Below are 115,343 nucleotides of genomic sequence, written 5' to 3'. Positions count from 1 at the left end.
TAATTCTTTAATTTCAACAGCCATACGATCGAGAATCGCAGGATCGATACCAAAACCATCTTCTCCTTGTAATGCTTCACCGCTTAATTTCAATAAAATACGTTTATAAATTGGTTGGCTCATTGTTTTTTCCCTCTGGCTTAAAAAATTGGTTTATTCTATAAAATAACCGCTCAAGAGTGAAGAAGTTAAATATGGAAATTCTGAGTGAAAGGTGGATAATAGCGACATTTTCTTTTCAGGGAAGACAATTATGAACACGAAAAAAACAAGCCAAATTTTGCCCGTACTTTTTGCGGTGATTTGTGCCGCATTAGCGGGTCATTTTATTTTAATCGGTTCTGGAATGTTTACAGAACCAAGTGTGGCTCTCATTCTACTTACGACAACAACTATTCTCTTATTAAGCAGCAGTAAAAAATCCTTCTATTTTATTTTGCTACCGCTTGCGTTACTGCATGCTTTTTATACGCCTACAGGGCTAAATTTTGGTCCTCCAAGCTACCAATATATTGCCTCGCTTTTCGCGACAGATATGTTGGAAACGAAGGAATTTCTATTGCAAATCCCTGTGAGTAGTTACTTAATTGCTTTTGCCATTCCTATTTTGATTTTTCTTCAGTACAAAAGTGCGGTGAAATTTGGCATAAAATTTTATCGTAATAAAACATTTATTGCCTTAGCAACACTGCTCTTTGCTTACAACATGCCACTTGCTGAACCGATTAAAGAAACGGTAAGTTCCACATTAAAAATTGTAGATGAAGTGCAAAAACTAAAACAAATGTCCCAATCTGATAACTGGGGAAAATCAACATTAGAAAATTCACGCTATGATGATTATGTGATTGTTCTTGGTGAAAGTGCACGTAAAGATTATCACCATGCCTATGGGTATCCGATTGAAAATACACCATTTATGTCTAGCGCTAAAGGCACGTTGATTGATGGTTTTCGTTCAGCGGGAACAAATACTGTAGCCTCACTTCGCCTTATGTTAACTCTTCCTAACAAAGAAAAATGGGAACCCAATTACAGCTTGAGTTTAGTGGATCTCATCAAATCTGCAGGCGTGAAAACTTATTGGCTTTCTAATCAAGGTATGCTCGGTGAATTCGATACGCCAGTTTCATCCCTTGCCTCAAAATCTGATGAAACCTTTTTCTTAAAAAAAGGCGGGAGCTTTAATTCTACTAACTTTAGCGATTTTGATTTATTACCAAAATTCGCCCAAGTACTAGAAGATCCTGTTCAAGGAAAACGTTTTATAGTGTTGCATATTTATGGTTCACACCCAATGGCTTGCGACCGTGTCGAAGATTATCCAAAAATCTTTGATGATAAAGATCTTAATCCGAGATATGGTTACTTAAATTGCTATGTGTCGTCTATTAAGAAAACTGATGAATTTTTAAAACGTGTATATGATCAGCTTGAAGAAAACGCGAAGAAAAATCACCACACTTTCTCAATGATTTATTTCTCAGATCACGGTTTATGCCACCAACAAGATGAAAAAAACAATATACTTTTGTTCAATCAAAACTGTTTCAGTCGAGAACACCATAATATTCCGCTATTCAAAATTTCGTCGGATGACACCGAACGTAAAGAATATAAGGTGTTTAAATCGGGTTTAAACTTCTTAGAAGGAATCGCAAATTGGATAGGAATTAAAAATTCTCAATTAACGCAAACAGAAGATTTATTTTCTAACGAATCGGATAAAAATGACTTTGGATTGCAAAAACGAATTGATGAAAAATATCGTAAAGATGACGATCCAGCCATTGATATTCGTCCTAAACACTAGGCTATATTGAGTGCGTTTTATTTTTAGCCGTAAATATCGTATAATCCGAGTGATTTTATTTGTTTATTTTTTGTAAGGTGTCAACGTGTCAGAACAACAACCAAGAGTGATCGAATCAAAAGAAATTATGACTTTATTACCACATCGCTATCCATTTTTATTAGTGGATCGCGTATTGGATTTTAAAGAAGGCGAATGGTTAAAAGCGATTAAAAATATTAGCGTCAATGAGCCTTGTTTCACAGGTCACTTCCCTGGCGAACCTATTTTACCGGGCGTTTTAATTTTAGAAGCTTTGGCACAGGCAATGGGCATTTTAGCCTTTAAAACTCACGAATTAAAAGGCGGTGAATTATTCTATTTCGCAGGTATTGATGAAGCGCGCTTTAAACGTCCAGTGTTACCTGGAGATCAAATGGAATTAAACGTTCAAGTGATTAAAGAACGCCGTGGCATCACAGCATTTACTGGTGTAGCAACCGTAAACGGTGAAATTGCTTGTGAAGCAAAACTAATGTGCGCTCGTCGTTAATTAAGGGGGTAAATATGATCCACCCAAATGCAAAAATCCATCCTACAGCCTTAGTTGAAGAAGGCGCAGTTATTGGTGAAGGTGTTGTTATCGGGCCTTTCTGTATTGTTGAAGGCACTGTTGAAATTAAAGCTCGCACTGTATTGAAATCTCACGTTGTCGTACGTGGCGATACGGTTATTGGCGAAGATAATGAAATCTATCAATTCGCTAGCATTGGTGAAGTGAACCAAGATTTAAAATATAACGGCGAAGCAACTAAAACAATCATTGGTAATGGCAACCGAATTCGTGAACATGTGACAATTCATCGTGGTACTATCCAAGGTGGTGGTGTAACCTCTATTGGTAATAACAATTTATTAATGGTGAATGTTCACGTTGCGCACGATTGCCAAATTAAAAACAACTGTATTTTAGCAAACAATGCAACGCTTGCAGGTCACGTAGAGTTAGATGATTTCGTGATTGTTGGTGGTATGTCAGCAATTCACCAATTTGTGATCGTTGGTGCTCATGTCATGTTAGGCGGTGGCTCTATGGTAAGCCAAGATGTACCTCCTTACGTTATGGCACAAGGCAACCACGCCCGTCCATTTGGCGTAAACTTAGAAGGTTTAAAACGTCGTGGTTTTGATAAACCAACTATGCACGCAATCCGTAACGTTTATAAAATGATCTATCGTAGCGGCAAAACGCTCGAAGAAGTGTTACCAGAAATTGAGCAAATTGCGGAAACCGATTCAGCGATCAGTTTCTTTGTTGAATTTTTCAAACGTTCAACTCGCGGTATTATTCGTTAATAAAGTATCTCTGTATTCAACCGCACTTTGCACGCCAAAGTGCGGTTATTTTTTAGGGTAAATTTGATGAACAAAACAAATCCAACCATTGCTCTTGTTGCAGGAGAAGTATCTGGTGATATTCTCGGTGCTGGTTTAATTCGCCAGCTCAAAGCTCATTATCCTAATGCTCGCTTTATTGGCATTGCTGGTCTAAGAATGTTGTCTGAAGGCTGTGAGACGCTTGTCGATATGGAAGAGCTTTCAGTCATGGGCTTGGCTGAAATTTTGAAACATCTTCCTCGTTTGTTGAAAATTCGCAAAAATGTCATTCAAACAATGCTGCAAGAAAAACCTGATGTTTACATCGGCATTGATGCACCTGATTTTAATTTAGATGTAGAACTCAAGCTCAAAGCAAACGGAATTAAAACTATTCATTACGTGAGCCCCTCTGTATGGGCTTGGCGTCAAAATCGCATTCACAAAATTGCCAAAGCGACTCATCAAGTTCTTGCCTTTTTGCCTTTTGAGAAAGCCTTTTACGATAAATTTAACGTTCCTTGCCGTTTTATTGGACACACAATGGCAGATGCTATTCCGCTCAAACCAAATCGTGCCGAAGCATGCCAAATGCTACAGATTGATCCCACACAACGCTATTTAGCAATCTTAGTTGGAAGTCGTGGTTCAGAAGTGGAATTTCTAGCTGAACCTTTCTTAAAAACCGCTTTATTATTAAAAGAACAATTTCCTGATTTACAATTCCTAGTTCCTTTGGTAAACGAAAAACGACGAATTCAATTTGAAACAATTAAAGCTAAAATTGCGCCAAATCTAGACCTGCATTTAATTGATGGCAATGCACGACAAGCAATGATCGTAGCTGATGCAACACTTCTTGCTTCAGGAACAGCAGCACTTGAAGCAATGCTTTGTAAATCACCCATGGTGGTTGGCTATCGAATGAAACCACTGACCTATTTCTTAGCAAAACGTTTAGTAAAAACAGATTATATTTCTTTACCAAACTTGCTTGCGAATGAAATGCTCGTTCCTGAAATGATTCAAGAAGAATGCACGCCAGAATTGCTCGCTGAAAAACTATCTGTTTATCTTTCTGATGATGAAAGTGCGGTAAAAAATCGCTATGTTTTGGTTCAGCACTTCACGGATTTACACCAAAAAATTCAATGTAATGCCGATAAACAAGCGGCTCAAGCAGTCATTGATTTATTAGAGGGAACAGAAAATGTTTGAATATCCACAAGGCTATGAATTGATCGCTGGCGTTGATGAAGTTGGGCGAGGCCCTCTAGTTGGGCCTGTTGTAACGGCTGCCGTTATCTTAGATCCTAATAACCCAATTGAAGGCCTCGCTGATTCTAAAAAACTTTCTGAGAAAAAACGTTTAGCCCTTGCTGAAGAAATCAAAGAAAAAGCCCTTGCTTGGGCATTAGGTCGAGCTGAAGCTAATGAAATTGACAAGATAAATATCCTACAAGCCTCCTTGCTGGCAATGACTCGAGCAGTAAAATCTTTAAAAATTCAACCGCACTTTGTGTTAGTTGATGGCAATAAGATCCCAAAAGATTTAGATATCCCAGCGCAAGCCGTCGTAAAAGGCGATAGCCTTGTGGCGGAAATCAGTGCAGCTTCTATTTTGGCAAAAGTGGCACGAGACCAAGAAATGGAAGAATTAGACAAGCAATATCCAGAATACGCTTTTGCCCAGCACAAAGGCTATCCGACCAAATTACATTTGGAAAAATTAGCTGAACTTGGCGCGTTACCGCAACATCGTCGTAGCTTTGCTCCAGTGAAAAAAGTGCTAGAAAATCGTTAGAATTTTAATCGCAAAATACTTTTATTTTGTTAAGCCGTCAAATATCGATAAAACAAAGGGAGTATTAAAAATACTCCCTTTCCTTTAATCAACTTAACTCTATGGAATAACGGTTAATTAACCTTTCTGTACGTTATATGCTTCCAATGCACGTAAAGAATAAGTATAAGCCGCGCCTGCATTTAATGCGATAGACATTGCTAATGCTGCAGCCACTTCAGCTTCGCTTGCGCCAGCTTTCACAGCTTCTTCTGCGTGTACGCTAATGCAGCTTTCGCAACGAGTTGTTACAGCAACTGCTAATGCGATAAGTTCACGAGTTTTAGCGTCAAGTACATTACCTTCTGCCGCTGCTGCGCCTAATGCTTGGTAAGCTTGTAACATTTTTGGATATTGTTTACCTAACGCACCAAATGATTTTTTAACGTGTGATGTTTCTTCTTTCCAATCTGCAAACATAATGTTCTCCTAAATATATTGAATTAATAACGAACTGGTGTGATAAATTATAGGCAGATTGGATTATGATACTTGCTTATTTATCTCAATTTTTATCGCTAACATCTCATTATGGATTATTTAGATAAACTCACCCATTTAGCACAAGTGCGTGGGGAAATTAATATTCGCTGTGAATTTCAAGGTGAATGGCAAGTTGCCCACCAAGAAAAAGATGCAGGAAAAGGCGTATTCCATCTTATTGAACAAGGCGAATGCTGGCTTACACTCGGACAAAAGCAATTTCATTTAAAGGAAGGTGATATCTTTTTCCTTCCCCAAAATCAACCGCACTTTATGCGTCATTCGTCTGATAAAACAAAGGACGCATCATTCAAAAAAAGCTGGCAAGGTGCATTTGAATTGTATCAAGTAGGGCAAGGCACGCCTGATTTAAAAATGTTCTGCGGGGCGTTTTATTATCAACAAGATGCTCTCCTCACAGCTTCTATGCCTGAATATTTGCATCTCAATTTATGCGATACACCGATTCATCCTTTGGTTCAACTTTTTCTACAAGAAGCACAAAAAAACGATGCAGGTACGAAATCAGTCGTCGATGCACTTTCGAATGTGCTTTTAATTTATATTTTACGCCATGCGATTCAAGAGAACTTAATTACAGGCGGTGTGCTACTTGCGTTGCAAGACAAGCGATTAAATACGGTGCTAGGTGCGATATTACAACGTCCTCAAGAAGATTGGCGAATTGAACAATTAGCCGATCTTTCTGCAATGTCTCGCGCAAACTTTATTCGTGTTTTTCAACAACAACTTGGTATGTCGCCAGGGCGTTTTATTACTCAAGTGCGGTTACAATCGGCAGCGTTTTTATTAAAGCAATCCCAACAATCCGTGCTTGCTATTGCTTTAGAGGTGGGATATCAATCGGAGGCGCATTTTAGTAAAGCCTTTAAGAATTACTACCAACTTTCGCCAAGCCAATACAGAAAATCTGCCAGCCTATAAATTGGAGAATTTTTGCGCTATAATCGGCAAGTTTTTTGAAAGGCAACGTCTGTTGCCTTTTCTTTTTAAGGAAAAGATATGTTTAACAAAATTTTTTCGTGGTTTGAAAACCGTTTAAATCCTTATCCAGAAGGTAATCCAACAACACCTAAAAAAGGCTTATTGCGCTTTATTTGGTCTAGCATTGAAGGAATGAAAGGCTGGATTCTCTTACTGACATTGCTAACGGTTGGTACGGGTGTAATGGAAGCCATATTATTCCAATTTATGGGAACGCTTGTAGATTGGTTAGGGACATTTACGCCTGAGACGTTATGGCAAGAAAAAGGCCATTTATTAATTGGCATGGCTGCACTATTACTTGTTAGCATCGTGTGGGGATTTTTAGCCTCTACCGTACGTTTACAAACCTTACAAGGCGTATTTCCAATGCGATTACGTTGGAATTTTCATCGTTTAATGCTTGGACAAAGTTTGAGTTTTTATCAAGATGAATTTGCCGGCAGAGTGTCTGCCAAAGTAATGCAAACCGCACTTGCTGTTCGTGATACGGTACTCACACTTGCGGATATGTTTGTATATGTCATCGTATATTTTATTACATCGGGCTTGGTTCTCGCGGCATTAGACTCTTGGTTCTTACTACCATTTATTGCTTGGATTACGATTTTTATTTTTATCCTACGAACCCTTATTCCTAAATTATCAAAGACGGCCCAACGACAAGCTGATGCACGCTCGTTAATAACAGGACGCATTACAGATGCTTATTCGAATATCGCTACAGTAAAATTATTCTCTCATGGTTCGCGAGAGGCCGCTTATGCCAAGCGTTCTATGGAAGATTTTATGGTCACAGTGCACGCCCAAATGCGCTTAGCCACATCACTGGACACACTCACCTATGCAGCTAATATTTTACTTACACTAAGCACAGCCGTACTCGGCATTATTTTATGGAAAAATGGGCAAGTTGGCGTGGGTGCAATAGCAACGGCAACGGCAATGGCATTACGAATAAATGGACTATCTCGTTGGATTATGTGGGAATCTGCCCGTTTGTTTGAGAATATCGGAACCGTAAACGATGGAATGAATACTTTAACCAAACCTCATACTATTGTGGATAAACCACAAGCATCGCCGTTACAAGTGACACAAGGGGAAATTAAGTTTAACGATATTACCTTTGCTTATGATCCGACAAAACCATTGCTCAATCATTTCAATCTCACCATAAAACCAGGTGAAAAAGTCGGACTAATCGGCCGTTCTGGTGCAGGAAAATCTACAATTGTGAACTTGTTGCTTCGTTTCTATGAAGCACAACAAGGTGCGATTACCATTGACGGGCAAGATGTACTAGATGTGCAACAAGAAAGCCTACGCCGCCAAATCGGTTTAGTGACTCAAGACACTTCACTGCTGCATCGCTCTGTTCGTGACAATATTATTTATGGACGCCCTAATGCCACAGATGAAGAGATGATTTTAGCAGCTGAACGGGCGGAAGCCGCTGATTTCATTCCATTCCTCACTGATGCTCAAGGCAAAAAAGGCTATGATGTCCATGTGGGTGAACGAGGTGTTAAACTTTCAGGTGGTCAGCGTCAGCGCATTGCTATTGCTCGTGTCATATTAAAAGATGCACCAATTCTATTGTTAGATGAAGCCACAAGCGCATTGGATTCGGAAGTGGAAGTGGCGATACAAGAAAGTCTCGATAAGATTATGGAAAATAAAACAGTGATTGCCATTGCTCATCGTTTATCCACCATCGCAGCGATGGATCGCCTGATTGTGCTTGATAAAGGACAAATTGTTGAACAAGGTACCCATGCTGAATTACTGGCGCGTAATGGTCTGTACGCTAAACTTTGGAATCATCAAAGTGGCGGATTTTTAAGTGAACATGCTGAATAATATTACTTTTCCGCTATGAGATAAAATCCATATAAAAAGGCACGCGTATAAAAAATATGCGTGCCTTTTATCATCATACTTTTAACTAGATTTATAACTTACTTTTTAATACTTTCAATGCTCGTGCACGATGAGAAATTTTTTTCTTCTCAGCTGTTTCTAATTCAGCAAATGTGCAACCTTGTTCTGGGCTAAAGAATAAACTGTCATAACCAAAACCATTTTCGCCTTTTTCTTCAAAACCAATCACACCGTGACACTCACCTTCGGCAATAATTGGCGATGGATCCGTTGGATGCTGTAAAAACACGATACAGCTCACAAATTTGGCTTGGCGTTTATCTTGTGCAACATGAGCAAGCTCTGCCAATAATTTCTCACGGTTTTTAGCATCATTGCCCTCTTCACCAGCATAACGTGCAGAATACAGGCCTGGCGCACCATTAAGTGCGGAAACCACCAAGCCTGAATCATCCGCAATAGCAGGTAAACCCGATTTTTCTGATGCATAGCGCGCTTTTAATAACGCATTCTCAACGAAAGTTAAGCCTGTTTCTTCTGGGCTTTCAATACCTAAATCTGTTTGCGCAATCACTTCAAAACCAAAATCAGATAGGACATCCGCCATTTCTTTTACTTTACCTTTATTGCCTGTAGCAAGTACGATTTTTTGTTTCATAATCAGTCCTTTTATTGATGATAAGCTGCTGTTAAATCAGCCCAGTTTTGCTCGGTAAATTGAATATTCATTCGTCCAACTTCTTTTTCAAAGGAACGTTTTAAACGGTTCAGATTTTGTGCTTTCCAAAAATCTCCAGATTTTTCACCGCACTTATCAAAATCGAGTAACCAACATTGTTGCCCTTGTTCAGTTTGTTGAAGCAAAATATTGTGTGCATTCAAGTCCGAATGGCAAATCTGTAAATCATGTAGTTTTCGAATCAAACGACCAATTTGCATCCAAGTTTCTTTTGGCAATGTTTGTGTTTGTAAAAGTGCGGTTAAATCCTGCGCATTTTCGATTTTTTCCATCAAAATATCCGCTTGATAGCAAATACCTAACTTGCCTTTTTGAATACGTGCGGCAATCGGTTTAGGCACAGGTAAACCTGCTTCATACAAACGTTGCAACAAATGAAATTCAGCAAAGCTACGGGTAGTTTCAAGAGCAGAAAAACGATAACGATCTTTGTTCAGTTTACCCCAAAGTCCACCGCGATAATAATGACGCAACGCACAATTTACACCAAACCAATCTTCAGTTTGCAAGAAATAAGTGATGCCTCGACCTTTTGCACTTCCTATCACTCGTTCTTGTTTTTGCCAAAATTCCGCTTGGAAAAACTCGGTTGCTTGCTCAAAAGTGAGATCAAAATTAAAGATAAAATATTGGTTATCTTGTTGGAATTGGTGCATGGGAATGTTGTTATGAATAGAAAATGGGCTCATTCTACTTTAAAATAGGCGCAAGTTAAATGAGAAAGGAATGTCAATGCCACTTTTTACTAAAGCTCCAAAATCCCTTTGTATTCTCCGATTGTCAGCTGTAGGCGATGTCTGCCATGCCTTAGCTGTAGTTCAGCACATTCAAGCATATTATTCCCAAACAGAAATTACTTGGATTGTAGGAAAAACCGAAATGAGTTTGCTTTCAGGCATTCCTAATATCACATTCATTCCTTACGACAAAAAAGCGGGATGGAAAGGTGTTTTATTACTCTGGAAAAAACTAAAAAATAAACAGTTTGATGCACTATTAAATATGCAAACAGCATTTCGTGCATCAATCCTTTCTTTAGGAATTAAAGCAAAATTCAAAATTGGATTTGGAAAAAAACGTTCTCGCGAAGGGCAGTGGCTATTTGTAAATCGTCGTATCACAGATCCCTCATCGCTTCATGTATTAGATGGATTTATGGCTTTCGCTGAATATATTGGCGTACCGAAATCAGAACCGAAATGGGAATTAGCTATCTCAGAAAATGATTATAAATTTGCAGATCAATTTATTGATTTCTCTCGTAAAAATTTATTAATTTCCCCTTGTTCTAGCAAAGCAGAAAAAGATTGGCTAATCGAACGTTATGCAGAGGTTGCCAATATTGCCCATCAGCATAATATCAATGTCATCTTCTGCAGCTCGCCAGCCAAACGTGAATTAGAAATAGTCGAAAAAATTACCGCACTTTGCCACTTCACACCAACCAATATTGCAGGGAAAACAAACCTAAAACAGCTTACTGCTTTAATTTCTAAGGTAGATCTGGTACTTTCGCCAGATTCTGGTCCTGCCCATATTGCGACAACACAAGGAACACCAGTTATTGGCTTGTATGCTTATCACAATCCTTTGCGTACTGCACCTTATAATAATTTAGATAACGTGGTATCAGTATATGAAGAAAATGTCCAAAAAGAATTTGGCAAACCGTCTTCTGAACTACCTTGGGCAACGAAACTAAAAGGGAAAAATTTGATGGCACAGATTCAAGTCGAACCCGTCATTGAACAAATGAAAAAATTAGGATTATTCTAAAGAAAAAAGCTCAGCTAATACTGAGCTTTTATTTATCTTGCAATCAAGTTACTAATTGCTTGGTAAATTCTCTCGGCTGAATCGCCAGACAATGCCTTGCCTTTTTCATCAGAAATGACAACGGAGCTTTGTCTGCCATGATCAGAAATTTGCATTTGGTAAGTACCGTTTTCAAGTTCTGGGAGTTCAGTTCCCATGCGCAACCAATCTTCTTTTTTTAATGCTGAATATTTTAATTCACGATAACCTTTACCAGCAGTTTCAGATTTGATCGCAAAACCCACTTTAGGTAAAGCTCCACCTAATTTTTCCCATGCTTGACCAAAATTAACATTCATTGCTAATGCAGTTTGGTCATTCAAATCCTGAATAATTTGCGAAGCAACCGCTCCCACAGAAGCACTAGATAAATCTTGTTGCTGTTTGTTGTAAGCAGAAGTTAATGCAGACACAATGCGGTTTAAGCGTTCAGACGTATAACGTTGCTTATCAGATACACTTGGAGTGAAAATCACACCATCACGACGCATTTGTAAAACAGATACTGCTAGTGCACTCGCATCTTGAGCCATAACTTGTTCTACTTGATATTTAATCTCAGTGCCCGATTTATCACCAATTCTTCCTGTTGGCGCCCAGTTCGTCGTTAAAATCGCACCATTCGTCATTGATGAAATACCGTCTTCTTTTAATAAGCGTTCAACTTGTTGGAGGTTATACACACTTGCTTGCTGTTCTGGATACACGATCAATGCTCGTTCACCATCGAATTGTGTTAATGAATTTTCAATAATCGCTAATGGTGTTGATGGAGGACGAATATCAATATTTTCTCCCTTTTTCACAGCAATATTAGGCAACGCATAAGTATCGTCTGCTTTTGGTAGCATTACGCCCCCGCTCGCCAATGGTGAGAATCCAGGGATAGAAGCCTCTGATTTTTGGAAAGAATCATTAGCAGTCTTTAATGTTTCAGGATCAGACGAACAGCCAGCCAATACGATAACGGCTGCTAAACTCAACATTATTTTTTTCATATTTGAACCTTAACTAAATTGAAAACTTTATGAATTTTGACCGCACTTCGACAGCCTATAATGCAAAAAGTTTAGGGGTAATGACTTACCCCTGATTTTTATAATAATCCTGCGATTTTCAGTGCTTCTTCTACTTTTGGTTGAACCTCTTCGCTTAACACCGTCAATGGCAAGCGTAAATGTGCTGACTTAATTAAACCTAAACGATAAGCCGCCCATTTCACAGGAATTGGATTCGATTCAATAAAGAGATCATGGTGTAAACGCATTAAGCGAGCATTAATTTCTTCTGCTTTAGCAAAATCTCCCGCAAGCGCATAGCGACACATATCAGCCATATCTTTTGGTGCTAAGTTATTCGTTACAGAAATCACGCCTTCTGCGCCGAGTTTCATCGCATCCAAACTCGTTGCATCATCACCACTTAAAACGATGAAGTCCTTGCCTGCTAGTTCTTTAATTTTGGTGACACGACTGATATCTCCCGTTGCTTCTTTAATACCAACAATGTTGTTGATTTTCGCTAAACGAGCAACAGTTTCTGGCTTCATATCGCTACTGGTACGACCTGGTACATTATAAAGAATTTGCGGTAAATCTGTACATTCAGCAATGGATTTAAAATGCTGGAAGATTCCTTCTTGGGTTGGTTTATTATAGTAAGGTACAACGGATAGACAACCCGCAACGCCACTATCATATAATAATTTTGTCATTGTAATTGCTTCGCTCGTCGCATTTGCACCTGCACCAGCAATCACAGGAATACGACCTTTGGCAAATTCAACCGTCTTCTCAATAACCTTTACATTTTCTTCAATACTTAATGTTGCTGATTCACCCGTTGTTCCCACAGAAACAAGCGCATTAGAGCCTGCCTCAATGTGATATTCCACCAATTTTTCTAAACAAGCGAAATCTACTTCGCCGTAATTATTCATAGGTGTAACAAGTGCAACAATACTGCCTGAAAATAAAGGATTTTGTGCTGACATAGAACCTCCGTTGGTTTTTTTAATTTTATTATTTGGTATAGCTCGTTATAGTCGCTAAAATGACTTGAATTTGCAAATATTTTTTCATCAAAGGAGCTTTTTATGAATCCATTATCCGTTGGTAGCCAAGCACCCATTTTTACGTTATTAAATCAGCAAGAACAACCCGTTTCTTTAAATGATTTTCACGGTAAAAAAGTATTAGTCTATTTTTACCCGAAAGCACTCACGCCAGGCTGCACAACGCAAGCATGTGGATTGCGTGATAGTAAATCAGAATTAGATAAATTAGGTTTAGTTGTACTTGGCATTAGCCCTGATACACCGAAAAAATTAGCTCAATTTATTGAGAAAAAATCACTTAATTTCACACTACTTTCCGATCCTGATCACAAAATTGCAGAAAAATTTGGCGTATGGGGTGAGAAAAAATTCATGGGTAAAACTTACGATGGTATTCACCGAATTAGTTTTTTAATTGATGAAAACGGAAAAATTATTCACGTATTTGATAAATTCAAAACAACAGAACATCATCAAGTTATCGTAGATTATCTTCGATCCCTATAACCCTTCAAAAATTACCGCACTTTTCTATATAAAGTGCGGTAAAAATTCATTATTTTTTCAGTTCGATATTTACGCGTTATTCCGCCTTTGCTAGAATTTATCCTTGATTGAAATTCATTCTCAATTATATTCTCAAGATATTTCTCAAATAATAAGGACAGAAAAAAATGATGCAGCTTTTTGATTTTTTACAACAGTACAGTGACTACTTTATCATCGGTTTATTATTACTGATGAGCATTATTATGCTAGCCATGGTAATTGAACGTTATCTTTTCTTAAGAAAGATAAACGTTGCACATTATTCCACCATTCACGCATTAGATATCGATTTAAATCGCAATATGACCGTTATTTCTACTATTGGTGCAAACGCGCCATATGTTGGTTTGCTTGGTACAGTTATCGGGATTTTATTAACGTTCTATCAAATCGGTCATGGCAGTGGCGAAATTGACACTGGCGTCATTATGATGCACTTATCTTTAGCATTAAAAGCGACAGCATTAGGTATTCTTGTGGCTATTCCATCGATGGTGTTTTATAACGGTTTAGGTCGTAAAGTTGAAGTTAATCGTTTGAAATGGAAAGTGTTAAACGAACAAAAAGATAAGGAATAGTCTGTGAAAAAATTCGATGAAATCAACATTATCCCTTTCATTGATATTATGTTGGTGTTGCTTGCTGTAGTACTTATCACTGCCTCTTTTATCTCTCAAGGTAAAATTCAAGTTAACGTACCTAAAGCCAGTACAGCCATTGCATTTAAAGCTGATGAGCTTGCTAAATTATTGACTGTGACAGCGGATAAACAACTCTATTTCAATGATAGACCTATTACGCAAGAAGCCCTAGAAGCAGAAATTGCCCAATGGAATAAAGATCAGAAAGTCACATTAAAAATTGATGCTGAAGCCTCTTTCCAAGACTTTGTTACCATTACAGATATGCTCTCTAAAAATGAGATCAAAAATGTAGCTATTGTTTCTATGAAAGATAAGGGTAAAAGTGCGGGTAAAAATCCTCAAGAATCTGCACCCGCTGAATCTGTGCCAACTACGCCTTAAGGAATAATTATGCAGCAAACAAAACGTTCGCTATTAGGTTTGCTTATTTCTTTGATCGTGCACAGCATTGTTGTAGGGTTAATCTTATGGAGTTGGAATAAGCCAAGTGATAGCGCCAATAGCGCACCAGGTGACATATCCACAAGTATTTCCATGGAAATGGTGCAAGGCATGGTGATGGAAGAACCAGCTCCTGAGCCAGAGAATATACAAAAAGAGCCAGAACCAGAAAAACAAGAGGTTGTGGAAGATCCAACGGTGAAACCTGAACCACAAAAAATCAAAGAACCGGAAAAAGAAAAGCCAAAACCAAAAGAAAAACCTAAAGAAAAGCCAAAGGATAAACCGAAAAAAGACGTTAAACCACAGGAAAAACCAATCAATAAAGATCTACCAAAAGGTGATAAAAATATTGATTCAAGTGCAAACGTGAATGCTAAAGCGACCACAACTGGCGCCACCAATAGCAATGCACAAGTAGCAGGTAGTGGAACCGACACGAGCGAAATGGCAGCCTATCGCTCCGCAATTCGTCGTGAAATTGAACGTCATAAACGTTACCCTACTCGCGCAAAAATGATGCGTAAGCAAGGTAAAGTCAGCGTATCCTTCAATGTAGGCCCTGATGGCTCACTAAGTGGTGCTCGCGTTACTCAATCATCAGGTGATGAAAGCCTAGATAATGCAGCATTAGAAGCAGTTAACAGCGCAAGACCTGTCGGTGCAAGACCTTCAGGATTCCCTTCAGGGTTAAATGTGCCGATTAGTTTCACGCTTCAATAAAAAAAGTGCGGTTAATTCTCTTTGAGTTTAACCGCACTTTTATTTGGCTGGATTTAATTAAGCTGCTCGATTACCTAAGGTACCATCATCAATCGCTTCTTTCGGGGTACCTACCACTTCAGCAATTTTATCCCCATTCTTAAAAAATACAAATCCACCATTTTCCATTTTTGTCCAATTTTCATCTTTGGTTAATGGAAAGGTTGTAATGATATTCACTTTATCGCCTTCCTTTGCATAATCACTAAAATCAATGACACCATCATCATCAATTCTGTGAGCTTTACCAAAAGGCGCTTGTCGCATGACATAATGTAAATTCGTTGAGCAGTGAGCTATCATCCATTCGCCATTAGACAGAATAAAATTGAATGTGCCGTGTTGAGCAAGCTCTTTTGCTACTTTTTGAATAGCCTCAAAAATTTCCATTTCACTCGGTTTTTTACGAAAAGTATTTTTGAGATATTCCGCCATATAACAAAAAGCAGCTTCAGAATCTGTAGAACCTATTGGTTGCAAAAAATGTTCTGTCATGTCTGGTAAATTTTTCAGATTACCATTATGCGCAAAAACCCAGTTTTGCCCCCAAATTTCACGAATAAATGGGTGAGTATTTTCAATATTCACTTCGCCCTGAGTCGCCTTACGAATATGCGCAATGACATTCAAAGACTTAATTTTATATTGCTTCACACAATCAGCGATGGGTGAAAGGCTAGCAGCTTGATTGTCGCGAAAAATACGCACTCCACGCCCTTCAAAAAAAGCGATTCCAAAGCCATCTGAATGACAATCAGTTAAACCAGCACGACGACGAAAACCTTCAAAAGAAAAGACAATATCCGTCGGCGTATTACAATTCATTCCGAGTAATTGACACATAATTTAAATAAGATATAACCTCACAATATGTGAGTGATTTAACACCATTACGAAAGGAATATCAAGAGAGATTCTATGGATTTTTCATGTCCATGTAGGTATTAGATCTCTCCAAAATAATTCTTTTAGTTAACACAGTATTTTCTAGAAATCATTACCGATTATTTCTAATGAGAGTTATTCAAAGAAATAGGATTTGAAAATTAAAGTAATAAATATTGATAAAAAGAAATGGGGCTGACGTAGATTAGCGCTAAATACCGAACTATTTTTACAATGTTTTAAGCTGTTCTTTTGGAGATCCAAAGTTAAACCGAAATTTACATTCCTTCAAGAATAAAGGAAGTTTTTTCGGTCAATTTCATTATATTTTCGGAGTATTTTCTTTGCTTGACTCCAGAAATTTTCTATTCCATTTATGTAGTTTTGTTTCACCGCAAATAGTTCGGAATGATAGATTCGTTCGTGGTGAAATTTGCTCACATCAAAAACTTCATCGGCTTTAAGGGATAAATGATAGCTAATGACTTTAGGTATTTTTTGGAAAAACAAAATTGCTGAATTGGCTTGGATACTTAGTAAATCAGCCGTTGCTCAGGCTGTAACTTCTAATACAAAAAATTCAAGTAGCTTATTTTGTATAAATTTCTTTAATTTACAATGAGTTATCTTCATCTTATAGACTAGCGCACTTGCTAATCTACGTCAGACCCTTATTTAAACAAGAAAAAAGGCGTATTTATTAATACGCCTTTCTTATACACATAATTCTGATTTATGCTACTGTTAATTGTCCCGCATATAAAACAAAGAAACGTAAACAGAATACCCCGATTAAGTCAAAAATTGACACCAAGATAATAAAGTTACGGTTGTATTTTAAACGGTCATTAACAAACATATTGGCGATTAATGGGATCAAAATACCAATAAAGAATACCCCAATCCAGAATATCGCACCCCAGAAACCAGATAATGCATTATGTAAGGCAACTGTTTTTTGGCCGCCACCAAAATGTAAGCCAACGAAGAAACACACAAGCAAACCAAGCTCTGTCACCATAATTGGCACTTCAAATTTGTGGATGAAGTGCGATTCATGAGAATCACCTTTTAATTTTCCTGCAATCAAGATAATTAAGAAGGTTGCAGCAATACCAGATGATGTACCAGAAGCTAAGAATAATGCTGGTAATACTGGGTTATTCAACATTGGATAGCTGATCAATGCAGAAAGTAAGAACCCTGTGTATGCACCAAGCACGGCAGCCAATACGAAAAGAACAACTTCGACTGGACTTGCAATACGTTCTGCAATACCGATGAGTTTCATCACAAATTGCAGTTTTGGCATAAAGCGATTAATTAATGCTTCGATTTCTTTTTTGAAAATCACCACTCCCCAAACTACTAAAAACAACATATAGATTTGGAATAGCATGACCCCCATCGACATTACGGAGTTAAATTGATAGTTAAACATCAATTTCCAGAATGTCCAAGGTCGAGCCAAGTGGAAAATTAATAGCGTTAAACCAATTAATGTTGGTACAGACCCTAAAATTACCCCAGATCGAATAATCCAGTTTTGGCTTAGATTTTCTATTTTATTGCTGCGTTTATACACAATTGCTAACTGTACTGCACCAGATGAGATCCCCAATAAGAACAAGTAGATCGCAATGGCAGAATCCCACACAAGATTAGGCGTATGAAATGGAACTGGATAATCTAATGTCATCTTCTAGGCTCCCCATGTTGGAATGGAATATGGTACAAGTTTGGTTGTGTACCCAATTCCACTTTAGTGCGATAAACCGGTTTTTCTTTCACTTTACGTGAAACTGCACTCATCGGATCATTCATATCCCCAAAGGTTAATGCTTTGGTTGGGCACGCTTCCACACAAGCCGGTTGTTTACCATTAGCTAAATTTGTATCGCGGCAGAAGTTACATTTATCTGCGGTACGATGTACTGGATGAATAAAACGTACACGATATGGGCAAACTGCGATACAGTATTGGCAGCCAACGCATAAATCTTTATGTACATCTACAATGCCAGTCTCTTTATCAATAAAAGATGCACCAGTTGGACAAACTGCTACGCAAGGTGCGTTTGTACAATGTTGGCAAGATTGACGGAAGAACTCATATTCCTGATTTGGAAATTCACCGTAAGGTTCACTGCGTAGAATCTCTAAGCGAGAAACGCCTTCTGGCACTTGGTTTACATCACGGCATGCATCCATACAGGCTGTACAGCCGATACACGAATTTTCATCGTGTATCATTGCGTAACGTTTAGGTTTATCCGCCTTGTCTTCTTTCGAAAAAGAAGGTAAAGATGTTCCCGTCATAAGGATCACTGCCCCCATGCCGGAAACAAAGTTTCGGCGTGAGCAGGCTGTCATTTTTTATCCTTTTGTTCGGTTAGTTTATCTTGTTCAGCTTTACGTTTTTGTTGTTCACCATGGCAATCTACGCAAAGTTTAACGCGTTGTTTTGGTTGAATACCTTTCATTGCGTCTTCTTTCGGGTGAAGCGTATGGCAACTTGCACAAGGTAATTTCATTGCGTGTACATCATGGGCCCATAGTTTTTCACGAAGTTTGTCAGGTTGGTGACAAGCAAAACAAACTTGGTTTTGTTCTTGAACTGAATACATCGGTTTTTTATTACCGAAAATATCCCCTTCAAAACGCATAACATCTTTAGCACCACGACGGTGATTTTCAGAAATGTTACCGTGACAGCTTACACAAGTAATTGCTTTACCGTTATTTGGATTTTTCTTATCTAAGTGCGCACCATGGAATTTACCAAAGTGGAGTTCGCCACCAGACTGATCTACAGTTTGGTTTTTATCTACTTTGTCGAATTTATGGCATTTAGCACAATATTGATTTGGATCGCGTTGGTTATCTAATTGCGGTTCATAAGTAAAATGATCCGCAGGTTTTTGTGCACCATCAGCATGAGCCAAAAATGGCGTTGCTACAAATGCCGCACTTAACGCTAACGCTTTTGCAGATTTGTTGATTAAAGAAGTTAAATTCATTTGGGTTACCTCAAATTTGACCTTGAAAATCACCGCACTTTCCAGTTTGCACTTAAAAGTGCGGTGGATTTTTCATTTATTTTTGTGCTGGTGGATCAACTAATAAGCCTTTTTCTTTAGCTTGTTGTTCCCATTGTGGTACCACAGTTTTTAAGAATTCTTCTTTAGCTTTGCGTTCTTTTTCGATATCAATCCCCATTACTTTCCATGCTTTATCAGCTGTTGAAATATCTGGGATTTGAACTGGAGTTTTCACACCGTGTTTGGTTAAAATTGCTGCAAGTTTAGTTCGAGCATCAGCCGCTTTATCTAAGCCAGAGCCTAATACACGAAGCATGACATCAGGTGCGTGCATATGGCCGCCGTGACTCGCTGCAGCATAATCCCAACGCCATTGAGCATGACGAATATCCATTAATGCTGCTTCCATTTCTTCTTTAGTTGCACCTGCATCCCAAGCTGCTTTCGCTTCAAAGTGAGCTTTAACAACTTGCTCTTCTAAACGCCCCATTACATCTTTCACTTCTTTTTTACGTGAAGTGACGATATCGCGTAATTTTTCTTTGCTTTGATCGTGACAGTTTGCACAAGTGCGGTCAAATGCATCAAATGGATTTTGGATTTGGTGATCAGTATAAACTTTACCGTCTTTACCTTGTACTTTTGGCATATGACAGTCTACACAAGTTACACCATTTTTACCGTGCATACCTAAAGACCAAATTTCAAAGTCAGGATGTTGAGCTTTTAACATTGGTGCTTTAGAAAGACTGTGAGTCCAATCAGAGAAACCAATATCATCATAATATTTTTCAATATCATCCACAGTTTGACCGTTATCCCAAGGGAAAGTCACTTGTTTAATGTCGCCTGCGAAGTAATATTCTACATGACAGTTTGCACAGATTTCTGCACGTTTTTCGGTACGTTCTGCTGTGTTAAAACTTAAGTTAGGTGTGGTTTTGCCTTCTGCTTTTGCTTTAGCTTGAACTGCATTATTTAAGTGATCTAATGCACGTAGCACATGTGGACGAGCAATACGCAATGCTGGTTTACCTTCAGCAAAATCTTTAGAAGTCGTATCGTGACAGTCAGCACAACCGATTGAGTTCACGATTTCTGGACCACCTTTTGCCCATTTCGCATTGAAATAATCTTTTTCCCCCCACTCCGCGATTAAACGTGGAACATCAGGGCCTTTACATGTCCAACATGCCATTGGTTGTGGACCATCATTTGCAGTTTTTGGTGCACCAGTACGCAGAATGCTACGAACATCAGTGACCGCATAAAAGTGGCCGCGTGGCGCATTGTATTCTTTTGCAAATGCATAACCGCCCCAAAGAACGATTAAACGTGGATTCTCTTCATCGGCATAAATAATTTTTTCGCCGTTGCCGTTTGCAGTTGAACGCCAGCTATTATATTGATTTGGATATTTTTCTGCAAATTTTTCATTTACAGATTCAATTTTCAAATCTGGTTTTACTGGTTCAACAGGTTGTTCTAATGGCTTATAAACCATATCAGCTACCGCTGAGTTAAATAAGCTTAAACTCGCGAAAGACGCTGCCACAATGAGGCTTTTTTTGAATGCGTTCACGATAATCACTCCATTTGTTGTAATAAAAAGGTTAGGTTAAGTAGAAAGTTGAGAATTATTTTTAATATCCACATAAAATGTGGATATATAGTTCCATTCGAGCGTAAGATACCAAAAGAAAAAAGTTTTTCTACTCGCAAAATTAAAAAATTTGAGATTGATCAAACTTATTTTTTGAAATACTCACAAAGAGGTATGTGTTGTTTTGAATAAATTAAGGCGATTTATAACGCCTTAATTTTGAGTATTATTATCATTAATATTGACTAATAATATTTTCTATTCTTTTATCCGATATTTGATATTTTGTTCCCAGCTGTTGAGCAAATAAACTGACTCGTAATTTTTCTATAATGTATCGCAGAAGGATTGGGGAAGAAGGTTTATGTGGGGTTTTGATAAGCAAAAGCGCGGTAGATTTTGAACCTGTTTTTGAAGTTGAAAAACGTTTTAAAAAATGCTCGCACTTTCTAAAAACAGAGCGATGGTTCAAGCGTCCTCGCTTGGACCAAATAAGTACAAGCGTGGACGCTTACGCTATCTTGGGCTTATATTTTAGAAAAAGGCACACGTTAGGAAACGTGCGCCATCGCGGGGGGCTATCGTGGTGATAAATATCTAATATCTTTTAAATATGGATTGTCTTTACCTATAATCATTTCTGTTATCCTATTTATAGTATTAATGTTAGATTTGTAAACGTCTTTATTATAAGGAAATATACATTCAGGCTTGCACTCAGATATATCTTTAAAATGCTCCATAAAAAATCTTGCCTCACAACTAGTTAACTCTTCTGGTATATATTCTTTACATATATCAACCAATTTACTACCAGCTTGTAACATTAAAGGAATAATGTTTATATAAATAAGCTCCTTACTAACCCCATGAATAATTGATTCATGTTCAAAAGCATCTATATTCAAATATTCAGCTAATAACTGATATTTAGAGCGTCCTTTTTTATCATTCATTATGTAGTTATATATATCAATCCACCTTACAGGATAGATAATACAAGGAAATGTATCTTTATCCTTCTGTTGAAAATTAACATAAATACAGTTTCGCTCTTCAAAGAAAATACTTCTTAATCCCTTATTATGATGTTTAGCATTTCTCAGTGATAAAATAACATGCAATTCTGGATAACTGTACCAATTGATTGACTTCTTAGATGATTCTTGTATTGCATCATATACATTATGAAAAGCATCTAATGTACTTTTTACAGATATTTCAACATTAAAAATAGCTTCTTTCTCATCTACACCAACTAAATCAGGATACTTAAGAATCTGCTCTAGCTGCATTCTCATAGCATGGCATAAAAATTCAAATTGGTACTCGATATTGTTAGGCATATCTTCCCCTAATTACGTTCAAACATTTAAAATCATATTCAAAATCCGCTTATCCGACACTTGATACTTCGTGCCTAACTGTTGCGCAAATAAACTCACGCGCAATTCCTCAATCATATAACGAATTTCCGCGACCTCATCGGAAATTGGTTTAGATTTTGGCAGTTTAGCGAGTAATTGTTGGTAAGCCTGTTGTACCTGTTCCACGCGTAGCATCGCCGCACGATCACGATTTACATCTTGAGCCAGTTTATCAATACGTTTATCAACGGCTTGCAGATAACGCTGTAAATCCGGTAGGCGATCATAACCGCTCTTTTGCACAAAACCTGGATAAATCAGCCCGCTTAATTGCGTCTTAATATCAGAAAACGCAAAGGCCATCGTGAAATCCATTTTGCCTTTTAAACGTTGGTTTAAGGCGTGATTGAGAGATAGGATTTGTTCCACTTTCTGCGCAATATTCACGGTCACTTCGTTAAGGTTTTCTCGCACGAAATCACGCAATTTTTCAAAGCCCGCTTCATCCCACACAAAACCGCCAAAATCGGTAATCAGCTTATCCACCGCACAAGCGATACAGTCATCGATCAAATCCAACACGCGACCGAACGGAGTAAAATACAGACCCAATTTAGCTTTATTCGGTAATTTTTCATGTAAATATTTAATCGGTGACGGTACATTGAGCAACAACAAGCGGCGTAAACCTTGTTGCATCGCTACTGCTTGCTCAAACTCTGTTTCAAACAGTTTGATACCTACAGCATCTTTTTCATCTACAATGGCGGGGAACGCTTTGACGCTAAAACCACGTTGTTTTTGTTCGTAACATTGTGGTAAATCTGCAAAGCTCCAAATATGCAGCCCGCTTTGCTCAATGCCATCATCTGCCACAGCAGAAATGCTTTCCTGTACGCGATCTTTTAAGTTGAATTTCAGCTCGTCCAAATTCATGGATTCGGCAATTTTCTTGCCGTTTTCATCCACCACACGGAACGTCATTTTCAAATGACTTGGGATTTGTTCCCAATTCCAATGTTCCGCTTCTACGGTGACGCCCGTCATACGACGTAATTCATAAATTAGCGTATCTAATAACGGTTTCTCCAATGGCACGGCACGACTTAAAAAAGCTTGGGCATAATTAGGTGCAGGCACGAAGTTACGGCGATAAGATTTCGGCAGAGATTTAATCAGCGCAATCACCAATTCTTCACGCAAGCCTGGAATTTGCCAGTCAAAACCTGTCATTTCCACTTGGTTGAGCAATGGCAACGGAATATGTACTGTCACGCCGTCCGCATCGGTGCCTGGTTCAAATTGATACGTCAGTTTGAGTTTCAAATTACCTTGATGCCAGAAATTCGGGAAATCCAGCTTGCTCAATTGTTCCTCATCATCATTAATCAAGAATGAACGTTCAAAATTAAGCAATTCGGGATCTTTTTGCTGCGCCTTTTTCCACCAGGTATCAAAATGTTTTTGGGAAACTACTTCCGTACCAATACGCTGATCGTAAAATTCAAAAAGCGTGCGATCATCCACCAAAATATCGCGGCGGCGGCTTTTGTGTTCCAACTCTTCTACTTCTCGAACGAGTCGTTGATTTTCTTTGAAGAATTTATGTTTGGTATTCCAATCCCCTTCCACTAAGGCAGATTGAATAAAGATCTCACGGCTCACCGTTGGATCAATAGCACCGTAATTCACTAGCCGCGCAGCCACAATCGGCACACCGTAAAGCGTGACTTTTTCATCTGCAATCACGGCGCCACGAGATTTCGACCAACGCGGTTCTGAATAGGATTTTTTAATTAGATGCTCGGCAAGTGGCTCAATCCATTCTGGCTCGATTTCCGCCACCATGCGCCCCCAAAGTTTGGAAGTTTCCACTAACTCTGCCGCCATCACCCATTTCGGTTGTTTTTTGAAAAGCACAGAATTTGGGAAAATTGCAAAATGGGCATTATGTGCACCAAGATATTGTTGTTTCTCTGCTTCTTTTAAACCAATATGAGAAAGCAAACCGCTTAAAAGTGCGGTATGAATTTGCTGATATTCTGCTTTTTCAGAATTAATCGGCAAGCCCATTTCACGGACGGTTAAACGAATTTGATGGTAAATATCTTGCCATTCACGAATACGTAAATAATTTAAGAAATCCTTTTGACATTGACGGTGGAATTGGTTTTTACTCAATTCTTTTTGTTGTTCTTGTAGATAACGCCAAAGATTTAAGAATGCCAAGAAATCTGATTTTTTATCGGCAAAACGACGATGTTTTTCATCGGAGGCCTGTTGTTTTTCTTGTGGGCGTTCACGCGGATCTTGAATGGATAACGCGGCGACAATAATCATTATTTCATGCAACGCACCTTGTGAGACAGCACTCAACAACATCTTCGCTAAACGTGGATCCACTGGGAGTTGCGCTAATTGACGGCCAGCAGCCGTTAATTGACGTTTCTCACCTGATTTGGTGCGAACCATTTCAAACGCGCCCAATTCTTCCAACAGTTTTATACCATCTTGAATATGGCGTTTATCTGGCGCATCAACAAATGGGAAAGCTTCAATATCATCCAAACCCAACGCTGTCATTTGTAAAATAACGGAGGCTAAATTTGTGCGTAAAATTTCAGGATCGGTAAACTCCGGACGAGAATTAAAATCCTCTTCCGAATATAAACGAATACAAATCCCTTCGCTCACACGACCACAACGGCCTTTACGCTGATTAGCGGATGCCTGTGAAATGGGTTCAATCGGTAAACGTTGTACTTTGGTGCGATAGCTATAACGGGAAATACGCGCTGTACCTGGGTCAATCACATATTTAATGCCTGGCACGGTCAATGAAGTTTCCGCGACGTTGGTCGCCAACACGATGCGATTTAATCCGCTCGGATGGAAAATTTTATTCTGTTCTTGCACAGACAAGCGAGCAAAGAGCGGTAGAATTTCCGTGTGTTTTAGATTTTGTTTTTGTAAAGCTTCGGCGGTATCACGAATTTCACGCTCACCGTTCATAAAGATCAAAATATCGCCTCGACCTTCCGCTTGCAGTTCATCCACCGCGTTAAGAATGCCTTGTAGCTGATCTTGATCGTCTTCTTCCACTACGGGACGATAACGCACTTCAACAGGATAGGTTCTGCCCGAGACTTCAATAATCGGCGCATTGTTAAAGTGTTTAGAAAAGCGTTCTACATCAATGGTTGCGGAGGTGATGATGAGTTTTAAATCACGACGACGTGGTAAAAGCTGTTTCAGATAACCGAGAATAAAATCGTTATTTAGGCTACGTTCGTGGGCTTCATCGATAATCAAACAAGAATATTGATTGAGAAAACGATCGTTTTGAATTTCCGCTAACAGGATCCCGTCGGTCATCAACTTGATTTGTGTATCATCACTGATTTGATCGTTAAAACGAACCTTATAACCAACTAAACCGCCTAGCTCCGTTTCCAGTTCTTCCGCAATACGTGCCGCCACCGAACGAGCAGCAATACGACGAGGTTGAGTATGACCAATCATGCCTAAATTGCCGAAACCTAACTCCAAACACATTTTCGGTAATTGGGTGGTTTTACCTGAACCGGTTTCCCCTGCCACCACAATGACCTGATGTTCAGAAAGCAGTTTTTGAATTTCTGCTTTGCGTTGACTAACCGGCAAACTCTCTGGAAAAACAATCGGATTTTTGACCGCACTTTTACGATTTTTTACACGTAATTGAGCCTGTTCAATCTGCAGCTGGATTTCAGCGGCAACAGCTTGTTGAGCCTCTTGGCTTTTAATTTTTCCAATACCATGAATGCGGGCGGATAAACGACGTTTATCCACAAACATGATGTCATTTAATTGAGAAAAAAGAGATTGCTGTAAAGGGCTTAATGCGTGTTTTATCGATCTGTTTTTCATAGCGATTTACTTTTGAAACTTCCGTAAGCTAAGCTAATCCACCCGATTAAAAATAAAGTTCCGCCAATAGGCGTAATCCACACTATTACATTATTTGCTCCGAAAGCGAGTGCGTATAAACTTCCACTAAATAATAAGGTTCCAATTAACCAAGAAGCCATGGATAATCGGGCGAATTTGTTGTCACGTAAAGCAGATAATGCAACGGCAAGTACTGCAATAGTATGGAACATTTGATATTTTAAACCCGTATCAATCCATGATAATGCTTTTGCTTCTAATATATGGCTTAAGCCATGTGCTGCAAATGCGCCTAGAGCGACACAGAAGAAGCCGCTTAAAGTTGCAAGAGTGAGATATTTGTTTTTCATTTAAATTTTCCCTAAAAGTAAAGCTAATATACCTGCAGCAATAAGTGGACCAACAGGAATCCCACCTAAAAATGCTACACCAATAATTGTGCCGATAAGCAAGCCAGTGACTAAAATCGGTTGTTCGCCCATTAAAGGCACACCTTTGCCTGCAAGCCATGCCACAAGCACACCAACAGAAATGGAAAGTGCCATTTTCCAACTAAGAAAACCTGATAAATCAGGCAACTGAATTTTCCCTGAAACTAAGGGGCTTAAAACCCCAATGGTTAAAATAATAATACCAATTTTAACGCCATATTTTTCAAGCAAAGGAATGTGTGAAGATAAAAAAGTTTGCTGCATGATAAGTAATACGGCAGCAGAAATGGTAATCGCGCTGTTGTGACTGAGTAACCCGAGAATAATTAAAATCACCAATAATAAGGCGATTATATTGAATTGTAACGACATACTTGAAAAGTGCGGTGAAAAATTGTGACGAATTATATCAAGTTTAAGTTATTGATGTGTTTTTTTATTTAGTAAAAACAAGCTAGAATGTAAGCCATCTTTCCCCTTATTCGAGAATATCTATGTCAAATGCTGTTGCCCATCTTGCCGATTCAGATCTGATTAAAACCGTAATTTTGCTTGCGTCTAGCGTGACTATTGTACCGTTATTTAAACGCCTAGGGCTTGGTAGTGTGCTAGGATATTTAGTGGCAGGCTGTATGATTGGTCCCTCAGTTTTCGGTGTTATTCAAGATCTGGCTTCGGTCGTGCATTTGGCTGAATTGGGTGTTGTAATGTTCTTGTTCATTATTGGGCTTGAAATGCACCCTGAACGGCTTTGGTCTATGAAAAAAGCAATTTTTGGGCGGGGGTTATTACAAGTTGGATTGTGTGGTGTATTGCTTACTTTAGCTGGAATTTATTTGCTCGATTTACCGAAAGAAGTCGCGTTTATAGCAGGCATGGGATTTACACTTTCTTCAACTGCTATTGTGATGCAAACTTTGGAAGAACGTTGTATTACCAGCACATCTAAAGGTCAGCGAATTATTTCGACTTTAATTTTTGAAGATATTGCTATTGTGCCATTATTGGCATCAGTGGCATTTCTTGCGCCTCATTCTGAAGAAAGCACTCATACCGATTGGATGTCAATCGGCATCGCATTAGGCGCGGTAATCGGCTTGATTGTCGCGGGTAAATGGTTAATGAATCCGTTATTCCGATTAATTTCTAAAGCACATATTCGTGAGATGATGACGGCGGCTGCTTTATTAGTTGTACTTGGCGCAGCATTAGCCATGGAAATAGGCGGACTTTCAATGGCAATGGGGGCATTTGTAGCAGGCGTTATGCTGTCAGAGTCTTCGTTCCGCCATCAATTAGAAGCGGATATAGAGCCATTTCGTGGTTTATTGCTTGGCCTGTTTTTTATGGGCGTGGGCATGTCGTTGGATTTACGTTTAGTTTTCAATCATTGGTTATTATTACTCGGAATTGTATTCCTTTACATTATTGGCAAAGGACTTTCTGTGTATGTTGTTGCTCGAATTACTCGCTTAGAACATAGAGAAGCAGTGGGAAGAATGTCACTCTTGGCACACGGTGGTGAATTTGCTTTCGTACTTTTCTCTGCCGCAACAAGTGCGGGCGTAATGAGCAACCATGAAAACGCCACTTTTACTGCTGCAGTAATTATTTCCATGTTATTTTCTCCATTTATTACACAAATTACGCGTAAATTAGCGCAATGTGGAGAGAGAAAATCGCCGAATCAACCAGATACGAGCGAGCTATCGCCTATTGAGGATTTAGAAGATAACGTGCTTGTAATTGGTTTTGGTCGTTTTAGTCAAATCGTATGTCAAACATTATTAATCCGAGGCATCAGCGTTTCAGTGATTGATCGTAATATAGAAAATATCCGTGCTGCGGCAAAATTTGGTTTTAAAGTCTATTATGGTGACGGTATTCGTTTGGATGTACTTTACGCCGCGGGAATTGAAAAAGCTAAATGTGTGGTAATTGGTATTAATGATACAGATCGCATTGAAACGATTGTGAGCCAACTTAAAGAGGCTTATCCAAACTTGCCGATTTTAACCCGCACTTATGATAGAAAAACGACGGTGAGCCTAATTAAGCAAGATGTGGATTTTATTGTACGTGAAACTTTTGAATCCGCCATTGCACTTAGCCAAGCAACATTGATGAAACTTGGTATTGATAAGATTGAGGCTGATGAAGTTATTAAAGAAGTGAGAGCATTGGATCAAGAACGCCTAAATGAGGAAGTTTTGCATGGTTTTTCTAATGAAATCTTGAAAAAATATTGGACGCCAAAACCATTCATTAAACCTCATATCGATGCTCAGGCATTAAATGATGAAACCGCAGGAATATTGATTGAGGAATCTGAAGAAACGTCAAATAATAATTCTTAAAAGGATTTCAATACATTTCAACTAAAAAGGAAGCAAATTGCTTCCTTTTTGTTTGAGTCCGTTTGAATTAGAACGGGATATCGTCATCGAATCCGTCCATTGGTGGCTCAGCCTGTGGTGCAGCTTGTTGTGGTGCTGGACGAGATGATTGATAACTACCACCATTGTTAGTTTGACGAGCTTGGTAAGAAGGTTGTGGCGCAGATCCCATATCACTAGGGTAGCCACCAGCTTGATTACGCCCACCAAGCATTTGCATTACATCACCTTGAATTTCTGTGGTGTAACGATCTTGACCATTTTGATCTTGCCATTTACGCGTTTTTAGACGACCTTCCACATATACTTGAGAGCCTTTGCGTAAATATTCACCGCAAATCTCCGCTTGACGACGATAGAATACAATGCGATGCCATTCCGTTACTTCACGGCGCTCGCCAGTATTGCGGTCATTCCAGCTTTCACTAGTCGCTACGCTAATATTTGCTACGGCATCGCCATTTGGCATGGTACGAATTTCAGGATCATTGCCTAGATGACCCACGATAATGACTTTATTAACTCCAGCCATAAAAAAAACCTCATTTTTTATCTAAAAAAGTGCGGTTATTTTGCCTGAAATTTTTCAAAAGATCTATATATTTTAACTGGATATTTGCACAGATATTAAAATATGCGATAATGATCGCAGAATTTAAACTTATTTCATCCTTTTGAGTTATTTTATGGAAAATATCGATATTCGCGGGGCGCGAACCCATAACCTGAAAAATATTAATCTGACTATTCCACGCAATAAACTTGTGGTGATTACTGGGCTTTCAGGTTCGGGAAAATCCTCTTTAGCGTTTGATACACTTTATGCAGAAGGGCAGCGCCGCTATGTTGAATCTCTTTCAGCATATGCACGTCAGTTTTTATCTTTAATGGAAAAGCCTGATGTGGATTCTATTGAGGGGCTTTCCCCTGCAATTTCCATTGAACAAAAATCTACCTCACACAATCCACGTTCTACGGTGGGAACAATTACGGAAATTTACGATTATTTACGTTTATTGTTTGCTCGAGTAGGTGAACCGCGTTGTCCAGATCATGATGTTCCATTAACTGCACAAACGATTAGTCAAATGGTGGACAAGGTATTAAGTTTGCCAGAAGACAGCAAGATGATGTTACTTGCGCCAGTTGTCAAAAATCGAAAAGGCGAACACGTTAAGATTTTAGAAAATATTGCTGCACAAGGTTACATTCGTGCACGTATTGATGGCGAAATTTGCGATTTATCTGATCCGCCCAAATTAGAATTACAGAAAAAACATACTATTGAAGTGGTGGTGGATCGCTTTAAAGTGCGGTCAGATTTAGCAACACGTTTAGCTGAGTCTTTTGAAACCGCATTAGAGCTTTCAGGTGGCACCGCGATTGTGGCAGATATGGATAATCCGAAAGCGGAAGAATTAGTTTTTTCGGCAAATTTTGCTTGTCCGCATTGTGGTTATTCTGTGCCAGAATTAGAACTTCGTTTATTTTCCTTTAATAACCCTGCTGGAGCTTGCCCTACTTGTGATGGTTTGGGTATGCAACAATATTTTGATGAAGATCGTGTGGTGCAAAATCCAACTATTTCCCTTGCTGGTGGTGCGGTGAAAGGTTGGGATCGTCGTAATTTCTATTATTATCAAATGCTCACCTCATTGGCGAAACATTATAATTTTGATGTTGAAACGCCCTATGAATCTTTGCCAAAGAAAATTCAACACATCATTATGCATGGTTCAGGCAAAGAGGAAATTGAATTCCAATATATGAATGATCGTGGCGATGTGGTTATTCGCAAGCATCCTTTTGAAGGTATTTTGAATAATATGGCTCGCCGATATAAAGAAACGGAATCAATGTCGGTGCGAGAAGAATTAGCGAAAAATATTAGCAATCGACCTTGCGCAGATTGTGGCGGATCTCGTTTACGACCAGAAGCGCGTAATGTGTATATTGGAAAAACGAATTTACCAATGATCGCGGAAAAAAGTATTGGTGAAACGCTCGAATTTTTTACCGCACTTTCTTTAAGTGGTCAAAAAGCGCAAATTGCAGAAAAAATTCTTAAAGAAATTCGCGAGCGTTTGCAGTTCTTAGTCAATGTTGGTTTGAATTATCTTTCTCTTTCTCGTTCTGCTGAAACTCTTTCAGGCGGTGAAGCACAACGTATTCGCCTTGCTAGTCAAATTGGTGCGGGACTTGTTGGTGTAATGTATGTATTAGACGAACCTTCGATTGGCTTGCACCAACGTGATAATGAACGCTTACTTAATACGTTAATTCATCTGCGTAATCTTGGTAATACGGTAATTGTTGTGGAACACGATGAAGACGCGATTCGTGCGGCTGACCATATTATTGATATTGGACCTGGTGCTGGCGTGCATGGCGGGCAAGTTATTGCGCAAGGAAATGCCGATGAAATTATGCTGAATCCAAATTCCATCACGGGAAAATTTTTATCGGGTGCAGATAAAATCGAAATTCCTAAAAAACGCACCGCACTTGATAAGAAAAAATGGCTCAAACTTAAAGGAGCATCAGGTAATAACTTAAAAAATGTGAATTTAGATATTCCCGTTGGTTTGTTTACTTGCGTAACCGGTGTATCAGGCTCAGGAAAATCAACACTCATTAATGATACTTTATTTCCACTTGCGCAAAATGCATTAAATCGAGCAGAAAAGACGGATTATGCACCTTATCAATCTATCGAGGGATTAGAGTATTTCGATAAGGTTATTGATATTAACCAAAGCCCGATTGGACGTACGCCACGTTCAAATCCAGCCACTTATACAGGCTTATTTACCCCGATTCGTGAACTTTTTGCAGGCGTGCCAGAAGCACGTGCTCGTGGTTATAATCCAGGACGTTTTAGCTTTAACGTACGAGGTGGACGCTGTGAAGCTTGTCAGGGCGACGGTGTACTCAAAGTTGAAATGCATTTTTTACCCGATGTTTATGTTCCTTGCGACCAATGTAAAGGTAAACGCTATAACCGCGAAACCTTAGAAATTCGTTACAAAGGCAAAACGATTCATCAAGTTTTGGATATGACGGTGGAAGAGGCTCGCGAGTTTTTTGATGCGATTCCAATGATTGCAAGAAAATTACAAACCTTGATGGATGTGGGATTATCCTATATTCGATTAGGCCAATCTTCCACAACACTTTCAGGCGGTGAAGCGCAGCGCGTTAAGCTAGCGACTGAGCTTTCTAAACGTGATACGGGTAAAACCTTGTATATTCTAGATGAGCCGACTACAGGTTTGCATTTTGCTGACATTAAGCAATTACTTGAAGTATTGCATCGATTACGCGACCAAGGAAATACTATCGTCGTAATTGAACATAATCTTGATGTGATTAAAACGGCAGACTGGATTGTCGATCTTGGTCCTGAAGGGGGAAGCGGTGGCGGACAAATTATTGCTACTGGCACGCCTGAAGAAGTAGCTAAAGTCGAAGGATCTCATACAGCGAGATTCCTTAAACCAATTTTGGAAAAACGTTAAAAATTATCGCACTTTATAGAACGTAGATATAAAGTGCGGTGATTTTATTTGCTATATGTAGGTTTAATTTAATCTCTATTTGTAAAAGTTATTCCCAATATTATATAGGGCGATAATATTACCTATCAATCGGTAACCAAAGTTCCTGACGATTGCTTATTTAATGATGTATAATTCTTAACCTTCATTTTCTCCTAAACCTTTCAGTTTTTATCTGAAATCTTTTCAGAAAATTACCGCACTTTTAATGTTTAACTATAAGTTTTATACATAACAAATTGTTTATTGAGTAAATCTTATGAAAAAAACTATATTTCGTTTTAATTTTTTAACTGTTTGCATTTCATTAGGGATAGTATCGCAAGCTTGGGCAGGACATACTTATTTTGGCATCAATTATCAATACTATCGTGACTTTGCTGAAAACAAAGGTAAGTTTACGGTTGGTGCGCAAAATATTGACATTTATAACAAGAAAGGTGAAATGATTGGTACTATGATGAAAGGTGTGCCAATGCCTGATTTATCTTCGCTTGCAAAAGGTGGTTATGCCACACTAGTGGGCGATCAACATTTAGTGAGTGTGGCGCACAACGTGGGATATCAAGATGTCGATTTTGGTGAGTTTGGACGCAATCCCGATCGACATAACTATAAATATCTAGTTGTTAAACGATATAACTATGTCAATGATGCTCGACATCCATTTATGACGGATTACCAACATCCTCGTCTTGCTAAGTTTGTAACAGAAGTCGCACCAATTGAGATGGTAACAAACACTCACGGTAATGTTTACACTGACTTAAAAAAATATCCTATGCGAGTACGCGCAGGAAGCGGACACCAATATTGGAAGAATGATAATAATGAAACCAATGGTGACTTAGCTTATGGTGGTACATGGCTGACAGGAGGTAATACCTTTATGGATGGCGGTACAAGAAACGGCGATCTTTATCTTAATGGACGTGTACAAAACCCTAATGAATATGGACCATTACCGATTGCGGGGGCGCAAGGCGATAGCGGATCCCCTATGTTTATTTATGATAAAGATAAAGGCAAGTGGTTATTAAATGGCGTGTTGCGTGAAGGACACCCTTACGCAGCGGTAGGCAATGGATACCAAGTTGCTCGCCAAGAGTACCTTGAAGAAGTGCAAAATAATGACACAACGATAAGAGAATTTGCCAATAATGCCCATTACGTCTTTAAAACCGTAGAGGACGGGAAAGGTACCATCTCTCAAAATGGAAGAAAGCCTAAAGAAGTGGGGCTGTATAAGAGCACTCTTCTCGAGAAAGCCCGAGATCAAAATGGCGATATATCCCCAAGTTATGGTGGACCGAATCCCTGGTCTCCTGCGTAACATAATGGTAAAACTATTTATTTAGGCGACATGGGGAAAGGCATACTTACTATTGCAAATAATGTCAATCAAGGTGCTGGCGGGATTTACTTTGAAGGTGATTTCACCGTTAAACCAAGTGAAAATAATATAACTTGGCAGGGCGCAGGTGTTTCTATTGGGGAAGACGCCACCGTTGAATGGCAGGTAAAAAACCCCGAAGGTGATCGTCTCTCTAAGCTTGGGATCGGCACACTACTTGTAAACGGCACAGGGAAAAATTTGGGTGACATTAGTGTTGGTAACGGAACCGTTATTTTAGATCAGAAAGCAGATACAAATGGTCAGAAACAAGCCTTCAAAGAAGTGGGGATTGTGAGCGGTCGAGCAACCGTAAAACTTAATAGTGCAGATCAGGTCGATCCAAATAATATCTACTTCGGGTTCCGAGGTGGACGTTTGGATTTAAATGGGAATGACCTTACCTTTACTCGTATTCAAAACGTTGATGAAGGTGCAATGTTAGTCAATCATAATGCCAACAAAGAATCCAATATTACCCTTACGGGAAGCAACATCATTAATAATAAAGAGAATGATCTTACTAATAAACGCGACATTGCCTTTAATGGTTGGTTTGGCGATAAAGATGATGCAAAAAACACGGGGCGTTTAAATGTTAATTATTCTCCAACCAATCAAGAAAATCATCTTTTATTTTCTGGTGGCACCAATCTAAAAGGTAATATCACCCAAAACGGGGGCAACTTAATTTTCAGCGGTCGCCCTACTCCACACGCTTATAACCATTTAAATCCGCACCATGCCAAAATGGAAGGCACAAAACGCGGTGAAGTGGTAATGGATGATGATTGGATTAATCGTTCTTTCGTTGCTGGAAATTTTAACATTCAGAATGGTAATACATTTGTTTCTCGCAATGTTTCTTCTATTAAAGACGGATGGAATATTAGCAATAATACATCGGTTACTTTTGGCGTGATCCCAAATCAAGAAAACACAATTTGTATTCGCTCTGATTGGACGGGCGCAACAACTTGTCAATCCGTTAATCTTACCGAACCATCTGTGATTAAATCTATTCCTACTACACAAGTTAATGGACATATTTCACTATCCGATCATGCTCGATTAAATGTGAATGGATTAGTTTCTCTTAATGGGGCTGTTTACGCCCACTCTGATAGTGAATATCACTTAACTTATAAAGCTAACCAAGCAGGCGATATTCATCTTGATGGCAATGTTCAAGCAAGTATTAATGATGCCACTATGACTGGAGATATGCTTGCCTATAATGATACCAACATTAATATTACTAACCACGCCGCTACAACTGGTTCTATTCATCTTGAAGATAATGCGAATTTAAACATCGATTCTTCCACCGTTAATGGAAATATTCAAGCGACGAAGGACAATGAATTAACCGCGACAAATAGCGCACGGGTGAATGGTAGCGTCACTTTAAGCCAAAATGCCTCCTATACTTTTAAAGATCAATCGGCACATTCAGGTAGTTTGAGTTCTTTAGGAAACAATAGAATCACTCTTTCCAATAATGCTCGTTTGGATGGATTACTTGACCTTACCACGGAAAGATCGGCTGCAGATATTACCAGATCAATTATCGATGGTAATGTTCGCTCAACTGGACGAGTGAATGTTAGTGACGCGTCTCAAATCAATGGTTCAGTTAGTTTATCGAATATTGGTGAAATGACGATGGATCATTCTCAATTAACGGGTAATCTAACCGCACAAGAATATTCGACTTACCGTTTAATCAATAAAGCCACTCATCAAGGTAATTTAATTTTGCGAGATCAAGCTGACTCTATCGTAGATGATGCTAATTTAATAGGTGATGCACAATTAACTCATTCTGCACAGCTTAAATTTAATAATGCAAGATTTGATCATCAAATTACAGGTGAGAATGGCACACATGTGTCTTTAAACCAATCACAATGGACAATGCCGACGAGCACAATATTAGGTAATCTTGCTTTAAATAATAGTGAAGTCACATTAAATCCTGATTTTGCGAAAGAAACTAACCGTAACCAATTTAATACATTAACGATTAATGGAGATTTAAATGGTTCTGGAACATTTAATTATCTTACTCATTTGAATCAATATTTAGGCGATAAGTTGCAGGTCAATGGGCAAGCACAAGGGACATTTAAACTCAATGTTCGTAACACAGGTGCAGAACCAACGAGACTCGATCACCTTACTCTCATCTCACTAAGAACAATGCCTACGACTGGATTAGATGTTTATTAACCAATCAATATGTTGATGCGGGGGCATGGCGTTACGAGTTAATTAAAGACGGTAATCAATATCGACTTTACAGCCCAATTAAAGAAGCAGAATTAAAACAAGCGGAAGCTGATCGTATTGAAGCCGAGAAACGCAAAGCTCAAGAAGAGCAAGAACGTATTGAAGCTGAGAAACGTAAAGCTCAAGAAGAAGCAGAACGCATTGAAGCCGAGAAACGCAAAGCTCAAGAAGAGCAAGAACGCATTGAAGCCGAGAAACGTAAAGCTCAAGAAGAGCAAGAACGTATTGAAGCTGAGAAACGTAAAGCTCAAGAAGAAGCAGAGCGTATTGAAGCCGAGAAACGTAAAGCTCAAGAAGAGCACGAACGTATTGAGGCAGAAAAACGCAAAGCTCAGGAAGAGCAAGCAAGAATAGAAGCTAAAAAACAGCTCAAACAAAAAAATTTAATTAGCAAATACTCAAACAATGCGTTATCGGAATTGTCAGCTACAGTAAATGGTATACTTTCCGTTCAAGATGAATTGGATCGTCTTTTTGTGGAGCAAACGCAGCCTATGGTGTGGACAAATATCGTACAGGATAAAAGACGCTGTGATTCTGATGCGTTCCGTGCTTATAAGCAGAAAACTAACTTGCGTCAAATTGGGATGCAAAAAGCGTTAGGTAATGGACGAATTGGGGCAGTTTTCTCACATAGCCGTTCGGATAATACCTTTGATGAGCAAGTTAAAAATTATACTACACTGATGATGCTATCGGGATTTGCTCAATATCAATGGAAGGATTTCCAGTTCGGTGTAAGCGTAGGAATGGGGAGCAGTGTAAGTAAAACAGCAGGAGAACAAAGCCGAAAAATTTATCGTAAAGTGGTAAATTATGGTGTAAATGCAAGTTATCAGTTCCGCTTAGGGCAATTAGGTATTCAGCCTTATTTGGGGGGGAATCGCTATTTTATTGAACGTGAAAACTATCAATCGGAAGGAGTGATAGTTCAAACACCTAGCCTTGCATTTAATCGCTATAATACAGGTGTACGGGTCGATTATACTTTTACACCAACTAATAACATCACAGTTAAGCCTTATTTCTCCGTGAATTATGTTGATGCATCTAATGCTAATATGCAGATCAAAGTGAATAGTGCTACATTACAACAGCCATTTGGACGTTATTGGCAAAAAGAGCTTGGATTAAATACGGAAATTTTACATTTCCAATTTTCTGCTGTTATTTCACAATCGCAAGGTTCGCAATTAAGTAAACAGCACAATATAGGCTTGAAATTAGGCTATCGTTGGTAAAACATTATTTGTAGATAGGTTGGATTTGTTTGACGAGTTGTTTAGTTTTTATCTCAACAAATTTTTACTTTAAAATAGAACTTTATTTTATTTAACATATCTAAGTAGCGCCCCAGATTGGGGCTTAATTAAGAGGATTTAATAATGAACTTTACTAAAGTTTTACCGGCAATTGCTGCCGCTGTTGTATTGTCTGCATGTGCAAAAGAAGCGCCAGTAATGGAAAAAGCATCGACTCAAATGGCTGCTCAAACTGCGTCAACTATTACTGACAAAACAGTAGTTTATTCTTGTAATAAAAAAACTGTGACTGCAGTGTATCAATTTGAAAACCAAGAGCCAGTTGCGGCAATGGTTAGTTTAGGTAACAAAATTATTGCAAAAGATTTTGCTCGTGATAAATCACAAAACGATTTTACAAGTTTCACTTCTGGTGACTATGTTTGGAATGTAGATAGTGGTTTAACTTTAGATAAATTTGATTCTGTTGTGCCAGTGAATTTAATTCAAAAAGGCAAAACTACCGATAAGATCATCATCAAAAATTGTGATGTAAACGCAAAAGCAACTAAAAAAGCAAATTTATAATTCATCAAAATGGCTAGCGTAATTGCTAGCTATTTTTCTATCTTAAATACTTCTTAACTTGCATCACCTTAATAGATAAATAAAAAAGTTTAACTATGATAGAAGATAAGATTTTTATTTTTTCTTGAGATCATCCCCGATTCAAACTAGACTTACCGCCTATTTTATTTAACCTAAACTTTATTATGCGTGTTTCAGATTTTAATTTCGATTTACCTGATGAACTTATTGCTCGCTATCCAAAAGAGGATAGAGCATCTTGCCGTTTATTGCATTTGAATGGGGAAAATGGCGCGGTAATTGACCGCACCTTTTCAGATGTATTGGATTTAATTGATGAAGGCGATTTATTGATTTTCAATAATACTCGCGTCATTCCTGCAAGGATGTTTGGGCGTAAAGCCAGCGGTGGAAAAATTGAAGTTTTAGTTGAACGCATGCTAGATGAGTATCGTTTCTTAGCACATATTCGTTCATCAAAATCACCCAAAGAAGGGGCTGAATTATTTTTAGGTGAAGATAAATTAGGCGAAAATAATGTCATTAAAGCGGTCATGACAGCGCGTCATGGTGCATTGTTTGAAGTGGAATTAAGTGATAAATCAACCGCTCTTTTAGATGTGTTGCAAGCCATTGGACATATGCCATTGCCGCCTTATATCGACCGTCCAGATGAGGAAGCAGATCAAGAATGTTATCAAACTGTTTATAGTAAAGTCCCAGGTGCGGTAGCAGCACCAACAGCAGGCTTACATTTTGATGACCCCTTGCTTGAAAAACTTAAAAAGAAAGGTGTGAATTTTGAATTTGTCACATTGCATGTGGGCGCAGGAACATTCCAGCCAGTTCGTGTCGAAAATATTGAAGATCATATGATGCATACAGAATATGTAGAAGTTTCCCAAGAAGTTTGCAATGCAATTATTGTAACAAAAAAAGCGGGTAAACGTGTTATTGCAGTAGGAACCACTTCTGTTCGTTCTATTGAAAGTGCGGCGCTTTCTGCAGAAGAATTTGGCAATCCAGATTTAATTGAGCCTTATTTTTCTGATACCTCTATTTTTATTTATCCAGGAAAAAAATTCCGAGTAGTGGATTGTTTAATTACTAATTTCCACTTACCTGAAAGCACATTGATAATGTTAGTTTCAGCTTTTGCTGGCTATAAAAATACTATGAATGCGTATAAATATGCAGTGCAAGAAAAATATCGTTTCTTTAGTTATGGCGATGCGATGTTTATTAATAAAAATTCTAATGTGAGAGGATTGGAATAAGTTGTTTGACTTGTAATTAGTCAGCACATACAATAAAGAACAAGAGATGGCGGTAACCATCCCTTGTCGGAGAATCTACCTAGCCAGCGCTACCTTTCAATAGTAGGCAAAGTAGAATAACAATGATTAGTTTAATAATGAGATTAATCATAGTTTTTATCCTCAATTTAATTACAAATGAAGGATCTACTCAAACAGCCCGTCAGGTGCGTACTGGCGGACTGATTTTAGCAGATCCGCCTCTGCTCAAAGAGCATTGGAAATATGATAGCACAAAGCCTGTATTTTTTAACAGGCTTTTTTGTTTAAAAAAATCTTCGAACTGTTTATTCGTTGGAGCAAAAATGAAGTATGAATTAGATAAAACAAGCGGCAATGCTCGTCGTGGTCGCTTGGTATTTGAACGTCCACAAGGCACGTTCAGTGTAGAAACCCCTGCATTTATGCCAGTGGGCACTTATGGCACCGTAAAAGGCATGACACCAGAAGAAGTGCGTGCGACAGGTGCAGAGATTTTACTGGGTAACACCTTCCATTTATGGCTTCGTCCTGGACAAGAGGTGATGCGTAAACACGGTGATTTACACGACTTTATGCAATGGCATCGCCCGATTTTGACTGACAGTGGCGGTTTCCAAGTATTTAGTTTAGGTAAATTACGTAAAATTACCGAAGAAGGCGTGAAATTCCAAAATCCAATTAACGGTGAGCGCATTTTCCTTTCACCTGAAAAATCCATGGAAATTCAATATGATTTAGGCTCTGACATCGTGATGATTTTCGATGAATGTACGCCTTATCCAGCGACTTTCGATTATGCGAAAAAATCCATGGAAATGTCTCTTCGTTGGGCGAAGCGTAGTCGCGATCGCTTTGATGAATTAGGCAATAAAAATGCCCTATTTGGTATTATTCAAGGTGGCGTATTTGAAGAATTACGCAAAGTATCATTAGAAGGCTTAGTGAATATTGGCTTTGACGGTTATGCGGTGGGCGGTTTAGCGGTAGGCGAACCCAAAGAAGACATGCACCGCATTTTAGAATACATATGCCCACAAATTCCCGCTGATAAACCGCGCTATTTAATGGGCGTGGGTAAACCAGAAGATTTAGTGGAAGGCGTGCGTCGTGGTATTGATATGTTCGACTGCGTAATGCCAACTCGTAACGCACGTAACGGCCATTTATTCGTGACTGACGGCATTGTTAAAATCCGTAATGCAAAATACCGTGATGATACCAGCCCGTTGGATCCTGAATGTGATTGCTACACCTGTAAAAACTACACCAAAGCCTATTTATATCATTTAGATAAATGCGGTGAAATTTTAGGTGCACGCTTAAATACCATTCACAATTTACGCTATTATCAACGTTTAATGGCTGAGATTCGTCAAGCGATTGAAGATGATCGTTTTGATGATTTTGTTGTGGAATTTTATGCTCGCATGGGCAAACCTGTTCCACCATTACAATTAGCGGATAAATCATAATTGATGAAAGTACGGTAGAAAAATGAAGCGTTTTTTGACCGCACTTTTTAACAAAGGAAACCTTATGCAAATTCTTGAACCTCAACAATTTGCCACATGGAATGAACCTATTGAAATGCTTTATGCCTGTCATAGCAAGGTAAAACGTTTTTGTCGTCAGTTAAGTATTTTGCCTGATTATCTAGAAAAACATGGTTATACTCAGGCTGTGTTAAATGATGTTGACCAGATTTTAACTTATTTCAATCGTGCCGCACCGTTACATCATGAGGATGAAGAATTAGATTTTTTCCCTCAATTAGTCAAAGTGGCTCCGCAAGCACAAAGCTCCATTGATGAATTAGAAAAACAGCATGAATATTTGCATGAAAATTGGAATGCACTATCTGCGCAGTTAGAAGAACTTATTTCTGAACAACGTCAAAATATTGATGAACATTTAATTGAACGCTTTATTCAAGGTTATGATCGTCATATTGCGTTAGAAGAACCGCTATTTGAAATGGGACGTGAATGCTTAAGTACGGATATTTTGGCTGAAATGGGCAAGAACATGAGTGCTCGTCGTCAAATTAAAGAATGAAATATCAGCTCAATTTAACCGCACTTCGATGTCCAATTCCTATTTTAAGTGCCAAAAAAGCCTTAAAAAATTTGGATAAAAATGATGAGCTAATGTTGAGCTTAAACCTTGAAAGTGCGGTAGAAAATTTTTCTATTTTTGCAAAGGAAAATTCTGTTGCTTTGGTCGAGCAATATTACGCTTCGGAAAAAGAATTTATCGTTATCTTGAAAAAATAAAATTAATCGCCATAACGTAGGATATTGAGTGTGGTTCACCTTTCCCAATAAGCCAATTTATGGTATTTTAAGCGCAATTTTTAACTTAAATTAACAAGGAAAACATACAATGGAAGCACAAAACCCGATGTCCACGTTATTTATTTTCGTGATTTTTGGTTTAATTTTTTACTTTATGATTTATCGCCCGCAAGCTAAACGCAATAAAGAACATAAAAAATTGATGTCTGAGCTTGCAAAGGGTACTGAAGTTTTAACTGCTGGTGGTTTAATCGGCAAAATTACTAAAGTAACTGAAGGTAGCGATAGCATCGTGATTGCGTTAAACGACGCGACAGAAATTACGATTAATCGTAACTACATTGTGAGCGTTCTTCCTAAAGGTTCATTAAAATCACTTTAAGAGTAATGTTAAATTATTTTCCAGAGCCACGAATTGTGGCTCTGTGCGTTAGAAAATAAAAGGAAAACTATGTTAAACCGTTATCCATTATGGAAGAATTTGATGGTGATTTTTATTGTAGCCATCGGGATTTTATATTCTCTTCCAAATATTTATGGCGAAGATCCTGCGGTTCAAATTTCTGGTACGCGCGGTCAAGAAGCGAATACTAGCGTGCTTGGACAAGTTCAAGATGTGCTTAAAACCAACAATCTTCCAACCAAATCTATCGTGCTTGAGAACGGCTCAATTCTAGCTCGTTTCACTAATACCGATGATCAACTCCTCGCTAAAGATAAAATTTCCGAACGTCTTGGCAATAATTACACCACTGCATTAAATCTTGCGCCTGCCACTCCAGCTTGGTTAAGCATGTTTGGTGCTAACCCAATGAAATGGGGATTAGACTTACGTGGTGGGGTTCGTTTTTTGATGGAAGTTGATATGAATGCTGCACTTGTAAAACGCCAAGAGCAATTACAAGACAGTTTACGTAACGAACTTCGCAAAGAAAAAATTCAATATACGGCAATTAAAAATACTGAGCATTTTGGTACTTCTGTCACATTGGCTGATGCAAGTCAACGTTCTAAAGCGGAACGTATTATTCATCAGTTGCATCCAACCTTAGATATCACAGAGTTGGATAATGATAGTATCAATTTAGGTCTTTCAACTTCAGCATTAAATGAAGCACGCGACTTAGCTATTGAGCAAAACTTAACGATTTTACGTAAACGTGTTGCTGAATTAGGGGTATCTGAAGCAGTTATTCAACGTCAAGGCGCTGAGCGTATTGTAATTGAATTACCAGGTGTTCAAGATACTGCTCGCGCAAAAGAAATTTTAGGGGCAACTGCAACGCTTGAGTTTCGTATCGTAAATCAAAATGTTATGACCGATGCAATTTCTCGTAATATGTTGCCAGCTGATTCGGAAGTTAAATATGATCGCCAAGGTCATCCTGTTGCATTATTTAAACGCGCGGTATTAGGTGGTGAGCATATTATTAATTCAAGTTCTGGTTTAGATCAGCATTCAAGCACTCCGCAAGTGAGTGTAACCTTGGATAGTGAAGGTGGTGAGATTATGTCTCAAACCACCAAAAAATATTATAAGAAACCAATGGCGACGCTTTATGTTGAATATAAAGATAACGGTAAAAAAGACGAAAATGGTAAAACCATTCTAGAAAAACATGAGGAAGTGATTAATGTGGCGACGATCCAAGGTCGTTTCAGCTCTAACTTCCAAATTACCGGTGTCGATAGTATTGCAGAAGCGCATAACCTTTCTACCTTATTGAAATCTGGGGCATTAATTGCGCCAATTCAAATTGTCGAAGAACGTACAATTGGCCCATCTTTAGGCGCACAAAATGTGGAACAAGGAATTAATGCAAGTTTCTGGGGACTCATCGCTGTGATTATCTTTATGCTGTTCTACTACAAAATGTTCGGTATTATCGCAAGTTTTGCTTTGGTCATTAATATTGTGTTGTTAGTGGGTTTAATGTCTATTTTACCTGGTGCGACACTTTCCATGCCAGGGATTGCTGGTATCGTATTAACATTAGGTATGTCGGTGGATGCAAACGTGTTGATTTTTGAGCGCATTAAAGAAGAAATTCGTAATGGTCGCCCAATTCAACAAGCAATCAACGAAGGTTACAACGGCGCGTTTACCTCTATTTTTGATGCGAATTTAACGACAATTTTAACTGCAATTATCTTGTATGCTGTGGGAACAGGTCCAATCCAAGGATTTGCGATTACGCTTTCACTTGGTGTTGCGATTTCTATGTTTACCGCGATTACAGGAACTCGCGCATTAGTTAATGCCCTTTACGGTGGTAAACAACTTAAAAAATTATTAATTTAGGCGGGAAATGATGAAACTTTTTACAAAAGATAAAGACGGACATTTTATCCGTGAAATCAATGGGATCAAGCTCCCGTTCCCATTGACCGAATTTATGAAAGTGCGTAAATGGGGTTATATATTATCCGCTCTTTTAATGGTAATTTCTCTATTTTTTATTATTACCAAAGGATTTAACTGGGGCTTAGATTTTACTGGTGGAGTAGTATTTGATACTCACTTCTCGCAATCCGCTAACCTTGAACAAATCCGTAGTAAACTTCACGAAAATGGAATTGAAAGCCCAATTGTACAAACCACAGGCTCGGTTCAGGATGTGATGATTCGTTTACCTGCAAGTAATAATGATTCTGCTATTGGTGAGCAAGTCAAAAGTATGCTACAGAATGTAGATAAAAACATTCAAATTCACAGTATTGAGTTCGTTGGCCCAAATGTCGGTGAAGAATTAGCACAAGGTGCAGTGTATGCAACTTTAGCGACATTAGCAATGGTGCTTATTTATGTGGGGTCACGTTTTGAATGGCGTTTAGGCTTTGGTGGTATCGCCTCTCTTGCGCACGATGTAATTATTACGCTAGGGGTATTCTCTGCATTACAAATTGAAATTGATCTTACTTTTGTAGCCGCGATTTTATCTGTGGTGGGTTACTCCATCAACGATAGTATTGTGGTCTTTGACCGGGTTCGTGAAAACTTCAGAAAAATAAGACGTCTAGATACGATTGATATTATTGATGTTTCTTTAACGCAAACTTTATCAAGAACCATCATGACCTCTGCGACAACATTAATTGTTGTTATTGCATTGTTCTTTTTCGGCGGTCCATCAATTCATAACTTCTCTTTGGCGTTACTTGTAGGTATTGGATTTGGTACATATTCTTCAATCTTTATTGCAATCGCAATTGCGTACGATGTTGGATTACGCCGTGAACATATGATCCCGCCTAAAGTAGATAAGGAAATTGACGAATTACCTTAGTTAAATTCTATTCTTAGAATAAACTTCAATAAAAAATAGTTAACCAAAAATTCACGGTTAACTATTTTTTATTTGTATAATTTTTTAATTTAGATTTTTAATCTTGAGGTAAGGCATTTATAACGGCTTTCACTAAAGTCGCTAAAGGAATTGCAAAGAATACGCCCAAAAATCCCCATAAACCGCCGAAAATTAATACTGAAATGATAATAATCAATGGATGCAAATTCACTGCTTCAGAAAATAAATAAGGGACGAGTAAGTTTCCATCTAAGAGCTGACTCACAGCAAAAGCGATGATGATATACCAAAATGTTGGGCTGATTCCAAATTGGAATAACGCAACCAATGCAACAGGAATCGTGACAATTACTGCGCCAATATAAGGAACGAGAACTGAAAGCCCCACCGCAAAAGCCAATAAGAGCGGGTAATTTAGCCCGAATATTAAGAAAATAATGTAGGTGATGAGCGTGACAATCAGTATTTCTAACAATTTTCCATGAATGTAGTTGGAGATTTGCTGTTGCATTTCTTTCCAGACTTTGAAAGCCAAGTTTCTATTTTTCGGTAAAAAACGGCTCACGCCTTGTAAAAGTTCTGATTTATCCTTCAACATAAAAAACATCATTAACGGCACTAAAAAGGCATAAATCCCTAAAGAAACTAAGTTCATGATGGAGGCTAAAGAAAGTTTTACAGCAGATTCACCAAAACCAAGGATTTTTTCTCGCACAGAATTGAAAATAGAATCTACCATTGAATAGTCGATGAGCTCAGGATAATGCTCTGGTAAGTTTAGTAACCATTCATTGAGCTTATTAAACATTGCGGGTAAATCACTTAATAAGGAAATTGTTTGATTCCATAACATTGGCATGAGGATTAAAAAGAAGATTGTAGCTAGTCCAATAAAGCCACCAAAAATGATGATTGTCGCTAATATTCTTGGGCATTTTAAATGTTGATGTAAAAAATTAATCGGCATTTCTAGTAAATAGGATAACACTAGAGCAATCAACAAAGGCGCGATTAAATTTCCAAAAAAATAAATGGAGATAAAGCCAAATAATAATATGGCTAATAGTCCCATCGCTTGTGGATCGCTTAAGCGACGCGAGTACCAGCTTTTCAACATTTCTAGCATAATTTCTTTTCCTATAAGTATTTTTCGCCATTATAAGTTAAAATTTATAGTGTTTATAGCTACTAAGAGGAAATCCTATGTCTGTCGTGATTTATCACAACCCTCGTTGTTCAAAAAGTCGTGAAACGCTAGCATTATTAGAAAATCAAGGTGTTCAGCCAATCGTTGAATTGTATTTACAAAAGCAGTATTCCATTAATGAATTACAAAGCATTGCCCAAAAATTAGGAATCGATGATGTGCGTCAAATGATGCGTACGAAAGATGATTTATATAAAAGCTTAAATTTAGATAATTTAGAACTCTCTCAAGCTGAATTATTAAAAGCCATGAGTGAACATTCAGCGCTTATTGAACGCCCAATTGTTATCAATGGTAATAAAGCTAAAATCGGGCGTCCGCCAGAAAGTGTACTTGAGATTTTGTAATTTAAACGTTTGTGCGTATAATACTCTCGTCGCAGAAATCCTTCCGCGGCTTTTTTAAGGAAAAATTATGGGAAAGAAACAAAAAAGTGCGGTTGAAAATGAAGCCGTTTATTTGCATACTCGAGGAGTAATAAAAGATAATGCAGTGATGGCATTATTGCATGATAAATTATTTCGCCAGCGTGTTGAGAAAAAACGTAAAGGGAAAGGTAGTTACCAACGTAAAGCGAAACATCCAGGGAAAATGTTTGAAAAGCCCGATTATAAATTTTTTGATTACAGAAACTTTATAATCGGGTTTTTCTTAGGCTAAAAATAGTAAAAAGGAGTATAACAATGTCAAATCAGCCTCAAGTCCTATTTAATAATACATGGAATGTACGCATTAGCTCCTGGTGAAGAAGGGGCAAAAAGCCATTTTTTTGAAACTATCTACCTAACTTTAACTGTATATTTTGAAGAAAATAGAGTACGTTATGAGTTCATTCGTAAATTAGAAGATCAAATAAAAATTCAACGTTCTTTTACAGAACTAAATGAGTTATTCAAATTTCTGTGTGATTATTTCGATCCCGTTTTTATTGGATTATTAGGCGTGAAAATTGGGAATCTTGGTGTGAAATCAGAATAATAACTTGACTAATCCACAAAACATTCTAGTATTCTACCCATATTTTATTATATCGACAAAATAGGGATCGCACTTTAAATTGTATAAACAATGACGTAAAAGTGCGGTTATTTTTTCTTTACTTTTATTGGAGAGCAATAATATGTCAGGTATTTTTACTCAAAGTCCGGCAAACCGTCGTCGTTATGGCGTGGCAGTATTTGTTGGTATCGTTGCAGGGATTATTTCTGCTTTTGTTAAATGGGGTGCCGAGCATCCATTTCCACCACGTAGTCCAATTGATTTCTTTGCGGCTGCTTGTAAAGTGGATATTACTGGTCTAACTCAGGATCAAGTGCTGGCAGTATGTTCCCGTGCGTTTTTAAACCCACCACATGTGTTCTTACGTGATTATTTAGGTATTGATCCAACAGATGCTGCATTTACCTTTGCGGATCATGCATTCAATTGGATTGGTGTTACCCATATGATCTTTTCTTTAGTTTTTGCGATTGGTTATTGCTTAGTCGCAGAACGTTTTCCAAAAATTAAATTTTGGCAAGGCATTGGCGCTGGGATTATTGCTAATATTTGCGTGCACTATATTACCTTCCCAGCACTAGGTTTAACACCACCAGTTGCAGAATGGCCACTATATGAACATATTTCAGAATTAGTTGGTCATATTTTCTGGTTCTGGACTATCGAGGTTATTCGTCGCGATTTACGTAATCGCTTAACTGGCGAGCCAGATGCGGAGATTCCTTTAGCTTAAGCTAAACAGTATAAATTTTGATAAAAAACGGGTTAAGACTAATAAGTTTTAACCCGTTTTTTGTTGGATAGAGATGCTTTAATTAACAACAAATTTCTTGTACGACAAATTGTAATGAATGTCTCGCAAATTGCTGTTGTTTTCGGTGTTTCAAGCGTCTCAAACGTAGATTACGTGATAAAGAGGTTTGTTGTAAATTGGTTTTCTTTTTAAGAAAAGTTTTGCGTTTTAACATTTTATTTATCCTTTTTTCCTTTTATTTCTTCTGAATTTTCAACCGCACTTTCATTGTTGGCATTATCATTTGTTGTTTGATTTTCTTGGACCCGATGATAATTCACAATGCTATTCATATAGCGGCGAATATTTTCTACATATTGATGGGCTTCATAGCCTCGCGCATAGCCGTATTTCAGTTGGGAATAATAGCGTTTTTCTGCTAATAAAGGCAGATTTTTTTTCACATCGAGCCAATTATCTGGATTTCCTCCAAGGTTTTTAGTTAAACGACGTGCATCAATTAAGTGGCCTAGTCCCATGTTATAGGCGGCTAAGGCAAACCAAATTCTTTCTTCTTTTTCAATGGTTTCTGGAATTTGATTAATCAGCCAGTGTAAATATTCTGATCCCGCTTTAATGCTTTGTTCAGGATCTGTTCTATCGCTGATGTTCATATGTTGCGCGGTATCTTTAGTTAACATCATTATGCCACGAACGCCTGTAGGTGATGTTGCATCAGGATTCCAATGAGACTCTTGATAAGCGATGGCCGCGAGTAATCGCCAATCTAATTCACCTTTGTATTTTTCAAAGAGCGGTGAGAATTGTGGCAGTGTATTTTCAATTGCGTTCATATAAGAGCGAGTATCCACGTAATCAAATTGTGAAATATGCCCTAAATATTTTTCTTTTAAATTATCTACTAGCCCTGTTTCTTGTGCATTATTCATAAAATTGAGTAAGGCAGCTTGCAGATCATTGTAGGCATTATTTGGTAAATACCAGTGAATGTTTGCTTCATCAGTAATATCAAAGGCAATGACTAATTCTGGTTTGATTTGTTGGATCGCAGTAATATCAATGGAATTAGCAATGACATAAGGAATTTTACCTTCAGACAGCTGTAGTAATAGTTCTTCTTGAGTAAACGCTTGATTTCTTTTCCAAGTTAATTGTGGATATTGTTTTTGTAATTCTTTTAGTGTTTCTTCCAATGATGAATTGTTAGCGATATAAATTTCTTTCTTGATATCGCCTAGATTTTTAGGGCGTTGTTCATTTTTTCGATAAGCTAATTGCCATGAAGCTGAATGATATGCTGGGCCAATTTGGAAACGTTCTGTATTATTAGGATGATATAAAAGGTGAGCCGCAGCTAAATCAATATTATGCTTATCTAACTCATTAAATAATTGTTCTTGATTATCGAAAGTTTTAATTTCGAGTTCTACACTTAATGAATCAGCAAATGCTTTAGCCAATTCATATTCAAAGCCTCGTTCGCCGTCTTTATTGATAAAATAAGAAATAGGGTTGTTCATTGTGCCCACAATGAGTGAGCCTCGTTCTTGAATTACTGTATAGTGGTTTTCTTCAGCATGGCGTAGAAATTGCCATGGGAATACCATATCAATAGCCCAAAGCAATAAAGCCAAGGCAGTAATAATACGTAAAAAGAGACCTTTCAATGATTTTTTCCTATATAAAAATTTTGCGGGATTGTAGCCAGAATTTAAGCAATAGACAATAAAAAGCCCCTTGAGGTTCAAGGGGCTAATTCTACTTTATCAATAGTGCTAAATTTTAAATGATGCAAAAACATTAGGAAACAGCACTATTCGTTATATCTTAAGGATATTATCCTCGGCGATCACGGCGTGGTTTATCGCTAAAAGTGCGGTTACTTTTTTCATTAAATTTACGATTTCCACGATTGTCATCAGTGCGTTCATTACGTCCGCGTTCTCCACGGAAATCGCCACCACGGCCTTTACGTTTACCGTTAAAATCATCGCTGCCACGCGGACTATCAGACTTCACCTCACCTAAGAAAGACATTTGCATTTGTTTATTCAATACGCGTGTTTTACCGAATTGTTGCAATAATTCTTTCGGCATACCTTGTGGCAATTCAACGGTAGTGTGATCATCATAAAGTTTGATATGACCAATATAGCGGCTATTGATATCACCTTCGTTAGCAATTGCCCCCACGATATGGCGAACTTCTACACCATCCGCACGACCCACTTCAATACGATATAAATCCATTGGTTGTGGATTGCCGTAGCCTTTACGTTCGCCACGACGTTCAGCTGAACGTGGATTTTCACGTCGATCACCGCGTTCATTACGTTCACGACGACGTTTTTCCATTGGCGGATCTGGAGGAAGAATTAATTTTTGTTTGCCTTGTAACAACATTAACATTGCTGCAGCAATATCTTCTTGATCCTGCTCGGCTGTGAATAAGTCTTCTAATAAACTACGATATTGTTCTAAATCGTGATGCTCGAGTTGTTTCGTAATTTTTGTGACGAATTTTTTGCGGCGGCATTCTTGTAACACAAGATGATTTGGCAATTCTACTTCATTGATACCTTTTTTCATTAGGTGTTCAATATTACGAAGTAAACGACGCTCGCGAGGTTCAACGAACAATAAAGCACGACCAGAACGACCTGCACGACCAGTACGGCCAATTCGGTGTACATAAGATTCTGCATCAAGCGGAATGTCGTAGTTCACCACAAGGCTGATACGTTCAATATCAATACCGCGTGCGGCCACATCGGTTGCCACAACGATATCTAAACTGCCGTTACGTAAGCGATCGAGGGTTTGTTCGCGCAATTGTTGTGTCATATCACCATTAAGTGCGGCAGAACGGAAACCATTTTTTTCAAGTAGTTCTGTAATGTCTAAAGTACCTGTTTTAGTGCGAGCAAAGATAATCGTGGCATCAAAATCTTCCACTTCTAAGAAACGAAGAAGGGCTTCATTTTTACGCACGCCGTGCACATACCAACAACTTTGGTCGATATCTGGAGCATTTTCGTTATTAACTTTGATCTTCACTTCTTTCGGATCATTCATAAAACGTTTCGTAATACGACGGATCGGTTCAGGCATTGTTGCAGAGAATAACGCTGTTTGGTGATTTTCTGGTAATTCTGCCATGACGGTTTCTACATCATCAATGAAACCCATACGTAGCATTTCATCTGCTTCATCTAATACGATAAAACGAAGTTCTGAAAGATTTAATGTTCCACGGCGAATATGGTCAAGAATACGACCTGGTGTACCCACTACCACTTGTGCGCCTTGTTTTAATGCACGAAGCTGGATGTCATAACGTTGGCCACCATATAAGGTAACAATGCGGGAGCCATGAGCATATTTAACAAATTGTTCGCACGCATCGGCAACTTGAATAGCAAGTTCGCGAGTAGGTGCCATCACTAACATTTGTGGATGTTTTTCACTTGGATCGATTTGTGCTAATAAAGGCAGTGCAAAAGCAGCGGTTTTACCACTACCTGTTTGTGCCATACCTAGCACATCATTGCCACTGAGCAAATGCGGGATACATTCTTGTTGAATTGGAGAAGGGGTTTCAAAACCTAAGTCAGAAACAGCTTTTAAGATGAACTCAGGTAAGCCTAAGTCATTAAAAGTAATTTTGTCAGTCATTAAAATACTCGAATATAAATAAGGAAAGCTCAAAGAGGCCTTCGGTTTATTAAGTTGAGTAGAGCGAATGAATTTTTCTATTCGTGCTACTGCAAAGAGCGGTGAGTTTTTGATTGATTTTTAGAAAACAACCGATTTTGTTACCGCACTTTTCTCTTCTTTTTCGTCTTCTGTTTGAACTGGTTTTAGTTTCATGAGTTCAAACGCGGCAAAACGATACTCAACAAAGTTATAAACCTGATTTGCCATAGCTAGTTTAAATAAAGCTGCCGCTTCATCTACTAGCCCTACATTGAGTTTTTGTTTTGCTAGATAAAAATAGGTTTCTGTGAGAATTCCAGCATATTGTTGTGAATTTTCAGCAAATTCACTCGCACGTTGTTGCAATTCTTCTACAGAGATGTGTCCTAAGTAATATTGAACGATGTGTGTACCCCAGAAGTCCTCTGATAGCCCTTTTGCTCGTTCAACAAGGTTTGTTTGGGCTTCTTGTGGTTTTAATTTTTGTTCGTTCAAATATAGCCATAAGACACGATAGGGATCTTTTGTATCGGCTTGGTAGAACTGTAAGAAATCTTGCTGAGCAAGATGGTAGCGCCCTACATAATAAAAATTTAAACCACGATTAAGGTGGGTATAGTTATAACTTGAATCTAATTCAAACACCGTATTGAATGCTTCCAATGCGCCGTCGTAATCTTCTTCAAGCAATAAATAAAGCCCTAAGTAATTGTACACTGATGCCATTTTAGGCTGTAATGCAAGGGCTTGAGTAAAATCGTAACGAGCAAGTCCCCATAATCCAAGGGAATCATAGAGTACGCCACGTTCAAAATGTAGCGATGCTCGTTCTTCATTACTCATTTTTCCAACGAGTAGTACTTGGCTTAATCGCACGATCATCACTTCTTGTTCAAAGTGAGTATTCGGGTTTTGTTCAGCCAACACGACATGATTTTTAGACACAAAACCGCCCCTAGACTGAACACAGCCTGCAAGGAGTAAGATCGCACATAAGCTAAATAAATAGACTATAAAATGGCGAGATAAGCGAAAACACCGCATTTGCTTTCTTTATGCCTAAAAGTTGGAAAACAACAAAACTTGGCAGCGGTTGCTACCAAGTTTTGATTCTATATTCCAAGATTATTCCTGTTCTTCTACAGAATCTTCTTGGTTAATTTCAGTTTCTTGTTTTGGTGCAAGATCTTTCATGGTTAAGCGGATACGACCTTGACGATCGATTTCAACCACTTTAACCGTCACTTCTTGACCAACTTGAAGATAATCACTCACTTTTTCTACGCGTTCTTCTGCGATTTGAGAAATATGAACTAAACCTTCTTTATTTCCAACGATAGCGACGAATGCACCGAAGTCAGCAAGACGAGTCACTTTACCTTTGTAAATTGCGCCCGCTTCAACTTCAGCAACGATTTCTTCAATACGTCCCATTACGTTTTTCGCTGCATTGCTATCTACTGCGGCAATTTTCACTGTACCATCATCATCAATATCAATCGATGTACCAGTTTCTTCAGTTAATGAACGAATTGTTGCGCCACCTTTACCAATGACATCTTTGATTTTCTTAGGATCAATTTTCATTGTGTAGATGCGCGGCGCGTAATCTGAAATATCCGCACGTGGAGCTGAGATTGCCTGTTCCATGACACCAAGAATGTGCATACGTGCACTTTTCGCTTGGTTTAATGCAATTTGCATAATTTCAGGGGTGATACCTTCAATTTTGATATCCATTTGAAGTGCTGTGACACCTTCACGTGTGCCCGCCACTTTAAAGTCCATATCACCTAAGTGGTCTTCATCACCTAAGATATCTGAAAGCACCACAAATTTTTCTTCTTCTTTCACTAAGCCCATTGCAATACCTGCAACAGCAGCTTTAATTGGAACGCCCGCATCCATTAATGCTAAAGATGCACCACATACAGACGCCATAGAAGAAGAACCATTAGATTCAGTAATTTCAGATACTACACGTACGACATACGGGAATTCTGCAAGGCTAGGCATAACCGCCGCTACACCACGTTTTGCTAAACGACCGTGACCGATTTCACGGCGTTTTGGCGAGCCGATCATACCGGTTTCACCTACAGAGTATGGAGGGAAGTTGTAGTGGAATAAGAAGTGATCTTGACGTTCACCTGTTAATTCATCGATGATTTGTGCATCACGTTCAGTACCTAACGTTGCAACAGCTAATGCTTGCGTTTCACCACGGGTGAAAATTGCAGAACCGTGAGTACGTGGTAATACACCAGTGCAAATATCTAATGCACGAACGGTATCAACGGTACGACCATCAATACGTGGTTCACCTGCAATGATACGGCCACGAACGATTTGGCTTTCAAGTGCGGTGAAAATATCCACAATTTTACCTTCGCTGATCTCTTCATCTTCAGCTGTGATTTGTGCAATCACATCCGCTTTAATTGCATCGATCTGTTCGTAACGTGCTTGTTTTTCAGTAATGCGGTATGCATCGCCTAAACTCGCTTCTGCAATCGCTTTTACTTTGTTGATTAAATCTGTGTTTGGTTGTGGCGCAACCCAATCCCAACGTGGTTTGCCTGCTTCTTTCGCAAATTCTTTGATCGCTTCAACCACAACTTGTTGTTGTTGATGACCGAATACGACAGCCGCTAACATTTGTTCTTCAGTTAAAATGTCTGCTTCTGATTCAACCATTAATACGGCTTTGTCAGTACCTGCAACCACTAAGTCTAAACGGCTTTGTTTTTGTTCAGCCATAGTTGGGTTTAATACGAATTGGTTGTCAATAAAACCAACACGTGCTGCACCGATAGGGCCATTGAAAGGCACGCCAGATAAGGTTAATGCTGCAGAAGCACCGATCATTGCCACTAAGTCAGGGCTGATTTGTGGGTTTACAGAAACCACAGTTGCCACAACTTGGATTTCGTTGAAGAAACCTTCTGGGAATAATGGGCGAATTGGACGGTCGATTAAACGTGCAATTAAAGTTTCGCCTTCAGATGGACGACCTTCACGTTTAAAGAAACCACCAGGGATTTTACCCGCCGCATAAGTACGCTCTTGGTAGTTTACGGTTAATGGGAAGAAGTCTTGACCTTCTTTCACATCTTTTTTAGCAACAACAGTCACGAATACCGTGGTATCGTCCATGCTTGCCATAACCGCAGCAGTTGCTTGACGTGCAATCGCGCCAGTTTCTAGAGTAACGGTATGTTGACCGTATTTAAATTGTTTAACAATTGGATTCACAATGTTTTCCTTCAAAATAATATTTAAAACAAAGCTTTATTTTCCAGATTGCGACTAGCAAAAGAAATCTTTTGTAAAAATAACCGCACTTCGAGTGAGTAAAATTGCTTTTGATAGCCGCACGCTAATGTAGAAAATAAAGCTTAAGCATTATACAGGGGTTTTTGTGTGATTGATAACTTTATTTCATTTAACCGACTTGTTATCATAGGATAACTTTTATCCACTATAAGGAAAATTCTATGATTATTAGCAGCTTAACCAGCCCAAATTTTAAAGTTGGTTTACCAAAAGTGATTGCTGAAGTATGTGATTATTTGAATACGTTAGATTTGAATGCGTTAGAAAATGGTCGCCATGATATTAACGATCAAATTTATATGAACGTAATGGAGCCAGAAACGGCAGAACCAAGCAGCAAAAAAGCAGAGTTACATCATGAATACTTAGATGTTCAGGTGTTAATCCGCGGAACGGAAAATATAGAAGTTGGCGCTAATTATCCTGATTTGTCTAAATATAAATCTTATAACGAAGCGGATGATTATCAACTTTGTGCAGATATTGATGATAAATTCACCGTCACAATGAAACCAAAAATGTTCGCTGTATTTTATCCTTACGAACCGCATAAGCCTTGCTGTGTAGTAAATGGAAAAACAGAAAAAATTAAAAAATTAGTCGTAAAAGTACCTGTTAAATTAATTTAGCTTTCGAAAAAAGTGAACTGCCCCCAAAACATGTCCAACTTTTTGGGGGCAGTTCACTTTTTATTATTTAATCACCGTAATTGACCATTTTGCATCATCAATTTGTTCGAAGTTTGTTACTTCATAACCTTCTTCAGCAGCCCAAGCGGGAATGGCTTCAGTGGCTTGTGTGCAGTCGAATTCAATTTCTAGGCCATCGCCTTTATTTAACTTAGCCATTGCTTCCTTGGCTTCAACGAGAGGAAAGGGGCAAACAAGGCCGAGTGTTGGTAATTTAACGATCATATAAACTCCTTATGATGCTTTTGCTAATTTTAAACGTTGTGGACGGATAATGGTGAAGTAGGCTGCCACCCAAGTGCCGAGAATCATCAATGGCAATGATACCCAGTCTTGCCAAGAGAAAAAGGCCGTTTCGACTAAACCGTTACCGATAGAACAGCCACCCGCAAGGGTTGCGCCAATGCCCATGAGAATACCGCCGAGTCCGCTGCGTAGAATCGTGGTGGCATCTGGTACACGGACACGAAATTCATTGCTTGCTTTTGCGCCGATGAATGATCCAATAAAAATCCCTAAGACTAAGAATACGCCCCAGTTAATAAATTTACCGTCGCCAGTAACGAGGAATTGCATGATATTGGCTGAGGGACCAGTGATCCCAAGTCCAAACTCACGACCCGTAGCGACACTAAGTGGCCAAGCGGCAAGTGCGATTAATCCGATTAATACGGCAGAGAAAAATGGGTGCCAGCATTTTTCAAATAATAAATGAGCAAGTCCCGTTTTCTTCGGTTTTAATGCTGCGACTTTTACGCTTGGTTTGCTGAGATGTTTGTACACATAGAAAGCTGTCACAAAAGTTAATAGCGCCACTAACCACCAAGGTGAAATACCGAATGTGTCGTAAATATTGCGTTGTTCAATATTGATACTGCGTAAGGTTTTATTGAATTCGCCTAATGGACCGGTGCGCATGATGGAGCTTAATAACATATAAGTGAATAATGCGACCCAACTGCCGACTAAGCCTTCTGCAGCACGGTACCATGTACCTGTTGCACAACCGCCAGAAAGAACAATGCCGATCCCAAATACAAAGGCACCGATAATCACGGCTAAAAAGGCAAAATTTCAGCTGGATCGACATTTAATATACCGATTTCTTTTAAGAGGAAGAAACCAATGGATTGCACGGTAATCGCCAATAAAAGGGCTACAAACATTTTTTTGTTTTTGGTGACATACATATCGCGAAATGCGCCAGTAATACAAAAGCGCCCACGCTGCATCACAAATCCGAGTAAAATTCCGCAAAGTAATCCGGTTAAAAGCATAAATATTCCCTCTCTTTTAGAACTAAGTAGGTCGGTATTTTCTAAAAAAAATAAGAAGGTAGCGCCAATAACTTTTAGCTAGAAAATATATTTTTTTGATATAAAAAAGTGCGGTTATAAATTTATACTTTTTTACCACACTGCTTTAGCAACGTAATAATTAACCCCACTCAAAAGAGCGGGGTTAATTGTTTTATATGCGCCAGAAATTTGGTTTATGTAGGAACGCGTTCTGCTACGAGCATTTGTAGTTTTCGTAAAATGACATTTAATACTACGCCATAGGCTGGGACGAACAAGATAATTCCTATAAATAATTTAAATAGATAATCTACAAAGCCGAGTTGTGCCCAGTGTTCAGCCATGAACGGATCTGCACTTTGATAGAAGGCGACACTGAAGAAAACAAACGTATCTGCCATTGAGCCAAATGTCATTGAGCTAGTTGGCGCCACCCACCATGTTTTTAACTGGCGTAAGCGGTTAAATACGATCACATCCAGTAATTGTCCTACAACGTAAGCGGCAAAGCTCGCAATAGCAATACGGAATACAAACAGATCGAAATGCGTTAATGATTCGAAACCTTGGAATTTGCTTTCAGAGAATAAAACAGATATGACGTAACTTACAATAAGTGCAGGAAACATCACTACGAAGATGATTTTTCTCGCATCTTCTGCACCGAAAATACGCACCGTTAAATCGGTAGCTAAAAAGATAAATGGGAATGTGAGCGTTCCCCAAGTGCTGTGGAAGGAAAAATCGTTTGCTACACCAAGTGCGGTTAATTTCAGCGTAATTTCAAAAGGGATTTGTACAAAGTAATTGCTCGCAGCAATGATGAATATGTGGAAAAAGCTGAGCCAGATGATTGCACGATGTTTTTGTTGATCATTAAAGATCGGAGAGTTTAATTTCATGTTGTACCTTTTTAGTTTAAATAAATCGGGGTTAGGGAACCCGAGGTTGAATATAGGGGGCTAGATAATACGCATATTTCAAAGAATTGCAAGATTCGATGTCATTTGAGTTTTATTTTATGAAAATTGACGAATGATTTTACAATCTTTATTCTATTTGCGTTTTTCATCAAATTTGAAAGGAGATAAAATGGAATTGCATGATATTCGCAATGAATATACTAAACGAGTGCTTTCACAAAATGATTGCTATGAAAATCCAATCTTGCAATTTGAACAGTGGCAGAAAGAGGCTATTCATGCTCAAGTTAATGAGCCAACTGCAATGAATATTGCGACTGTTGATGAACAAGGTCGCCCAAATAGCCGTATGGTTTTGCTAAAAGAAGTTAATGAGCAAGGTTTTGTCTTTTTTACGAATTATCTTAGCCGAAAAGGTAGCTGTATTGAGCGTAATCCTTATGTCGCGCTGACTTTCTTTTGGCCAGAATTGGAGCGCCAAGTGCGAATTGAAGGTAAGACGGTGAAAATCCCAGCGGAACAATCCGATAAATATTTTGCTACCCGACCTTACACCAGTCGTATAGGGGCTTGGGCAAGTGAGCAAAGCGCGGTGATTTCTAATTATAAATCTTTGTTAGCAAAAGCCGCATTAGTTGCTGCTAAACATCCGTTAAATGTGCCTCGACCAGATTATTGGGGGGGCTATTTAGTCGTGCCAGAAACCGTGGAATTTTGGCAAGGTCGCCCAAGCCGTTTACATGATCGCATTCGTTATCGCAAAGAAAGTGATAATTGGATTAGAGAAAGACTTTCTCCTTAATAAATTGAGCATAAAAATAACCGCACTTTAGTTATATTCCAAAAGTGCGGTTAATTTTTTACAAATTTTCGTGCTAGCGTTGTTTATTAATGCGTGCTAGTACTTGTCGTTGTACGGTTTGCACGTTTACGATCGTTTTCCGTTAAGAGTTTTTTACGGATACGGATCGATTCAGGTGTTACTTCCACTAACTCATCGTCATCGATAAATTCAATCGCTTGTTCAAGACTGAATTTTACAGGTGTCGTCAGCACAATCGCATCGTCTTTACCTGACGCACGCATATTGGTTAGTTTTTTACCTTGTAAGCAGTTCACGGTTAAGTCATTTGAACGGCTATGAATACCGATAATTTGACCTTCATAAACTTCTACGTTTGCATCAATCATTAACTTACCACGTTCTTGTAAGCCAAATAATGCATAACCCAGTGCTTTACCTGTTGCATTAGAAATCAACACACCATTTTTACGTTGACCGATATCTCCACCTTTGATTTCATCGTAGTGGCTAAAGCTTGAGTAAAGTAAGCCTGTACCAGAAGTCATGGTCATAAAGTCACCACGGAAGCCAATTAATCCGCGACTAGGAATAATGTATTCTAAGCGCACACGGCCTTTTCCATCTGGCAACATATCTCGAACTTCGCCTTTACGGATACCCAATGCTTCCATTACAGAACCTTGATGTTGTTCTTCCACATCGATAGTTACTTGTTCGTATGGCTCTTGTTTTTTACCGTCAATATCACGATAGATTACTTTAGGGCGAGAAACGGCAAGTTCATAACCTTCGCGACGCATATTTTCAATTAATACAGAAAGGTGTAATTCGCCACGACCAGAAACACGGAATTCATCTGGGTTTGGGGTTTCTTCTACGCGTAATGCCACGTTGTGAACCAATTCTTTATTTAAACGTTCAAGAATTTGACGAGATGTGACATATTTTCCTTCTTGCCCTGCAAACGGAGAGGTGTTTACACAGAAGAACATGGTGACTGTTGGTTCATCAACAGTTAATGATGGAAGCGCTTCAACTGCGTTGATATCACAAATCGTATCAGAAATATTTAATTCACCTAAACCAGTGATCGCCACGATATCGCCTGCGTAAGCAACATCTTCTTCATAACGTTGTAAACCAAGATGACCAAGTACTTGACCGATACGACCTTGACGAGTTTTTCCTTCACTATTGATGATGGTAACTGGTTGGTTTGGTTTAATCGAACCACGCTTAATACGACCAATGCCGATAACACCTACATAGTTGTTGTAGTCTAATTGTGAAATTTGCATTTGGAATGGCGCATCAAGTTCTACTTTTGGCGGTTCTACATGTTTCACAATAGCTTCAAATAACGGAGTCATATCTTCTGCTAATTCTTCGTGCTCAAGGCCTGCAACACCATTTAGCGCTGACGCATAGATAATAGGGAAGTCTAACTGTTCATCTGTTGCACCAAGATTTACGAATAAGTCAAATACTTGATCTACAACCCAGTCTGGGCGCGCACCAGGGCGGTCAACTTTATTAATTACGACGATAGGTTTTAAACCATGAGAGAACGCTTTTTGAGTCACGAAACGCGTTTGTGGCATCGGGCCATCAAACGCATCAACAACCAATAGAACAGAATCTACCATAGAAAGCACACGTTCAACTTCGCCACCGAAGTCTGCGTGCCCTGGTGTATCTACGATATTAATGCGGTAATCATTCCAGTTAATCGCGGTATTTTTTGCAAGAATTGTAATGCCACGTTCTTTTTCAAGATCGTTTGAGTCCATAACTCGTTCATCTACATCACCACGTGCAGATTCAAAAGTACCAGATTGTTGAAGAAGTTTATCTACTAGAGTGGTTTTACCATGGTCAACATGCGCAATGATTGCGATGTTACGGAGTTTTTTAATATCAATTTCGTTTTTCATTATCTAATGCTTCGAGTAGGGTGCAATTTTGCACGGTATATGATTTTATAGAAAAGGTGCAATTTACAGCACCTAATATAGGTTGTTGTCTTATGTTGAAGAAAACGGGACATTATACCTCAGATTTATTTACGTAGTCTCATTTTCTTTGCTTTAAAAGCGTGTTTTATATCATTAGGTAAACGTAATATATCCCAGATCAACCGAAAAATCAGATTTTGGTAAATTCTTGGTTTGAAATATATATCAATGTTTTTATACACTGACTCCGGCGGAATTAAAATATCTTGTGTGTAATTTTTCTTTTCTTCGGGAAGAAAAGTAATTGGGTTATTCAGTGGTGATAAAGGAAAGTAATTACATAGAGGACTTTCTGGCGAAATACAGTAAATATTTATACCATAACGTTTTTGTAAAAAATGAAGTGCACTCAAATCATATTCCATAGAATGGATATTGCTTTGACTCTTACTTTGTGAAAAGGAAGGTAACAATTTAATAATATTTTCTTTTTGGTGATGAAATGCGTAAGGATTCCCTTTTTCTTGATAAAAATCAATGCCTGTTAAATAAAGATCTTTATAACCCATTGCAGTTGCCACTGCACACATATAGACGCCTGATGTAATCCTCTTATTCTCATATAGTTCGTGATATTGTAAATGAGCATTAAAAGATTGTAGTTTTTTTTAATAGCTATGACCAAGATCGATTTGTGGTAGTAATTTTTCTAAACGCTGGATTTTCTTTAATTCTGAATCCCCTAAATTTAGAAAAGATGATAAAATAATATCAGCATATTCATATTCATTATTTTTAATTAATTGCATAAATGTATAGTATTGTTCAAAAATTACAGAACAATTAAAAAATACCTTTTTTATTTTCTTGCCAAGAAAATAATGATCTTCAAAATAAAATTGATTGCAACGGAAAACATCATAATCTTTAGGTAATAAACTATAGTTAATTGATTTTAAACTAGTTCCATTACCTGCAATAATGACAGACTTTGATTGATTGATTGATTGATTGGACATATTGTACCGTTCATTGAATAAAATATAACCTATTTTAGTACTAAAAAATAGCAGCCATTATACAGGCTTTCTGTGCTTTTTATTATAACGCCACAACAAATCTAATGAAAGTCAGATTTGATTAGATTATAATGCTTACTTAATTTTTTATATAGAAAGAGGATCTACTATGTCAAATGCCATTGCTTCCGTTTTTAAATTGATCGAAGAGAATGATATTAGGTTTGTATTGCTTCGTTTTACTGACATTAAAGGTAAAGAACATGGTGTTTCTATCCCAGTTAGTCTTGTTGATGAAGATATGTTTGAAGATGGCAAGATGTTTGATGGTTCCTCTGTAGAAGGATGGAAGACTATTAATAAAGCCGATATGTTGCTTATGCCAATAGCTGAAACGGCGGTTGTTGATCCATTCGCGCAAATTCCAACGCTTTCTATTCGTTGTAGTGTTTATGAACCAACGACAATGAAAAACTATGATCGCGATCCTCGCTCTATTGCAATTCGTGCAGAAAATTATATGCGTTCAACAGGTATTGCGGATCAAGCTTTTTTCGGCCCAGAGCTGGAATTCTTCTTATTTGATGATGTGCGTTTTAATGTATCAATGAACAAAGCGTCTTTTTCTATTGATGATATAGAAGCTGCTTGGAACACGAATAAAAAATATGAAGAAGGTAATAACGCCTATCGCCCATTGAAAAAAGGCGGATATTGTGCCGTTGCACCAATTGATAGTGCGCACGATATTCGTTCTGAAATGTGCTTGATTTTAGAAGAAATGGGATTAGTCATCGAAGCCCATCATCATGAAGTGGCTACTGCGGGACAAAACGAAATTGCGACTAAATTTAATACGCTAACTTTAAAAGCCGATGAAACTCAAATCTATAAATATGTGGTGCAAAACGTTGCATTAGAACATGGTAAAACAGCGTGTTTTATGCCAAAACCAATTACTGGCGATAATGGTTCGGGTATGCACTGTAATATGTCGTTAAGTAAAGACGGGAAAAATATTTTCCAAGGCGATAAATATGCAGGTCTTTCAGAAACCGCACTTTACTACATCGGCGGTATCATTAAGCACGCTAAAGCATTAAATGCATTTACTAATCCAAGTACGAATTCATACAAACGTTTAGTGCCGGGTTATGAAGCACCAGTATTGTTAGCTTATTCTGCAAGTAACCGTTCTGCCTCAATTCGTATCCCTGCTGTAACCAATCCGAAAGCGATTCGCGTAGAAGCGCGTTTCCCAGATCCCTTAGCAAACCCATACCTTGCATTTGCTGCATTATTAATGGCAGGTCTTGATGGTGTAGTAAACAAAATCCACCCAGGTGATGCAATGGATAAAAATCTTTATGATCTTCCACCAGAAGAATTAAAAGGTATTCCAGCAGTAGCAAGCTCGCTAGAAGATGCGTTGAATTCATTAGAAAAAGACTATGAATTCTTAACTCAAGGTGGTGTATTTGCTAAAGATTTTATTGATGCGTTTATCAGCATCAAACGTAAAGAAGTGGAGCGTTTAAATATGGCACCACATCCAGTTGAGTTTGAAATGTATTATGCGTAATCATAATTGATGAAATCATTTTTAAAAGTGCGGTAAAATTTACCGCACTTTTCGTTTGAAATTATTTATAACGAGACTTGGGTAAAAATGTCGAATACAAATAGAACAATTCTAGTTACTGGTGGAGCGGGTTTTATTGGTTCCGCGCTTGTTCGTTATCTTTTTGAAAAGACACATAATAAGATCGTCAATGTTGATAAGCTGACTTATGCAGGAAATTTAGCTTCACTTCAAACCGTAGAAAACCATCCACGTTATGCTTTTGTACAAGCAGATATTTGTGATACTAAAGCGTTGTCTTATATTTTTTCACAATATCAACCTGATTTCGTTATCCATCTTGCCGCTGAAAGCCACGTTGATCGTTCTATAAACGCTTCTTCGGAGTTTATACAAACTAACATTGTAGGCACTTACAGCCTACTTGAATCTACTCTAGACTACTGGCATCGTTTAGATAATCAAAAAAAATCTAGCTTCCGATTCTTACATATTTCCACCGATGAAGTTTATGGCGATTTAAAAAGCAACAAAGGTTTATTTACTGAAACATCAGCTTATAAACCTAGTAGCCCTTATTCTGCTTCAAAAGCGGCAAGCGATCATCTTGTGCAGGCTTGGTATAGAACATATGGGTTACCGACAATCATTATACATAGTTCAAATAATTATGGTCCGTATCAGTACCCTGAAAAATTAATTCCATTGATGATTTTAAATGCGATAGAGGAAAAAACACTGCCTATTTATGGCGATGGTTTACAAATTAGAGATTGGTTATTTGTTGAAGATCATATTACTGCATTATATAGCGTTTTGACGAAAGGAAATATTGGGGAAACGTATAATATTGGGGGAAATAATGAAAAGTCCAATATTGATGTAGTACGTTCCATTTGCTCTTTGGTGGAAGAATTTTTACCTAATAAACCAAAACATATTGATAAATATGAAGATTTGATTTGCTATGTCAACGATAGACCTGGTCATGATTTTCGTTATGCGCTTGATACAAGTAAAATCAATGATGAGTTAGGCTGGGTGCCTAAAGAGACTTTTGAATCTGGATTAAGAAAAACTGTAATTTGGTATCTGAACCATCAAGAATGGTGTCAAAGAGTTTTAAATAATTAACTATTTAAAAATAAAACTGGTATAGTTTTATTCCGCTATGGGCTTGTATTCGAGAAATAAAAATGGAAATTACATTATCAATAAACCAAGCCTCTGACGCTTGGGGAAAAAATGCTATTTTGAGCTTTGACTCTAATAAAGCTACGATTCATTTAAAAAATAATGAAAAAACTGACCGCACTTTAGTTCAACAAGCTGCTCGTAAATTGCGTGGGCAAGGGATTAAAGAAGTGGAGTTGGTCGGTGAAGAATGGGATTTGGAATTTTGTTGGGCGTTTTATCAAGGTTTTTATACCGCAAAACAAGATTACGGGATTGAGTTTCCTCATCTGGATCATGATTTACAAGATGAATTATTGGCGCGTATTGAATGTAGTGATTTTGTACGTGGAATTATTAATGAACCAGCACAAAGTTTAACGCCTGTGAAATTAGCGGAGCGTGCGGGTGAATTTATCTTAAATCAAGCTGATATTTATAATGAAAAAAGTGCAGTAAGTTTTAAGATTATTTCTGGTGAGGAACTTGAGCAACAAGGTTATCATGGAATTTGGACTGTGGGTAAAGGCTCTGCTAATTTGCCCGCTATGTTGCAACTTGATTTCAATCCAACGCAAGCTCCGAATGCGCCAGTGTTAGCTTGTTTAGTCGGTAAGGGGATTACTTTTGACAGTGGCGGCTACAGCATTAAACCAAGTGATGGTATGAGTACAATGCGAACCGATATGGGCGGGGCGGCATTATTAACAGGAGCTTTAGGTTTCGCTATTGCTCGTGGATTAAATGAACGCGTTAAACTGTATTTATGTTGCGCAGAAAATTTGGTAAGTAATAATGCCTTTAAACTTGGGGATATTATTACTTATAAAAATGGTGTGACAGCAGAAGTGCTGAATACTGACGCTGAAGGTCGTTTGGTGTTGGCTGATGGATTGATTGAAGCGGACAATCAAAATCCAGGTTTTATTATTGATTGTGCGACTTTAACTGGCGCAGCAAAAGTGGCTGTAGGAAACGACTATCATTCTGTATTATCTATGGATAATGAACTTGTGAAAAATCTTTTCCAATCAGCACAAGCAGAAAATGAACCTTTCTGGCGTTTACCATTTGAAGATTTTCATCGCTCACAAATTAATTCATCTTTTGCAGATATTGCTAATATTGGTTCGGTTCCTGTTGGGGCGGGGGCAAGTACTGCAACTGCATTTTTATCATATTTTGTAAAAAATTATCAACAAAATTGGTTGCATATTGATTGTTCCGCAACTTATCGTAAATCTGGTAGTGATTTATGGGCTGTTGGGGCAACTGGGATTGGTGTGCAAACTTTAGCAAATTTAATGTTATCAAAATCATTGAAGTAAGGAGATATGATGACAGAAAGAACTTTTTCGATTATTAAACCTGATGCGGTCAAGCGTAATCTAATTGGAGCGATCTTAGCTCGTTTTGAGCAAAATAGCTTTAAAATCATAGCCTCTAAAATGGTACGCTTAACGCGTGAGCAGGCTGAAGGCTTTTATGCAGAACATCAAGGCAAAGAATTTTTTGCTCCTTTAGTTGATTATATGATGTCTTCACCGATAGTGGTTTCTGTTCTTGAAAAAGAAAATGCAGTGAAAGATTACCGCACTTTGATTGGTACAACGAATCCAGAAACTGCAGCAGAAGGTACAATTCGTAAAGATTTTGCATTAAGTCAGCGTGAGAACTCGGTTCATGGTTCGGATAGTGTGGAAAGTGCAAATCGTGAAATTGCTTATTTCTTTACTGATTCTGAAATTTTTGAGCGTTGATTGATAGTAAAAAGCACCTAAACAACAGTTTAGGTGCTTTTGCATTTTAAATGCTTACAAAATTAGACCTTCTTAAGGTTTATAGATGAACTCAATTCCTTCATCATCTTCTTCGGTCCAATCATCATCCCAATCTTCGTCATCATCAAATTGATGCTCAGCTAGTTGTTCTTGATGATAATCTTCCCATTTGAATCTTACTTCTTCAGGTGCAATTTGTTGTGTTTCAGCTTCTCGTGGATTCGCTATGATAAAGTCCATAATATCACGACAAAGTGGTGGAACATTTTTCCCAGTTGCAGCTGAAATAAGGTAATAATCTTCTTCCCAACCCAATTGTTCAGTAATTTCTCGAGCCCGCTCTTCAGCTTCTTCATCGCTCATCGTATCAATTTTATTGAATACTAACCAACGTGGTTTTTCTGATAATTTTTCACTGTATTGGAAAAGTTCAGATTCAATAATAGCGACATTATCTGCCGGATTAGAGCCATCAATTGGAGCAATATCGACTAAATGAATAAGCACTCTACAACGTTCTAGATGTTTTAAAAAGCGAATTCCTAGCCCAGCACCATCTGCTGCGCCCTCAATTAATCCTGGAATATCAGCGACTACGAAACTATGTGAGTCGTCCACTTTCACAACACCGAGACTTGGTACTAAGGTAGTAAACGGATAATCTGCAACTTTTGGTTTGGCTGCTGAAACGGCACGAATAAAAGTGGATTTACCCGCATTAGGTAAACCGAGCATTCCCACATCAGCAAGTAGCATTAATTCCAATAATAAATCTCGTTTTTCGCCCGGTGTTCCCATTGTTTTTTGACGCGGTGCACGGTTTACCGATGATTTGAAACGGGTATTCCCTAAACCGTGATAACCACCTTTGGCTACCAACATTTTTTGACCGTGTTGGGTTAAATCTCCCAAGGTTTCTTTGGTGTCGTTATCAATAGCGCGAGTTCCTACGGGAACAGGTAAAATAATATCTTTACCGCGACGTCCTGTACAATCTGAACTCCGTCCATTCTCTCCGCGCTCTGCGGCAAAGCGTTTATTAAAACGGTAATCGATTAAGGTATTGAGGTTTTCATCGGCTTGTAAATATACATCGCCACCATCGCCACCATCGCCACCATCAGGGCCGCCTTTTGGAATAAATTTTTCTCGACGGAAACTTACGCAACCGTTGCCACCATCCCCAGCCTCAATTCGAATAAGGGATTCATCAATAAATTTCATTAAAACTTCTCCAAAATAAACCGCACTTTAATGATTTTTATGCGGTAATAATTTATGTCCAATCGCAGATAAAATTGCCCCGCACACTACAACAAATGCGCCAATATAGCTAATATTATTCAATTCTGGTGCCGCAAAATCTGCTGGGCTAACATAATGCGCAATATGAGAAAATAGGATCGTGAAGAGAGGTACAAGTGTGATAACAACACTGACTTTTGATACATCCCAACGATTAAGTGCTTCCGCATAAGAGCCGTATCCGATTAAGGTATTTAAACAGCAGTAAATAAAACAAATCAGAGCTAACGGTGTGAGTTTTTGTACTTGCGAGAATTCAGCCATCGGCATAAAGGCTATGGCACAACCTAAATACATCATTAGCAAGATTTGTTGTGAATTAAACTTATGCAACATTAATTTTTGCGCCATTCCATAAGCGACCCAAATAAGGGATCCTGCTACGCTTAAGATGACACCTGTTGAATACTGATTGAGTCCGGTAAATACATCAAAACGATCATTAAAAAATAAACCTAGACCAATTAACAATAAGAAAAGTCCAATCTTTTGGTGCAGCCCCAATTTTTCTTTGAAGATCAGTACACCACAGATGAGCATTCCAAAAGAGGATAAATGAATAAAAATTTGTGCAACTGAAGGTTCAATATAATTCAGCGAACTACTAAATAATAGAAAATTGCCGGTAAGACCAATTACTCCAATAAGAGCAAGCCAAGCATATTGACCGACTTTCATTGGTTCAGGTAATTTCTTTTTATAAGCAAGTAGAGCTAATAATGAGATTGCGGCTACAATAAAACGATACCATACGATAGTTTGCGCATTCATTACAGATAAAACTTGTTTTAGGGCGATAGGTAATGATCCCCAAGCCATAGCGGTAATAAGCGCAAAAGTAAAGCCTAATAAAGGTTGTTGTTTCATTGCTTGCTCGCTTATGTGAAATTAAAAGAGACAAAACGCCCCACAAAATTGTAGGGCGTTTCAATCGAATAGATTTTAAATTATTCAGTAACAATACTTACGTATTTACGGCTTTTCTCGCCTTTTACTTCAAATTTAACTTTACCATCTGCAGTTGCGAATAAGGTGTGGTCTTTACCCATACCTACGTTGCTACCCGCGTGGAACTTAGTACCACGTTGACGAACAATGATGCTACCTGCTAATACAGACTCGCCACCGAAACGTTTAACACCAAGGCGTTTAGCTTCAGAATCGCGACCGTTACGAGTTGAACCACCAGCTTTTTTAGTTGCCATCTACTTGATCTCCTCTGAAATTATGCTTGAATCCCAGTGATTTTCACTTCTGTGAACCACTGACGATGACCTTGTTGTTTACGGCTGTGTTTGCGACGACGGAATTTAACGATTTTAACTTTCTCGCCACGACCTTGTGCAACTACTTCAGCCACTACTTTTGCGCCAGCAACTACTGGTGCACCGATTTTAACATCTTCACCATTAACGACCATCAACACAGAATCGAACTCAACTGTTGCGCCAGTTGCAAGTTCAAGTTTTTCTAAACGAACAACTTGACCTTCGCTCACACGGTGTTGTTTACCGCCACTTTGGAAAACTGCGTACATAAATACTCCGCTTAATTGTGTTTCCCTGCTCTTTAGCAGTCCACACTTAAAAATTCATATAAATAGGTCGCAAATTCTACGGAAAAATCCTACCTATGGCAAGAATTTATTTACAATAAAATAAAAAAATTCCCTTCATTTGCGGATTGATTTCAGAAAGTCTGAAAATTCGGGTAAAATGCACCGCACTTTTGACTAATAATTGATGAAAAAATGAAGAAACAAGATCTTATGAGCATAGACGAGATCCAGAAACTTGCAGATCCCGACATGCAAAAAGTTAATCAAAATATTCTTGCTCAGCTTAATTCAGATGTTCCATTAATAGGACAGTTAGGTTTTTATATTGTTCAAGGCGGTGGTAAGCGGATCCGTCCATTGATCGCAGTTCTTGCAGCTCGATCTTTAGGGTTTGAAGGGGCTAATTCAATTACTTGTGCTACTTTTGTTGAATTTATTCATACTGCCTCTTTACTACATGATGATGTGGTGGATGAGTCCGATATGCGTCGTGGGCGCGCTACGGCGAATTCAGAATTTGGGAATGCTGCCAGTGTACTTGTAGGAGACTTTATTTATACCCGTGCATTTCAATTAGTTGCACAATTAGAGTCATTGAAGATTTTGGGAATTATGGCCGATGCGACTAACGTTTTAGCGGAAGGTGAAGTTCAGCAACTAATGAATGTTAATGATCCTGAAACAAGCGAAGCTAATTATATGCGTGTAATTTATAGTAAAACTGCTCGTTTGTTTGAAGTGGCGGGGCAGGCTGCGGCAATTGTCGCGGGTGGAACAGAAGTTCAGGAAAAGGCTTTACAAGATTATGGGCGTTATCTTGGAACTGCATTTCAGCTCGTGGATGATGTATTGGATTATAGTGCAAATGCGCAAGTTCTAGGTAAAAATGTAGGCGATGATTTAGCTGAAGGAAAACCAACTCTTCCTCTGCTACACGCTATGCGTCATGGTAATGCTCAACAGGCAGCTTTAATTCGTGAAGCGATTGAGCAAGGCGGTAAACGTGAAGCTATTGATGAAGTATTAGCTATTATGGCTGAGCATAAGTCTTTAGATTATGCGATGAATCGCGCAAAAGAAGAAGCTCAAAAAGCAGTAGACGCAATTGCAATGTTGCCAGAGAGTGATTATAAGAAGGCGTTGATTTCTTTGGCTTATTTGTCTGTGGATAGAAATTATTAGTCCTTAATTTAGCTTATATACTTGATACCCATTAATTTTAATTAAACTTTATGAATACAGAACTTCAATCTAAACCCGAGCAAAGTGCAGTTAATTTTCAAGGCAAAACTCGTAAACAAAAGGTACGCAAAGATCCGAATGCACCTTTTATTCGTGAAAAACTTGAGTTGCCAGATGGACATAATAAACTCCTTTTACATTCATGCTGTGCACCTTGCTCGGGTGAAGTGATGGAAGCAATCCTTGCATCTGGTATTGAATTTACGATTTATTTTTACAATCCAAACATTCATCCACTCAAAGAATATTTAATTCGTAAAGAAGAAAATATTCGTTTTGCCCAAAAATTTGGCATTCCATTTATTGATGCAGATTACGATCGTCAAAATTGGTTTGATCGTGCAAAAGGAATGGAATGGGAGCCAGAGAGGGGAATTCGTTGCACTATGTGTTTTGATATGCGTTTTGAAAAAGCTGCTGAATATGCTCATGAACATGGTTTCCCTGTATTTACTAGTTGTCTTGGTATTTCTCGCTGGAAGGATATGAATCAAATCAATGGCTGTGGGCATCGTGCTGCGGAAAAATATGATGATGTTATTTATTGGGATTATAACTGGCGAAAAGAAGGTGGCTCGCAACGTATGATTGAAATTAGTAAGCGTGAGCGGTTTTATCAACAGGAATATTGCGGTTGTGTATATTCTTTACGTGATAGTAATAAATGGCGAGAAGAGACTGGTCGTCAAAAAATTGAAATCGGAAAATTGTGTTATAGTGCTGATTAATATGATGAATGCAAAAAAGGCTTGGAATTCCAAGCCTTTTCTTTGCGAAATTATTCGCCCAAACGCTCTTTAATACGAGCAGATTTACCTGAACGTTCACGTAAGTAGTAAAGTTTAGCTTTACGTACTGCACCTTTACGTTTAACTGCGATAGAATCTACAGCTGGAGAGTGAGTTTGGAATACACGCTCAACGCCTACGCCGTTAGATACTTTACGTAAAGTAAATGCTGAGTGCAAGCCACGGTTACGAATTGCAATAACTACGCCTTCGAATGCTTGCAAACGACGTTTGCTACCTTCAACTACCCATACTTTAACTTCTAAAGTATCACCTGGGCGGAAGCTAGGTACGTTTTGTTTTAATTGTTCTTGTTCAAGTTGTTTGATAATGTTAGACATTGTTTGATCCTTTATTGATCCTAGATGTAACTGAAACTAACTGTTATGCTCGGCTTGCGCCTCTTTTAACAGTTTACGTTGTTCGTCAGTCAGAGCTAGGCCTTCTAAGAGCTCAGGGCGTCGGAGCCACGTTCTTTGTAGCGATTGTTTTAATCGCCATTTTCGAATTTCTTCGTGATGTCCAGACATCAGCACAGGTGGTACAGTTAATCCTTCTAACACTTCCGGTCTGGTGTAATGCGGGCAATCTAATAAACCACCTGCAAAAGAATCTTCTTCTGCAGAGGCTTGTTTACCTAATACACCAGGAATAAAACGCGCAACAGCATCAATTAATGTCATTGCCGGCAATTCCCCACCGGTCAGAACGTAATCGCCGATTGACCATTCTTCATCAATTTCAGTTTGAATCAATCGCTCATCAATACCTTCATAACGTCCACATATCAAAATCAATTTCTGATTTTGAGCAAGTTCGGTTACACCGCCTTGATCGAGTTTACGTCCTTGTGGTGAAAGGTAAATCACCTTTGAGCCTTCTCCTGCCGCTGCTTTCGCAGCATGAATCGCATCCCGTAAAGGTTGCACCATCATCAGCATTCCTGGACCACCACCATAAGGACGGTCATCCACGGTTTTATGCTTGTCGAATGTAAAATCTCTTGGATTCCAATATTCCACTTGCAGAAGATTATGTTTTACGGCTCTTCCTGTAACCCCAAATTCCGTAATAGCTTTAAACATTTCGGGGAATAATGAAATCACCCCTATCCACATAAAAAGCCTACTACATTACGTTTGTGCATACTTGAGATTAGAAACCAGCGTCCCAATCCACTTCAATAGTTTTCGTGGTGAGATCGACTCTTTTAACTACTTGTTCATACAAGAACGGAATTAACCGCTCTTGTTTTCCAAAAGCATCTTTCGTATTGGCTTTAACCACTAACACATCATTAGAACCCGTTTCCATCATCTCTGTCACCGTTCCCATTGTATAACCTTCTAGGTTTACGACTGAGCAACCAATTAAATCGTGCCAGTAATAATCGCCTTCTTCCAGTTCTGGGAAAACAGATAAATCCACACCAATTTCAACATTTGCTAAAATTTGTGCGGCTTCACGACCATCAACGCCTTTTAATTTTACGATGATTTCGTGATTATGATGACGCCAATTTTCTAATTCTGTTGGCTGCCACTCACCTTTGATTTTTAAAAACCAAGGTTGATATTCAAAAATGCTTTCAGCTTGTTCTGTTGATGAATAAATACGTAACCACCCACGAATACCGTAGGTTGAGCCTAATTTGCCCACAACTTCAATACGTTGTTGTTCCATATTTCTCACCTATCTTAGTTTAAGAACTAAATTAAAAAGCAAAATTATGCTGCTTTTTGTGCTTCTTTTACCAAGCTCGCAACACGATCAGAAAGTGATGCACCTTGACCAACCCAGTGGTTAACACGGTCTAGGTCGATACGAACACGTTCTGCGTTACCTTGTGCGATTGGGTTAAAGAAACCTACACGCTCAATGAAACGACCGTCACGTGGTGAACGGCTGTCAGCTACTACGATTTGATAAAATGGGCGTTTTTTAGCTCCGCCACGAGATAAACGAATGGTTACCATAACCTTCCTCTAAATGTTTAATTACTAAAAGAATATTCCTAAACTCGAAAGCGATTTAAGAATATAGCTTACTTTTTTCTCTGTATATATAGACAAAAAGCCTGCGAATTTTATACTTTTTGAGCAAAATTGCAAGTTTTGGATGAGCATTCTAATAAGTACGTTATTTTCTCTTGAAAAGGTAAACATTATCATTCACATGCAATTTTGTTTTACGTATAATCTAAGAAACTCTCAAATAGTTTTAGGTCAAGTTTACGCGTTAAGCGGTATTTTATATTGATAAAATATCAGTTAAATGAGGTTTATTATGAAAATCGGTTTTCATTCTGTGTTACTTGGATTAGCGTCATGTATTGGCATTCAACAGTCTGTGATAGCGAGTCCCCCTCCGTCTTCTCAACAATCAGTATCTACTGAGTCTGCTGAGGCTTTAAAACAACAATTTTCAATTGCTTTAGCCAAACAAGAAAAACAACAAGTTTCGATTTTACAGAAAAAACTCACCGCACTTTTTTCTTTACCTCCCCAATTTCTTGATAATCAGATCCAAATAAGTGAAAAAATCCTCACTCGTATTTTTAAAACAGATAAAAATCTCACCCCTAAATTTCTTGATTATTTATACTTTGAACCGATAAATACTGGCGATGCAAATTTAATTCAGGAAATGAAGAAAAACTTACTGGTGTCTTTTTTAGCGAATGAGCAGGCAAAAATTTATATTCGTCAAACAGATAATTCGGAGCAATTTGTTCAGGCTTTACTAGAAAGGGGAGCAAAAGCAGATCAAATCATATTATTGTCTTTGGACGCTAAAGACATATTTCAAAAGATTATTGAACAGATACGTCAAGATTTTCCTAATCAAACAACTTTTTCTATTACTGAGAATCGAGTGAGTTTGATAACCCCTTCTTCAGAAATTAAGCCTCGCCTCGCTCTAGCTAATATGATGTTTGCTCGCCAATTTAAAGGGGTGGAGGTTGATGATTTTTCATATTTAGATCAAGCACGTGAAAATCTTCAACACAATAACTATGCTATTCGTTATAAGACTTTCCAAGCAATGCTTGAAGGCTTAAATTAATCCGTTTACTCATAAGGAGCCATTATGTTTTTATCTAAAAAATCAGTTACCTTTGCAGTTAGTGCGTTAGCAATGCTTTGCTCTGGCGGAACCTTTGCTAAAGAAGCGCCGCAAGCACATAAAGCTGTGGAGTTAAGTATCTTACATATTAACGACCACCATTCTTACTTGGAACCGCACGAAGCGAGAATTAATTTAAATGGTCAACAAACAAAGGTTGATATTGGCGGTTTTTCTGCTGTGAATGGGAAACTTTATGAGTTACGTAAAAAGTATAAAAATCCATTAGTGCTACATGCAGGTGATGCGATTACTGGTACGCTGTATTTCACCCTTTTTGGTGGTTCTGCTGACGCAGCTGTCATGAATGCTGGTAATTTCCATTATTTTACTTTGGGTAACCATGAATTTGATGCGGGTAATGAAGGTTTATTAAAACTACTCGAGCCATTAAAAATCCCAGTACTTTCAGCCAATGTTATTCCTGATAAAAATTCAATTTTATATAACAAATGGAAACCTTACGATATTTTCACTGTGGATGGAGAAAAAATTGCTATTATCGGTTTAGATACCGTGAATAAAACGGTTAATTCCTCTTCACCAGGTAAAGATGTGAAGTTCTATGATGAAATTGCTACCGCACAAATTATGGCAAATGCGCTAAAACAACAAGGTATTAATAAAATCATCTTACTTTCACATGCAGGAAGTGAAAAAAATATCGAAATTGCTCAAAAAGTAAATGATATTGATGTGATCGTTACTGGTGATTCACATTATTTATACGGAAACGATGAATTACGTGGTTTAAAACTTCCAGTAATCTATGAATATCCGCTTGAATTTAAAAATCCGAATGGCGAACCAGTATTTGTAATGGAAGGTTGGGCTTATTCTGCTGTTGTGGGTGACTTAGGTGTTAAATTCAGTCCTGAAGGTATTGCGTCTATTACTCGTAAAATTCCTCACGTGTTAATGAGTTCTCATAAACTTCAAGTGAAAAATGCGGAAGGTAAATGGACTGAATTAACAGGAGATGAACGTAAAAAAGCGCTTGATACTTTAAAATCAATGAAGAGTATTTCACTTGATGATCATGATGCAAAAACAGACATGCTTATTTCAAAATATAAAAGTGAAAAAGATCGTTTAGCACAAGAAATTGTTGGCGTCATCACTGGTTCTGCAATGCCAGGTGGTTCAGCAAACCGTATCCCAAATAAAGCAGGCTCAAATCCAGAAGGTTCTATTGCCACACGCTTTATTGCAGAAACAATGTATAACGAACTCAAAACAGTGGATTTAACGATTCAAAATGCAGGCGGTGTGCGTGCGGATATTTTACCGGGCAATGTAACCTTTAATGATGCTTATACTTTCTTGCCTTTCGGGAATACCTTATATACCTATAAAATGGAAGGTTCGTTAGTGAAACAAGTGCTTGAAGATGCGATGCAATTTGCTTTAGTTGATGGCTCTACAGGGGCATTCCCTTATGGCGCAGGCATTCGTTACGAAGCGAATGAAACACCAAATGCAGAAGGTAAACGTTTAGTCAGTGTGGAAGTCTTGAATAAACAAACCCAACAATGGGAACCAATTGATGATAATAAACGTTATCTCGTTGGTACTAATGCTTATGTAGCTAGCGGTAAAGATGGTTACAAAACTTTTGGTAAATTATTTAATGATCCGAAATATGAAGGTGTTGATACTTACTTGCCTGATGCAGAAAGCTTCATTAAATTTATGAAAAAACACCCGCACTTTGAGGCTTACACTTCATCAAATGTAAAATTTAATGCTTCAACTGATGCGTTACCTAAAAAATAAAATTGAAAAATAGACTAAAAATAGCGCGTACTTAACGCGCTATTTTTGTTATGAGTTTGCTGCTTTAAGATGTCATAGATGATTGAGAATCTTGATTATTCCACACCTGAATGGTGTCTCGTGGAAAATAAATTCCCTAGAAAGGTTGAAAAATAGGGTGGTTTATTGCGATAATCTAAGCCATTTTTGGGGAGATCTTTCAAGTAGTCAAATTTGTTTTAGACTGTGTATTTTTGTTGGAAAGATCAAATTTTTATTTCACCTTTAATTTAATTAGAAAAGAACAATGGCAGAAAAACGTAATATTTTTTTAGTGGGACCAATGGGTGCAGGTAAAAGCACTATCGGTCGTCAATTAGCACAACAGCTTAATATGGATTTTATTGATTCCGATGCTGTGATTGAAGAGCGTACGGGCGCGGACATTAGCTGGATTTTTGATTTGGAAGGTGAAGAAGGCTTCCGTAAGCGTGAAGAACGCATTATTAATGAGCTTACTCAAATGCAAGGCATTGTGCTTTCAACTGGTGGTGGCGCGGTGCTTTCTAAAGAAAGTCGTAATTATCTATCTGCACGTGGCATTGTGATTTATTTGGAAACAACGGTGGAAAAACAATTCCAACGTACTCAACGTGATAAAAAACGTCCATTGCTCCAAGATGCAGAGAATCCTCGTCAAGTATTGGAAGATTTAGCAAAAATTCGCAATCCGCTTTATGAAGAAATTGCGGACATCACTTTGCCAACCGATGAGCAAAATGCCAAAGTAATGGTAAATCAAATTGTTGATTTAATTGATAATATGAATGGATTGAATGGTGCACTTTAAACACACCTAAGGATAAATTATGCTGTGCGTTAACGTCGAATTGCAAGAGCGTCGCTATCCTATTTTAATTGGTAGCGGATTGTTACAAGATGAACGTAGTTACCCGATTAAACGTGGGGTTCGCGTGATGATTGTAACGAATCCCACGGTCGCACAGTTTTATCTTGATACAGTCATCTATGCGTTAGAAAAACGTGGTTGCATGGTCGATTATGTTTTATTGCCAGATGGTGAAAAATACAAAACGCTTGAATCTTTAAACTTAATTTTCACCGCACTTTTGCAAGGTAATCATGGACGAGATACCACGATTATTGCATTGGGCGGCGGTGTAATTGGCGATGTTGCTGGATTTGCTGCGGCAAGTTATCAGCGCGGCGTCCGTTTAATTCAAATTCCAACCACATTGCTTTCACAAGTGGATTCTTCAGTGGGCGGTAAAACGGCGATTAATCATGAATTAGGCAAAAATATGATTGGCGCATTCTATCAGCCATCAATGGTTATTATTGATACGCTGACGCTTAATACGCTTCCTAAACGTGAAGTAAACGCGGGTCTTGCCGAAGTTATCAAATATGGTGCCATTTTAGATTACGAATTTTTTGAATGGCTAGAACAACATATTGATGAACTCGTCGCTTTGCATCTTGAAGCGCTTCAACATTGTATTTCTCGTTGTTGCCAAATTAAAGCGGATATGGTTGCGAGAGATGAAACAGAAAAAGGCGATCGTGCATTGCTTAATCTTGGACATACTTTTGGGCATGCCATTGAGACTCACTTAGGTTATGGAAACTGGCTTCATGGCGAAGCTGTTGCGACGGGAATGATGATGGCAGCAGCGCTTTCGGAAGAACTTGGTGATATTTCTATTGCAGATGTGTCTCGCCTTGAAAAATTACTTGCTCGTGCCAATTTGCCCACCGTATCACCGGATACGATGCAGCCTGAGGACTATTTACCGCATATGATGCGTGATAAAAAAGTTCTATCGGGTAAATTGCGTCTGGTGCTACTCAAATCTCTAGGCCAAGCTTATGTGGCGAATGATGCTGATCATACCCTCGTGTTAAACGCAATTCGTCGTTGTACTCAAACGGATTAAGATGTTACGTCCGAAAAAACAATCTTTAAAACCTAAGTTAAAACACCGTCCATTTTTAAAATGGGTGGGGGGGAAATTTCGCTTAACGGACGACATAAATAAAGCCTTTCCAAACAAAAAAAACTGCTTAATTGAGCCATTTGTGGGCGCTGGAGCAGTATTTCTTAATTCTAATTTTGAACGCTATATTTTGGCTGATATCAATCCAGATTTAATAAATCTATTCAATATTGTTAAAGAAAATGTAGATGGTTATATTGAAGCTTGTAAGCCGATTTTCTTCGCTGATGATGCCAATACACCCGATTATTACTATGCTAAACGTCGCCAATTCAATGCATCAACAGATCCTTTCGAACGTTCGATTATTTTTTTGTATTTGAACCGTTTTGGTTTTAACGGATTATGCCGTTATAACAGCAAGAATGAATTTAATGTGCCTTTTGGGGCTTACAAAACCCATTATTTTCCAGAAGATGAATTACGTTATTTTGCGCATAAAGCGCAAAGTGCGGTGTTTTTATGCTGTGATTTTCAAAAAACTTTTGAATTTGCCGATAAGTATTCGGTGATTTATTGCGATCCGCCTTATGCTCCGCTACAACAGGATACTAATTTTACTGGTTATGCGGGCAATGAGTTTGGTCTGATGCAGCAACGTGCTTTGGCAGATTTAGCGAAATCTATACAAAAAGAAAAACAAATCCCGATATTGATTTCTAATCACGATACTAAATTTACGCGTGAAATTTACAACGGTGCTAAATTTAAACGGGTAAAAGTTCAACGTTCTATTAGTCAAAATTCAGAAAAACGCGTAAAGGTGAAAGAATTGATTGCGATATTTGGTGCTCGTAAATAATAAAAATAAACCGCACTTTTGTTAGTGTTCGATTAGATTACCGTTTTTCTTTAAATCATCCAGCGTATTAAAATTCTCGAAGTTGCCTTCTTCTTTTGTAAACTTTACTGAAATCCCGCCATTTTCGTTCATAAACTGTAAAAGGCGTCGTTCACCCGATGCTAAATAGTGTCGCAATTTTTCTTTTAGCTGAACGGACATTAAACAAAAAACGGGATGTTCACGTTCCTCATCGCAAGCATACGCAATTAAAGTGCGGTCATTTTTAACCGCGCTTTTGAGTTTATCTAAAAGATTCGTAGGGAAAAAAGGCGTATCACAAGGTGTAAAAAGGATAAAGTCACTTTTTGTCTTTTCTAGGGCTGTTAGCATGCCACTCAATGGCCCTTGAAAATTGGGCAGTTCATCGGAAAAAACAGGAAAGCCAAATTTTGCATATTCTGTTTGATTTCGGTTAGCGTTAATCGAAATATCATGAACTTGTCGTTGCAATCGATGAATAACATGTTGAATTAAAGATTGTTTACCTAAAATCTGTAATCCTTTATCTTGCCCGCCCATTCTGCGTGCTTTGCCACCAGCCAAAATTACCGCGCTTATTGTAATTGTCATATTTTAATCTATCGTTATTTCAAGTATCATTTGCCTATTTTTTACGATTAAAAAGGAAATAGCAATGAAATGTAAGCGTTTAAATGAAGTTTTGGAACTTTTACAGCCTTATTGGTCTAAAGACCCGGATTTGAGCTTAATGGAAATTTTGCAAAAAATTGCCAATGAATCAGGTTTCCAAAAGCCATTAAATGAATTAACTGATGAAGTGATTATTTATCAGTTAAAAATGGATGGTACCGATAAACATGAGCCAATTCCCGGTCTCAAAAAAGATTACGAAGAAGATTTTAAAACCGCATTGCTCCGTGCTCGCGGTATCATTAAATAAGAAGGAAAGCAAATGAAAAAAGTATTACTTGCGTTAGGTTTAGGTATCAGCACGCTTATGTCTGTAAATAGTTTTGCCGCAGATTTACAAGAAGGCAAACAATATGTTCAAGTGAGTCAACAGGCTTCACAGCAAAAAGAAGTGATTGAGTTTTTCTCATTCTATTGCCCGCATTGTTATGCCTTTGAAATGGAATACAAAATTCCACAACAAGTCGCAGATGCTTTACCACAAGACGTGAAATTTAAACAATATCATGTGAATTTCTTAGGTCGCCAGTCTGAAAATTTAACGCGAGCTTGGGCGTTAGCAATGGCATTAGGTGCTGAAAGTAAAGTAAAGGCACCATTATTTGAAGCGGCTCAAAAGGATGCCTTGAAATCAATGGATGATATTCGAGCTATTTTCTTATCTAATGGTGTAACCGCGGAGCAATTTGATGGAGGCATTAATAGTTTTGCAGTGAATGGTTTGGTCAATAAACAAGTAAATGCCTCAGAACAATTTAAAGTGCGTGGCGTACCTGATTTTTATGTAAATGGAAAATTCCGCGTAAACCCTGAAGGTTTAAATTACGATGATTTCGTGAAAGATTATGTGCAAACTGTAAAAGGTTTATTGCAAAAATAATGAAAAATTGGTTTAATGCCTGCCCTATTTTGTAAATATTAATGAAAGAAGAGAGAATATTATGGCTGTAAGTTTTAGCGTAACGCGTCGTTTCTTTGACGACAAAAACTACCCACGTGGTTTTTCCCGTCATGGTGATTACACAATCAAAGAATCACAGGTGCTTGAGCAATATGGCCAAGCGTTCAAAGCATTAGACTTAGGGGAACGTGAGCCAGCGACTAAAGAAGAAAAAGATTTCGTCGCTTTTTGCCGTGGTGAGCGCACAGCAGAGACTTTCTTTGAAAAAACTTGGAATAAATATCGTACTCGTATTAATACTAAAAAACGTGTTTACACCTTATCTGGTGATGTGAGTGAAGCTGCCTCTGGCGGTGAAGATTATTCCGGCGAATAAGATACGTTGAACAAGGCAGGCGGAAGTCTGCCTTTTGTTTTTGAATAGCTTGTGAAATCACGCGTAATTCACGGCTGATAACTTTATTCTCCTATCTTTGTATGAACGATTCATCTTCATACGCCCTATGAATACTAATTTCTATGCAATTACCGATTTCTCAATACAACGAACTGCTACAAAAAAAACTTGAAAAATTAACCGCACTTTTGCGCCCTTTCAATGCGCCTGATATTCAAGCTTTTGACTCTCCAACAAGTCATTATCGCATGCGTGCGGAGTTTCGTATTTGGCACGATCAAGATGATTTTTACCATATTATGTTTGATCAGGCGACACTACAGCGTTATCGTGTGGATGAGTTTCCAATCGCCAGCACGCTGGTTAATCGTATGATGCAAACCTTATTACCTTTGTTAAAACAACAAGAGGTGCTACACAAAAAATTATTCCAAATCGATTACCTTAGCACCTTGAGTAATAAGATTATTGTGAGCTTGCTTTATCATAAAACACTCACTGAAGAATGGGAAAGTGCGGCTAAAAATCTGAAAGATTTACTCGAAAAGCAAGATTTTGATGTGCAAATAATCGGACGTGCAAGTAAACAAAAAATTTGTTTTGAGCAAGATTATGTGGATGAGGTTTTACATGTGAATGGTAGAAATTATGTCTATCGCCAAGTCGAGAATAGTTTTACCCAGCCAAACGCAACGGTAAACTGCAAAATGCTTGAATGGGCAATTGATTGTACCCAAAATAGTGAAGGTGATTTATTAGAACTTTACTGTGGTAATGGTAATTTTTCTATCGCACTTGCACAAAATTTCCGTAAGGTATTGGTAACCGAAATCGCGAAACCTTCTGTAGCTGCCGCACAATTTAATATTGCTGAAAATAAAGTTGATAATTTACAAATTATCCGTATGTCGGCAGAGGAATTTACGCAGGCAATGAATGGGGTTCGAGCCTTTAACCGTTTGAAAGGGATTGATTTAAAATCTTACGAATGCAATACCATTTTTGTCGATCCACCTCGAGCTGGGCTTGATCCTGATACAGTGAAACTTGTACAAAATTACGATCGCATTTTGTATATTTCCTGTAATCCACATACGCTGTGCGATAATCTTGTTGAACTTTCAAAAACGCACCGCATTGAAAAAGCTGCGTTATTTGACCAATTCCCTTACACTGACCACATGGAAAGCGGCGTATGGCTCATTCGCAAGTAGGTATTCAACTAATTTCTGAATCTCCAGAAAAAACATTAGCAGAATTGACTGCACTTTGTGCTGAACACAACATTATTCATGATGAACAAAGCCCATTTGCGCTTGTTCAAACCGATGAACGTTTAGAACTTCGTAAACTAGACGAACCTAAACTCGGGGCAGTTTATGTTGATTTTGTAGGAGGCACAATGACTCACCGTCGTAAATTTGGTGGTGGTCGTGGTGAAGCTGTAGCGAAAGCGGTAGGGATTAAAGGTTCGGAATTGCCAACGGTTATTGATGCCACAGCTGGTCTAGGACGAGATGCCTTTGTGCTAGCCTCGATTGGCTGCCAAGTTCGGTTAGTGGAACGCCATCCTGTCGTTTTTTTACTTCTACAAGATGGTTTAAATCGTGCTTATCAAGATGAGGAAATCGGCGAGATGTTGCAACAAAATTTGCGCTTGCTGAATGTTCATCATATGAATGAACTTGATCCTAATAGCGATTATGCCGATGTGGTTTATCTCGATCCAATGTATCCGTATAAACAAAAATCTGCGTTAGTAAAAAAAGAAATGCGCGTATTTCAGCATTTAGTTGGAGCAGATTTAGATGCCGATGAATTGCTTTTACCTGCACTCCAATTAGCTAAAAAACGTGTGGTCGTGAAGCGTCCTGACTATGCAGAATTTCTTGGTGGAAAACAACCTCACTTTAGCCGTGAAACGAAAAATCATCGCTTTGATATTTATATGGGAGCATCCCAATGCTAAGAGAAAGTGCCGTTGTTATTAGCTATGAAAATGGCATTGCCAAAGTGAAATGCCAATCCCAAAGTGCCTGTGGCCAATGCGCAGCTAAAAACAGTTGTGGAACATCAAGCCTTTCCGAATTAAATGGTAAACGTGGCGAGCATATTTTTAATGTGGAAACATTAATGCCATTACGCGAAGGTCAAATTGTTGAAATTGGATTAGAAGAAAAGTCGATGTTGTTGTCCGCATTATTGATGTATGTTGTACCGCTTTTGACTTTATTGATCGCAACCATGTTGTCTGATTACATCAGCGATAATGAAATCCTGCGTGCCATTTTAATCTTTGGATTAACCGCACTTTCTTTCATTTTTGTAAAATCTTATAGTAGAAAATTAGGACAACAAACAGAATTTCAGCCTGTTTTATTGCGCATATTATCTTAAGTTTTTATTCGCTTTTTATTATTTCTGCGATCTAGATCGTAAACTATAAAGTCAGTTGAGTAATTTTCTTTCTATTCCAGCAAAATTTATCTTTTATTAATCGGAGAAACTATGCTGAATTTATTTAAATTACCCATTGAAAAAAGCTCTTTAGAGGCTTGGTCAAAACTTAGTGATGATGTGGCAAAAGTTGCTATTCTAGCAATGCCTGTTATACTTTAGGGCTAGCAACCGCTTTTCCTAAAAGGATTAAATATTAGTTTTTTGCTCATTGTTGCTTATGTTTGTCTCGTGATGGGGCGTAAATTTCGTCAATTAGTGGAGGGAAAATAATATGTGGCCTACTATAGGGCTTGGCATTGTTGCTCTTCTTGCTATCGGCGGACTTATTTTTGCCAATTATGTAGCAAAACATTCTTAATTTATTAACCCCAAACTTTCGGGGTTTTCCGTATTTAAAGTACGGTTATTTCTAAGGTTATTTTTATGAACAATCAGATTCTTTTACTTGGAATTACCGGTTATAGCGGTAGTGGTAAAACAACATTATTAGAAAAACTTATTCCGGAACTTATCGCTCGTCACATTCGCGTTTCAGTGATTAAACATAGCCATCACAATATGCAAGTTGATAAAGAAGGCAAAGATAGTTGGCGTATGAAAGAGGCAGGTTCCTCTCAAGTTATTTTAGCGAATGATGAACGCTGGGCGATCATGACGGAAACGCCAAAACCTGTTTCATTGGATTATTTAGCGCAACAATTTGACCGTACTTTAACGGATTTAGTGTTGGTGGAAGGCTTTAAACAAGAGCCAATTCCAAAGATTTTGCTCCATCGTCAGGAAATGACAAAACCTTTCCCCGAAATTGACGAATATGTCGTGGCAGTTGCGACGAATTATCCCCTTGAAATTGACCACACTTTGTTGGATATTAACCGCATTCCGCAAATTGCCGATTTTATTGAAAATTGGTTGCACCATTTTCACGGAGCACGATGACTGAATCCAATGCCTATCGTGGTTTAGCTTGGGTAGCGGCAATGGCGCTTTTTATGCAAAGCCTTGATGCTACCATTCTAAATACAGCTTTACCCGCGATATCTTCCGATTTACATAAACCCGCCTTTGAAATGCAAATGGCGATTATTGCTTATTCTTTAGCCGTTGCATTATTTATTCCTCTTACCGCTTGGGCGGCTGCAAAATTTGGGACATTGAGAGTTTTTCGTGGTGCAGTTTTTACGTTTATTTTAGGATCTATCGCTTGTGCTGCTGCCCCTAATTTAGAAAGCTTAATCTTAGCCAGAGTGATTCAGGGGATAGGCGGTGCCTTTATGATGCCAGTGGCGCGTTTAGCTATTATTCAAGCTGTCCCGAAACAACAATTAGTGAATGCTTGGAATTTAATGGCAACTGCAGGTTTGATTGGGCCAATTCTAGGGCCTATTTTAGGTGGATGGTTAGTCATTCACACCAGTTGGCACTGGATTTTTTTAATCAATATTCCAATTGGTGCACTAGGGATTTTAGCATCGGGCAGCGTGATGAGTAATATCAAAGGCGAAGCAGAGAAACTAGATTGGACAGGTTTTTTACTGTTTGCATTAGGGTTAGTCGGCATCACGCTTGGTTTGGATTTACTCGGTGAAAGCCAGCATAGTGCAATTACAACCTATAGCGTGTTAGTCGTTGGTGTTCTGTTACTCGTGGCGTATTGTAGCTATGCCAAAAACAATGAAGATGCCATTTTACCTTTATCCCTTTTCCGTACTCGTACATTCAGATTAGGCATTATTGCCAATATTTTTGTCCGATTATCTGCATCTGGCGTTCCCTTTTTATTGCCTTTGATGTTCCAATTATCTTTCGGTTACAGTGCTGAAATGTCAGGCTGGCTATTAGCACCGATTGCGTTAATTTCTGTAATTTTGAAAATATTAATTGGACGAATTTTAAATCGTTGGGGCTATAAAATAACGTTAATTTCATCCGCACTTTTGATGGCTGGCTCTGTGATTTCAATGGCTTGGTTAGATCAACAAAGTTCTCTGACTTGGATTATTTGTAATCTCATGTGGTATGGCGCTTGCATGTCGATAATTTTCACTTCAATCAATACGTTGACTGTAGGCGATCTTTCAAAACAACAGGCAGGCACAGGTTCTACAGTATTAAGTATTGTGCAGCAAGTTGGGATTGGATTTGGTATTGCTATTTCATCGATAATTCTAAATCTTTATAGACATTCCTTTAGCGCGAGTGATGGCTTACAACAGGCATTTAGCTATACTTTCTTAACCTCATCACTTTTTGCAATCGCCTTAGTTTGGTCGCTTATGAAGTTACATAAAAATGATGGCGATCATTTACGGAAGAATCCTTAGATTAATTTGTTATAATCCATAGGATTTTTTTATTTAAAAAAAGCGACATTTGCTTATATCTTATTAAACATTTATTTTAGATAGGATTTATCTAGCATCTTGGTTACATGACAATGCTCGAATAAATCTCTGCCAACAAAGTGAGGAACTATCATGAAGCTAAAAGCAACACTAACTCTTGCGGCTGCAACGCTTGTATTAGCCGCCTGTGATCAATCAGGTTCAACAAATAAACCGACCGCACAAGCTGAAACTAAATCTGCATCTAACAATACTTTCGTTTACTGTACAGCAAAAGCACCTTTAGGATTTAGCCCTGCACTTGTGATGGAGGGAACATCTTATAATGCAAGCTCACAACAAGTGTATAACCGCTTAGTTGAATTTAAGAAAGGTTCAACGGATATTGAACCGGCTTTAGCTGAAAGCTGGGAAATCAGCGATGATGGTTTAACTTATACATTCCATTTAAGAAAAGGTGTTAAATTCCATACAACAAAAGAATTTACCCCAACACGTGATTTTAATGCGGATGATGTTCTATTCTCATTCCAACGTCAGTTAGATCCAAATCATCCATATCACAATGTATCTAAAGGGACCTATCCATATTTCAAAGCAATGAAATTCCCTGAATTGTTAAAATCAGTGGAGAAAGTAGATGACAACACAATTCGTATTACCTTGAACAAAAAAGATGCGACTTTCTTGGCAAGTTTAGGTATGGATTTTATTTCTATTTATTCCGCAGAATATGCGGATGCAATGCTGAAAGCAGGTAAGCCTGAAACAATTGATAATCGCCCAGTGGGAACGGGGCCATTTGTTTTTGTTGATTACAAAACGGATCAAGCTGCTCAATATATAGCAAACGAAAACTATTGGAAGGGTAGAACACCATTGGATCGTTTAATTATCAATATTGTGCCAGATGCGACAACACGTTATGCAAAATTACAGGCGGGCTCTTGTGATTTAATTTTATTCCCGAATGTAGCGGATTTAGCCAAAATGAAAACAGATCCAAAAGTACAACTTTTGGAACAAAAAGGTTTGAACGTGGCGTATATCGCATTCAATACCGAAAAAGCACCGTTTGATAATGTCAAAGTTCGTCAAGCATTGAATTACGCAGTGGATAAAAAAACGATTATTGAAGCGGTTTACCAAGGCGCAGGAACACCAGCTAAAAATCCACTTCCACCAACAATTTGGAGTTACAACGATGAAGTTCAAGATTATCCGTACGATCCCGAAAAAGCAAAACAACTTTTAGCTGAAGCAGGTTATCCAAATGGTTTTGAAACTGATTTTTGGATTCAACCTGTTGTTCGTGCCTCTAATCCAAATCCAAAACGTATGGCTGAACTTATCATGGCTGACTGGGCTAAAGTTGGTGTAAAGACTAACCCAGTTACCTATGAATGGGCGGATTACCAAAAACGTGCGAAAGCGGGTGAGTTAACTGCTGGTATCTTTGGTTGGTCTGGTGATAATGGTGACCCTGATAACTTCTTATCTCCATTATTGGCAAGTTCAAACGCGGGCAATTCCAATATGGCTCGTTTTAAAAATCCAGAGTTTGATGCATTACTAGATAAAGCAATCGGATTAACAAATAAGGAAGAACGCACCGCACTTTATAAACAAGCGCAAGTTATCATTCATAATCAAGCACCTTGGATTCCAGTGGCACATTCCGTAGGTTTTGCACCACTTAGCCCTCGCGTAAAAGGCTATGTACAAAGCCCATTTGGCTATGATGCTTTCTATGGCGTGAGTGTTGATGGTAAATAATTAATACTATTTCAGTTCTTTTGGGCCCTTATTTCGTAAGGGCCTTTTTCTTTGGAATGTTATTATTTTGTGAAAAATATGTTAAATATATTTTACTTGAGTATAATGCTCAACATTATTCCTCACGGAAGATAATCCGTAGAATAATGAGATTAATCGTAAATATAAGGAACAAAAATGGATTTCAATCGAATTATCACTCACATGAATGATCATCACCAAGATGATATGGCTGCCCTTTGTAAAAAATTTGGTGGCGTAAATGAAATTACGGATGTGACATTAGTTAATGTAGATTTTGGTAGTTTAGATTTTAAATATAATGGTGGCAAAACATTACGCGTGGAATTTCCACAACAAGCTGACGAAGGTTCAATTAAACAAGCGATTATCAATCTTTGTGTAGAAAATAAACCAGTTGCAAATTACGATCGTATTAAAGCTAGAATTGATGAATTTCGTCAAGAATTTAAAAGCTGTATGCTTGCCACTTTAGATAAAGATGGCTTACCGATGGCATCTTATGCACCAATTATTTCGCTTGATGGAAAATATTATATTTATATCAGTGCTATTGCAGAGCATTATGACAATTTAAAACGTAATCCGAATCAAGCGGAAGTGATATTTTTAGAAGATGAAAGCAAAGCGAAATCAATTATTGTACGTACTCGTTTACGTTACAAGGCAAGTGCACGTTTTATTCCTCGTGAAGATCCAATTGTTGAAAAAGCCTTAGATAAATTAGCGGAAACGATGAATGATGTAGGCGGAATTAAAACGATTCGTGAATTTACTGATTTTGATTTAGTTGAACTTACATTTGGAACAGGTCGTTTTGTAAGAGGTTTTGGCCAAGCTTATTTGATTGATGCTAATGGGGAAATTTCTCATATTGGTGTAAAAGGCAATCCACACGAAAAAGAAAGTGATAAATAATATTGTCTCTTAATGAGGATAAAGGGTTGAGTATAAATTCATACTCAACCCTTTTGTTTACGATAAATGCCAATGAAATTGAAATTTCTTTATTTTTCACCGCACTTTATTTTCGTTAAGGACAAGCCTTGCTCACCATAATTTCGATAACCTGTTTGTCGATATGTTGCATGCTTTTTGATGCAATAGCGCAGAGATTATCAATGGTTCGATCAAGATCATGTTCGACAATACCTTCATTGCCAGTAACATGGGTCTCATCCATTGCCATAAGCACCGATTTATAGCCTGAAGCAACGCTGGTGGAGACTTTCATTGCACAGCTATTGGCGGCGCCATCACAGATGATGCCACTAATATCGCCAATCATGCTACAGATGCCCATGCTAGCTGTTTCAAATTTACCTGTGAGTAAATAAGCAATACCTGCACAGCTTCCCATTGATGCCGTAGTCACAGCACAAAGTGCGGAAAGTTTTGGCAATTTACTATGAATATAAATGGCCATTAAGTGAGATAAGAAAAGTGCGCGTATTCGTTTTTCCTCACTCACCTTGAGATAATCTGCAACAACGACAACAGGCATCGTTGCCGTGATCCCTTGATTGCCCGAACCAGAATTACTCATCGCAGGCAAAGTTGCTCCGCCCATTCTTGCATCTGATGCGGCGGTGGTTTCAATCATAATTTTGCTTAACAAATCATCAGAAATTAAACCGCTACCTACTTGTTTACGCAATGTTCTGCCAATGTGTAAGCCATAATTTTCACGTAATCCTTCGTTAGACAGCGCTCGGTTGAGTTCTGCAGTCTGTCCGATAAAGCGGATTTTATCGAGCTCAACTTTGCAAGAAAATTCAAAGATTTCACGTGCGCTCACCTGTTTGAAAATATCATAAGGATCGCAATCAGCACATTCATCCTGTTCTTTCTCAAAAACAACTTCGCCATTTTTTTCAATCAAAATGATGTTTGTATGTTGATCTTGAATTGCTACTTTCACTCGGTCATTATCGGCAAATAATGTTGATTCTGAATATAAAATATGTTCGGTTTGATGAATATCTACACTCACTAATTTTTGTTCAAGCATAGATTTAGCGGCAATAACTTGTTCTGGCGTAATATGTTTTAATACTTCTAAACCGCCATCTGGATTACCGCCCAATGCGCCAATTGCCGCAGCAATAGGTAATCCCACCATACCTGTTCCTGGCACTGCAACACCCAATCCATTTTTCATGAGATTAGGTGAGACTTTAGCTTCAATGCGTTCAGGTGTTTTGCCCAAATATTTCGCTGCTGTAGCAGATGCGAGCGCAAGAGAAATGGGTTCAGTACAGCCTAGGGCTGGCACAACATCATGTTTAACGATGTGGATCAATTTCGTTAAGTCTTTCTTGATTCATAAAATTCTTTTTAATTTGTTAAATACTGTCTTCTTTCTCTATGACTAATATACGCGCTTCACCTTGTGGATGAGCAACATGTTCGGTACCGATACCCGCATAAAAAATATCACCCGTATGGAGCAATACGGCTTTCTCTTGACCATCTTCTTTGTAGCGCATTTCCACCGTACCATCCATGATAGCAAAGACTTCTTCACCGTCATTGATATGCCATTTGTAAGGTTTATCTGTCCAGTGCAGACGCACCGAAATACCATTCATATTGGTGATATCGAGGGTTCCCCAAGCACGTTCTGCCGTAAAGTGGCGACTTTTAATAACTTTATTCATGATTAAATTCCTTAGTGCGCTTCATCCCAATTTTGTCCAACACCCACTTCCACAATCAATGGAACAACTAATTCAGCTGCGGCTTCCATGTTTTGTTTAATTTGTTCAAGGAAAAACGCGACTTTTTCTGACCGCACTTCAAACACTAATTCATCGTGTACTTGCATAATCATTTCAATATCTGGATCGTGACGGATTACTTCATCAAGTTTAATCATCGCTCGTTTAATAATATCTGCTGCAGTGCCTTGCATCGGTGCATTAATTGCTACACGTTCTGCCCCTTTACGACGCATTGCATTGCTAGAATTAATATCAGGTAGATATAAACGGCGACCAAATAGCGTTTCCACATAGCCTTGTGCTTTCGCTTTTTCACGGATATCGGTCATAAATTGCTGTACACCAGGGTAGCGTTGGAAATATAAATCCATGTATTTTTGTGCATCAGGACGGGAAATACCCAGTTGGCGTGAAAGTCCAAACGCAGACATTCCATAAATTAAGCCGAAATTAATCGCTTTAGCATTGCGACGTTGCTCGCTGGTGACTTCATCTAATGATACACCGAAGATTTCAGCTGCCGTGGTTCGGTGAATATCCTTGCCTTGAGAGAAAGCGTTAATTAAACCTTGATCGCCCGAAAGATGCGCCATAATGCGTAACTCAATTTGAGAATAGTCAGCGGCGATGATAGAATAACTTTCACGCGCGATAAATGCTTGTCGAATACGACGACCTTCTTCATTCCGAATTGGAATATTTTGTAGGTTTGGATCACTTGATGATAAACGCCCTGTTGCCGTCACCGCTTGATGGTAAGAAGTATGCACTCGCCCTGTTTGTGAATTGACCATTTGAGGCAGTTTATCCGTGTAAGTAGATTTGAGTTTGCTCAAACCACGATGTTCAACCAAAATTTTTGGTAATTCGTGGCTATAGGCTAATTCTTCCAATACTTCTTCATTCGTTGATGGTGCACCTTTTGGCGTTTTTTGTAAAACAGGTAGCCCAAGTTTATCGAACAAAATTTCTTGTAATTGTTTAGTGGAGGCCAAATTAAATGGCTGACCTGCTAATTCGTAAGCTTGTTCCTCAAGTGCGGTTAATCTTGCGGCAATTTCGTTAGATTGGATAAAGAGGGCATCACTATCAATCAAAACCCCCGTCCGTTCCATGCGAGAAAGCACATGAAGTAATGGTAATTCCATTGTTTTATACAATTCAACAAGCGTTGGTTCTTCTTGCAACTTCAACCACAGCACTTGTTGTAACTTCATTGTCACATCTGCATCTTCTGCCGCGTATTCTGTGGCTTGTTCTAATGGAATTTGATTAAATGTAAGCTGACCTTTCCCTTTTCCTGCAATGCTTTCAAATTCGATAGTTTCATGCCCTAAATAACGTTTAGCTAAATCGTCTATATTATGACGACCCGTACTATTTAGCGTATAAGAAAGCAACATCGTATCAAATTCAACACCTTGTAATTCAATGCCATGACGGGCAAAAATACTTTCATCAAATTTAATATTTTGTCCAATTTTGTGAATATTAGGGTTTTCTAAAATGGGTTTGATAGCCGTTAGTGCGGTTGATTTTTCGAGTATTTTTGGTGCATCTAAATAATCCAATTGTAATGGTAAATAAGCAGCTTCGCCATTTTCAAGAGCAAAAGAGATACCCACTAAATTCGCAGACATATAATCAAGACTGTCTGTTTCAGTATCGACTGTAATGAGTTTTGCTGCATTGAGTTTTTCAATCCAGCGTGTTAAATCCGTTTGAGTGAGCAAGGTTTCATATTTTGTGCGATCGATTTGAATTTTAGGCGTATTTTCCACCGCACTATTTCCCACAGAATTTTGAGCTGGTGATGTCGCCTGATACTGGTTCATTTTCACAGGCTGTTCAGTGGTTTGGGTAATCGAGTCAGAACCATTCATCACTTCATTAAGCCAGCGTTTAAATTCGTAGCGAGCAAAATATTCGATGAGTTGCTCGTTTTGGCTTTCTCCAAGCAACAATTCATCTGTTGTCACATTAAGTTCAACATCCGTTTTGATGGTTGCTAATGTATAAGAAAGATCGGCATTAGTTTTTTCGGTCAATAATTTTTCACCTAGTTTTTTCGCACCTCGAATTGGCAATTCTGCTACTTTCTCAAGATTGGCATAAATTTCAGCCATACTTCCGATGCCTTGCAGTAAACCAAGTGCGGTTTTTTCGCCAACGCCAGCAACGCCTGGAATGTTATCTGCACTATCGCCCATGAGTGCTAGATAATCAATAATGAGTTCAGGTGGAATACCGTATTTTTCAATCACACCCTCGCGATCCAATAAGCTATTATTCATAGTGTTGATGAGCATAATATTGTCATCAACTAACTGTGCCATATCTTTATCGCCAGTACTAATGAGCACTTTTTTACCCAAACGAGAGGCTTGTAGTGCGAGAGTGCCGATTACATCATCAGCCTCAATCCCTTCCACCACTAAAAGCGGAATCCCCAGTGCACGAATCATATCGTGCAACGGCTGAATTTGTTTGCGTAAATCATCAGGCATTAGTGGGCGGTGAGATTTATATTGTTCAAACATTTCATCACGAAATGTTTTCCCTTTTGCATCAAAAACAACGGCTATATGAGTGGGCTGTACTTGTGAGATGAGGCTTTTTAACATATTTAAAACGCCGTACATCGCACCTGTTGGCTCACCTGCGGCATTAGTTAAAGGAGGAAAGGCATGAAATGCACGATATAAATAAGAAGAACCATCTATTAATACAAGTGGATTTGTTGCAATTTGGGCCATAAAAAATCTCGTTTTAAACTGAAAAATGCGGGCATTATAGCGTAATTTATGGTGATGAGTGAACGGCGGATTCAATGTAAAATTTGTGACGAACGTTTTTTGCTATGGCATAATATCAGCCACTCAAATATTTAATTTAAGGAAATCAAATGTTGTTAAAATTGGTCGAAATTTTAGTTTTGGGTCAGATCTTGCGTTTAAATGTGCCCGTTGAACAAGAAGAATTATTGCGCCAAGCTGCACGTAATTTAGATATATTGGTTTCCGAAATGAAAGAAAAGACAGGTCTTATTCAGCTTGATCGTGTGCTTTCTATTGTGGCACTCAATTTGAGTTTTGAATTAAGCCAAGAAAAAAATAAAGCGGCTAAAATTGAAGAGGTATTGAGAACGGGGATCCAGCAATTAGATCATTCGTTAGAAAATATCCGTGTAAATAAAGAACAATATTAAATTGGAAAGTGCGGTGAAATTGGGTCGAGATTTTTTCAAATTAAAAGATGTAGCTAATTCAGAGCAATCCGTTAAAAATAACTTAAGTCACCGCAATATTCTTTAGATTCTCCTCTCCAAGATAAAGAAATACCTAAAACTAATTTGTGTTATCACACTCTTTTGTCGTTTTATAATCAACTCGTTAAAATTGACAAATAAATGCTAGTCAATACTGATAATTTGGGCTAGTATAAACCCATAAGAATTACCTGGAGTGTTCGTCAGTAGGCTATGTCCCTGAGCCGATACTTTAAATCTTATAAATTGGTTTCCTATCGTTGGTGTGTAGGCTTAACCTTTGACTCGTTCATTGGGCTAAGAAACCTGAAAACGGTATCAACTGATTTCCTTGAACCGTCGGGTTCAAGGACTACTGCCCGCAGCGGCACTCTGGGTCCTATCTTCTTCTTTCATTTCTATGAATATTCAAAAACGCCAGCAAATTCGCTCTGAAATTCGAAAAATACGCGCAAATTTAACCGCACTTCAACAGCAACAAGCTGAACAATCAGTGACTCAACAGGCGTTAAATCTTATCGAGCAACGACAAGCCAAAAATATTGCATTATATTTTTCTTTTGATGGTGAAATTTCGACAAAAGCCTTAATCCAATCCCTTTGGATACAAAACAAAAATGTGTATTTGCCTGTTTTACATCCTTTTACTAAACATCATTTATTGTTTTTACACTATTTACCTGATACGCCAATGAGACAAAATCAGTTTGGTATTTGGGAGCCGAAGCTGAATGTTCAAAATGTTTTACCATTAAATGAACTGGATATTTTATTTACGCCATTGGTGGCTTTTGATAAACAGGGAAACCGACTCGGCATGGGCGGTGGATTTTATGATCGTACGTTACAGAATTGGCAAAATAAGTCTTTTATTCCAGTTGGTTTAGCACATCAATGTCAGCAAGTAGAAAATCTTCCCACTGAGCATTGGGATGCCCTACTATTCGATATTTTTGTAGGTTAAAACCTATCATCAAATTTTTATTGATAGATAAAATCAAAAATATTTCAATTTTTCTCTTGAAATCCTTTCAAACGATCTTACTTAATTTGGGCAAACGGCGAAAGCCAAAAACAAATTGAGGAAAGTGTATGAACATTGAAAAATTTACGACAAAATTCCAAGAAGCTTTAAGTGAAGCACAATCACTTGCTATCGGAAAAGATAATCAATTTATTGAACCCGTGCATTTATTGACCGCACTTTTAAATCAACAGAGCGGCTCTATTGCGCCAATTTTAACTGCAAGTGGCGTAAATGTAACTTTATTGCGTAATGAATTAAAAACTGAACTAAATAAATTGCCACAGGTTATTGGCAATGGCGGTGATGTACAACTTTCACGCCAGCTCATTAATTTACTTAATCTATGCGATAAATTTGCACAACAAAATCAAGATAAATTTATTTCGAGCGAATTGTTTTTGCTGGCAGCTTTAGAAGAACGAGGAGCGCTCAGCGATATTTTGAAAAAGTGTGGTGCGAAAAAAGAGCAAATTTCGCAAGCCATTCAGCAAATTAGAGGGGGACAAAACGTGAACGATCAAAATGCAGAAGAAAGCAGACAAGCATTAGAAAAATATACGATTGATTTAACCGCTCGTGCAGAAAGTGGCAAACTTGATCCAGTGATTGGGCGTGATGAAGAAATTCGTCGAGCGATTCAAGTATTACAACGTCGTACCAAAAATAACCCCGTGTTAATTGGTGAACCAGGTGTGGGTAAAACGGCGATTGTAGAAGGCTTGGCACAACGCATTGTAAATGGCGAAGTTCCAGAAGGTTTGAAAAATAAACGCGTACTTTCATTAGATATGGGCGCATTGATTGCTGGTGCGAAATATCGTGGTGAATTTGAAGAACGTTTAAAAGCGGTGCTCAATGAATTGTCGAAAGAAGAAGGTCGCGTTATCCTCTTTATTGATGAAATTCATACTATGGTCGGCGCGGGTAAAACCGACGGTGCGATGGATGCGGGTAATTTGTTAAAGCCAAGTTTAGCACGCGGTGAATTGCATTGTGTGGGTGCAACAACGTTAGACGAATATCGTCAATATATCGAAAAAGATGCTGCACTTGAACGTCGTTTTCAAAAAGTATTTGTGGATGAACCAAGCGTAGAAGATACCATTGCGATCTTACGTGGTTTGAAAGAACGTTATGAGATCCATCACCATGTAGATATTACTGACCCTGCGATTGTCGCTGCCGCAACGCTTTCACACCGTTATATTTCCGATCGTCAATTGCCGGATAAAGCCATTGATTTGATCGATGAAGCGGCGTCTAGCATTCGTATGGAAATAGATTCTAAGCCTGAACCGCTTGATCGTCTTGAACGTCGAATTATCCAACTAAAATTGGAACAACAGGCGTTACAAAAAGAAGAAGACGAAGCAAGTCGCAAACGTTTAGAAATGTTAGAGAAAGAATTGACCGAAAAAGAACGTGAATATGCCGAGCTTGAAGAAGTGTGGAAATCTGAAAAAGCAACGCTTTCTGGCTCTCAACATATTAAACAAGACTTAGATACTGCAAAAACCGAACTAGAACAAGCTCGTCGAGCGGGTGATTTAGCTAAAATGTCTGAGTTGCAATATGGCCGCATCCCTGCTCTTGAAAAGCAACTTGAGCAAGCTGAAACCAGCGAAGGAAAAGAAATGACGCTTTTACGCTATCGTGTTACGGATGAAGAAATCGCAGAAGTGCTTTCTAAAGCCACAGGTATTCCAGTATCAAAAATGATGGAAGGCGAGAAAGAAAAACTCTTGCGTATGGAAGATGAACTACATAAACGAGTGATTGGCCAAGAAGAAGCAGTTGATGCGGTAGCAAACGCGATTCGTCGTAGTCGTGCCGGTCTTTCCGATCCTAATCGCCCAATTGGTTCTTTTTTGTTCCTAGGGCCAACAGGTGTAGGTAAAACAGAACTTTGCAAAACTTTGGCTAAATTCTTGTTTGATAGTGAAGATGCCATGGTGCGTATTGATATGTCAGAGTTTATGGAAAAACACAGTGTCTCTCGTTTAGTGGGTGCGCCTCCAGGCTATGTCGGCTATGAAGAAGGTGGTTACTTAACTGAGGCTGTACGTCGTCGTCCATATTCGGTGATTTTGCTCGATGAAGTGGAAAAAGCCCATGCGGATGTATTCAATATCTTGTTACAAGTATTGGATGATGGTCGTTTGACAGATGGTCAAGGTCGTACCGTGGACTTCCGTAACACCGTGGTGATAATGACCTCTAACTTGGGTTCTGATTTAATTCAGGGCAGCAAAGACGAAAGTTATAGCGAAATGAAAGCCTTAGTGATGTCTGTAGTGGGCCAACATTTCCGTCCAGAATTTATCAATCGTATTGATGAGACCGTGGTATTCCATCCACTTGGTAAAGAGAATATCCGTGCGATTGCAAGTATCCAATTAGAACGCTTAGCAAAACGTATGGAAACTCGTGGTTATGAATTGGTGTTTACCGACGCTTTATTAGATTTCATTGGTGAAGTGGGGTATGACCCAATTTATGGTGCACGTCCATTGAAACGTGCAATTCAACAAGAGATCGAAAACAGCTTGGCACAACAAATTCTATCTGGTGCATTATTACCTGGTAAGATTGTCACCATTGATTACGCCAACGCAGAAGTTCAAGCTAGACAATAGGTGTTAAAAAAGTGCGGTAAATTTGATCTGAGTTCAAAAAACCAGGCTATTTACTTAAGGACTGATGACGATATTGTATCGTATTCAGTCCTTTTTAATTTCAGTTTACAATCTTTATATTTAATATAGATTATTTATGCTATGCCTTCCGAGAGTTAGTAAGATATTAATATGGGCAAAGTGCGGTAAAATTTAACCGCACTTTAATTGAATGGGAGAAAAATATGCTATCAAAAGAACGATTATCTCAACTTGTCGAAATGGAAAGTATTTTAGATGAGGCAAATGGTTTTCTTGCAGAGGCGGTGCAGTTTTTGGAAAAATGGCAGGCGTTTTTGCCCAAGATGAAACGCTTAGAACATTATTACTTCGAAGGGGATTGGCGAGAGGATTTCGAGGCTTACGAAAATGGCGAGGTACCGAAAGCGCAACCTTGTGGCGTACTTTCCGAAGACTTAGTTTTTAATGCCAGTGTTGCGCAACATAGCTTGGCGATTGAGTATTTGAAAGTGGTGACTAAAATTCTCGAACCAACGAAATAATTGCAACCAATAAATTAGAAATTGCATTATCTAATTTTACTTGAATTTATAAAACAAAAGTTCTGTAAATTGATCTGCTAAAAAGGAGTGTTCATTTAAGGAGTAGTAATGATAGTAATATCTTACTGTATCAATTATCTCCTCGCTACAGTTAAATTCTCAACTATAAAAACATTCCGTTTTTAATCGACCAAATAAACTTTCCATTTCCGCACTGTCTAGATAGTTTTCTTTTCTTGACATACTTTGTATGTCATCGATCGCTTATTTAGTCCAATTTTTAGGGCTGCAGATCAATTTACCGCACTTTGTGTATGATTAACTTAGTTTTGTTGTCTGTTTTAAGAATAAATACCCAAGCGTTGCCGAAACCGTTGAACCGAGTAAGATTCCTAAACGAGAAAGCGTATTGACGCTTTCTCCAGCATCCGCATCAAAAGCAAGGCTTGCTAAGAACATTGACATCGTAAAGCCGATACCACATAAAACTGCGACGGCAAAAATTTGTTTAAAATTGATTCCATCCGGTAATTTAGCTAATCCCAACTTAACGGAAATATAACTAAATCCGAAAACGCCGACTGGTTTACCAATAATTAAACCGCACGCAATAGCCAATAATAATGGCGATGAAATCATACTCACATCAATACCGTCAAAACTAACGCCTGCATTGGCAAATGCAAAGAGCGGTAAAATAACGAAGGATGACCAAGGCGCTAGAATGTGCTCAAAATCGTGTAATGGTCGTTCACCTTTTTTACCTTTTAATGGAATGCAAAAACCAATAATTACGCCAGCCAAAGTCGCATGAACACCAGATTTTAAAACAGATGCCCATAAAATTGCCCCTATCACCATATAGGCACAAAGCGCGCTAACTCTAAAGCGGTTTAATAAAACCAAAGTCAAAATAGAAATACCTGAGAAAATTAGAGCCTGCACACTTAATTCATGAGAGAAGAACAGCGCAATTACAACAATCGCGCCTAAGTCATCAATAATAGCGAGTGCGAGTAAAAAAATCTTTAGAGGCAATGGCACTTGCTTGCTCAATAATGCCATGATGCCAAGCGCAAAAGCGATATCTGTCGCCATAGGAATAGCCCAGCCATTTGCAAAGCTAGGATCCTGTTTTGCAATAAACCAATAAATCAACGCGGGTACGATCATTCCACCCACTGCAGCAATGGCAGGGAAAATAGCTTGTTGGTAGGAGGAAAGTGCGCCTTCAAATAATTCTTTTTTAACTTCCATTCCCACTAACACAAAAAACACAGCCATAAAACCATCGTTAATCCAGTGGATTAAGGTTTTATTAATAGAGAAACTGCCAATTTGCAAACTAACTGGCAAATTCAAAAAATCATTATATTGACTGCTTAATGGCGAATTAGCCAGCAACATCGCTACGGCAGCAGAAAAAAGCAATAAAATACCACCAGCGGATTCTAATTTTAAAAAGCGTTGAATCAGTTGTACCACGCAAACTCCTTCTAAAAATAATTAACAAAGGCTGAATCCTAGCATATTTTTGTTCACAAAGGGAAAAGAGCGGTGGATTTTGCAGGGATTTTTATCGAATTGTCGATAAGATTCTTCATATTGTGACGAAATTCACATTTTTAGTTTTACAGAATAGGGATTTTCTACACTTTGTAGTAGAATGCAGGCCTTTTTATTTTTAGAGTTAAAAAATTATGTTTTCACGTAAAGATATTATCGTTTTAGGAATGATGATCTTCGCCTTATTTTTAGGCGCAGGTAACATCATTTTTCCTCCAATGGAAGGCTTCACTGCTGGACAACATTGGGCAGGAGCCTCCTTCGGTTTTGTATTAACTGGCGTTTTAATGCCTTTTATTACACTTGTTATTGTATCTATTTTAGGTTGTGGTGAAGAACTAACGAAAGATTTACCTAAATGGGCGGGCACTGGTTTTCTCGTTATACTTTATCTAACCATTGGCTCTACTTTTGCAATGCCACGTATCACGAATGTTGCTTACGAAATAGCGTGGTTACCTTTAGGATTAGTGGAAGATAATACGAGTGTTCGTTTCCTCTTTTCATTAATTTTCAACTTAATTGCGATGGGCTTTATGATTCGCCCAAATACCATTATTTCAAGTGTTGGTAAATTCATGACACCAGCATTGCTTGTGTTATTAGTTGCTGTAGCCGTCACTGTCTTCATTTCACCTTTATCTGAAATTCAAGCGCCAAGTAAAGCGTATGAAAATGGCCATTCTTTATTAATCGGCTTAACCAGTGGTTATCAAACCATGGACGTACTCGCAGCCATTACTTTTGGTGGAATCGTCGCTCGCGCACTTGCAGCAAAAAATGTAACTCAACCTAAAGACATCGTTAAATACACTATCTCAGCTGGATTTGTTTCAGTCATTTTACTTGCAAGTTTATATTTTTCGCTTTTCTATCTAGGCGCGACTAGTGCTGAAGTTGCAGAAGGTACAACTAATGGCGGGCAAATTTTCTCTCGTTATGTAAATGTATTATTCGGTTCTGCTGGGATTTGGATTATGGCAGGTATTATTGTATTAGCGAGCTTAACAACTCTTGTTGGTGTAACGAGTGCTGCCGCTGACTATTTTTCAAAATTCTCTGTGCGTTTTTCTTATCCGTTTTGGGCCGCACTTTTTACCGCAATGACAATCACTGTTTCACAATATGGTTTAACGGATCTACTTCGCATAACGATCCCAGCTTTGTTATTAATTTATCCGGTAGCTATTGTGCTTGTATTATTGCAATTCTTACGCAAAAACCTTCCATCAATAAAATTTACATACAACAGCACATTAATCGTAACTGTTTGTTTTAGTTTATGTGACAGCTTAAATAACGTTAAAATGTTACCAGAAAGCATTAATTCATTATTGGAACACTTCCCTCTTTCATCTGAAGGAATGGCTTGGTTGGTTCCGACTTTAGTGATGTTAGTTGCAAGCATTTTAATTGGAAAAGCATTGCCTAAAGCAAGTCATTAATATTCAAAAAAATTAAAACTAATTTTCATCAGCCATCAAACATAGGACTATATAACCACTGTTTGATGGCTGATTTTTTATTCCAATCTAGAAACCTCCCCTAAAAAATACAAAATAAAAAGGACTGAGTCCGATAAATATCCTCATCAGTCCTTAAAGCTAGTATTTATTTTGCTCTAAATTTCTACCGCATTTCTACCAAGTAAAGCCGACCTTTAATGAAGCAAATTTCTGTGGTGCCACATCAGAGCCCTTAAGTATTCCAACATTCGTGCTAATATTCCACTGTTTCATCTGCGCATTAAAACCAAGTTCATGAGTAAAATAACGCCCGAATTGTTGTTTTAATGCAACATCATTGACACTTAATATACCATCAAGGGCAAGTTTTTGTTGAGTGGCATCATAGTAATTGCTTGAGAAACTTGGAGTGAATTTTACACCATTTATATCAAAGGTTTTATCTAACATTATACCTGCTCGGTAAGTAGTTAAATGTAACGTTTTACTGTTGATATTTGCACCATCTAATTGGTAGTTTGTGCTAGATAGACGGTAGTAGCGCATACCAACTGAAGGTGTGACGTGAATTCCCCAGTCCAAAGAAGCCCCAATATTTCCACCTGCACTAAAAATATTACGGTGGAACGTTTTGTTTTCTTCATCAAATTTTACATTGTTACGGCTGTGCCCATAACCTAAGTCAAAACTTGTAAAGACACCATTATTCCACTCACCTTTAACAAAACTATTTATGGTAGTTAGTCGGCTTGTGCCTGATACATTTTCATCAAACTCATTATTTGCACGAGAATGAGAAAGCACCGCACCAATTTGCATGTTCGAATTTAATCTCTGAGCTACACCAATTTGAGTCAAAGTTAAATTTTGCTTATATGGTCGATTATAGTCGGAGCGATAAGTTCTCTGACTTGCTTCCGTATTCACCCAAACATTTGATTTATCGTGGCTTAATAAATGACGATCTAAATTTCGTCCAATTTGTAATACCGAATTAACGTTTGCAGAAAGCTCTGATAAAGCCGTATTGGTATAACGACTAATCAGTTGAGCTTGCACTGGCAGAGCAACAGTCGAAGATTGAGAACTTAAAAATTGCTGAATTTCCTGCTCAGTTTGATAAGCCTTTTCAAGGCTATTCAGTAATGCTAATACCGCCTCATTCAAGGAAACTTGCGCAGAATTAACCGCACTTTGATTGCCAGAGATTTGAGCGTTCATTAAAGTTTGTTGAGCTGATTCAACACGTGTAATGTTCGCATCAATTTCCGCTTCAAATGCAGTAGTGTTACTTTCATCTGCCACTTTTGCAACTTTACGACAAATATCAGAAGAAAGTCCTTGAACTTCACAAAGCCACTGTGCATAACTTTCCTTATTCATTTGTGAATCATTTTTCAAACGATTAAATTCTGCTTGTAACTTATCGTGTTGAGTCGAAAGTGTATTCACAGTATTTTTCATACCAGTTAGCATTTGCAGTAATTTTTGAGCTTGATTTTCACTTCTTTCTGCCTGAGCTCTTAAGTCTCGATACTCATTACGCTGATTTTCTAAACGGGCTTTATATTGAGTAAATTGGTTATACAAGTTACGACGTTTAATAAAGCGAATACGCCAAGTACGATTATATTCATAGAAAACATTATCAATTTGATTATTAGTTTGACGAATATCAGCTAACAAACGCTCAATCCGTGCATCATCTTCTATTTTTTGTTTTTGTGCGTGACTATATTCACGGGCTAAATTAGCAAGCTCTAGTCTTTTGCTATTTAGTTTATTCTGAACCGCTTCAAATTCACGCTGACTATTTAATATTAATTGGTTGTTATCCTGAGAATGTAATTCTGCATCACGTAACGGATTATATAATCGATAATCATTGCTACGATTTGTTAAAATATAACGATAAGCCCCTAAATCGACATAGCCATTTTCAAGAGAAAATTGCGCATCCCCAATAGCTTGTTCAGGATGATTTAATTTAACTAAACTTAATGGATTTACCTCATTGGGTTCTCTCCCCGTATTTTTCACAGAAAGAAGATATGCTCCTGATGCTAGTCCATTTACTGTAATATGATCGCCACGACGTTCAGCAACATTAGTTAAAAAACGAAAATGCCCATTACCCGTCAATTTTCCATTTATTGTCAATTCATTAAATTGTACCCAACCACGATAATCCTTATTTAGCTCATCATAGCCCGTATTTAATGTAACTTGACTATTTGGCGAAAATTCGAGATTTCCCACCGTACTATTACCTGTTAGCAGCCATTGGCTATAGGATTGTAAACGAATTTGAGTCATCGGTGTTGCATTTACACGCCCCACTAAATGCGCTTTACCTAGATTAAATTGACTCGTTTCTTTTAAATCGATATTACCACTTACTACTGTTACAGGAACACTATCAAAGGCTGCCTGACTTAGTATTTTATTTTCAGTACAACTCGTTACTCCTGTATATGAGGCACGGATACACTCACTGGATTTATTCTGAGTAAAACCGAGTTGGATTTGAGCTTGATGACGAGCATTAATATTCCCTTCTAACAAGCTCACATTACGACTACTTTCTAATTTGCCATTACCTGAAACATTAAATTCATGAGCCTTGAATTGACGATTAATCCAACTATTTTCATCTATGATTTCTTTTTGGTTTAAATGATCGTAAGCATGCGGAGTTGGGATGCCAGAAAGCACTAAATGACCCGCAGACATGTTTAAATTGCCATTTAAGTTAGTACCTCCATTCAAAACAAGCACACTATTGTGATAATTCGGGGTGTAATTAAACGTTAATGCACCGTTATAACGCTGAGAATCATACTCACCAAGGAAACCACTAAAGGTATCTAAATGTTTTTTTGCATTTTCTTGAGCAAGTGCATTCTTTATAACTTGTTGTCTGTCGTTACCTAAGAATTCCCAATCATTTGTTGTTTCCATATCCCAAGGAAAATAAGCATGTGGATTTTTTCCCTCTTTTAGACGGAAATAATCTAATCGGTTATTTCTATAATTATTTTTGTATTCATAAATAGCTAATGATGATGTTGGTTCTTGTCCCCATTTTACCCATTCAATATTTTGTTCAGTAAGAGCATCTCGACCAATAATGTAAATATCGGCAGATTGAGTTCGGTTATTATTAACAATCTTTGCACCCTCATCTGCATTTTGAATTCGATGGAAAGTCAGATTATTGCCATTTATATCTAAACGTCCTCCTCGGAAGCCAAAATAAATGTTATTTGGATTAACCTGTTTGCTATTTGCCAGTATAACAGTTGCCCGACCACTGGTAATTCCAACTTGATTAAAGGCCTGTTGCTGTCCATTAAGCATTTTTTGATCAAGAATAACTGTACCATCACCTATACTAATATCGCCTAGATTTTTACCTTGGCCATCAATATATAGCGTACCAGTTCCCAATTTTGATAAACGATCATTTTCTGGATTTTTTATGCGCCAATGAACAGTTTTATCACCATTCACCACAATGCCTGCACCAAGCCAAGTATAATCATTGTTATCAGCTTGAACGGTCATATTCTGATTAAAATGCAGCGCACCAGCTCCCTGATTAATATTGTTTTTTAATATCAATGTTGAGCCGTCTCCGCCTTGAAAATGAATTGTCTTACCGTTTTCTAATGAAGGGCGAGATTGATTATTATCTTGAGATTTCTTAGTCAAGTCAGCAACTGGCAAGGTAATATTCTGATTACCAACTTGTAAAATACTTATTCCATTATTCTTATTATCCCAAGTTATTCTTTTTGCATTTAGTTGGATGGTTGTTTCATCATCCTTGAATGCTTTTTCAATGGTATCGGGCTGAATAATTGTATAGATATTATTTGAACTATCATAACCTGCATAAGTTGATAATACTCCTACCAATACCCAACGTTGTTCTTTAGCATCATAGGCTAAAAGCGCAGAACCACTATCTCCTGGCAAGCCATAGGTTCCTAACGTATCATAAAGATCACCGTTAAATAGCACCCAATTATCCATTGAGCTATTAGGTTTAAGTGGTGTACCGCCTGTAAGATAGTTATACGCAGATGTTAATGACGTTTTTACTTTTCCATCCTTACTGCGTAAATATTGAGTACCAGATCCGACTCGCACAAAATATGGGTAACGATTCTTATTTAAGAATGCATTATTATATGGTCCAGTCCTTCTAGCATTATCAAAAGCAATATTATTTAACGAAATTGGCGCAACTTCGGTAACTAATTTATGTAAACGTGGTGCATGAAAATCAAGGCTAGGGTGGTTATTACGTTCTGTAATAAGATAATTAAAGTGATGATTATCAGTGTTGTTGCTATTTTCACCAAATTGCACTGAGCCATAACCTAAGTTATGCTTTACGCTAGTAATATATTGAGGATTAAACAAGGTAGCAACGCCGCTTACCCGACTTGCTACGTGTAAATCAGGCATAGCCCAATGGGGTAACATAGTTGAAACTTGCTGACCCTGTTTATTAAAAATTGGAATATTCTTCGCCCCCACCGAAAATACACCTTTATTTTCGGCAAAATCACGGAAGTACTGATAGTCCACATCATTGCGAACCATAGACGCTTGAACATTTGAACTAGCTAAAGCAAGACTTAATGCTAATAGCGTTGGACGAAAAAAACAAATTCGATGCATAAAGTTTCCTTAATAAAATAAAACAAGGAGACCTTTGTACTAATGCTTTAGAGAAAATAAAATTGAGTAAAGTATAGTGAAAACCTGAGAGTTTTTTTATTATGCACAGATAATAATAAATTTGAAGCAATAATGCATACAAATAATTTTAATTCACTCATGTAAAATGATTCAATTGCTCTTTTATTAAATAATTAAATCATATTTTTACTATTCAAAGAACTGCTTATCCTTCAACACTCTCAAAGGCTGCATATCACTATTTCCCATGATGACACGACTCGAATCGGAACGTAGGCAAGTGCCGCCATAATGCCCTCCCACGGTAAAAGTACAGATTTGCAAATATTGATCTTCCACTTGTGGTAAGCACCAAAGCTGTTGATAAATACTATCTTGCTGACCAAACTGTCCATTGGTTGTGTCTAGCATGTAATTATTTTCACCAATCAATTTAACGTTATCACCTCGGCGACCTGCAATTGGTTTTTGTGCATAGCCGTTTTGAATTAAGTTTGGTGTGAGATGAAAACTTGCCTCTAACAAATAACGATGATTAGGGAATAAAGACCAAAGCACAGGCAAAATCGCCTTATTACTTGGAATTGCCGTCCAAAGCGGTTCATAAACCAACACTTCTGGGCGAAGTAGTACGTCAATTAACCGCACTTTATCTTCAGGATAACCAGTGCGAATAGGTGGAGCAACTTCCATTTCTGTTGCATCTTCACGAAGTTGTTCCAGCATGGTTTCCCAGACCCAGGTTTTCCAAACGGTTTGAACTTGGTTATTTTCATTATCAATCAGGCGACCACGATTATCCCAATGTAAGCCTTCTGTGCCGTGAATAATTTTAGCTTGGAACCCTGCTTGTACCAATGCTTGTTGCATAAACATGGCGTGGTAATCTTCTTCATCATCGTGATCTTGCAGAATATGAACTAATTTTGAGGCTTGACTATGTTGCCAACAATCAGCTAACGCATTACGCAAACCATCGGATGGATTTTCCCCCAATACGCCACCAGCTTGTTTTGCCCAGCGATTCATAATATCGCCTGCCTCAGCATGGCAAGAAGCTGAATCTGCATTATATTCATAGACTTTCAAACCTCGCTCACTCATACAAAAATCTAAACGACCTGTAATCGTCTGATAACGGCGATTTTGCCAAGAAAGTCTTAAGCGTGGCCAAAGGAGCTTCGGAATATTGAAATACTGCAACAGATTATCATCTTTAAGTACCTTGTCTGTCGCATGCAAATACATTAAATGCAGTTCGTTAGTTGCGTGAATTAATTCTTGTTGAGCACTTTCGGACATAGCAAAATAGCGATATTGATCAGAATGGTTCACTTTGTGCCCGCGCATTGCCTTAATATATGCCGCATCAAATGGCTCATTTTCATTTAACCATTTCCCATTAAATTGACCGTGATTGTCAACATTATGAGCGTGTAACCGAAGTGCGGTGGATTTTGGAAAAGGTTGGGGTTCTGAAAATTCAGTGTCGTTTGTTTGAATCATCCAGCCAAGAATTTTAGTATCATCAAAAGTATCTTGTAGAAAATAACCTTGTTCTGAAACAATCATCGGCAATTCACGCGTCCATTGCTGACCACTTGGCAAGCGGGAATGAATCACATTTTGCTCGGCGATTCGAACGCTATTAGGCAACACCTCGGTGATAATTGCTACATGCCCCGTGTGTTTAAATTCGCCCCCTTCTTGCCAAATTAATAAGGAGACTGCTTGAGGTTTACGTTTACAACCATTAGCAAATGCCTGCAAGGGCAACAAAGCATCGTTCACCACTTGGCGTAAAAAACGTAAAGAAAAGATCTCGTACGCCATACCAACATTGGCAAACACAACGCCATGATTGAGATATAAATAACGACGTGCAAATTCCACACACTGCCATTTATAGCCCATATATTCTCGCCCTAGATAACTGCGAAATGCGGCATCATTCGGGAACTCTTTATCATCTGCAGTATTGTAATCAGAGGAATAAATTGCCACGCCACCAGGTGCATATCCAAGCAAGCTACCAAAAGGATCGTGGGTAATGATATTGGCTGAACGTTCTGCCATAGTATCTTCCGAGTAAAAAATGAACGCTATTAGTATAGATCTTTTATTTTCATTACGGAAATCAATAAAATTTTTACCGCACTTTCGTCCTATCAAATTTTTGATTTATCTCATTTTTTCATCAAATCATTCTTTATCATTTAACTTCTTAGATTAAAATGGAAGTGCTTTTCGAGTATTCGAGAGTACACAATTTAGTTTAACTTTAGATATCACAAGGGTTTCATTATGAAAGGATCAAAATGGCCTGTGGTTGCAGGTGCTGCACTTGGTATCATCGCTCCACTACTTACTTATAGCGGAAATCCCAGCAATATGGGATTCTGCGCGGCCTGTTTCTTACGCGATACAGCTGGCTCCATTGGCTTACATCAAGCCGCTCCACTTCAATACATCCGCCCCGAACTCATCGGATTAATATTCGGTGCATTAGTGAGTGCGTTATTTGCAAAAGAATTCCGTGCTCGTGGTGGTTCATCGCCATTCATTCGCTTAATTTTAGGGGCATTTGCCATGATTGGCGCCCTAACATTCTTAGGTTGTCCATGGCGCGCATATCTGCGTCTAGGAGGCGGCGATTTATCTGCGATTGCCGGTATTGTCGGTTTATTTGTCGGCGTACTAGGTGAAATTTTCTTTAGCAATCGAGGGTTTTCGCTCGGCAAAGCAAAAGAACAAGCTCCTGTTACAGGCTGGATTTCTGTCATTATTGCGGGATTATTACTTATTGGCGTTATCACCCAATTTAGTTTTGGCGAAGGTTTACCGCTTTATTTCTCACAAAAAGGCCCTGGCACACAACATGCATTTTGGGCGTTATCTTTAGCTGGTGGGCTAATCATAGGCGTATTAATGCAAAAATCACGTTTCTGCTCAATTGGCGCATTCCGTAATTTTATTCTATTCCGTGATTCTTCATTATTGAACGGTATCATCGCTCTAGTGGTATTTGCCGCAATTACAAATGCTTTACTTGGTCAATTCCATTTAGGGTTTGAACAACAACCTGGTGCACATAATCAATATCTTTGGAACTTCCTCGGCATGGCACTTTGTGGATTATGCTTCGCCCTTGGCGGTGGTTGCCCTGGCAAACATTTAGTTCATCTTGGTGAAGGCGATAATGACTCCGCTATTTTTGTACTTGGTATGCTTTTAGGTGCAGCCGCTGCACATCGTTTAAGCCTTGCAGCTTCAGGTTCTGGCATTGGTGAATTCACACCTTACGCTTTAGTTCTTGGATTTATATTTTGCGCCTATATTGGCTTTACCAAAAAATCGGCTTAATTCACTTTCTATCTGCACTCATCACGAGTGCAGATTTTCTTTTCCTTGCATTATCCCCCTTACAGTGTCAAACTCTCCGCACTTTTTAAAATTGTAAAAAATAATGACAAAAAAACGTAAAAACTTAATCAACCAAGATCCTCATTACAAACGAGAGTTGGAAAAATACGGCAATCCAATCCCGAGTCGTGAGTTCATTTTAAGTGTTATTCGAGACAATAATGCGCCAATGAATCGGGATGAAATTTTGACCGCACTTTCCATTCGAAATGAAGAGCAAATAGAAGCGATGCGCCGCCGATTACGCGCGATGGAAAATGACGGCCAATTAGTGTTCACCAAACGTAAACGCTATGCCTTACCAGAAAAATTAGATTTATTTAAAGGCACGATAATTGGCCATCGCGAAGGTTTCGGTTTTTTACAGGTCGATGGCAAAAAAGATGATTTATTCATTCCAAACCATCAAATGCAAAGAGTCATGCATGGAGATTTTGTCTTAGCTCAGCCTGCAGGATTAGATCGTCGTGGTCGCCGTGAAGTGCGAATTGTACGCGTATTAGAAAGTCGTAAAAAACAAATTGTGGGTCGCTTTTTCTTAGAAAACGGTTTTAGCTATGTCGTGCCTGATGACAGCAGAATTGGCCGAGATATTCTCGTGCCGAATGAATATCGTAATGGTGCTCGCATGGGACAAGTTGTGGTTGTCGAATTGCAAGAACGATCTGCTAGTTTTAACCAGCCAATTGGCGTAATCACTGAGATCCTAGGCGATAATATGGCAAAAGGAATGGAAGTGGAAATCGCCTTGCGTAACCACGATATTCCCCATAAGTTTCCAAGTGCGGTGGAAAAATACGTAAAAAAATTCACTGAAGAAGTCCCTGAAGAAGCAAAAAAAGGCCGTGTGGATTTACGTAATTTACCGCTTGTGACCATTGATGGTGAAGATGCGCGCGATTTTGACGATGCTGTTTATTGTGAAAAACATGGCAAAGGCTGGAAACTTTGGGTAGCGATTGCGGACGTTAGTTATTACGTACGTTTACGTTCCGCTTTAGATGTGGAAGCGCATAATCGTGGTAACTCGGTCTATTTTCCGAATCGAGTTGTACCAATGCTACCTGAAATTTTATCCAACGGCTTATGCTCTCTTAACCCACAAGTGGATCGTTTATGTATGGTGTGTGAGATGCAAATTTCTGCCAAAGGTAATCTCACAGATTATCGCTTTTATGAAGCGGTGATGAATTCTCACGCCCGCCTCACTTATACCAAAGTAGCAAAAATGCTCGAAGGCGATGAAGAATTACGTGCTCGTTATTCTACGCTTGTGCCTCACTTAGAAGATCTTTATAAACTCTATCAAGCGTTGCTTAGTGCTCGTCATCAACATGGTGCAATCGATTTTGAAACCATTGAAACTAAGTTTATTTTCAATGCAATGGGGCGAATCGAGCGCATTGAACCCGTTGTTCGTAATGATGCCCACAAAATCATTGAGGAATGTATGATTCTTGCGAATATCGCAGCAGCCAATTTTATGGAAAAACATAAAGAGCCTGCGTTATATCGTATTCATGCAACTCCGAGCGAAGAAAAATTAACATCGTTCCGCACTTTCTTAAGTGAGTTTGGTTTAACTTTAGAAGGTGGCTTAAAACCAACCATAAAAGACTATGCTGCTCTGTTAGAAAAAGTTAAAGAACGACCAGATCATGAACTTATTCAAACAATGTTGCTACGCTCATTAAGCCAAGCTGTCTATCACGCTGATAATATCGGGCACTTTGGTTTGGCTTTGGAAGAGTATGCACACTTTACTTCGCCAATTCGCCGTTATCCAGACTTAACACTTCATCGAGGCATCAAGTATTTACTCGCTAAAGAACAAGGCGCAAAACGTAAAACAACGGATACTGGTGGTTATCATTACTCTTTTGATGAAATGGATTTACTTGGCAATCACTGTTCAATGACGGAACGCCGTGCCGACGACGCAACTCGTGAAGTGGCAGATTGGCTAAAATGCGAATATATGCAAGATCATATTGGCGAAGAATTTAGCGGTGTGATTTCATCTGTGACGGGATTTGGTTTATTTGTACGCTTAGATGATTTATTCATCGATGGTTTAGTCCATATATCCACCTTGGAAAACGATTATTACCAATTCGATGCAGCAAAACAGCGTTTAATTGGCGAAAATAGCGGAATGCAATATCGCTTAGGCGATAAAGTTCGCATCAAAGTTGAAGCGGTACATTTAGAAAATAAAATGGTCGATTTCTCGCTGATGGGCAGTGAACGTAAACCTCATCGAGCTGGAAAAACTGCGAAAGAAAAAGCCAAGAAAGTCTTTAAAGAACTACCGTCTAAAGCCTCCAAAAAACGAAAAAGTGCGGTAAAAAAGAAAGAAGTTTCTAAGAAAACATCTAGAAAACGCAAATAATTCACTCCCTATTGTAAGAATGAATTAAAAATTCAAATAAGAAAAAGAGAAATTTATGTCAGAACAAATCTACGGCATTCATGCTGTTAATAGTATTTTAACCCATTCGCCAGAACGTTTAATTGAAGTCTTCGTACTTAAAGGACGTGAAGATAAACGTCTACAGCCACTCTTAAACGAACTTTATTCCCTCGGAATTGGTGTACAATTCGTTAATCGCCAAACTCTTGATAAAAAAGCCGATGGCGAAGTTCATCAAGGTGTCATCGCTCGAGTGCAAGCCACAAAAGAACTCAATGAAAATGATCTTGATGAAATTCTTGCGAATAAACAAAATCCGCTTTTATTAGTTTTAGATGGCGTGACTGATCCGCACAATTTAGGGGCTTGTTTGCGAACAGCTGATGCAGCGGGGGTAGTGGCAGTGATCGTACCGAAAGATAAATCGGCACAATTAACATCTATCTCGCGTAAAGTTGCTTGTGGGGCAGCAGAAACCGTGCCGTTAATTCGTGTAACCAATCTTTCTCGCACACTACGCGATTTACAGCAAAATCATAATATTTGGGTGGTTGGCACGGCTGGCGAAGCAACTGAAACCATTTATCAAAGCAAACTGACAGGACCACTAGCACTTGTTATGGGAGCTGAAGGCGAAGGAATGCGTCGTTTAACACGTGAACATTGCGATCAACTGATTAGCATTCCAATGGCTGGTTCAGTTTCATCATTAAATGTATCTGTCGCAACAGGGGTATGTTTATTTGAAATTGTGCGCCAGCGTTTAGGTTCATAAGAAAAGTGCGGTAAATTTGCTTTGACCTCAAAAACTAGATTATTTACTTAAGGACTGACGACGATATTGTATCGAACCCAGTCCTTTTAATTTCAGTTAAATTTATCGGTAATTATTTAGCCCCACTTTGTGGGAGAAGAGCAAAATTTATTGCGCTGTTCTATAAGATAATTCCACTATCTGCTTTAGTAAAATTCATTATAAATAAACTTTTATAAGTTCTTACATGAAATTCACCCGTCAATACTCGACGTGTGAATGCGTGATAGCTTTCCATATCTTTTGCATGGAGTAGCAACATAAAATCATAGTCACCTGAAATTTCGTAACAGCTCACCACTTCGTCTTCTTGGCGCATTTTTCGTTCAAATTGCTCTTGATAATAAGAGTGTTGATTATCCATTTCGACCATGACAAACACACTAATCGTACGCCCAACGGCTTTTGGGGAAACTACTGCAACTCGTTTTGTAATAACGCCTGAATCAGTTAATGCTTGTATACGTCGTTGACAGGTTGCAACGGAACTATTCACTTTTTCTGACAGTTCTTTTAACGGAATCATGGCATCTTGTTGTAATACATTCAAAATATGACGATCTAATTTATCCAGTATTTGCATAAGATAATTTCTCAAAAATGTAATAATTGGGAAAAATATTATCACAATAAAAATAAAGTTGAGATTTTTTATTGTCTTGGGCTTTTATAATAATCATATTGATGAGATGAGGTCCAAGATGAAAGTAGTCACTCAAGGCGTATTATTGTGCATTTTTTCACAATGTTTATTTGGCATATTGTATTTATTTAGCATATGGCTCCAACCACTTAGCGGAACGGATGTTTTTGTGTGGCGTATGTTAACCATGATCTTTGGGCTACTTTTAATTTTATTCCCGACTATTGGTTGCCGCTCTATTTTGTCTCTTATCACGACAACGTTAGGAAAAAGTTGGACGAGTTGGGTTTTATTTTTACTGGGGACATTAGATGCGGGAAGTCAATTCTGGCTCTTTATGTGGGCACCGCTAAATGGCGAAGGGATAAATATTGCGATGGGATATTTCCTTTTCCCTCTGATCATGGCTATTTTAGGATGGACTTGGTTAAAAGAACGCTTATCATTTATTCAGAAAATCGCGCTTTTACTGGCTGCCTGCGGTGTTGCACATGAATTATGGCACACTCAAAGTTTTTCATGGACAAGCTTGTGGGTTTGTACGGTTTATCCATTTTATTATCTAAGCCGTAAATTAATGAAAATCCCTGCCCTACAAGGGATTACATTGGATATTATTTTAATTTCGATTCCTTGTTTTATTTATATTCTTTCTCAAAGCGATACACTTTCTTTGGTTACGCAAGAATATCGTTATTGGTTATTACTACCATCACTTGGCATGGTGAGTGCGATTTCCCTTTCAGCCAACTTAAAATCTAGCCAACAAATTCCAGTCAGTATTTTTGCAGTGTTGAGTTATATCGAACCCATATTGCTTTTTTTAATAGCTGTCTTTGTGCTGGATAATCAAATAACCACAAGCGACTATTTTACTTATGTGCCTATTTGGTTAAGTCTCATTGTGATTGGTATAGAAGGGATTTTAAACAAAAATAAAGTGTGGTGAAAATTAACCGCACTTATGCGTGTTCATCTTATTTAGTCATATCGTGAAATTGAACTCAGGATAATAACAATCCGCACGTAAAACGTGCGGTTTTTAGGCTCCCCTATAAGGGCCTATACTTCACAAGCCCCTCAAGGGGCTTGTGAGAACTGACAACCGCGTCTAATTATTTCCTTGATTACCCCTTAAAGGGGTCAACATGTTCTTTCGTTGATAAATTATCTTGAACCATATCTTCTTTTTCTTGGTTTCTTATATAATCCTCTACCACTTTTGTATTTAACCCTACTGTGCTTACAAAAAATCCTTTCGCCCAGAAATGCCTATTTCCATATCTATATTTTAAGTTCGCGTGTCTTTCAAAAATCATCAGCGCTGACTTCCCCTTCAGATAGCCCATAAAACCTGATACTGATATTTTAGCTGGGATTTTTAAGAGCATATGGATATGGTCTGGCATTGCATGCGCTTCTATTATCTCCACATTTTTATAGTCACATAACTGCCTCAATATTTGACCTATATCTGCTCTTAACTTTCCATAAATTGCTTTTCTTCTATACTTCGGGATAAATACAATGTGATACTTACAGTTCCATTTTGTGTGTGATAGACTTGAATCGTCACTGGTTTTACTTACCATGATAATCCTCCTATATGTTGAATTTTGGTTGTCAGCCTTGTTCATTATATAGCGAGGATTTTTTCTGTTCATCGCTTAAGTTATTTGGCTCCATACGCATAGCGTATGATTTTTATAGCCAGACTTTTGGCTGGCTATAATATAAATAAGGCCTTGATATGCAAGGCTTTATTGGCGTTATTGAAATAATTAGAAAGTATCTGAAAAAGTGATTTTTTATTCCCACTCGATCGTTGCTGGAGGTTTTCCGCTAATGTCGTACACGACGCGAGAAATGCCGTTCACTTCGTTGATAATGCGGTTAGACACTTTTCCTAATAAATCATAAGGTAAGTACGCCCAATGTGCGGTCATAAAGTCGATGGTTTCTACCGCACGTAGTGAGATAACCCAATCGTATTTACGGCCGTCGCCCATCACGCCGACAGATTTCACTGGTAAGAACACGCTGAAGGCTTGGCTGGTTTTTTCATACCAACCGCTGTTGCGTAATTCTTCGATAAAGATCGCATCTGCACGGCGTAATAAATCGCAGTATTCTTTTTTCACTTCGCCTAATACACGCACGCCTAAACCTGGACCAGGGAATGGGTGGCGGTTGATCATTTCAGCCGGTAATCCTAATGCTAAACCGATTTTACGTACTTCGTCTTTAAATAATTCACGTAGCGGTTCAACCAAGCCAAGTTTCATATAGTCTGGTAAGCCACCTACGTTGTGGTGTGATTTAATCACATGTGCTTTACCAGTTTTGCTTGCTGCAGATTCGATGACATCAGGGTAGATCGTACCTTGTGCCAACCATTTCACATTAGTGAGTTTTTTTGATTCATCATCAAATACATCAACGAATACTTTACCGATAATTTTACGTTTCGTTTCAGGATCCGATACGCTTGCAAGTTCACCTAAGAAACGGCTTTCCGCATCAACACGGGTAATGTTTAAGCCGAATTTATCGCCAAACATTTCCATTACTTGATCGCCTTCGTGTAAGCGGAGCAAGCCGTTATCAACGAATACGCAGTGTAAGTTTTTACCGATGGCGCGGTGTAAAAGTAATGCAACCACAGAAGAGTCCACGCCACCAGATAAGCCT

101 protein-coding genes, 1 other RNA gene and 7 pseudogenes (2 of these 109 cut by a window edge) are annotated in these 115,343 nt (G+C 38.3%); 62 read left to right on the top strand and 47 right to left on the bottom strand.

The genetic code is table 11. The annotated features are described in order from the left end of the window. Positions 1–123 carry the 5' portion of a UMP kinase gene (gene pyrH, locus AC6H0A_RS06230; RefSeq protein ID WP_005628053.1) on the bottom strand. The gene continues 591 nt to the left of window position 1, outside the view, so the window shows 123 of its 714 coding nt (coding positions 1–123); the start codon lies at positions 121–123; its stop codon lies off the left edge, out of view. A 130-nt stretch (positions 124–253) separates the two neighbouring features. Between pyrH and AC6H0A_RS06225 the strand changes: the two genes are divergently transcribed. The 5 genes from AC6H0A_RS06225 to rnhB all read left to right on the top strand — a co-directional run bounded on the left by AC6H0A_RS06225 (position 254) and on the right by rnhB (position 4,973). Continuing rightward, on the top strand, positions 254–1,813 hold the full coding sequence (locus AC6H0A_RS06225) for a phosphoethanolamine transferase (RefSeq protein WP_044233179.1): 1,560 nt from the start codon (positions 254–256) through the stop codon (positions 1,811–1,813). Positions 1,814–1,940: 127 nt separating this feature from the next. Beyond that, a complete protein-coding gene (gene fabZ / locus AC6H0A_RS06220) occupies positions 1,941–2,345 on the top strand; it encodes a 3-hydroxyacyl-ACP dehydratase FabZ (RefSeq protein WP_044233196.1) in 405 nt (134 codons plus the stop codon). A gap of 14 nt (positions 2,346–2,359) precedes the next feature. Continuing rightward, entirely contained in the window at positions 2,360–3,148 is a 789-nt protein-coding gene (gene lpxA / locus AC6H0A_RS06215) for an acyl-ACP--UDP-N-acetylglucosamine O-acyltransferase (RefSeq protein ID WP_005642748.1), read from the top strand. A 66-nt stretch (positions 3,149–3,214) separates the two neighbouring features. Further along, entirely contained in the window at positions 3,215–4,387 is a 1,173-nt protein-coding gene (gene lpxB, locus AC6H0A_RS06210) for a lipid-A-disaccharide synthase (RefSeq protein WP_005642747.1), read from the top strand. Further along, positions 4,380–4,973, top strand: a complete 594-nt coding sequence (gene rnhB, locus AC6H0A_RS06205; protein WP_005642746.1) for a ribonuclease HII — start codon at positions 4,380–4,382, stop codon at positions 4,971–4,973. Before lpxB ends, rnhB begins: the two co-directional genes overlap by 8 nt. 117 nt (positions 4,974–5,090) lie before the next feature. Here the strand turns inward: rnhB and AC6H0A_RS06200 are convergent, their stop codons facing one another. Next, positions 5,091–5,432: a carboxymuconolactone decarboxylase family protein gene (locus tag AC6H0A_RS06200; RefSeq protein WP_005627672.1), complete on the bottom strand. Its 342-nt coding sequence runs from the start codon at positions 5,430–5,432 to the stop codon at positions 5,091–5,093. 111 nt (positions 5,433–5,543) lie between these two features. Here AC6H0A_RS06200 and AC6H0A_RS06195 point away from each other — a divergent pair, with 111 nt between their 5' ends. Further along, complete coding sequence (locus AC6H0A_RS06195; RefSeq protein ID WP_005642745.1) at positions 5,544–6,440, top strand: cupin domain-containing protein; 897 nt, start codon at positions 5,544–5,546, stop codon at positions 6,438–6,440. Between the two features lie 78 nt (positions 6,441–6,518). Beyond that, complete coding sequence (locus AC6H0A_RS06190) at positions 6,519–8,363, top strand: ABC transporter ATP-binding protein (RefSeq protein ID WP_005642743.1); 1,845 nt, start codon at positions 6,519–6,521, stop codon at positions 8,361–8,363. Between the two features lie 91 nt (positions 8,364–8,454). Here the strand turns inward: AC6H0A_RS06190 and rdgB are convergent, their stop codons facing one another. After that, positions 8,455–9,042 (bottom strand): RdgB/HAM1 family non-canonical purine NTP pyrophosphatase, encoded by a 588-nt coding sequence (gene rdgB / locus AC6H0A_RS06185; protein ID WP_005642741.1) that lies wholly within the window; start codon positions 9,040–9,042, stop codon positions 8,455–8,457. A gap of 11 nt (positions 9,043–9,053) precedes the next feature. Next, positions 9,054–9,779: a 3-deoxy-D-manno-octulosonic acid kinase gene (locus AC6H0A_RS06180; RefSeq protein WP_005642739.1), complete on the bottom strand. Its 726-nt coding sequence runs from the start codon at positions 9,777–9,779 to the stop codon at positions 9,054–9,056. A 76-nt stretch (positions 9,780–9,855) separates the two neighbouring features. Here AC6H0A_RS06180 and AC6H0A_RS06175 point away from each other — a divergent pair, with 76 nt between their 5' ends. Next, the gene (locus AC6H0A_RS06175) at positions 9,856–10,899 is read left to right on the top strand and encodes a glycosyltransferase family 9 protein (RefSeq protein ID WP_044233178.1); all 1,044 of its coding nucleotides are present in this window, start codon (positions 9,856–9,858) and stop codon (positions 10,897–10,899) included. Between the two features lie 32 nt (positions 10,900–10,931). Here AC6H0A_RS06175 and bamC read toward each other — a convergent pair whose 3' ends face one another. Together bamC and dapA are read right to left on the bottom strand one after the other, a co-directional pair. Then, positions 10,932–11,936: an NlpB/DapX family lipoprotein gene (gene bamC, locus AC6H0A_RS06170; RefSeq protein WP_005642734.1), complete on the bottom strand. Its 1,005-nt coding sequence runs from the start codon at positions 11,934–11,936 to the stop codon at positions 10,932–10,934. 98 nt (positions 11,937–12,034) lie between these two features. Continuing rightward, positions 12,035–12,931: a 4-hydroxy-tetrahydrodipicolinate synthase gene (gene dapA, locus AC6H0A_RS06165; RefSeq protein WP_005642731.1), complete on the bottom strand. Its 897-nt coding sequence runs from the start codon at positions 12,929–12,931 to the stop codon at positions 12,035–12,037. Positions 12,932–13,033: 102 nt separating this feature from the next. Between dapA and bcp the strand changes: the two genes are divergently transcribed. The 4 genes from bcp (at position 13,034) to tolA (ending at position 15,351) form a co-directional block, all read left to right on the top strand. Beyond that, a complete protein-coding gene (bcp, locus tag AC6H0A_RS06160; RefSeq protein WP_005642729.1) occupies positions 13,034–13,501 on the top strand; it encodes a thioredoxin-dependent thiol peroxidase in 468 nt (155 codons plus the stop codon). Positions 13,502–13,668: 167 nt separating this feature from the next. Further along, positions 13,669–14,121, top strand: a complete 453-nt coding sequence (gene exbB, locus AC6H0A_RS06155) for a TonB-system energizer ExbB (protein ID WP_005642726.1) — start codon at positions 13,669–13,671, stop codon at positions 14,119–14,121. A gap of 3 nt (positions 14,122–14,124) precedes the next feature. Then, positions 14,125–14,568 carry a TonB system transport protein ExbD gene (exbD, locus tag AC6H0A_RS06150; protein ID WP_005642724.1) on the top strand — a complete coding sequence of 148 codons (444 nt, stop codon included), beginning with the start codon at positions 14,125–14,127 and terminating at the stop codon, positions 14,566–14,568. A gap of 9 nt (positions 14,569–14,577) precedes the next feature. After that, a complete protein-coding gene (tolA, locus tag AC6H0A_RS06145) occupies positions 14,578–15,351 on the top strand; it encodes a cell envelope integrity protein TolA (RefSeq protein ID WP_005642722.1) in 774 nt (257 codons plus the stop codon). Between the two features lie 57 nt (positions 15,352–15,408). Here the strand turns inward: tolA and AC6H0A_RS06140 are convergent, their stop codons facing one another. The 11 genes and pseudogenes from AC6H0A_RS06140 to AC6H0A_RS06090 form a co-directional block, all read right to left on the bottom strand. Then, the gene (locus AC6H0A_RS06140) at positions 15,409–16,233 is read right to left on the bottom strand and encodes a class II glutamine amidotransferase (protein ID WP_179230778.1); all 825 of its coding nucleotides are present in this window, start codon (positions 16,231–16,233) and stop codon (positions 15,409–15,411) included. Between the two features lie 271 nt (positions 16,234–16,504). Next, a pseudogene (locus AC6H0A_RS06135) lies at positions 16,505–16,908 on the bottom strand (hypothetical protein). Positions 16,909–17,008: 100 nt separating this feature from the next. After that, positions 17,009–17,974, bottom strand: coding sequence for a cytochrome c nitrite reductase subunit NrfD (gene nrfD / locus AC6H0A_RS06130; RefSeq protein WP_005642718.1), 966 nt, complete (start codon positions 17,972–17,974; stop codon positions 17,009–17,011). After that, positions 17,971–18,648, bottom strand: a complete 678-nt coding sequence (gene nrfC / locus AC6H0A_RS06125; protein ID WP_005642716.1) for a cytochrome c nitrite reductase Fe-S protein — start codon at positions 18,646–18,648, stop codon at positions 17,971–17,973. The genes nrfD and nrfC overlap by 4 nt, the downstream gene beginning before the upstream one ends. Next, complete coding sequence (gene nrfB / locus AC6H0A_RS06120) at positions 18,645–19,295, bottom strand: cytochrome c nitrite reductase pentaheme subunit (protein WP_005642714.1); 651 nt, start codon at positions 19,293–19,295, stop codon at positions 18,645–18,647. The genes nrfC and nrfB overlap by 4 nt, the downstream gene beginning before the upstream one ends. Before the next feature lie 76 nt (positions 19,296–19,371). After that, a complete protein-coding gene (nrfA, locus tag AC6H0A_RS06115) occupies positions 19,372–20,898 on the bottom strand; it encodes an ammonia-forming nitrite reductase cytochrome c552 subunit (RefSeq protein ID WP_005642712.1) in 1,527 nt (508 codons plus the stop codon). Positions 20,899–21,154: 256 nt separating this feature from the next. Further along, positions 21,155–21,259, bottom strand: a pseudogene (locus AC6H0A_RS06110) (DUF3418 domain-containing protein); the annotation flags it as partial. A 238-nt stretch (positions 21,260–21,497) separates the two neighbouring features. Beyond that, the gene (locus AC6H0A_RS06105) at positions 21,498–22,265 is read right to left on the bottom strand and encodes a hypothetical protein (RefSeq protein ID WP_005642710.1); all 768 of its coding nucleotides are present in this window, start codon (positions 22,263–22,265) and stop codon (positions 21,498–21,500) included. A gap of 18 nt (positions 22,266–22,283) precedes the next feature. Further along, positions 22,284–26,195: an ATP-dependent RNA helicase HrpA gene (gene hrpA / locus AC6H0A_RS06100; protein ID WP_005642708.1), complete on the bottom strand. Its 3,912-nt coding sequence runs from the start codon at positions 26,193–26,195 to the stop codon at positions 22,284–22,286. Next, positions 26,192–26,566: a DUF423 domain-containing protein gene (locus tag AC6H0A_RS06095; RefSeq protein WP_005642706.1), complete on the bottom strand. Its 375-nt coding sequence runs from the start codon at positions 26,564–26,566 to the stop codon at positions 26,192–26,194. Before AC6H0A_RS06095 ends, hrpA begins: the two co-directional genes overlap by 4 nt. Next, positions 26,567–27,019, bottom strand: coding sequence for a DUF441 domain-containing protein (locus tag AC6H0A_RS06090; RefSeq protein WP_005642705.1), 453 nt, complete (start codon positions 27,017–27,019; stop codon positions 26,567–26,569). It lies immediately after the preceding gene. 122 nt (positions 27,020–27,141) lie between these two features. Between AC6H0A_RS06090 and AC6H0A_RS06085 the strand changes: the two genes are divergently transcribed. Continuing rightward, the gene (locus tag AC6H0A_RS06085) at positions 27,142–29,004 is read left to right on the top strand and encodes a monovalent cation:proton antiporter-2 (CPA2) family protein (protein ID WP_179230779.1); all 1,863 of its coding nucleotides are present in this window, start codon (positions 27,142–27,144) and stop codon (positions 29,002–29,004) included. A 67-nt stretch (positions 29,005–29,071) separates the two neighbouring features. Here the strand turns inward: AC6H0A_RS06085 and AC6H0A_RS06080 are convergent, their stop codons facing one another. Further along, entirely contained in the window at positions 29,072–29,575 is a 504-nt protein-coding gene (locus AC6H0A_RS06080) for a single-stranded DNA-binding protein (protein WP_005642702.1), read from the bottom strand. A gap of 154 nt (positions 29,576–29,729) precedes the next feature. On the opposite strand from AC6H0A_RS06080, the gene uvrA reads away from it, so the two are divergent. The 11 genes and pseudogenes from uvrA to secF all read left to right on the top strand — a co-directional run bounded on the left by uvrA (position 29,730) and on the right by secF (position 44,993). Further along, positions 29,730–32,561 (top strand): excinuclease ABC subunit UvrA, encoded by a 2,832-nt coding sequence (gene uvrA / locus AC6H0A_RS06075; protein WP_005642700.1) that lies wholly within the window; start codon positions 29,730–29,732, stop codon positions 32,559–32,561. 298 nt (positions 32,562–32,859) lie between these two features. Continuing rightward, the gene (locus tag AC6H0A_RS06070) at positions 32,860–33,933 is read left to right on the top strand and encodes a S6 family peptidase (protein ID WP_005642698.1); all 1,074 of its coding nucleotides are present in this window, start codon (positions 32,860–32,862) and stop codon (positions 33,931–33,933) included. A 99-nt stretch (positions 33,934–34,032) separates the two neighbouring features. Next, positions 34,033–37,526 (top strand): annotated as a pseudogene (locus AC6H0A_RS06065) (autotransporter outer membrane beta-barrel domain-containing protein); the annotation flags it as partial. 144 nt (positions 37,527–37,670) lie between these two features. After that, positions 37,671–38,114, top strand: coding sequence for an ACP-like domain-containing protein (locus AC6H0A_RS06060; RefSeq protein ID WP_005642681.1), 444 nt, complete (start codon positions 37,671–37,673; stop codon positions 38,112–38,114). A gap of 185 nt (positions 38,115–38,299) precedes the next feature. Then, positions 38,300–39,391, top strand: a complete 1,092-nt coding sequence (gene queA, locus AC6H0A_RS06055; protein ID WP_179230780.1) for a tRNA preQ1(34) S-adenosylmethionine ribosyltransferase-isomerase QueA — start codon at positions 38,300–38,302, stop codon at positions 39,389–39,391. A 344-nt stretch (positions 39,392–39,735) separates the two neighbouring features. Next, positions 39,736–40,884: a tRNA guanosine(34) transglycosylase Tgt gene (gene tgt / locus AC6H0A_RS06050; RefSeq protein ID WP_005645731.1), complete on the top strand. Its 1,149-nt coding sequence runs from the start codon at positions 39,736–39,738 to the stop codon at positions 40,882–40,884. A 64-nt stretch (positions 40,885–40,948) separates the two neighbouring features. After that, positions 40,949–41,467, top strand: a complete 519-nt coding sequence (locus tag AC6H0A_RS06045; RefSeq protein WP_044233177.1) for a hemerythrin domain-containing protein — start codon at positions 40,949–40,951, stop codon at positions 41,465–41,467. Further along, positions 41,464–41,685, top strand: a complete 222-nt coding sequence (locus AC6H0A_RS06040) for a sulfurtransferase TusA family protein (RefSeq protein WP_005642675.1) — start codon at positions 41,464–41,466, stop codon at positions 41,683–41,685. The genes AC6H0A_RS06045 and AC6H0A_RS06040 overlap by 4 nt, the downstream gene beginning before the upstream one ends. A gap of 109 nt (positions 41,686–41,794) precedes the next feature. Further along, a complete protein-coding gene (yajC, locus tag AC6H0A_RS06035) occupies positions 41,795–42,088 on the top strand; it encodes a preprotein translocase subunit YajC (RefSeq protein ID WP_005642673.1) in 294 nt (97 codons plus the stop codon). A gap of 69 nt (positions 42,089–42,157) precedes the next feature. Beyond that, positions 42,158–44,008 carry a protein translocase subunit SecD gene (secD, locus tag AC6H0A_RS06030; protein WP_005642672.1) on the top strand — a complete coding sequence of 617 codons (1,851 nt, stop codon included), beginning with the start codon at positions 42,158–42,160 and terminating at the stop codon, positions 44,006–44,008. 10 nt (positions 44,009–44,018) lie between these two features. Next, a complete protein-coding gene (gene secF / locus AC6H0A_RS06025) occupies positions 44,019–44,993 on the top strand; it encodes a protein translocase subunit SecF (protein WP_044233175.1) in 975 nt (324 codons plus the stop codon). A gap of 97 nt (positions 44,994–45,090) precedes the next feature. On the opposite strand, the gene AC6H0A_RS06020 is transcribed toward secF, so the two are convergent. Further along, positions 45,091–46,140, bottom strand: coding sequence for an AI-2E family transporter (locus tag AC6H0A_RS06020; RefSeq protein WP_005642669.1), 1,050 nt, complete (start codon positions 46,138–46,140; stop codon positions 45,091–45,093). Between the two features lie 77 nt (positions 46,141–46,217). Here AC6H0A_RS06020 and arsC point away from each other — a divergent pair, with 77 nt between their 5' ends. From arsC to AC6H0A_RS06000, 4 genes and pseudogenes are all read left to right on the top strand, one after another. Next, positions 46,218–46,568, top strand: a complete 351-nt coding sequence (gene arsC, locus AC6H0A_RS06015) for an arsenate reductase (glutaredoxin) (protein WP_005642668.1) — start codon at positions 46,218–46,220, stop codon at positions 46,566–46,568. Positions 46,569–46,635: 67 nt separating this feature from the next. Further along, positions 46,636–46,881, top strand: coding sequence for an alternative ribosome-rescue factor A (locus AC6H0A_RS06010; protein WP_005642667.1), 246 nt, complete (start codon positions 46,636–46,638; stop codon positions 46,879–46,881). A 23-nt stretch (positions 46,882–46,904) separates the two neighbouring features. Next, a pseudogene (locus AC6H0A_RS06005) lies at positions 46,905–47,199 on the top strand (DUF5377 family protein). A gap of 142 nt (positions 47,200–47,341) precedes the next feature. Continuing rightward, entirely contained in the window at positions 47,342–47,953 is a 612-nt protein-coding gene (locus AC6H0A_RS06000; protein WP_046949901.1) for a YagU family protein, read from the top strand. A gap of 82 nt (positions 47,954–48,035) precedes the next feature. Here AC6H0A_RS06000 and AC6H0A_RS05995 read toward each other — a convergent pair whose 3' ends face one another. From AC6H0A_RS05995 to pnp, 5 genes are all read right to left on the bottom strand, one after another. Next, the gene (locus AC6H0A_RS05995) at positions 48,036–48,188 is read right to left on the bottom strand and encodes a hypothetical protein (RefSeq protein WP_005631066.1); all 153 of its coding nucleotides are present in this window, start codon (positions 48,186–48,188) and stop codon (positions 48,036–48,038) included. Between the two features lies 1 nt (position 48,189). Then, entirely contained in the window at positions 48,190–49,641 is a 1,452-nt protein-coding gene (gene mltF / locus AC6H0A_RS05990) for a membrane-bound lytic murein transglycosylase MltF (protein WP_044233172.1), read from the bottom strand. Between the two features lie 169 nt (positions 49,642–49,810). Then, positions 49,811–51,649 carry a DEAD/DEAH box helicase gene (locus tag AC6H0A_RS05985; RefSeq protein ID WP_005642660.1) on the bottom strand — a complete coding sequence of 613 codons (1,839 nt, stop codon included), beginning with the start codon at positions 51,647–51,649 and terminating at the stop codon, positions 49,811–49,813. Positions 51,650–51,769: 120 nt separating this feature from the next. Continuing rightward, positions 51,770–52,714 carry a lipoprotein NlpI gene (gene nlpI, locus AC6H0A_RS05980; protein ID WP_005642656.1) on the bottom strand — a complete coding sequence of 315 codons (945 nt, stop codon included), beginning with the start codon at positions 52,712–52,714 and terminating at the stop codon, positions 51,770–51,772. An 81-nt stretch (positions 52,715–52,795) separates the two neighbouring features. After that, positions 52,796–54,925 carry a polyribonucleotide nucleotidyltransferase gene (gene pnp / locus AC6H0A_RS05975; RefSeq protein WP_005642653.1) on the bottom strand — a complete coding sequence of 710 codons (2,130 nt, stop codon included), beginning with the start codon at positions 54,923–54,925 and terminating at the stop codon, positions 52,796–52,798. Positions 54,926–55,167: 242 nt separating this feature from the next. Here pnp and nanQ point away from each other — a divergent pair, with 242 nt between their 5' ends. Continuing rightward, the gene (gene nanQ, locus AC6H0A_RS05970; RefSeq protein ID WP_005642652.1) at positions 55,168–55,635 is read left to right on the top strand and encodes an N-acetylneuraminate anomerase; all 468 of its coding nucleotides are present in this window, start codon (positions 55,168–55,170) and stop codon (positions 55,633–55,635) included. 63 nt (positions 55,636–55,698) lie between these two features. Here the strand turns inward: nanQ and AC6H0A_RS05965 are convergent, their stop codons facing one another. The 3 genes and pseudogenes from AC6H0A_RS05965 to AC6H0A_RS05955 all read right to left on the bottom strand — a co-directional run bounded on the left by AC6H0A_RS05965 (position 55,699) and on the right by AC6H0A_RS05955 (position 57,895). Beyond that, on the bottom strand, positions 55,699–55,920 hold the full coding sequence (locus tag AC6H0A_RS05965; RefSeq protein WP_005631077.1) for a sulfurtransferase TusA family protein: 222 nt from the start codon (positions 55,918–55,920) through the stop codon (positions 55,699–55,701). Positions 55,921–55,929: 9 nt separating this feature from the next. Further along, a pseudogene (locus AC6H0A_RS05960) lies at positions 55,930–56,972 on the bottom strand (YeeE/YedE thiosulfate transporter family protein). 215 nt (positions 56,973–57,187) lie between these two features. Next, the gene (locus tag AC6H0A_RS05955; protein WP_005639715.1) at positions 57,188–57,895 is read right to left on the bottom strand and encodes a 7-cyano-7-deazaguanine/7-aminomethyl-7-deazaguanine transporter; all 708 of its coding nucleotides are present in this window, start codon (positions 57,893–57,895) and stop codon (positions 57,188–57,190) included. Positions 57,896–58,085: 190 nt separating this feature from the next. On the opposite strand from AC6H0A_RS05955, the gene pdxH reads away from it, so the two are divergent. After that, positions 58,086–58,718 carry a pyridoxamine 5'-phosphate oxidase gene (pdxH, locus tag AC6H0A_RS05950; protein WP_044232027.1) on the top strand — a complete coding sequence of 211 codons (633 nt, stop codon included), beginning with the start codon at positions 58,086–58,088 and terminating at the stop codon, positions 58,716–58,718. 86 nt (positions 58,719–58,804) lie between these two features. Here pdxH and typA read toward each other — a convergent pair whose 3' ends face one another. Both typA and AC6H0A_RS05940 read right to left on the bottom strand, forming a co-directional pair. Next, entirely contained in the window at positions 58,805–60,655 is a 1,851-nt protein-coding gene (gene typA, locus AC6H0A_RS05945; protein WP_005639707.1) for a translational GTPase TypA, read from the bottom strand. 125 nt (positions 60,656–60,780) lie between these two features. Continuing rightward, positions 60,781–61,695: pseudogene (locus AC6H0A_RS05940) on the bottom strand (alpha-2,3-sialyltransferase). Between the two features lie 169 nt (positions 61,696–61,864). Here AC6H0A_RS05940 and glnA point away from each other — a divergent pair. From glnA to ndk, 4 genes are all read left to right on the top strand, one after another. Beyond that, positions 61,865–63,277: a type I glutamate--ammonia ligase gene (glnA, locus tag AC6H0A_RS05935; protein ID WP_005639699.1), complete on the top strand. Its 1,413-nt coding sequence runs from the start codon at positions 61,865–61,867 to the stop codon at positions 63,275–63,277. Positions 63,278–63,364: 87 nt separating this feature from the next. Beyond that, positions 63,365–64,411, top strand: a complete 1,047-nt coding sequence (rfbB, locus tag AC6H0A_RS05930) for a dTDP-glucose 4,6-dehydratase (RefSeq protein ID WP_005639697.1) — start codon at positions 63,365–63,367, stop codon at positions 64,409–64,411. Between the two features lie 62 nt (positions 64,412–64,473). Beyond that, positions 64,474–65,778: an aminopeptidase PepB gene (pepB, locus tag AC6H0A_RS05925; protein ID WP_005639693.1), complete on the top strand. Its 1,305-nt coding sequence runs from the start codon at positions 64,474–64,476 to the stop codon at positions 65,776–65,778. Positions 65,779–65,787: 9 nt separating this feature from the next. Continuing rightward, positions 65,788–66,210: a nucleoside-diphosphate kinase gene (gene ndk, locus AC6H0A_RS05920; RefSeq protein ID WP_005639690.1), complete on the top strand. Its 423-nt coding sequence runs from the start codon at positions 65,788–65,790 to the stop codon at positions 66,208–66,210. Positions 66,211–66,282: 72 nt separating this feature from the next. On the opposite strand, the gene cgtA is transcribed toward ndk, so the two are convergent. The 4 genes from cgtA to rplU form a co-directional block, all read right to left on the bottom strand. Further along, the gene (cgtA, locus tag AC6H0A_RS05915) at positions 66,283–67,455 is read right to left on the bottom strand and encodes an Obg family GTPase CgtA (protein WP_179230781.1); all 1,173 of its coding nucleotides are present in this window, start codon (positions 67,453–67,455) and stop codon (positions 66,283–66,285) included. A 27-nt stretch (positions 67,456–67,482) separates the two neighbouring features. Further along, positions 67,483–68,403 (bottom strand): DMT family transporter, encoded by a 921-nt coding sequence (locus AC6H0A_RS05910; protein WP_005639684.1) that lies wholly within the window; start codon positions 68,401–68,403, stop codon positions 67,483–67,485. A gap of 80 nt (positions 68,404–68,483) precedes the next feature. Next, complete coding sequence (rpmA, locus tag AC6H0A_RS05905) at positions 68,484–68,741, bottom strand: 50S ribosomal protein L27 (RefSeq protein WP_005626413.1); 258 nt, start codon at positions 68,739–68,741, stop codon at positions 68,484–68,486. A gap of 20 nt (positions 68,742–68,761) precedes the next feature. Continuing rightward, positions 68,762–69,073: a 50S ribosomal protein L21 gene (rplU, locus tag AC6H0A_RS05900; protein WP_005626416.1), complete on the bottom strand. Its 312-nt coding sequence runs from the start codon at positions 69,071–69,073 to the stop codon at positions 68,762–68,764. Positions 69,074–69,286: 213 nt separating this feature from the next. On the opposite strand from rplU, the gene ispB reads away from it, so the two are divergent. Further along, positions 69,287–70,276 (top strand): octaprenyl diphosphate synthase, encoded by a 990-nt coding sequence (ispB, locus tag AC6H0A_RS05895; protein ID WP_005639681.1) that lies wholly within the window; start codon positions 69,287–69,289, stop codon positions 70,274–70,276. A gap of 50 nt (positions 70,277–70,326) precedes the next feature. After that, entirely contained in the window at positions 70,327–71,064 is a 738-nt protein-coding gene (locus AC6H0A_RS05890) for an epoxyqueuosine reductase QueH (RefSeq protein ID WP_497512564.1), read from the top strand. 50 nt (positions 71,065–71,114) lie between these two features. Here AC6H0A_RS05890 and rplS read toward each other — a convergent pair whose 3' ends face one another. From rplS to rpsP, 4 genes are read right to left on the bottom strand one after another with little or no spacing between them, the layout of a single operon-like run. Continuing rightward, the gene (gene rplS, locus AC6H0A_RS05885) at positions 71,115–71,465 is read right to left on the bottom strand and encodes a 50S ribosomal protein L19 (protein WP_005626422.1); all 351 of its coding nucleotides are present in this window, start codon (positions 71,463–71,465) and stop codon (positions 71,115–71,117) included. Between the two features lie 36 nt (positions 71,466–71,501). Beyond that, positions 71,502–72,242: a tRNA (guanosine(37)-N1)-methyltransferase TrmD gene (gene trmD / locus AC6H0A_RS05880; protein ID WP_179230782.1), complete on the bottom strand. Its 741-nt coding sequence runs from the start codon at positions 72,240–72,242 to the stop codon at positions 71,502–71,504. Between the two features lie 37 nt (positions 72,243–72,279). Next, positions 72,280–72,807: a ribosome maturation factor RimM gene (gene rimM / locus AC6H0A_RS05875; protein WP_179230783.1), complete on the bottom strand. Its 528-nt coding sequence runs from the start codon at positions 72,805–72,807 to the stop codon at positions 72,280–72,282. 44 nt (positions 72,808–72,851) lie between these two features. Then, on the bottom strand, positions 72,852–73,100 hold the full coding sequence (gene rpsP, locus AC6H0A_RS05870; RefSeq protein WP_005626429.1) for a 30S ribosomal protein S16: 249 nt from the start codon (positions 73,098–73,100) through the stop codon (positions 72,852–72,854). A gap of 310 nt (positions 73,101–73,410) precedes the next feature. Between rpsP and AC6H0A_RS05865 the strand changes: the two genes are divergently transcribed. The 5 genes from AC6H0A_RS05865 (at position 73,411) to AC6H0A_RS05845 (ending at position 78,825) form a co-directional block, all read left to right on the top strand. Beyond that, positions 73,411–74,190, top strand: a complete 780-nt coding sequence (locus tag AC6H0A_RS05865; RefSeq protein WP_044232025.1) for an amidohydrolase family protein — start codon at positions 73,411–73,413, stop codon at positions 74,188–74,190. Between the two features lie 24 nt (positions 74,191–74,214). Continuing rightward, positions 74,215–76,026, top strand: coding sequence for an NAD nucleotidase (gene nadN / locus AC6H0A_RS05860; RefSeq protein WP_179230784.1), 1,812 nt, complete (start codon positions 74,215–74,217; stop codon positions 76,024–76,026). Positions 76,027–76,312: 286 nt separating this feature from the next. Then, positions 76,313–76,855: a shikimate kinase AroK gene (gene aroK / locus AC6H0A_RS05855; RefSeq protein ID WP_005626436.1), complete on the top strand. Its 543-nt coding sequence runs from the start codon at positions 76,313–76,315 to the stop codon at positions 76,853–76,855. A gap of 19 nt (positions 76,856–76,874) precedes the next feature. Continuing rightward, positions 76,875–77,963: a 3-dehydroquinate synthase gene (gene aroB, locus AC6H0A_RS05850; protein ID WP_005639668.1), complete on the top strand. Its 1,089-nt coding sequence runs from the start codon at positions 76,875–76,877 to the stop codon at positions 77,961–77,963. Position 77,964: 1 nt separating this feature from the next. After that, complete coding sequence (locus tag AC6H0A_RS05845) at positions 77,965–78,825, top strand: Dam family site-specific DNA-(adenine-N6)-methyltransferase (protein WP_179230785.1); 861 nt, start codon at positions 77,965–77,967, stop codon at positions 78,823–78,825. Between the two features lie 21 nt (positions 78,826–78,846). On the opposite strand, the gene mobA is transcribed toward AC6H0A_RS05845, so the two are convergent. After that, entirely contained in the window at positions 78,847–79,437 is a 591-nt protein-coding gene (mobA, locus tag AC6H0A_RS05840) for a molybdenum cofactor guanylyltransferase MobA (protein ID WP_005639664.1), read from the bottom strand. Between the two features lie 64 nt (positions 79,438–79,501). Between mobA and AC6H0A_RS05835 the strand changes: the two genes are divergently transcribed. From AC6H0A_RS05835 to AC6H0A_RS05785, 11 genes and pseudogenes are all read left to right on the top strand, one after another. After that, positions 79,502–79,768: a YihD family protein gene (locus AC6H0A_RS05835; protein WP_005631120.1), complete on the top strand. Its 267-nt coding sequence runs from the start codon at positions 79,502–79,504 to the stop codon at positions 79,766–79,768. Between the two features lie 12 nt (positions 79,769–79,780). Next, the gene (gene dsbA / locus AC6H0A_RS05830) at positions 79,781–80,398 is read left to right on the top strand and encodes a thiol:disulfide interchange protein DsbA (protein WP_005639662.1); all 618 of its coding nucleotides are present in this window, start codon (positions 79,781–79,783) and stop codon (positions 80,396–80,398) included. 61 nt (positions 80,399–80,459) lie between these two features. After that, positions 80,460–80,795: a MaoP family protein gene (locus AC6H0A_RS05825; RefSeq protein ID WP_005639660.1), complete on the top strand. Its 336-nt coding sequence runs from the start codon at positions 80,460–80,462 to the stop codon at positions 80,793–80,795. Positions 80,796–80,938: 143 nt separating this feature from the next. Continuing rightward, positions 80,939–82,030, top strand: a complete 1,092-nt coding sequence (gene trmA, locus AC6H0A_RS05820) for a tRNA (uridine(54)-C5)-methyltransferase TrmA (RefSeq protein WP_179230786.1) — start codon at positions 80,939–80,941, stop codon at positions 82,028–82,030. Beyond that, entirely contained in the window at positions 82,012–82,785 is a 774-nt protein-coding gene (locus AC6H0A_RS05815; protein ID WP_005639656.1) for a class I SAM-dependent methyltransferase, read from the top strand. The genes trmA and AC6H0A_RS05815 overlap by 19 nt, the downstream gene beginning before the upstream one ends. Next, entirely contained in the window at positions 82,779–83,213 is a 435-nt protein-coding gene (locus AC6H0A_RS05810; protein WP_005639654.1) for a SoxR reducing system RseC family protein, read from the top strand. Before AC6H0A_RS05815 ends, AC6H0A_RS05810 begins: the two co-directional genes overlap by 7 nt. Positions 83,214–83,324: 111 nt before the next feature. After that, positions 83,325–83,546, top strand: a pseudogene (locus AC6H0A_RS05805) (hypothetical protein). Between the two features lie 153 nt (positions 83,547–83,699). After that, entirely contained in the window at positions 83,700–84,215 is a 516-nt protein-coding gene (gene mobB, locus AC6H0A_RS05800; protein ID WP_005639652.1) for a molybdopterin-guanine dinucleotide biosynthesis protein MobB, read from the top strand. Next, a complete protein-coding gene (locus tag AC6H0A_RS05795; protein ID WP_005639650.1) occupies positions 84,212–85,600 on the top strand; it encodes an MDR family MFS transporter in 1,389 nt (462 codons plus the stop codon). The genes mobB and AC6H0A_RS05795 overlap by 4 nt, the downstream gene beginning before the upstream one ends. Positions 85,601–85,753: 153 nt before the next feature. After that, complete coding sequence (locus tag AC6H0A_RS05790; protein ID WP_005639648.1) at positions 85,754–87,397, top strand: ABC transporter substrate-binding protein; 1,644 nt, start codon at positions 85,754–85,756, stop codon at positions 87,395–87,397. Between the two features lie 177 nt (positions 87,398–87,574). After that, a complete protein-coding gene (locus tag AC6H0A_RS05785) occupies positions 87,575–88,336 on the top strand; it encodes a HugZ family heme oxygenase (RefSeq protein ID WP_005639646.1) in 762 nt (253 codons plus the stop codon). A 115-nt stretch (positions 88,337–88,451) separates the two neighbouring features. On the opposite strand, the gene AC6H0A_RS05780 is transcribed toward AC6H0A_RS05785, so the two are convergent. The 3 genes from AC6H0A_RS05780 to polA are packed head-to-tail and all read right to left on the bottom strand — an operon-like array spanning position 88,452 to position 92,897. Further along, positions 88,452–89,720: an L-cysteine desulfidase family protein gene (locus AC6H0A_RS05780; protein ID WP_005639643.1), complete on the bottom strand. Its 1,269-nt coding sequence runs from the start codon at positions 89,718–89,720 to the stop codon at positions 88,452–88,454. Between the two features lie 43 nt (positions 89,721–89,763). Continuing rightward, on the bottom strand, positions 89,764–90,078 hold the full coding sequence (locus tag AC6H0A_RS05775; RefSeq protein ID WP_005639641.1) for a cupin domain-containing protein: 315 nt from the start codon (positions 90,076–90,078) through the stop codon (positions 89,764–89,766). Positions 90,079–90,089: 11 nt separating this feature from the next. Then, on the bottom strand, positions 90,090–92,897 hold the full coding sequence (gene polA / locus AC6H0A_RS05770) for a DNA polymerase I (RefSeq protein WP_179230787.1): 2,808 nt from the start codon (positions 92,895–92,897) through the stop codon (positions 90,090–90,092). 149 nt (positions 92,898–93,046) lie between these two features. On the opposite strand from polA, the gene AC6H0A_RS05765 reads away from it, so the two are divergent. From AC6H0A_RS05765 to AC6H0A_RS05745, 5 genes are all read left to right on the top strand, one after another. Next, positions 93,047–93,349, top strand: coding sequence for a cell division protein ZapA (locus tag AC6H0A_RS05765; protein ID WP_005639637.1), 303 nt, complete (start codon positions 93,047–93,049; stop codon positions 93,347–93,349). A 245-nt stretch (positions 93,350–93,594) separates the two neighbouring features. Then, a non-coding RNA gene (gene ssrS, locus AC6H0A_RS05760) (6S RNA) lies at positions 93,595–93,792 on the top strand. A 17-nt stretch (positions 93,793–93,809) separates the two neighbouring features. Further along, complete coding sequence (locus AC6H0A_RS05755; RefSeq protein WP_044232020.1) at positions 93,810–94,373, top strand: 5-formyltetrahydrofolate cyclo-ligase; 564 nt, start codon at positions 93,810–93,812, stop codon at positions 94,371–94,373. A 128-nt stretch (positions 94,374–94,501) separates the two neighbouring features. Further along, on the top strand, positions 94,502–97,072 hold the full coding sequence (gene clpB / locus AC6H0A_RS05750) for an ATP-dependent chaperone ClpB (protein ID WP_005639634.1): 2,571 nt from the start codon (positions 94,502–94,504) through the stop codon (positions 97,070–97,072). A gap of 224 nt (positions 97,073–97,296) precedes the next feature. Continuing rightward, on the top strand, positions 97,297–97,614 hold the full coding sequence (locus AC6H0A_RS05745; RefSeq protein WP_005639631.1) for a DUF4298 domain-containing protein: 318 nt from the start codon (positions 97,297–97,299) through the stop codon (positions 97,612–97,614). A gap of 318 nt (positions 97,615–97,932) precedes the next feature. Here the strand turns inward: AC6H0A_RS05745 and nhaA are convergent, their stop codons facing one another. Continuing rightward, a complete protein-coding gene (gene nhaA, locus AC6H0A_RS05740) occupies positions 97,933–99,099 on the bottom strand; it encodes a Na+/H+ antiporter NhaA (protein WP_179230788.1) in 1,167 nt (388 codons plus the stop codon). Between the two features lie 215 nt (positions 99,100–99,314). On the opposite strand from nhaA, the gene brnQ reads away from it, so the two are divergent. Next, on the top strand, positions 99,315–100,625 hold the full coding sequence (brnQ, locus tag AC6H0A_RS05735) for a branched-chain amino acid transport system II carrier protein (RefSeq protein WP_005639627.1): 1,311 nt from the start codon (positions 99,315–99,317) through the stop codon (positions 100,623–100,625). Positions 100,626–100,820: 195 nt separating this feature from the next. Here the strand turns inward: brnQ and AC6H0A_RS05730 are convergent, their stop codons facing one another. Together AC6H0A_RS05730 and gss are read right to left on the bottom strand one after the other, a co-directional pair. Then, on the bottom strand, positions 100,821–105,338 hold the full coding sequence (locus AC6H0A_RS05730; protein ID WP_005639625.1) for a S6 family peptidase: 4,518 nt from the start codon (positions 105,336–105,338) through the stop codon (positions 100,821–100,823). Positions 105,339–105,548: 210 nt separating this feature from the next. Further along, on the bottom strand, positions 105,549–107,435 hold the full coding sequence (gene gss, locus AC6H0A_RS05725) for a bifunctional glutathionylspermidine amidase/synthase (RefSeq protein WP_005639622.1): 1,887 nt from the start codon (positions 107,433–107,435) through the stop codon (positions 105,549–105,551). Between the two features lie 228 nt (positions 107,436–107,663). On the opposite strand from gss, the gene yedE reads away from it, so the two are divergent. The 3 genes from yedE to rlmB all read left to right on the top strand — a co-directional run bounded on the left by yedE (position 107,664) and on the right by rlmB (position 111,970). Further along, entirely contained in the window at positions 107,664–108,722 is a 1,059-nt protein-coding gene (gene yedE / locus AC6H0A_RS05720) for a YedE family putative selenium transporter (RefSeq protein WP_005639619.1), read from the top strand. A 103-nt stretch (positions 108,723–108,825) separates the two neighbouring features. Next, the gene (rnr, locus tag AC6H0A_RS05715; RefSeq protein WP_005639617.1) at positions 108,826–111,174 is read left to right on the top strand and encodes a ribonuclease R; all 2,349 of its coding nucleotides are present in this window, start codon (positions 108,826–108,828) and stop codon (positions 111,172–111,174) included. Between the two features lie 55 nt (positions 111,175–111,229). Beyond that, positions 111,230–111,970: a 23S rRNA (guanosine(2251)-2'-O)-methyltransferase RlmB gene (rlmB, locus tag AC6H0A_RS05710; RefSeq protein WP_005639615.1), complete on the top strand. Its 741-nt coding sequence runs from the start codon at positions 111,230–111,232 to the stop codon at positions 111,968–111,970. Positions 111,971–112,130: 160 nt separating this feature from the next. Here the strand turns inward: rlmB and AC6H0A_RS05705 are convergent, their stop codons facing one another. Continuing rightward, entirely contained in the window at positions 112,131–112,592 is a 462-nt protein-coding gene (locus AC6H0A_RS05705; protein ID WP_005639613.1) for an Lrp/AsnC family transcriptional regulator, read from the bottom strand. Between the two features lie 118 nt (positions 112,593–112,710). Here AC6H0A_RS05705 and rarD point away from each other — a divergent pair, with 118 nt between their 5' ends. Next, positions 112,711–113,601: an EamA family transporter RarD gene (gene rarD, locus AC6H0A_RS05700; protein ID WP_044232018.1), complete on the top strand. Its 891-nt coding sequence runs from the start codon at positions 112,711–112,713 to the stop codon at positions 113,599–113,601. A gap of 178 nt (positions 113,602–113,779) precedes the next feature. Here the strand turns inward: rarD and tnpA are convergent, their stop codons facing one another. Continuing rightward, complete coding sequence (gene tnpA / locus AC6H0A_RS05695) at positions 113,780–114,244, bottom strand: IS200/IS605 family transposase (RefSeq protein ID WP_005639541.1); 465 nt, start codon at positions 114,242–114,244, stop codon at positions 113,780–113,782. Positions 114,245–114,460: 216 nt separating this feature from the next. Continuing rightward, positions 114,461–115,343: the 3' portion of a glutamine-hydrolyzing GMP synthase gene (gene guaA, locus AC6H0A_RS05690; RefSeq protein ID WP_005642231.1), read on the bottom strand. It continues 677 nt past the right edge of the window; only the last 883 of its 1,560 coding nucleotides appear in the window; the start codon falls outside the window, past its right edge — the gene reads right to left on this strand; it ends in the stop codon at positions 114,461–114,463.

Source organism: Haemophilus sp. THUN1692, from assembly GCF_059704395.1.
The sequence above is the reverse complement of the archived record's forward strand: the minus strand, read 5'-3'. Positions and strand labels throughout refer to the sequence as shown.

Bases quoted from the DNA above. Each gene is read 5' to 3' on its own strand.
- AC6H0A_RS05775 (WP_005639641.1), bottom strand. From the start codon at position 90,078: ATGAATAAAGTTATTAAAAGTCGCCACTTTACGGCAGAACGTGCTTGG.
- clpB (WP_005639634.1), top strand. From the start codon at position 94,502: ATGAACATTGAAAAATTTACGACAAAATTCCAAGAAGCTTTAAGTGAA.
- typA (WP_005639707.1), bottom strand. From the start codon at position 60,655: ATGAAAAACGAAATTGATATTAAAAAACTCCGTAACATCGCAATCATT.
- AC6H0A_RS05785 (WP_005639646.1), top strand. From the start codon at position 87,575: ATGGATTTCAATCGAATTATCACTCACATGAATGATCATCACCAAGAT.
- uvrA (WP_005642700.1), top strand. From the start codon at position 29,730: ATGGAAAATATCGATATTCGCGGGGCGCGAACCCATAACCTGAAAAAT.
- cgtA (WP_179230781.1), bottom strand. From the start codon at position 67,455: ATGAAATTTATTGATGAATCCCTTATTCGAATTGAGGCTGGGGATGGT.
- mobA (WP_005639664.1), bottom strand. From the start codon at position 79,437: ATGACAATTACAATAAGCGCGGTAATTTTGGCTGGTGGCAAAGCACGC.
- AC6H0A_RS05730 (WP_005639625.1), bottom strand. From the start codon at position 105,338: ATGCATCGAATTTGTTTTTTTCGTCCAACGCTATTAGCATTAAGTCTT.
- AC6H0A_RS06045 (WP_044233177.1), top strand. From the start codon at position 40,949: ATGCAAATTCTTGAACCTCAACAATTTGCCACATGGAATGAACCTATT.
- AC6H0A_RS06175 (WP_044233178.1), top strand. From the start codon at position 9,856: ATGCCACTTTTTACTAAAGCTCCAAAATCCCTTTGTATTCTCCGATTG.
- AC6H0A_RS06090 (WP_005642705.1), bottom strand. From the start codon at position 27,019: ATGTCGTTACAATTCAATATAATCGCCTTATTATTGGTGATTTTAATT.
- ndk (WP_005639690.1), top strand. From the start codon at position 65,788: ATGACAGAAAGAACTTTTTCGATTATTAAACCTGATGCGGTCAAGCGT.
- rimM (WP_179230783.1), bottom strand. From the start codon at position 72,807: ATGGAACAACAACGTATTGAAGTTGTGGGCAAATTAGGCTCAACCTAC.
- AC6H0A_RS06000 (WP_046949901.1), top strand. From the start codon at position 47,342: ATGTCAGGTATTTTTACTCAAAGTCCGGCAAACCGTCGTCGTTATGGC.
- AC6H0A_RS05985 (WP_005642660.1), bottom strand. From the start codon at position 51,649: ATGACTGACAAAATTACTTTTAATGACTTAGGCTTACCTGAGTTCATC.
- AC6H0A_RS06010 (WP_005642667.1), top strand. From the start codon at position 46,636: ATGGGAAAGAAACAAAAAAGTGCGGTTGAAAATGAAGCCGTTTATTTG.
- AC6H0A_RS05835 (WP_005631120.1), top strand. From the start codon at position 79,502: ATGAAATGTAAGCGTTTAAATGAAGTTTTGGAACTTTTACAGCCTTAT.
- AC6H0A_RS05795 (WP_005639650.1), top strand. From the start codon at position 84,212: ATGACTGAATCCAATGCCTATCGTGGTTTAGCTTGGGTAGCGGCAATG.
- nrfB (WP_005642714.1), bottom strand. From the start codon at position 19,295: ATGAATTTAACTTCTTTAATCAACAAATCTGCAAAAGCGTTAGCGTTA.
- AC6H0A_RS06080 (WP_005642702.1), bottom strand. From the start codon at position 29,575: ATGGCTGGAGTTAATAAAGTCATTATCGTGGGTCATCTAGGCAATGAT.
- nrfD (WP_005642718.1), bottom strand. From the start codon at position 17,974: ATGACATTAGATTATCCAGTTCCATTTCATACGCCTAATCTTGTGTGG.
- gss (WP_005639622.1), bottom strand. From the start codon at position 107,435: ATGGCAGAACGTTCAGCCAATATCATTACCCACGATCCTTTTGGTAGC.
- AC6H0A_RS05815 (WP_005639656.1), top strand. From the start codon at position 82,012: ATGGCTCATTCGCAAGTAGGTATTCAACTAATTTCTGAATCTCCAGAA.
- AC6H0A_RS05790 (WP_005639648.1), top strand. From the start codon at position 85,754: ATGAAGCTAAAAGCAACACTAACTCTTGCGGCTGCAACGCTTGTATTA.
- polA (WP_179230787.1), bottom strand. From the start codon at position 92,897: ATGGCCCAAATTGCAACAAATCCACTTGTATTAATAGATGGTTCTTCT.
- AC6H0A_RS06180 (WP_005642739.1), bottom strand. From the start codon at position 9,779: ATGCACCAATTCCAACAAGATAACCAATATTTTATCTTTAATTTTGAT.
- AC6H0A_RS05845 (WP_179230785.1), top strand. From the start codon at position 77,965: ATGTTACGTCCGAAAAAACAATCTTTAAAACCTAAGTTAAAACACCGT.
- queA (WP_179230780.1), top strand. From the start codon at position 38,300: ATGCGTGTTTCAGATTTTAATTTCGATTTACCTGATGAACTTATTGCT.
- ispB (WP_005639681.1), top strand. From the start codon at position 69,287: ATGAAGAAACAAGATCTTATGAGCATAGACGAGATCCAGAAACTTGCA.
- rlmB (WP_005639615.1), top strand. From the start codon at position 111,230: ATGTCAGAACAAATCTACGGCATTCATGCTGTTAATAGTATTTTAACC.
- rplU (WP_005626416.1), bottom strand. From the start codon at position 69,073: ATGTACGCAGTTTTCCAAAGTGGCGGTAAACAACACCGTGTGAGCGAA.
- secD (WP_005642672.1), top strand. From the start codon at position 42,158: ATGTTAAACCGTTATCCATTATGGAAGAATTTGATGGTGATTTTTATT.
- AC6H0A_RS05995 (WP_005631066.1), bottom strand. From the start codon at position 48,188: ATGTTAAAACGCAAAACTTTTCTTAAAAAGAAAACCAATTTACAACAA.
- AC6H0A_RS06060 (WP_005642681.1), top strand. From the start codon at position 37,671: ATGAACTTTACTAAAGTTTTACCGGCAATTGCTGCCGCTGTTGTATTG.
- trmA (WP_179230786.1), top strand. From the start codon at position 80,939: ATGCAATTACCGATTTCTCAATACAACGAACTGCTACAAAAAAAACTT.
- yedE (WP_005639619.1), top strand. From the start codon at position 107,664: ATGAAAGGATCAAAATGGCCTGTGGTTGCAGGTGCTGCACTTGGTATC.
- AC6H0A_RS06140 (WP_179230778.1), bottom strand. From the start codon at position 16,233: ATGTGTCAATTACTCGGAATGAATTGTAATACGCCGACGGATATTGTC.
- dsbA (WP_005639662.1), top strand. From the start codon at position 79,781: ATGAAAAAAGTATTACTTGCGTTAGGTTTAGGTATCAGCACGCTTATG.
- nadN (WP_179230784.1), top strand. From the start codon at position 74,215: ATGTTTTTATCTAAAAAATCAGTTACCTTTGCAGTTAGTGCGTTAGCA.
- tgt (WP_005645731.1), top strand. From the start codon at position 39,736: ATGAAGTATGAATTAGATAAAACAAGCGGCAATGCTCGTCGTGGTCGC.
- pdxH (WP_044232027.1), top strand. From the start codon at position 58,086: ATGGAATTGCATGATATTCGCAATGAATATACTAAACGAGTGCTTTCA.
- AC6H0A_RS05755 (WP_044232020.1), top strand. From the start codon at position 93,810: ATGAATATTCAAAAACGCCAGCAAATTCGCTCTGAAATTCGAAAAATA.
- nanQ (WP_005642652.1), top strand. From the start codon at position 55,168: ATGATTATTAGCAGCTTAACCAGCCCAAATTTTAAAGTTGGTTTACCA.
- rpmA (WP_005626413.1), bottom strand. From the start codon at position 68,741: ATGGCAACTAAAAAAGCTGGTGGTTCAACTCGTAACGGTCGCGATTCT.
- aroK (WP_005626436.1), top strand. From the start codon at position 76,313: ATGGCAGAAAAACGTAATATTTTTTTAGTGGGACCAATGGGTGCAGGT.
- rarD (WP_044232018.1), top strand. From the start codon at position 112,711: ATGAAAGTAGTCACTCAAGGCGTATTATTGTGCATTTTTTCACAATGT.
- AC6H0A_RS06040 (WP_005642675.1), top strand. From the start codon at position 41,464: ATGAAATATCAGCTCAATTTAACCGCACTTCGATGTCCAATTCCTATT.
- brnQ (WP_005639627.1), top strand. From the start codon at position 99,315: ATGTTTTCACGTAAAGATATTATCGTTTTAGGAATGATGATCTTCGCC.
- bamC (WP_005642734.1), bottom strand. From the start codon at position 11,936: ATGAAAAAAATAATGTTGAGTTTAGCAGCCGTTATCGTATTGGCTGGC.
- rnr (WP_005639617.1), top strand. From the start codon at position 108,826: ATGACAAAAAAACGTAAAAACTTAATCAACCAAGATCCTCATTACAAA.
- rdgB (WP_005642741.1), bottom strand. From the start codon at position 9,042: ATGAAACAAAAAATCGTACTTGCTACAGGCAATAAAGGTAAAGTAAAA.
- AC6H0A_RS06195 (WP_005642745.1), top strand. From the start codon at position 5,544: ATGGATTATTTAGATAAACTCACCCATTTAGCACAAGTGCGTGGGGAA.
- nlpI (WP_005642656.1), bottom strand. From the start codon at position 52,714: ATGCGGTGTTTTCGCTTATCTCGCCATTTTATAGTCTATTTATTTAGC.
- mobB (WP_005639652.1), top strand. From the start codon at position 83,700: ATGAACAATCAGATTCTTTTACTTGGAATTACCGGTTATAGCGGTAGT.
- nrfC (WP_005642716.1), bottom strand. From the start codon at position 18,648: ATGACAGCCTGCTCACGCCGAAACTTTGTTTCCGGCATGGGGGCAGTG.
- AC6H0A_RS06105 (WP_005642710.1), bottom strand. From the start codon at position 22,265: ATGCCTAACAATATCGAGTACCAATTTGAATTTTTATGCCATGCTATG.
- dapA (WP_005642731.1), bottom strand. From the start codon at position 12,931: ATGTCAGCACAAAATCCTTTATTTTCAGGCAGTATTGTTGCACTTGTT.
- AC6H0A_RS05955 (WP_005639715.1), bottom strand. From the start codon at position 57,895: ATGAAATTAAACTCTCCGATCTTTAATGATCAACAAAAACATCGTGCA.
- tnpA (WP_005639541.1), bottom strand. From the start codon at position 114,244: ATGGTAAGTAAAACCAGTGACGATTCAAGTCTATCACACACAAAATGG.
- tolA (WP_005642722.1), top strand. From the start codon at position 14,578: ATGCAGCAAACAAAACGTTCGCTATTAGGTTTGCTTATTTCTTTGATC.
- rpsP (WP_005626429.1), bottom strand. From the start codon at position 73,100: ATGGTAACCATTCGTTTATCTCGTGGCGGAGCTAAAAAACGCCCATTT.
- AC6H0A_RS05825 (WP_005639660.1), top strand. From the start codon at position 80,460: ATGGCTGTAAGTTTTAGCGTAACGCGTCGTTTCTTTGACGACAAAAAC.
- AC6H0A_RS05705 (WP_005639613.1), bottom strand. From the start codon at position 112,592: ATGCAAATACTGGATAAATTAGATCGTCATATTTTGAATGTATTACAA.
- aroB (WP_005639668.1), top strand. From the start codon at position 76,875: ATGCTGTGCGTTAACGTCGAATTGCAAGAGCGTCGCTATCCTATTTTA.
- lpxB (WP_005642747.1), top strand. From the start codon at position 3,215: ATGAACAAAACAAATCCAACCATTGCTCTTGTTGCAGGAGAAGTATCT.
- AC6H0A_RS06225 (WP_044233179.1), top strand. From the start codon at position 254: ATGAACACGAAAAAAACAAGCCAAATTTTGCCCGTACTTTTTGCGGTG.
- secF (WP_044233175.1), top strand. From the start codon at position 44,019: ATGAAACTTTTTACAAAAGATAAAGACGGACATTTTATCCGTGAAATC.
- rplS (WP_005626422.1), bottom strand. From the start codon at position 71,465: ATGTCTAACATTATCAAACAACTTGAACAAGAACAATTAAAACAAAAC.
- hrpA (WP_005642708.1), bottom strand. From the start codon at position 26,195: ATGAAAAACAGATCGATAAAACACGCATTAAGCCCTTTACAGCAATCT.
- lpxA (WP_005642748.1), top strand. From the start codon at position 2,360: ATGATCCACCCAAATGCAAAAATCCATCCTACAGCCTTAGTTGAAGAA.
- AC6H0A_RS05745 (WP_005639631.1), top strand. From the start codon at position 97,297: ATGCTATCAAAAGAACGATTATCTCAACTTGTCGAAATGGAAAGTATT.
- AC6H0A_RS06190 (WP_005642743.1), top strand. From the start codon at position 6,519: ATGTTTAACAAAATTTTTTCGTGGTTTGAAAACCGTTTAAATCCTTAT.
- rfbB (WP_005639697.1), top strand. From the start codon at position 63,365: ATGTCGAATACAAATAGAACAATTCTAGTTACTGGTGGAGCGGGTTTT.
- bcp (WP_005642729.1), top strand. From the start codon at position 13,034: ATGAATCCATTATCCGTTGGTAGCCAAGCACCCATTTTTACGTTATTA.
- exbB (WP_005642726.1), top strand. From the start codon at position 13,669: ATGATGCAGCTTTTTGATTTTTTACAACAGTACAGTGACTACTTTATC.
- rnhB (WP_005642746.1), top strand. From the start codon at position 4,380: ATGTTTGAATATCCACAAGGCTATGAATTGATCGCTGGCGTTGATGAA.
- yajC (WP_005642673.1), top strand. From the start codon at position 41,795: ATGGAAGCACAAAACCCGATGTCCACGTTATTTATTTTCGTGATTTTT.
- fabZ (WP_044233196.1), top strand. From the start codon at position 1,941: ATGACTTTATTACCACATCGCTATCCATTTTTATTAGTGGATCGCGTA.
- AC6H0A_RS06200 (WP_005627672.1), bottom strand. From the start codon at position 5,432: ATGTTTGCAGATTGGAAAGAAGAAACATCACACGTTAAAAAATCATTT.
- AC6H0A_RS05765 (WP_005639637.1), top strand. From the start codon at position 93,047: ATGTTGTTAAAATTGGTCGAAATTTTAGTTTTGGGTCAGATCTTGCGT.
- trmD (WP_179230782.1), bottom strand. From the start codon at position 72,242: ATGTGGATAGGGGTGATTTCATTATTCCCCGAAATGTTTAAAGCTATT.
- AC6H0A_RS05865 (WP_044232025.1), top strand. From the start codon at position 73,411: ATGAAAATCGGTTTTCATTCTGTGTTACTTGGATTAGCGTCATGTATT.
- pepB (WP_005639693.1), top strand. From the start codon at position 64,474: ATGGAAATTACATTATCAATAAACCAAGCCTCTGACGCTTGGGGAAAA.
- AC6H0A_RS05890 (WP_497512564.1), top strand. From the start codon at position 70,327: ATGAATACAGAACTTCAATCTAAACCCGAGCAAAGTGCAGTTAATTTT.
- AC6H0A_RS06095 (WP_005642706.1), bottom strand. From the start codon at position 26,566: ATGAAAAACAAATATCTCACTCTTGCAACTTTAAGCGGCTTCTTCTGT.
- AC6H0A_RS06085 (WP_179230779.1), top strand. From the start codon at position 27,142: ATGTCAAATGCTGTTGCCCATCTTGCCGATTCAGATCTGATTAAAACC.
- AC6H0A_RS05810 (WP_005639654.1), top strand. From the start codon at position 82,779: ATGCTAAGAGAAAGTGCCGTTGTTATTAGCTATGAAAATGGCATTGCC.
- arsC (WP_005642668.1), top strand. From the start codon at position 46,218: ATGTCTGTCGTGATTTATCACAACCCTCGTTGTTCAAAAAGTCGTGAA.
- glnA (WP_005639699.1), top strand. From the start codon at position 61,865: ATGTCAAATGCCATTGCTTCCGTTTTTAAATTGATCGAAGAGAATGAT.
- AC6H0A_RS05965 (WP_005631077.1), bottom strand. From the start codon at position 55,920: ATGATCGTTAAATTACCAACACTCGGCCTTGTTTGCCCCTTTCCTCTC.
- AC6H0A_RS05910 (WP_005639684.1), bottom strand. From the start codon at position 68,403: ATGAAACAACAACCTTTATTAGGCTTTACTTTTGCGCTTATTACCGCT.
- AC6H0A_RS06020 (WP_005642669.1), bottom strand. From the start codon at position 46,140: ATGCTAGAAATGTTGAAAAGCTGGTACTCGCGTCGCTTAAGCGATCCA.
- AC6H0A_RS06070 (WP_005642698.1), top strand. From the start codon at position 32,860: ATGAAAAAAACTATATTTCGTTTTAATTTTTTAACTGTTTGCATTTCA.